The following is a 115,343-nucleotide window of genomic DNA, read 5'->3' as shown; positions in this document are numbered from 1 at the left end:
GCAGCCGAACCCAGAGCGATTAAAATTGATTGACGTTACGCAATGGGGCACGGCACAATGGAGTACCATGGAAAATGCCTTCATGAATTGCCATAACCTGAACATAACCGCCACTGATGTACCCGATTTGAGCAACGTTGGCGATATGTCCCGTATGTTTCAGGGATGTCGTTCACTCAATGGCCCTGCCAATATAGGTGCCTGGAATACAGCAAATGTAACCAATATGAGCAACATGTTTGGAGGTGCCTTTGTTTTTAACCAGGATATTAGCAGCTGGAACACAGCAAACGTAACCAATATGAGCTTCATGCTCGCAGGAGCCAAGGCCTTCAATCAGAACATTAACGGGTGGAACACCTCAAGCGTAACCGATATGAGTTATATGCTCAATACTGCGGAGGCTTTTAACCAGCCCATTGGCAACTGGAACACGCAAAATGTAACAAACATGCAAGGAATGTTTGGCTTTTCACCAGTCTTCAATAAAGATATCAGCAGCTGGAACACAGCAAATGTAACCAATATGAGCAACATGTTTGGAGGAGCCAAGGCCTTCAACCAAAACATCAGCACCTGGAATACCGCTGCCGTAACCGACATGAGCGAGATGTTTGCCAATGCCGAAGCATTTAACCAGCCTATTGGCAACTGGAATACTGCTGCGGTAACCAATATGTATATTATGTTTGCCGGTGCCAAAAATTTTAATCAGGATATTGGCAACTGGAATACTTCAGCAGTAACCAATATGAGCGGTATGTTTGATTCGGCAACTGCATTCAATAAACCCATAGGTAGCTGGAATATTACTGCAGTAACCGATATGCATGGTATGTTTAATTATGCAAGCTCCTTCAATCAGGATTTAAGCCAATGGGACATTTCTTCAGTACTCCGTATGGGATACATGTTTGTAAATGCTACTGCCTTTAATCAGAATATTGGTAACTGGCAACTCAATCCAAATGCAGATATGACCAATATGTTGAACCTTTCAGGAATGGACTGCCAGAACTACTCGCTTACGCTGAATGGCTGGGCAAACAATCCCAACATCCCTTCCGGACGCAATTTTGGAGCTTCATATAAACAATACGGAACTAATGCTGAAACGGCAAGAGATTTTTTAATCAACACCAAAGGCTGGACCATTACAGGAGATAGCCCGAGTGGACAAAGCTGCGGACTCGACCAAACCATTACGGCTACAGATATAACCAAAATCTATGGCGATGCTGCTTTTGTACCTACGGCAACGGCAAGTTCAGGTCTGGAAGTCAGCTATACATCTGCGGACAACAGCATAGCAGAAGCTTTTCAGGACACAGCAGACGGCAACAAATGGAAACTCAAAATCAAAAAAGCAGGACAAGTCGATATCACGGCACAACAGCCCGGGAATGAAACCTACAATCCGGCACCGGATGTTGTTTTTAGATTGACCATCAACAAAGCGCCTTTAACCATAACAGCCAATGCGCTATCCAAAGAATACGGCACGGCAGACCCGGCACTGACCTATACCGCTACCGGTTTAGTAAACAATGATGACCAGACGGCACTGACAGGCACACTGAGCAGAGTTGCTGGCGAAGCGGTAGGTATCTATGCTATATCTCAAGGTACATTAAACGCTGAAAACTATACCATCACTTATACAGGAGAAGATCTTACCATCACCAAAGCAACCCTGAACATTGTTGCCGAGGCAAAATCCAAAGTATACGGTTCAGCTGACCCTATCTTGACGTATACCGTAACCGGACTTGAAAACGGAGACGACCAGTCTATCATCACAGGAGCGTTAACCCGAGTTGCAGGCGAAGCGGTAGGAACGTACAGCATTGAACAAGGTACCTTGTCAACTACGGCTAACTATGACATTACCTACACCGCAGCGGATTTTAATATCACTAAAGCAACCCTGAACATTGTTGCCGAGGCAAAATCCAAAGTATACGGTTCAGCCGATCCGGTATTGACCTATACCGTAACCGGACTTGAAAACGGAGACGATCAGTCTATCATCACAGGAGCGTTAACCCGAGTTGCAGGCGAAGCTGTAGGAACTTATGAGATTCAACAGGGTACGTTGGCAACAACGGCAAACTACGACATCACCTACACCGCAGCGGATTTTAATATCACTAAAGCAACGCTAAACATTGTTGCCGAGGCAAAATCCAAAGTATACGGTTCAGCTGATCCTGCCTTGACCTATACCGTAACCGGATTTGAAAATGGCGATGATCAAAGCATCATCACAGGTAATCTGACAAGAACAGCAGGGGAAAACATAGGAACTTATGAGATTCAACAAGGTACGTTAGCCACAACCGCCAACTACGATATCACCTACACTGCAGCAGATTTTAATATCACTAAAGCGACCCTGAACATTGTTGCCGAAGCAAAATCCAAAGTATACGGTTCAGCTGATCCTGCCTTGACGTATACCGTAACTGGTTTAGCTAATGGCGATGATCAAAGCATCATCACAGGAGCGTTAACCCGAGTTGCAGGTGAAAACATCGGTACCTATGAGATTCAACAAGGTACGTTAGCCACAACTGCAAACTATGACATCACCTACACCACGGCGGATTTTGATATCACTAAAGCAACCTTAATTATTAGAGCCGATGACAAATCCAAAGTATACGGTTCTGTAGATCCTACTTTGACCTATACCGTTACCGGACTTGAAAACGGAGACGACCAGTCTATCATCACCGGTGCGTTAACCCGAGTTGCAGGTGAAAACATAGGAACCTATGAAATTCAACAAGGTACCTTGTCAACTACGGCTAACTACGACATCACCTACACTGCAGCGGATTTTGATATCACCAAAGCAACGCTAAACATTGTTGCCGAAGCAAAATTCAAAGTATACGGTTCTGTAGATCCGGCACTAACCTATACCGTAACCGGTTTAGCTAATGGCGATGATCAGAGCATCATCACAGGAGCGTTAACCCGAGTTGCAGGTGAAGCAGTAGGAACGTACAGCATTGAACAAGGAACCTTGTCAACAACGGCTAACTACGACATTACCTACACCGCAGCGGATTTTAATATCACTAAAGCAACCCTGAACATTGTTGCCGAGACAAAAACCAAAGTATACGGTTCAGCCGATCCGGTATTGACCTATACCGTAACCGGTTTAGCTAATGGCGATGACCAAAGCATTATCACAGGTGCTTTAACCAGAGTTGCAGGTGAAGCGGTAGGAACGTACAGCATTGAAAAAGGTACCTTGTCAACTACGGCTAACTATGACATCACCTACACCGCAGCAGATTTTGATATCACTAAAGCCACCCTGAACATTGTAGCCGAAGCAAAATCCAAAGTATACGGTTCGGTAGATCCGGCACTGACCTACACCGTAACCGGTTTAGCTAATGGCGATGATCAAAGCATCATCACTGGAGCACTCATCAGAATCGCAGGTGAAAACATCGGAACCTATGAAATTCAACAGGGTACGTTGACAACAACGGCTAACTACGACATCACCTACACCGCAGCGGATTTTAATATCACCAAAGCGACCCTAAACATTGTTGCCGAGGCAAAAACCAAAGTATACGGTTCGGTAGATCCGGTATTGACCTACACCGTAACCGGTTTAGCTAATGGCGATGATCAAAGCATTATCACTGGAACACTCATCAGAACAGCAGGTGAAAACATCGGTACCTATGCCATCGAACAAGGTACATTGGGGACCTCCGCTAACTACGATATTACCTATACCGCAGCGGATTTCGACATTACCAAAGCGACCCTAAACATTGTAGCCGAAGCGAAATCCAAAGGATACGGTTCGGTAGATCCTGCCTTGACCTATACCGTAACCGGATTTGAAAACGGAGACGACCAAAACATCATCACAGGTGCTTTAATCCGAGTTGCAGGTGAAGCGGTAGGAACGTACAGCATTGAACAAGGTACATTGTCAACTACAGCAAACTACGATATTACTTACACCGCAGCGGATTTCGACATTACCAAAGCGACCCTAAACATTGTTGCCGAAGCCAAATCCAAAGTATACGGTTCAGCCGATCCGGTATTGACCTATACCGTAACCGGACTTGAAAACGGAGACGACCAGAGCATCATCACAGGAGCATTGTCAAGAACAGCAGGGGAAAACATCGGTACCTATGCCATCGAACAAGGTACATTGGGGACCTCCGCTAACTACGACATCACCTACACCGCAGCGGATTTTAATATCACCAAAGCAACGCTAAACATTGTTGCCGAAGCAAAATCCAAAGTATACGGTTCAGCAGATCCTGCCTTGACCTATACCGTAACCGGACTTGAAAACGGAGATGACCAGTCTATCATCAACGGTGTGTTAACCCGAGTTGCAGGCGAAGCAGTAGGAACTTATGAGATTCAACAGGGTACGTTGGCAACTACGGCTAACTACGACATCACCTACACCGCAGCGGATTTTGATATCACTAAGGCAACGCTAAACATTGTTGCCGAGGCCAAATCCAAAGTATATGGTTCGGTAGATCCTGCGTTGACGTATACCGTAACCGGTTTAGCTAATGGCGATGATCAAAGCATTATCACGGGAACACTCATCAGAATCGCAGGTGAAAACATCGGAACCTATGAAATTCAACAGGGTACGTTGGCAACAACAGCCAACTACGACATCACCTACACTGCAGCGGATTTTAATATTACCAAAGCGACCCTAAACATTGTTGCCGAGGCAAAAACCAAAGTATATGGAACTACTGATCCTACCTTGACCTATACCGTAACCGGATTAGCTAATGGTGATGATCAAAGCATCATCACAGGAGCTTTAACCCGAGTTGCAGGCGAAGCGGTAGGAACGTACAGCATTGAACAAGCAACCTTGGCGACAACAGCAAACTACAATATTACCTACACTGCAGCAGATTTTAATATCACTAAAGCGACCCTGAACATTGTTGCCGAAGCAAAATCCAAAGTATACGGTTCAGCTGATCCTGCCTTGACCTATACCGTAACCGGTTTAGCTAATGGCGATGATCAAAGCATCATCACAGGAGCGTTAACCCGAGTTGCAGGTGAAAACATCGGTACCTATGAGATTCAACAGGGTACGTTAGCCACAACAGCAAATTACGATATTACCTACACCGCAGCGGATTTCGACATTACCAAAGCGACCCTAAACATTGTTGCAGAGGCAAAAACCAAAGTATACGGTTCGGCAGATCCTGCCTTGACCTATACCGTAACCGGTTTAGCTAATGGCGATGACCAAAGCATTATCACAGGGGCTTTAACCCGAGTTGCAGGAGAAGCGGTAGGAACGTACAGCATTGAACAGGGAACCTTGACAACTACGGCAAACTACGACATCACCTACACTGCAGCGGATTTTAATATCACCAAAGCGACCCTAAACATTGTTGCCGAGGCAAAATCCAAAGTATACGGTTCCGTAGATCCTGCGTTGACCTATACCGTAACCGGTTTAGCTAATGGCGATGACCAAAGCATCATCACGGGAACACTCATCAGAACAGCAGGTGAAGACATTGGAACCTATGAAATTCAACAAGGTACGTTGGCAACTACGGCAAACTACGATATTACCTACACCGCAGCGGATTTTGATATCACTAAAGCAACGCTAAACATTGTTGCCGAGGCAAAATCCAAAGTATACGGTTCGGTAGATCCTGCCTTGACCTATACCGTAACCGGATTTGAAAACGGAGACGACCAAAGCATTATCACCGGTGCGTTAACCCGAGTTGCAGGTGAAGCAGTAGGAACTTATGAGATTCAACAAGGTACCTTGTCAACTACGGCTAACTATGACATCACCTACACTGCAGCGGATTTTGATATCACCAAAGCAACGCTAAACATTGTTGCCGAAGCAAAATCCAAAGTATACGGTTCGGTAGATCCGGCATTGACCTATACCGTAACCGGATTTGAAAATGGCGATGATCAAAGCATCATCACAGGAGCTTTAACCCGAGTTGCAGGAGAAGCGGTAGGAACGTACAGCATTGAGCAAGGTACGTTAGCCACAACAGCAAACTACGACATCACCTACACCGCAGCAGATTTTAATATCACTAAAGCGACCCTGAACATTGTTGCTGAAGCAAAATCCAAAGTATACGGTTCGGTAGATCCTGCCTTGACCTATACCGTTACCGGACTTGAAAACGGAGACGACCAGTCTATCATCACCGGCGCTTTAACCCGAGTTGCAGGCGAAGCAGTAGGAACGTATAGCATTGAACAAGGTACCTTGTCAACTACGGCTAACTATGACATTACCTACACCGCAGCAGATTTTGATATCACTAAAGCAACCCTGAACATTGTTGCCGAGGCAAAAACCAAAGTATATGGTTCCGTAGATCCTGCGTTGACGTATACCGTAACCGGTTTAGCTAATGGCGATGATCAAAGCATCATCACAGGTAATCTGACAAGAACAGCAGGCGAAGCTGTAGGAACTTATGAGATTCAACAGGGTACGTTGGCAACAACGGCAAACTACGATATCACCTACACCGCAGCGGATTTCGACATTACCAAAGCGACCCTAAACATTGTTGCAGAGGCAAAAACCAAAGTATACGGTTCGGCAGATCCTGCCTTGACCTATACCGTAACCGGTTTAGCTAATGGCGATGACCAAAGCATTATCACAGGGGCTTTAACCCGAGTTGCAGGAGAAGCGGTAGGAACGTACAGCATTGAACAGGGAACCTTGACAACTACGGCTAACTACGACATCACCTACACCGCAGCGGATTTTGATATCACTAAAGCAACGCTAAACATTGTTGCCGAGGCAAAATCCAAAGTATACGGTTCGGTAGATCCTGCCTTGACCTATACCGTAACCGGATTTGAAAACGGAGACGACCAAAGCATTATCACGGGAACACTCATCAGAATCGCAGGTGAAAACATCGGAACCTATGAAATTCAACAAGGTACGTTGACAACTACGGCAAACTACGACATCACCTACACCGCAGCAGATTTTAATATCACTAAAGCAACGCTGAACATTGTAGCCGAAGCAAAATCCAAAGTATACGGTTCGGTAGATCCGGCATTGACCTATACCGTAACCGGATTTGAAAATGGCGATGATCAAAGCATCATCACAGGAGCATTGTCAAGAACAGCAGGGGAAAACATCGGTACCTATGCCATCGAACAAGGTACATTGGGGACCTCCGCTAACTACGATATTACCTATACCGCAGCGGATTTCGACATTACCAAAGCGACCCTAAACATTGTAGCCGAAGCGAAATCCAAAGTATACGGTTCAGCCGATCCTGCCTTGACGTATACCGTAACCGGACTTGAGAACGGTGACGACCAAAGCATCATCACAGGAACACTCATCAGAATCGCAGGTGAAAACATCGGAACCTATGAGATTCAACAAGGTACGTTGACAACTACGGCAAACTACGACATCACCTACACCGCAGCGGACTTTAATATCACTAAAGCAACGCTAAACATTGTTGCCGAGGCAAAAACCAAAGTATACGGTTCAGCAGATCCTGCCTTGACCTATACCGTAACCGGGTTTGAAAACGGCGATGATCAAACGGTGATTACCGGAACACTCATTAGAGTAGCAGGAGAAGAAGAAGGAACTTATGCGATTGAACAGGGTACCTTAAGTGCAGATAACTACGAGATCGTTTATATGGGTGCTGATTTCATCATCTTTAAGACATTTACTATAATTGTGACCCATCAAACCAATGTAAGTTGTAACGGAAGTGCTGACGGCTCAGCTACAGTCGAGGTCGCAGGCGGAACACCGGAGTATAGCTATTCATGGTCACCATATGGAGGAACTGAAGCAACAGCATCCGGCTTAACATCCGGTATCTATATCGTTACCATTACCGATGTGAATGGCGTTGCGATAACACAAGAGTTTACCATTACAGAGCCACCTGTTGTAGAGTTACCTGTTACAATAACATTTCAGACATTCTGTAAAGAAGCGAATCCGTTAATCAGAGATCTTGTAATAGAAGGTAGTAACATCAAATGGTATGCAACAGTATCTTCATCAGAAGAGTTGTCGGAAAATACTGCTTTAGTGGATGGAATGACCTATTATGCTACACAAACCATAAACGGTTGTGAGAGCAAAGATAGAGCATGGGTAGTGATTAGCCTGAAAGATCCGATGCCAACTCCTATAGGAGAATCTGATCAGGAATTTGGAGAAGGTGCAACAGTTGCTGATTTAATAATTCAACCGGCTGCCGTCATTTGGTATGATACGTATGAAAATGCTTTAGAAAATAGTAATCCATTGATGGCTTCTGACGAATTGAATGACGATGTTACCTATTATGCGGTTGCTATTGGAGAATGTTACAGTTTGCCATTTGCCGTAACTGTACACATATTAGAAGGAGTACAAGTACATAATGGGATAAGTACTGATGGAGATGGTATAAACGATTATCTGATCATCGATAACATTCAGCGTTTCCCTGATAATAAGATTATTATTTATAACCGTTGGGGGAAAGAAGTGTGGAGCACCCGAAACTATGACAGCAATGGCAATGTTTTCAAAGGATACGCAGAAGGAGTGAAAGGCTTCAAAAACGGAGAAAAACTTGCTAATGGTACCTATTACTACATATTACAATACCTGTACGAACGTAACGGAGAAAGTAAAATGGTAAAGAAAACAGGCTATCTGCATTTAGAAAACAATTAAAGAGAGAAAATATTTTTTATTTTAAAAAACACTTTCTTCCAAAACACCGCTGAATTTCAGCGGTGTTTTTATTTGAATTAATTTTGAATCATAAAATAAAATGGTATTTTTAAAGAACTAATTAGTTAGGCTATGAAAAAAGCAATCAAAATAATAGCATGGATAGCTGTTCCGATCATTCTGATTATTGCATCCTTATACATTTTTAAAGTAGACTATATTCTAAAAGCAGTGCGGGTGACTTATCTCACAGGACATAAAACCGCTTTTTTGGAAGATTATACATATTTTGAAAACAGAACCATTTCTCATGGAGTAGGGCAGCCCTGGAAAACAACAAAAGATTATAATACAATTGCAGCTACTCCGGAACTTGAAAAAACGCATCAGGAATTAAAAACGGTTGCCTATCTCATTATAAAAAATGATAGTATTTTTCACGAGGCCTATTTTGATGGATACGATCAGAATTCCCATTCAAATTCTTTTTCAATGGCAAAAAGTATCGTCACATCTGCGCTTGGAAAAGCCATCATGCAGGGATATATCAAAAATCTGGATCAGAAAGTAACGGACTTTCTTCCTGAGTTAAAAGGGGCATACGCTTCAGAACTCACAGTAGGTGATTTGGCATCGATGAGTTCCGGACTGAGTTGGGATGAAAACTACTACGGAGCTTTCTCTATTACTACACAAGCTTATTTCGATACAGATTTAAGAAATGTTATGTACGGTCTTGAAATAAATGACAAGCCTTCTCAGAAATTTATATATCAAAGCGGAGACACCCAGTTACTGGCAATGGTATTAGAAAAAGCAACCCATACTTCGCTGTCTGAATACGTATCTGAAGTGTTTTGGAAACCTATGGGTGCAGAAAATGATGCTTTGTGGCAGATTGATCATAAAGGAGACGGAATTGAAAAAGCATATTGCTGTATTGCCAGTAATGCACGTGATTTTGCTCGTTTTGGAAAACTCTATCTGCAGGGGGGACTATGGAACGGAACCGAAATTTTGCCTAAAGAATTCATAGAAAAATCCATACACCTACGTTTTAATGAAAGTCCTCAATACGGTTACGGATGGTGGCTCAATACCTATATGGATAAGCAAATGTATTATATGAGAGGACATTTGGGACAATTTGTTATTGTAGTACCCGAAGATAATCTCATCATCGTACGTTTGGGACATATCAAAGGAGAACAAACCAAAACAGATCCGCACAGTAATGATTTTTATGTATATGTAGCGGAAGCTTATAAAATGTTGGAACAAAGAAAGAAATAATGCTGGAAAAATATCCTATTGAAAACATCCTGTTTCTCGATATAGAAACAGTACCCGAAGCCGCCTCTTTCTCCGATTTAGATGAAATAAAGCAGGAATTATTTGCTCATAAAACGGCTTATCAGAGAAAAGAAGACATCACGGCTGAAGCATTTTATGACCGGGCAGGAATTTGGGCAGAGTTTGGAAAAATTATCTGTATTTCTGTAGGATACTTTACTTACAAAAATGGCGACAGGCAGTTTAGAACGACCTCTTTTTTTGGAGAGGAAAAAAAATTATTACTGGATTTTGCTAATTTACTGAACACCCATTTCAATAGTCCGCAACAGCTTTTATGCGGACATAACGCTAAAGAGTTTGATTTTCCGTTTATTGCCCGCAGAATGGTGATCAATGATATAGCAGTTCCTATAAAATTAGATTTAATAGGAAAGAAACCATGGGAAGTTCCTCATTTGGATACAATGGAATTATGGAAATTCGGCGATTACAAACATTTTACTTCCTTAAAATTACTGACCAATATACTCAATATCCCTTCACCAAAAGATGATATAGACGGAAGTCAGGTATATGAAATATACTATAAAGAAAAAGATTTGGACCGAATAATCATCTATTGTGAAAAAGATGTGGTGGCAACGGCACAGGTTTTCCTCAGATTAAAAAGACTGGACTTATTGGACGAAAAAGAAATATTATCTGTGTAATAAAATATTTTTTAAAATTAAAAAATGTTAAAAAATAGTTAAAGAAAAGAAATAAAAAAAGCTTTTTAAAAAAATCTTAGGATATTTGTTTGAAATTAAAAACAGCAAATAAAATAAATAATGCAAAACAACGTACGCTATACAAACATTTGGTCAATGAAGAAAATATCTTCAGAGGTGTTTGTATGATTTGTTTTGAGAAAAATAAATATAATAAATCCTCTGCAATCTGTAGAGGATTTTTTTTGTCTGCTTTTTAAAGAAAATAATAATAATAAAGTTTAAAAATGATTTAGTTGTGTTCAATCCATCACCTTCAACAAAAGACAGTTATCAGAATATAAAAATCAAAGGATTTTCTGATGTGTCGCTTACAAATGAATTAAGCCAGAAAGATGTATCACTAAAAATAGTAGATAAATCGAATAACCCAATTGCTGAAATCAATTCCCCTCTGGAATATGTACTTGCAGGTTTTGCTGCATGTGTAAATGCAGTTGGGCGCCGTGTAGCAATGGATCAGCGCTTACATTTAAAATCAATTCATATTGAAGTGATTGGGACTATTGAGCAAAAAAGATCAAATGGTATAAAAACGCGATCCAGAGCCGGATTTCAAAATATTGATATTCGTATAAAACCCGATACAGAAGCTTCACTTACAGAAATAAAAATCTGGTTAGATGAACTCAAAGAAAGATGTCCGATATATGATAATCTTCTCAATCCGACTTTGGTAAATGTAATCGCTATAAAAGAATTCAAGCAACCTGATGTTGCCTGATACAGTTGATATTCCTCGAATATTGTTTAGTTTGTTTTGCTACCCTGATGATTTCATCAGGGTAGTTTTTTTAGAATTAAATAGCTAATTTAGTACTCTAAAACTTAATGTATGAAGCCGATCATCGCCTTTGAGGATGTTACCATCTCTTTTTTAAAAGAGAAAGAATACCACCCTATAGTACATAACAGTTCTTTTGATCTGTATGAAAATGAAATATTGGGTATTGTGGGGGAATCCGGTTCAGGAAAATCAGTTACTTCATTAAGCATAATGGGACTTTTACCAAAAAATATCTCCGATATAAGCAATGGAAAAATCATCTTTAAAGATCGGGATATAACAGAACTGTCTGAAAAAGAATACCGAACCATTCGGGGAAAGCGCATTTCTATGATCTTTCAGGAACCCATGAGCTCACTCAACCCCTCAATGCGGTGCGGACAGCAGGTAGCAGAAATACTGGAAGAGCACACGTCAAAAACAGCTTCAGCCATAAAGAAAGAAGTATTGACACTATTTGAAAAAGTAAAGCTTCCCAATCCTGAGGAACTCTATTCTAAATATCCGCATGAAATCTCTGGCGGACAAAAGCAACGGGTAATGATTGCAATGGCCATTGCCTGTAAGCCGGAAGTTTTGATTGCTGATGAGCCCACAACGGCTTTAGATGTAACCATTCAAAAAGAAATCATCCGATTACTCAAAGAACTACAGGCGGCCAACCAGATGAGCATTATCTTTATTTCTCATGATTTAGCATTGGTATCAGAAATAGCAGATCGGGTCATGGTGATGTACAAAGGAGAAATTGTAGAGCAGGGTACAAGCCATGAAATTTTTATGAATCCGCAGCATACCTATACAAAAGCATTGATTGCATCCCGTCCGCGATTAGATGAACGTCTGAAAAAGCTGCCGAGCATTGCAGATTTTTTAAAAGGAGATTTTAAGGGTGAAATCGTAACAGCAGCGGATCGGGAAAAAAAGCATGAAAAACTATATGCACAGCAGCCCATATTAGAAGTTAAAAATGTAGAAAAAAGCTATTACAGCTCAGTAGGATTTTTAGGTAAAACAAAAGAATTTAAAGCCGTAAACAATGTCAGTTTTAGCATTTATGAAGGAGAAACGCTGGGTTTGGTAGGAGAGAGCGGTTGTGGTAAATCTACTTTAGGAAACGCCATACTGCAATTGGATAAAGCCACAGCAGGACATATTTTTTATAAAGGAAAAGATATTACCCGGTTATCCGCTAAAGAAGAATTAAATCTGAGAAAAGAATTGCAAATCATCTTTCAGGATCCATATGCTTCTTTAAATCCGAGAATTACAATAGGTAAAGCCATTATGGAACCTATGAAAGTGCATAAGCTGTACAAAAACGATACAGAACGAAAACAAAAAGTTTTGGAAATACTCGAAAGAGTAGGGTTGGGAGAAGAATATTTCAACCGGTATCCGCATGAGTTTTCAGGTGGTCAGCGTCAAAGAATCGGTATTGCGAGAACCATAGCGTTACAGCCTAAATTGATTGTATGTGATGAGTCCGTTTCCGCGCTTGACATCTCTGTACAGGCACAGGTCTTAAATCTTTTAAACGAGCTAAAAGAAAATTTCGGATTTACCTACATTTTTATCTCCCATGATCTCGCAGTTGTCAAATACATGTCTGATCAGGTAGCGGTAATGAATAAAGGTCAAATTGTAGAATTGGCAGACGCAGATGATATCTATAAAAACCCTGAACAGGCCTATACAAAAACACTTATTGATGCGATTCCGAAGGGAATATAAATACAAAAAAAGTACTGTACAGTAGAAACAAAAAAACCGATTCAGATGAATCGGTTTTTTATTAATAGCCTTTATAAGGCACTTCTTTTTCTTTAAAAATAATTCCAAAAGACTCCAGTTCTTCAAGAATAGGAGTGTATACTTCTTTTGCAATAGGCAGTTGTACTCCGGGTTTTGTAATCTTGCCGTTCAAGATTTGCAAAGTTGCGATTGCTACAGGCAATCCTACGGTTTTCGCCATAGCAGTATGAATTTGATCATCTCCGATGCACACCATCGTTGCGTCAATTTGCTTTTGTTCTCCATTCAGTTCATACCCAAACTTATGATACATCACAATCATATCCTTATCCTCTTTGTCAAGTGTCCATTTTTCAGATAAGATTTTCTCAAGAATCTGTGCAGGTGTAGCATTTTTAAGTCCCGTTTTCTTTTCTGAATTAAATAAATCAAGTTCCATCAGTTTATCCCAAACCACATCATCCTGTTGAATGTTTAGAATCAAACGCAGTTTTACTTCAACAGAATCCGTAGGATGGTAAGGTAAAAACGAATTGATAAATTCACGGTACGTCATCTCTTCAGAATTTTCAATCGTATAGGAATCATCTGTAAGTCCTAACTGTACAAAGAGGCTCCATGCTCTTGAAAAGCCTACTTTACGGATTGTGCCTCGGTAAATCGTTAAAGCATTTTCTAAACCGTATACTTCGCGATAACTAAGAGAATCCCTGTTGGCATAAGCTTCAAAACGACCGTATTCATCAATCTCTAAAAATTCCGTTCTGCGGAAAATACGCTGATAGGGAATGTATTTATAAGTACCCTGCTGCAAAAACTTCGCGGCACCTCCCTGTCCGGCAAGTACTACATTTCTTGGGTTCCAGGTAAACTTATAATTCCACAGATTGTTATCCGATTCCGGAGCAACAAGACCGCCGCAGAAAGATTCAAATAAAATAGGAGTACCCCCTTTTGCTCGGATCTCATCTAAAACTTTCATGGCACTCATATGGTCAATTCCCGGATCCAATCCGCATTCATTCATAAAAACCAGATTATTTTCGACAACTTCATCATGCAGCGCCTTCATTTCCTTACTGATATACGAAGCCGTTACCAGATTTTTCTTATATAGAATACAGTCTTTGGCAACTTCAAGATGTAGGAAAGCCGGTAACATAGAGACTACAATATCATGCTGTTGGATCAGCTCTTTGCGTTCGGTTTCATTGTGCAAATCAAAAGAAATGGCTTTGGCATTCGGATGGTTTTCTGCTTTTTGCTGGGCTAACTCCAGAGATATATCCGCTATAGTCAGGAAAAGATTTTCAGATTGAGATTTATCTAAAAGATACTTAATAAGTGTTGATGCAGAACGGCCTGCACCAATTACCAATATTTTTCTCATAAAAATACGTTTGTTTGTTTAACTGCTAAATTACTACTTTTTGAGAAATCGAATAAAATTCCGCACAGAAACATTTTTAAATTATTCTCATTATCTTTGAAAGAAATTAAAAAATGAACAGAAAGATAGTAATAACAGCAGCTGTTTTAGGGCTTATTTCAATAGTATTGGGCGCTTTTGGTGCTCATGCATTAAAAAAAGTACTCACAGTAGAGCAACTTGTAAGTTTTGAAACAGGAGTTCGTTATCAAATGTATCATGCCTTGTTTTTACTGTTTGTAGGTACTACTCAATTCCTCACCGAAAAAGCGAAAAAGTATGTTTATTATACCGCACTGACAGGTGTAATTCTGTTTTCCGGTTCTATCTTTTTGCTGGCAACACAGGAAATAAGTCAGATTAATTTCAGATTTTTAGGACCGGTAACGCCTATAGGAGGTGTATTCTTAATAAGTAGCTGGCTTTTACTTGCTGTACATGTCTGCAAACAAAAAACTCATAATTAATACACGATTTCTTAATTTTATTTATAAGTTTGTAGCCAAAATCATTAACACATTTTATAGATTATGAATGTTTCAAAAACAATATCTTTAGATAAATACGGAATAAAGAATGTTGAAGAAATTATTTACAACCCTTCTTATGAGTATTTATTTGAGGCTGAAACAGACCCAAGTTTAAAAGGATTCGAAAGAGGTCAGATTTCAGAACTTGGTGCCGTTAATGTAATGACCGGAGACTTTACCGGCCGTTCACCAAAAGATAAATACATTGTAAAAGATGCTGTAACTGAAAATACAGTATGGTGGGCTTCAGAAAGTGCAATCAACGATAATAAAGCCATTTCTCAGGATACCTGGAATGCATTGAAACAAAATGCCACACAAGAACTATCAGGAAAAAAACTGTATGTAGTGGATGCTTTTTGCGGAGCAAATGAAGACACCCGCTTAAAAGTACGTTTTATAATGGAAGTAGCATGGCAGGCACATTTTGTAAAAAATATGTTTATCAGACCTACTGAGCAAGAGTTGGAAAACTTTGGAGAACCGGATTTCGTTGTAATAAATGCTTCTAAAACATCTTTTGCAGATTATAAAGCACACGGATTAAATTCAGACGTATATATCGCTTTTAACCTTACAGAGCGTGTACAGCTTATCGGGGGAACCTGGTATGGCGGTGAGATGAAAAAAGGACTCTTTTCAATGATGAATTACTATTTGCCATTAAAAGGAATTGCTTCCATGCACTGTTCAGCAAACAAAGGAAAAGACGGAGATGTTGCGATCTTCTTTGGTTTATCGGGTACAGGAAAAACTACCTTATCAACCGATCCGAAGAGAGAATTAATCGGAGATGATGAGCACGGATGGGACAATGACGGAGTTTTCAACTTTGAAGGAGGATGTTATGCTAAAACCATTGATCTGAGCAAAGAACACGAGCCGGAAATTTTCGGAGCTATTCGCAAAGATGCTTTATTGGAAAACGTAACATTGGATGAAAACGGAAAAATTGATTTCACAGATGGTAGTGTAACTCAGAATACCCGTGTATCATATCCGATATACCATATCGATAATATCGTAAAACCGGTTTCAAAAGCAGGACATGCTACAAAAGTAATCTTCCTTACGGCAGATGCATTTGGAGTAATGCCGCCTGTGTCTAAGTTGACTCCGGAACAAACCAAATACTTCTTCTTATCCGGATTCACGGCAAAATTAGCGGGAACCGAAAGAGGAGTTACCAAGCCTGAGCCAACATTCTCAGCTTGTTTCGGTAAAGCCTTCTTATCGCTTCATCCAACAAAATACGGAGAAGAATTAGTGAAAAAGATGGAAGAGCACAATGCTACAGCCTATATGGTAAATACAGGATGGAACGGAACAGGTAAGCGTATTTCTATCAAAGATACGAGAGCGATCATCGATCGTATTCTGGACGGTTCTATCGAAAATGCACCTACTGCTGTAATTCCTGTTTTCAATTTAGTAGTTCCTACTGAATTAGAAAATGTACATTCAGAAATTCTGGATCCGAGAAATACCTATGCAGAGGCTTCAGAGTGGGAAACAAAAGCCAAAGATCTGGCAGCTTTGTTCATCAAAAATTTTGATCAGTACACTGATAATGCAGAAGGGAAAGCATTAGTTGCTGCCGGACCTCAGTTATAAAATATTGTCAAAAGACAGGTAAAAAAAATCCACTCATTTGAGTGGATTTTTTTTATTTGGATAATTCTGTAAAGTATTTATAAAACAAAGGAATGGTTTCAATACCCTTCAGATAGTTAAACACGCCAAAATGTTCGTTTGGAGAGTGGATAGCATCCGAATCAAGGCCAAAGCCCATCATAATCGTTTTAGACTTTAATTCCTCTTCAAATAAAGCTACAATAGGGATACTGCCGCCTGATCGAACCGGAATAGGGGTAGCGCCAAAAGTGTCTGTATAAGCTTTCGATGCCGCCTGATAACCGATAGAATCAATCGGTGTTACATATCCCTGACCTCCGTGATGTGGTTTAACCACTACTTTTACGGATTTAGGAGCAATATTTTCAAAGTGCTTTTGAAATAAATCTGTAATCTCTTTCCAATCCTGATTCGGAACCAGACGCATGGATATTTTGGCAAATGCTTTAGAAGCGATAACCGTTTTGGCACCTTCACCCGTATAACCTCCCCAGATACCGTTTACATCAAGTGTAGGACGTATCGAATTGCGTTCATTGGTATCGTATCCGCTTTCGCCATATACATCATCTATATCCAGCGCTTTTTTATATTCATCAAGAGAAAACGGACGTTTGGCCATTTCTGCTCTTTCTTCTTTAGAAAGTTCTTCTACCTTATCGTAAAAACCGGGAATCGTAATATGATTATTTTCATCGTGAAGTGAAGCAATCATTTTAGATAAAATATTGATAGGATTCGCAACTGCTCCTCCGTACAAACCGGAATGCAGATCGCGGTTAGGTCCGGTTACTTCCACTTCTACATAACTAAGCCCTCGTAATCCTGTTGTGATAGACGGTTGTTGGTTAGAAATCATTCCTGTATCGGAAATCAGAATCACATCGTTTTTGAGTTTTTCTTTATTTCTTGGAACAAACCAGGAAAGGCTTGAGGAACCTACTTCTTCTTCTCCTTCAATCATAAACTTCACATTACATGGAAGCGTGTTGGTCTTCATCATAAGTTCCAATGCTTTTACGTGCATAAACATTTGGCCTTTGTCATCGCAGGCACCACGTGCAAAAATAGCACCGTCCGGGTGGAGAGCTGTTTTCTTAATCACAGGCTCAAAAGGAGGAGAGTCCCATAAATCAATCGGGTCGGCAGGCTGTACATCATAATGTCCGTACACCAGCACAGTTGGCAGAGCAGGATCGATTATTTTTTCTGCATAAACAATAGGGTAACCCGGTGTTTCGCAAATTTCAACCTTATCGCATCCGGCTTGCTCTAAAAAAAATTTTACTTTATCGGCTGTATTTAAAACATCTTGAGAAAAGGCACTGTCGGCACTTACAGAAGGAAGTTTTAGTAAGTCAACTAATTCATTTATAAAACGTTCCTTATTTTCGTGAACGTACTTCTTAATATGTTCCATTGTTGATTTGAATAATGAAATTAATGTTACACAAATATAATTATAAAAAAATTATATTTTTTTCTTGCAGATTCAAAATCCGTTTGTATATTTGCACCGTCGAAAAAGGGAAAATAACCCTGAATAGCCGCCGCGGGTGTGGTGAAATTGGTAGACACGCCAGACTTAGGATCTGGTGCCGCAAGGTGTGTAGGTTCGAGTCCTATCACCCGCACTTCATAAAAAACGCAATCTGTAAAGATTGCGTTTTTTTATTTTTACGATTACTGATCAAGTTCAAAGTCTTTCTGAACTTTAATGTTGCCTGACTATAATTTTTTAGATTGTAATGCTTTATTTAAAATGACTTGAAAAGCAGCATCAAAAACTTCTGCTCCATATTGCTGCCGTAATGCATATCCATCATTACTGACCTCTCTTATTCTGTTGAAAAGTTCTTCTGTTGCACTAGCATGGTATCTTTCATACAAAAAAACAGCTTCTTCTTTAGACTTAAAGTCTGTTTTATCAAAATGTACATCCAGCCATTTTCTAAAGTCAGTATCACCAAAATCAAAATCTGCTTTTCCCAACCCTGTTGAGAAGTCATGCATCGAATCGCTGTAGGCGTTATAGGCTGTTGAAGAATATAATTCTAAAGCTTTTTTCTCATATTTTTTGTACGTTTTATCATTTAAAAGATCATTTTGTTTTTCTTGGGAAAAACCTATTGCCGGTAAAAGGCAAATTAAAAACAGGGTCAATATATTTTTCATGGTGTATGGTTTTTTGAATTATTATAATAGTGTCTTCAAGTTTTAATGGTGTGGAAAATTCATCCTGTATGTGTTATAATAGTTGCTTATTGTATTTAATAGAGTGAAATGTATAGGCTTAATACTATTTACCGCGTTCTATAAATTTGAATTTTCTGACAATTAGGTTTAGCTGAAAGTGAAGCAGTAAATTACAGTTAGGATACTATAGTTAATTTGTAAAACTTTGTTTTTTAATATGTTATTAATAAATAACAATAATAAGAAATAAATTTGAATAAAAAAATAAAATCCGTCATTTTGATCTTTTTCGGTTTCCTAATATTGCTCACTTTGATTTGATTAGACTTTTAGTCATATCCTCGTCTTATTTTTCTTTTAAATTTGAGAGCATAATCGTAATAATATTTCTGTCAACTAAACCTTGCTCTCGAGTTCTGATGAGTATTATTGGTTATAGATGCATACATTGTCGTTAGCTCTCTATCTTTTAAAATCACAATTAAAATAAAATTCATAGAAATTATTTTTTAGTTTTATAGCGATGTCTTATTTTTGCTACAATCCTAAAAAAGATTAAATTTTATTTTGATCTTTTAAAAATAGATAAGTTTATTTATGAAAGAAATAACAAAAGAAGTATATCTAAAATGGTATGAAGACATGCTGTTTTGGAGAAAATTTGAAGATAAATTAGCCGCTTTATATATTCAGCAAAAAGTGAGAGGTTTTCTGCATTTGTATAATGGTCAGGAAGCTGTATTAGCGGGTGCATTGCACGTAATGGACTTATCAAAAGACAAAATGATTACGGCATACCGAAACCACGTTCAGCCAATTGGTATGGGAGTTGATCCGAGACGTATTATGGCAGAGCTTTTAGGAAAAGGTACGGGTACTTCTCAAGGTTTGGGAGGTTCTATGCATATTTTTTCTAAAGAACACGGTTTTTATGGCGGACACGGTATTGTAGGAGCACAGATTCCGGTAGGAGCAGGTATGGCTTTTGCAGAGCAGTACTTGGGTACAGGTGGTGTTTCATTGACCTATTTTGGAGACGGAGCGGCACGCCAGGGATCGTTGCATGAAGCGTTTAATATGGCGATGTTGTGGAAGCTTCCGGTAGTATTCATTTGTGAAAACAACGGATATGCAATGGGAACTTCAGTAGAAAGAACAGCCAACCATACCGATATCTGGAAATTGGGATTGGGATACGAAATGCCGAGTTATGCCGTAGATGGTATGAATCCGGTAAAAGTAGCCGAAGCCATGTACGATGCAATGGAAAGAGCACGTCGTGGAGACGGACCAACGTTTTTGGAAATCAAAACTTACCGATACAGAGGACATTCCATGTCTGATGCACAGCATTACCGTACCAAAGAAGAAGTAGAAGAATACAAAAAAATAGATCCGATTACGCAGGTGCTTGATGTAATCAAGGAAAACAACTGGGCAACGGAAGAGGAAATCGAAACCATTGACCAACGCGTAAAAGATTTGGTATCGGAATGTGAGAAATTTGCAGAAGAATCGCCATATCCGGAGAAAAACGTGATGTATGATGTGGTGTATGACCAAAAAGATTATCCATTTTTATCACATAAATTATAAGCTATGGCAGAAATTATAACAATGCCGCGTCTAAGCGATACCATGACAGAAGGTACCGTTGCGACCTGGTTGAAAAAAGTGGGCGATAAAATTTCTGAAGGAGATATACTGGCAGAGATTGAAACAGATAAAGCTACTATGGAGTTTGAATCTTTCTATTCGGGTGTGCTGCTGCATATCGGAATTCAGGAAGGTGAGTCGGCACCAGTTGACAGTGTTCTGGCAATCATTGGAGAAGAAGGAGAAGATATAGCAGGATTATTAAGCGGAGACGCAAAAAAAGAAACTGCTAAAGAAGAAAAGGAAACTCCGAAAAAAGAAGAAAAAGAAGAAAAAGAAATTTCTTCAGAAAATAAAAAAGAAGCGACAGCTGCTGAGGAAGAAACGGCGGAAATGCCGGAAGGAGTAAGCATTATTACCATGCCGCGTCTAAGCGATACCATGACAGAAGGTACCGTTGCAACCTGGTTGAAAAAAGTAGGAGACAAAGTTTCTGAAGGTGATATTCTGGCGGAAATAGAAACGGACAAAGCAACGATGGAGTTTGAATCGTTTTATTCCGGAACCTTACTTCATATTGGTATTGAAGAAGGTCAATCTGCACCGGTTGACAGCGTTTTGGCGATCATTGGTCCTGAGGGAACCGATGTATCGGGTGTGGTGGCAAACGGCGGTAAAACGGCGTCAAAACCAAAAGCGACTGAAAAACCAAAAGAGGCAGCTGAGCAAGAAGATGAAAAACCGGTAGTAGTAGAATTATCTCCAACTACAACGAATACAGCAAATACAACATCAGGTACAGGCAGAATTTTTGCTTCGCCTTTGGCTAAAAAAATAGCACAGGATAAAGGGATTGACATCGCACAGGTAAAAGGTTCTGGAGAAAACGGACGTATTGTAAAAAGCGATGTAGAAAGCTTTACTCCGGCTGCAGCGGCTGCAAAACCGGCACAGGAAAAAACAGCAGAAGCTCCTGTTAAAGCATTTGTTCCGGCAGGAGAAATGCAGACAGAAGAAGTGAAAAATTCGCAAATGCGTAAAACCATTGCGCGTCGTTTGGCGGAATCAAAATTCACGGCTCCACATTACTACCTGACGATTGAAATCAATATGGATAACGCAATGGAATCCAGAAAAATCATCAACACAGTGCCGGATACCAAAGTATCATTCAACGATATGGTGGTAAAAGCATGTGCGATGGCATTAAAAAAACATCCGAGAGTCAACTCTCAGTGGAAAGATGATGTTACCGTAATCAACCATCACATCAACATAGGAGTAGCAGTTGCTGTGGAAGATGGATTGGTAGTTCCTGTAGTTCCTTTTACAGATCAGATGAGCTTAACGCAAATCGGGGCTTCGGTAAAAGACCTTGCAGCAAAAGCAAGAAACAAAAAGTTACAGCCTAAAGAAATGGAAGGCAGTACTTTTACCGTTTCTAACTTAGGAATGTACGGAATTACAGAGTTTACTTCCATCATCAACCAACCGAATTCTGCGATACTTTCAGTAGGAGCTATCATAGAAAAACCCGTTGTTAAAAACGGTGCAATTGTGGTAGGTAACACCATGAAAGTAACGTTGGCATGCGATCACAGAACAGTAGACGGAGCTACGGGAGCTGAATTCCTGCAAACGTTGAGAAATTATATTGAAAATCCGGTGACGATGCTTGCATAAACACCATATGTCATCTATTAAAACCCGTTTTGGAACTTCAAAACGGGTTTTTTTATTATTTTTGTTTAAAACTTCACAGATATGAAAAAAATACTGTTTTTCTTAGCCCTTGCGGCAGTTGGTTGCAAGTCGCCACAACTGGCAAATACCGATTATCAGGTTGACCAAAAGAATGTTATTGAAACCCTCGCATACCTTACTTCTGATGAATTGGAAGGAAGAGATTCAGGATCAGCAGGCATTGCTTTGGCTGCTGATTATCTGGAAAACCAATTCAAAGAAAACGGAATTAAACCTTATTTCGCAAGTTATAGAGATACCTTGTCTAATTTTACGCCTACGGCCTATAACATTGTAGGATATATAGAAGGAAAAGATCCGGTATTAAAAAACGAGTTTGTCATCATAGGGGCGCACTACGATCATATTGGAAGAATTGCAGCTGTAGCAGGAGATGATATTGCCAACGGCGCTAATGACAATGCATCAGGTACGACCATGGTATCTGAAATCGCTAAATATCTGGTAACAGCCAACAACAATAAAAGAAGTGTACTCATCGTTTATTTTTCTGCAGAGGAAAAAGGACTGTTAGGTTCACGTCATCTGGCAGAGAAACTGAAAGAACAAAATTTCAATTTATATACCATGTTGAATTTTGAGATGGTAGGTGTGCCTATGAAAAGAGATTTTCAAACCTTTATCACCGGTTTTAAAAAATCAAACATGGCAGAGAAATTAAACCGTTATGCTAAAGATCCGTCATTCGTAGGCTTTTTACCGGACGAATTGCAGTATCGCCTGTTTATGGCATCGGATAACTTTCCGTTTTATGTAACCTTTAATGTGCCTTCGCAAACCATTTGTACTTTCGATTTTAAAAACTTTGAGTATTACCATCATGTAAAAGATGAGTTTGAATTGATGGACACAAAACACATGACGGACTTAACAAATAAATTACTGCCTGTGGTAACTCAGATGATCAATGCAGATACACAGGAAATAAAATTAAAAAACGAATGAAAAACATAATAATCACCGGAACCAGCAGAGGAATCGGTTTAGAACTGGTGAAAAAACTGGCGGCTGAAGGACATCAGATTCTGGCTGTATCAAGAAAAACAAATCCGGAGCTAACCGCTCTTGCCAACGTTATCCATATCAGTACAGATCTGTCAGATACACATGATCTGGAAAAGGTAAGAGAGGCTATAATACAGCGATGGAAACACGTTGACATTCTCATTCATAATGCGGGTGCCATTGTCAACAAACCCTTTAAAGATTTGTCTTCAGAAGAATTTGAATATGTCTATAAAGTAAATGTATTTGGAGTAGCCGCTTTAAACCGTTTGGTATTGCCATTCATGCCTGCACATTCGCATGTGGTCACCATCAGCAGTATGGGAGGGATTCAGGGCAGTTTAAAATTCCCGGGTCTTGCCGCTTATAGTTCAAGCAAGGGAGCGGTAATTACCTTATCTGAACTGCTGGCAGAAGAATACAAAGAACAGGGAGTTGCTTTCAACGTATTGGCATTGGGTGCTGTGCAGACAGAAATGCTGGAAGAAGCTTTTCCGGGATATCAGGCACCAATCAACCCACAGGGAATGGCAGATTATATCGTGAACTTTGCCCTTACGGGAAATGCCTATTTCAATGGTAAAATTTTACAGGTCTCATCTTCAACACCGTAATATTGGAAGAAATTTTAATACGATATATTCCCGAACATGCAGTAGCTCCGGTATTTGAACTCATAAAAAACTATAGGGTACATCTCAAAATTGTCAATGAGCGTGTAACGCGTCATGGCGATTACCGCAGAAATCCCGATGGAAGGCATCAGATCACAGTAAATGCCAATCTGAACAAATACAGATTTTTGATCACCCTTATTCATGAAATAGCCCATCTGGTTGCTTTTCAGAAATTCGGAAACAGAATAAAGCCGCATGGGATAGAGTGGAAACAAACTTTTCGGCTGCTCATGCTGCCGTTTATAAACACGTATATCTTTCCTGAAAAAGTACTTCCGGTAGTGGCGGCTCATTTTCAGAATCCGACAGCGAGCAGCGATACAGATGCCCGATTGTCTATGATTTTAAAAAGTTTTGACGAACCTACTGAGCAAATATTTATGAATGATTTACCTTTGGGGAGTTATTTTAGAATTTACAACGGAAAAATATTTAAAAAGGGCGCTTTGCGCGTCAAACGATTTGAATGCACAGAAGTAAAAACAGGTAAAATATATCTGTTTAAACCCAATGCGGAAGTCGAACTATTAAAAGTTGATTAAAAAAAATGAATAAAAACTATTACGCAATATTGATGGCTGGTGGAGTAGGATCGCGCTTCTGGCCTGTAAGCACACCGGAGTTTCCTAAACAGTTCCACGATATGTTGGGCACCGGAGAAACATTGATTCAAAAAACCTTTGACAGACTAAGCCAGCTCATTCCAAAAGAGAACATATTGATCTTATCTCATGAGAAATACCGTGATCTTTTATTAGAACAGCTTCCGGAGCTTACAGAAGAACAGATCATTCTGGAACCTGAAATGCGTAATACGGCTCCATGCATTCTGTATGCTTCCATGAAAGTAAAAAAGAAAAATCCGGATGCCTTAATGATTGTAGCGCCAAGTGATCACTGGATTGAAGATGAAGTACAGTTTGTAGCCAATCTTCAGAAAGCATTTGATGCCTGTGAAAAAGAACGTGTGCTGATGACGCTGGGGATATTACCGACTTTTCCGAATACGGGTTATGGTTATATCGAATATGACCGATTGGATACCAATCCGATAAAAAAAGTAGTACAGTTTAGAGAAAAGCCGGATTATATAACGGCTAAAAAATTCATACAGAAACGGAACTTCTTATGGAATTCAGGTATTTTTATCTGGAGTGTAGCAACCATACTAAAAGCATTTAAAGATTTTCAACCCGAAATGTATGAGTTATTTGAAGCAGGAGAACCTGCTTTCAACACAAAGGAAGAAAAACAATTCATTGATCAGACCTATTACAGAGCAGAAAACATATCCATTGATTATGCTGTTATGGAAAAAGCCGAAAACGTATTTGTATTGCCGGCAACCTTTGATTGGAATGATCTTGGAACATGGGGTTCTCTCTATGATAAACTGCCTAAAGATGAAAATGAAAATGCCGTTGTCAACGCTAATGTTTTTCTGGAAAATGCGACCAATAATATTGTACGTACCGATCAGGGAAAGAAAGTAGTAATTGACGGACTTTGTGATTATATCATTGTAGATAAAAAAGATGTATTGCTGATCTATCCGAAAAAGAAAGAACAGGATATCAAAACAGTGGTAGCAAAAATGAATGAAAAAAAATAAAGTTACTTGAAAGGGTAGATAAAAAATAAGTCGGACAATTGTCCGGCTTATTTTTTTATCATATTATAAGAACTTAGAAGGTTCTTTTTAGAAATTCGATTTGAACTGTTCAAGAAAACGCACATCGTTTTCATAAAACATACGGATATCTCCAATCTGATACAGCAACATCGCCATACGTTCGATACCCATTCCAAAAGCAAAACCGCTGTATTTGGTCGGATCAATATTGGATGCCTTCAATACATTCGGATCTACCATACCACATCCCATAATCTCTAACCAACCGGTACCTTTAGTAATTCTGTAATCCGTTTCTGTTTTTAGTCCCCAGTAAACATCAAGCTCTGCACTCGGTTCTGTAAACGGAAAATAAGACGGACGCAAACGGATTTTTGATTTTCCGAACATTTCTTTTGTAAAATAAAGCAACGTTTGTTTTAAATCTGCAAAAGAAACATCCTTATCAATATACAAACCTTCTACCTGATGGAAGATACAGTGTGAACGGGCAGAAATAGCCTCATTTCTGTAAACCCTTCCCGGAGAAATAGTACGGATTGGAGGTTTATTGTTCTCCATATAACGTGTTTGTACAGATGAGGTATGAGTACGCAGCAACATTTCCGGATTTGTTTGTACAAAAAAAGTATCTTGCATGTCACGTGCCGGGTGATGTTCAGGGAAATTAAGCGCCTCAAAATTATGCCAGTCATCTTCAATTTCCGGTCCTTCTGAAACATTAAAACCGATATTGGAAAAAATATTGATTACCTGATTTTTTACCAACGAAATAGGGTGACGGGCACCAAGTTCAATCGGAGTTCCAGGACGTGTAAGATCCCCATAAAAACTTTTTGTTTCCTCATTGGATTCAAACGCTTCCTGTGTACTTCTGATTTTTTCTTCAACAATAGTCTTCAACGCATTGATTGCCTGACCATAGTCTTTTTTTGCTTCCGCAGGAACATTTTTAAACTCTGAAAACAAATCGTTTAAAATTCCTTTTTTTGAGGCAAATTTTATTCTGTATGCCTCTAAGGCATCCTTGTTCTCCGCTTTGAATGCCTCAGCTTCGCTGATTAATTCTTTTATTTTATCGATCATTTTTTTATCTGCATGGATAGGGCAAAGTTACATTATTTGTTTTAGACAAAAAATGCTATTTCCTTTTTTAGTTAATATATTCGGTTGCTACAAAATATGAAACAATCGCTTCTTTCATTAAAACAGACTGTTCACCTGCTTTTAACGGAGGCAAACTCTCTTTTATTTCATAATGAGGCCAGCCATCTTTATCTACATGCGAAAACTCGTAATAGCCGTAAGGCTCCAGCAAACGGCAGATAGCAATATGCATCAGATTGATCTTATCGTCTTTCTTGAACTTTTTTACTTTTCCTAATTCCTGTACTCCTATCAGATAAATAATAGCGTCTAAATCAAGAATTTCGCCGTCGGCAAATTGTTTGGATAGTTTATCGACCAATACATCCCAACGCTTTTTTAATACTTCATCTCTTGCCATATATTTTTTTCCTTTCTGCAAAGATACATTCAAAAATTAAAAACTGTAAGTAATTTATATCTTTGCTTTTTCATTGCGTATGTACATTATCGATATTATTATTGCATGTCTTTTAGGATATTCACTCTACAAAGGCTTTAAAAACGGAATAGTTATTTCTCTTATTTCACTGGTTTCTTTGGTGGCAGGGATTTTCATTGCACTGAAATTTTCATTTTTACTCAGAGACTATATATTGAAAGCCACCCAATGGAATGCAAATATGGTGACATTGGTTGCTTTTGTGCTTACCTTTTTAGGTGTTTTAATACTGATTCATCAATTGGGAAAAGTTTTGACCAGAGTAATCAAAACACTGGCACTGGGAGGTGTCAATCGCCTGGCCGGAGCTGTCTTTGAAGGATTGAAAATGATTCTGATCATCAGTGTTGTCTTTAATATTTTCCAGAAACTCAATTTCAATAATTTATTAGTGTCGGAAGATACCCTCTCCCAATCCCTGTTTTATATCCCCATAGAAAGTACGTCAAAAAAAATATTTCCGTTAATGGAAGAGTGGTATAAAATAGCTCTCGAAAAAACTGGAAAAGAGGTACAGGATTTTAAGCAAAAGCAATCGGTTTCGGAATAATCCGTGAAATATCTGATACAAAAACATAAAACAATCAATTACAGTTCTTAAACAATACAGATGGTTTTTATAATTTTCAAAAAAAATGGTCTGCGGTTTGTAGATAACTTATACATTTGTATTATATAAGTTATGAAAAGAGCACTTTTATTATTTTTGTTGATTATTCTGTCATATTCCTGTAAGTCTAAAAAAGGAATGGTAGACATGCCTCCGGCTTCTGTATCAGAAGAAGCGGACAAATCTGTTACTGAATCTTCTAAAACTTTTGAAGCGGCATACCTTAAAATTGTTGACGGTCATTATGCCATCAATAAAGATTTTAAAACTCTTCAGATCAACGGTGAGCTGGAAGCCAATGTATTACCAATGTCGCTGAATGCAGATATCCGTATAGAAAGAGGCAGACAAATATTGATTACGCTGAAGAAACTGGGTATTACCGGAGCCCGTCTTTTGATTACTCCTGATAGAGTGAGCTATTATGAGACGGTTAATAATACATATTATGACGGCGATTTTGAATTTTTGAGTACTTATTTGGGAACAAAATTGGATTACGAAAAAATAGAAAATTTGCTCATAGGAAATGCACTTTTCAATTTAAAGGAAAAACAGCTTAGTTTCAAAGTAGAAAATAAACTGTATAAATTAGAAGACGATAAACCTAATTTTGAAATGATTTATCTTTTGAACGGGCTGATGCAGCTTAAGCAGATGAATATTTCTCAGAAAAACAGTACCAATAAATTAGTAATAGATTACAGCGGATATCAGAAAGTTGACGGAATAGAACTGCCTAAAGATATTCTTATCAAAGCCATTCAAAAGGGAGACAACAATTTTAAAGTAAGCTATAACAAAATAACCGTAAATCCGGCATTGTCATTTCCATACAGAATTCCTGAAAACTATAAATCGATCCAGTTTAACTAAATAAGACAAACATCACAGCAATGCAACGCATTTTATTCCTATTCATATTATTTTTTTCTTTTACACATATTCACGCTCAGGATTATGAAGCGCAACAGCAGAAGCTTGAACAGCGTAAAGCACAGATTTTAAAAGAAATATCGGAAGTACGATCATTGCTGAACAGCGAGAAAAAGAAAGAGCGCAATATTCTCAATGAAATTACGGCACAAAATAAAAAGATAAAACTTACCACAGAGCTCATCTCCAATTCACAAAAGCAGAGCAAGGTCATCTCCAACGATATCTATGTCAATACACTGGCAACAAATAAACTCAACAGAGAATTGAAAATTCTAAAAGAGGATTATGCAAAAACCATTGTAAAAACCTATAAATCGCGTTCAGAACAAAGCAGAATACTTTTTGTTTTGTCTTCAAACAGTTTTCTTCAGGCCTATAAGCGCATGCAATATATGAAGCAATATGCCAAATTCAGAAAAACGCAGGGTGATGAAATTCGTGAAAAAACAGAAAAACTAATTGAGTTAAACAACAAACTGGAAATTCAGAAGAAAAAACAGCAGGCCATTATCGCAGAACAGGAAACCAACCGTAAAAGTCTGGAAGAAGACCGGAAGGAACAAAATGTGCTGATGGGTCTTGTAAAGAAAGATCAGAAAAAATACAACGATCAGATCCGTAAAAAGCAGGAAGAAACTAAAAAAATAGATCGTGAAATCAAAGCGGTGATTCAGAAAGCCATTGAAGAGGCAAACAGAAAAGCACGTGAAAAAGCAGAAAGAGAAGCAAAAGCGAAAGGGCAGGCAGTTAGTAAATCAACAACAAGTACCTCTTCGTCTAAATTTGAGTTGACACCGGAAGAAAAAACACTGGCAAACAGTTTCAGAGCCAATCAGGGAAGATTGCCGTGGCCGGTAGAAAAAGGATATATTTCTCTGAAATACGGAGATCAGCCGCACCCGGTACATGCCAGTTTAACCATTCACAATAGTGGAGTTGAAATAACAACGGAAAAAGGAGCCAGCGTACGATCAGTATTTGAAGGTGAAGTAATGAACATACAAATCATTGGTGGAACACGTGCCGTATTCGTGAGACACGGTGAGTATATAACCGTATATCAGAATCTGAGTTCTGTATCGGTCAGCAAAGGACAAAAAGTCTCAACCAAACAAATAATAGGAACGGTAGCTACAAATACCGAAGGAGTAGCCATTCTGAAATTTGTATTGACACAAAATTCAACATACAATAATCCGCAATCATGGTTAAGCGGTAGATAAAAACACTAAGGTATGGAATTAAAAAAACCATTTAACCTGCAAAAGTGGGTAGAAGAAAACAGACATTTATTGCAGCCACCTGTTGCCAATAAAAATCTATATGTAGATTCGGAAGATTATATCGTAATGATTGTCGGAGGGCCTAATGCGCGAAAAGACTACCATTACAATGAATCCGAAGAACTTTTTTATCAGTTGGAAGGTACTATACAGATTGCCGTTCAGCATGAGGGCAAAAAAGAAGTACTTACTTTAGGACCCGGAGATATGTTTTTACTGCCTGCAAAAATGCATCATTCACCAATTCGTACAGCAGGTTCCATCGGTCTTGTGGTAGAAAACAAAAGAAAAGAGGCCGGAGCAAAAGACGGGCTGATATGGTACTGTGAGCATTGTAATGAAAAACTGCATGAAGTCTATTTTGTACTAAACGACATAGAAGAAGATTTTCTTCCTCATTTTAAACATTTTTATCAGTCAGAAGCGTTAAGAACCTGTAAAAACTGTGGTGAAATGATGCCCACTGATGAAAGATTCGTAAAATAAACTTTGCTTTGTGATTTTCTAAATATTTGTATCTTAGCAGATAATAAACATTAAACACATTTAGAATGTCACATCAAGATTCTTTCGGAATAGAAGAAGCATTAAAACAACTTGGAATCCAGGAAGTTAATGAAGGAACTTCAACAGGAAATAATTGGTTTTCAAATGGAGATATCATAGAGTCATATTCACCGGCTACAGGTAAACTTATCGCAAAAGTAAAATCATCTACTAAAGAAGATTACGAAGCTGTGGTTTCAAAAGCAACAGAAGCTTTCAAAACATGGCGTATGGTTCCTGCTCCAAAAAGAGGAGAGATCGTAAGACAGATTGGAGATGCTTTACGCGAAAAGAAAGATGCTTTAGGAAAACTGGTTTCTTATGAAATGGGAAAAAGTCTTCAGGAAGGTTTGGGAGAAGTTCAGGAAATGATCGATATCTGTGACTTTGCAGTTGGTTTATCAAGACAATTATACGGATATACTATGCATTCAGAGCGTCCTCAGCACAGAATGTATGAACAATACCACCCACTTGGAGTAGTAGGAATCATTTCTGCATTTAACTTCCCTGTTGCTGTATGGTCATGGAACTCTATGCTTGCATGGGTTTGTGGAGACGTTGCAGTATGGAAACCAAGTTCAAAAACACCTATCTGTGCAGTTGCCTGCCAGAACATCATCAACGAAGTATTCAAGAAAAATGATATTCCTGAAGGAGTGAGCTGTATTGTTACAGGAAATGCTTCAGGTGATTTGATCAATAACGACAAACGCATGCCTTTGGTTTCTTTTACAGGATCTACAAGAATCGGACGTCACGTATCAAAAACAGTAGCTGAGCGTTTTGGAAATACCATTCTTGAATTGGGAGGAAATAATGCTATTATCGTTTCAGAACATGCAGATTTGAGTATGGTATTAGTAGGAGCGGTGTTCGGAGCTGTAGGTACAGCAGGACAACGTTGTACTTCTACAAGAAGATTAATTGTACACGAAAGTGTTTACGATAAAACAATCGCTACGTTAAAAAGTGCGTATGCGCAATTAAAAATTGGAAATCCATTGGATGCCAATAATCACGTAGGTCCGCTGATTGATACAAAAGCAGTACAGGATTATTTAAATGCAATAGAAAAAGCTAAAAAAGAAGGAGGAAACATCATTGTTGAAGGTGGTGTATTGGAAGGAGAAGGATACGAAAGCGGTTGTTATGTAAAACCATGTATCATTGAAGCTAAAAACGAATTTGAAATTGTACAGGAAGAAACGTTTGCACCAATCTTGTATGTATTAAAATACAGTACAATCGAAGAAGCAATAGAAATTCAGAATGGAGTTCCGCAAGGATTGTCTTCTTCTATCTTTACTAATAATGTAAGAGAAATGGAATTATTCTTGTCTCAGGCAGGTTCAGATTGTGGTATTGCCAACGTCAATATCGGTACTTCAGGAGCTGAAATTGGTGGTGCTTTTGGTGGTGAAAAAGAAACAGGTGGTGGACGTGAGTCCGGATCAGATGCCTGGAGAGCTTACATGAGAAGACAAACCAATACCATTAATTACGGAACAGAACTTCCTTTAGCTCAGGGTATTAAGTTTGATTTCTAAAAAAATTAACATTTTTTATTTAAAAAATAAATAGAAAATGGGTAATTTCCCTTTTCAATATTAAAAAAATTAGATGAAAAAGTTAGTAATGTTATTTGCGTTTGTATTGATTTCGCAAATAGGAATGGCACAAACCGGTGATGCCATGAAGGGAGAAGTGATCAAGTTTTTGGAAGTTTCAGGAATGAAAGGACAGGTTGATGGTATAAAAGGTCAGTTATTAGCGGCGGTTGCTGATGATAAAAAGGCAGATTTTACCAAAGAATTTGATTCTTCTGTAAACAACCTAATCGACAAATCAACAAAGGTTATTGGTAAATACTATACATTAGAACAGTTTAAAGGTTCTATGAAAGATATAGAAACAACCAGACAATTAAACCTTCCGGAAATTGAAAACGGACAGCAATTCAATGATGAACTTGGAAAAGTTAACGAAGAATTTTCTTTGGAATTGCAGGGAATAATGGAGAAATATGTTTCTCAGGAATAGTTCCTTAACCTAAATAAAAATAAAAGCCCCGAATAGTTTACTGTTCGGGGCTTTTTTATCTGCATAAACAAGAGTTTTACGTTTTCATAAAAATAAGGGTGTACAAAAAAGTGTTCTGTGAGCCACTTATATTCGGGATGTTACCATTCACAAAATGTAAAGCAGTACTGAAATATCTGAAATGCTTATCTTTGGATGTCAGGTGTAGCAAACTTACTGCGCCATTGATATTATAGAATCATAAAAACAGATAGATGAAAAAAAGTATACTATTATGTACCTTACTCATTGCGTTAACAGCTTGTGAGTCTAAAAAAGAAGCAATAAATGAAACGATAAAAGAGCAGGAAATTGCTCTTGATTTTGTGCAGGCACAAAAAATATTTGAATTACCGGTACACTGTCTCACCACAGAATATCCGAATAAACTGGGACAGACTATAGGCAGTGCTGCTGATTTAAAAACACCAAAACAATTGCGTCCTGTTTTTTACGGATGTTTTGATTGGCATTCCGCTGTACATGGCTATTGGTCAATCATCAAACTGATGAAAGAATTTCCTGAAATCGATAAAAACCATGAGGTAAGAAAATTATTAGAGCAGCACATTACGCAAGAAAATATCGCTGTGGAAATGGCTTTCTTTAAAGATAAGAACAACCTGAATTTTGAGCGTACGTATGGTTGGGCATGGCTGTTTAAGCTACAGGAAGCTTTAAATACCTGGGATGATGCAGATGCTAAAAGATGGAGTGCAACTTTACAGCCGTTGACAGATTTGCTAATAGAGCGATATGAAGTTTATTTGCCAAAACTAAACTATCCGATACGAACCGGTACCCATGACAATACCGCTTTCGGATTATCGCTATCACTGGATTACGCACGATCGGCAAAAAACAAAAAATTTGAAGAACTGATCGTGCTCCATGCAAAAAGATTGTTTTCCAATGATAAAAATTGCAATCTCGCATTTGAGCCAAGTGGCCATGACTTCCTGTCTCCGTGCCTCGAAGAAGCTCTGCTGATGAGTAAAATACTTGAAAGTACAGCATATAAAAAATGGCTTTCTGATTTTTTACCTGCGTTGCTCAAAAAGGATTTTGCACTTGAAGTGGGGGTGGTTTCCGACAGAACTGACGGTCATCTGGTGCATTTAGACGGAGTGAATTTTAGCAGAGCTGCAGCTTTATATAAAATTGCAGATAAACTACCCGAATTACAATACATCCGAAAAATAGCCGATGAACATTTGTCCTATTCTCTGAAAAATATTACCAATGATGATTATATGGGTAGTCACTGGCTCGGAACTTTTGCTTTATATGCTTTGGATGCCAAACACGCTCATTAATATAATGATTTAGTAGTATTAAACTGATATTCTGATAAACTACAATAGCGTTCTTTGTTAAAAATAATTATGAAAAATAAAAGAATGCTATAACGGTTCCTTATGAATTGTTTCTGTCAGAAGAAACAGCAGTAAGCCGAAAAATTGTGGTTGAGTAATTTTTTTAATGAAAAGAGAGATTGTATTCCTCATCAATCTCTCTTTCACTTTTTAGTCAGTCTTTTTTATAACCATTTTTCAGGGCAATTTCCATAATAGAACTTTCTATGGCGTTACCTAAATCATCTTCTGAATTTCCGCTTTTTTTATTTCTTCCTCAATATAGTTTTAATGGTATTGATATATAAATATTTACGGGCTTCACTTATCGCTTCTTTGTAATGAATTGTTCCCTGATTAAAAGGCTCATTTCCGCCAATCTAAATCAGTTTCATACTGCTTTTTGTTTTTGTTCCACTCAAGCTACTCTGTAGCATAACTTATGACTGCTCCGCAATATTCCAGTCCGCCGTTGGTTTTTAAAGAAAATAATTTTCCGTGATCTAATCCAGATCCTGTGTCAACGGAGCTACTTTTCGGATATAATTTTTCGGAAATTCCGTCATTTCCGTATTCGTACAAGGCAATTCTATTTGTGGCGCTTTTCCGTTATATTTTAAAGTAGTCAGCATATTGACAATATTCCACAAACGTGATTTTGCCTGTTCAATCAGACCGTCCATACTGCTTGAGGTATCGAGTAGTAAAGCAACCTGTATTTTGGTCTTGTTGTCTTTCTTTAATAATTCTTTTTCAGGATTGTTTGCTCCCTGATTGTTAAATGGTGTTGCGTTGTGATGGCTCCCGATAAAAAAAGTACGCCAATTACAGTTCTTACAATAATTGTTTTCATAAGATGATAGATTTTAAAATTAATTTTCATTGAAGTAAAAGTAAACGCAAAAACAAATCAAAATTGACACACTGGGTGAAACCCGTATTTCACTTGGTAAAAAGCATAACACATTGCAAAAGATTGTTTTTCTTTGTAGAAATGAAAATATATTTAGTCATAGGGTTTTTGTGGACTGCCATAATCGGAAGTGGTCATTTATATGCTCAGGATTCATTACACTTATCAATGCAAAAAAGGCTACAAAAAAGATTGAGCAGGCATTAGACAAGAAAGATCCCGTCTCATTGACACAAGGCTATGAGTCTCTTGCAGATAACTATCAATCTCTGAATGATTTTTCCAAAGCAGTAAATTCAATCAACGGCAGACAGATTTAGATGTATCACAAAAGAACTTTGACAAAGCCATAAAAACAAAAAAGAAGGTTTTAAAAGAAGATTTTGTTCAGCAGAATGCTCAGAAATATCTTCAGCCTATAAAGAAGTATTTTTAGACTATTTTAAAATGTAATACTATGAAATTCAAAACAAGAAAAGAGGGCTTTTACCAAATGCTGACGTTGTTTTTTTGCCTTTTTGTTATCGGTACATTAATCATTGGGTTTCGTTCCGATATTTTTTTATCGGATATATTGGTCATCATGGGGTCATTTGTACTTATTGTTGCTTTAATGTCCTTATTGGTAGCTTATACCTATTACCGCATAGAAAATGGTTTTTTCTTCTATAGAAGCGGATTTTTGAGCGGGAAAATTGCAATAGAGAGAATTCGTGAGATTGTGGTAGGGAAAACCTTGTGGGCGGGCAATAAGCCGGCTATGGCAAGTAAAGGTCTGATTATTAAGTATGATAAATATGAAGAGCTCTACATCAGTCCTTATACGAATGAACAATTTGTAACAGAAATTTTAAAACACAAACCGGATATTAAAATAGTACGGTATTAAAATAAAAAAATCGCCCCTAAGAGCGATTTTTTATTTTTGGTTGTTGTGAAAGCGTCTGATTTCTTTCAGTAATTCCGAAGAATACACAAAATCCACAATATCTTCATTATTTGTTTTCATTATTTCCTCACTGTTTCCGGACCATACGAGTTTTCCGTTTTTCAGAAAAACAATATTTTCTCCGATTTCTAACACGGAATTCATATCATGTGTATTGATCACAGTGGTCATTTGGTATTCATGAGTAATCTCCTGAATCAATGTATCAATTACAATAGCTGTTTTAGGATCCAGCCCGGAATTGGGTTCGTCACAAAACAGATACTTAGGATTGTTGACAATGGCTCTTGCAATAGCTACCCTTTTCTGCATTCCTCCTGAAATTTCAGAAGGCATTTTCTTATTGGCATCCACAAGATTTACACGTTCAATTACCTGTTGTACGCGATCCTTTATTTCCTTATTCGTTTTCTTGGTGAACATTCTCAGGGGAAAAGCAATATTTTCTTCCACATTCATAGAATCGAATAAAGCAGATCCCTGAAATACCATTCCTATTTCTGTTCTCAAATCTCTTCGCTCATCTGCTGTCAAAGCAGCAAAATCCCTCCCGTCAAATATAATTTGTCCGCTATCCGGTACATGAACTCCGAGAAGCGTCTTCAACATTACCGTTTTTCCTGATCCCGACTGACCGATGATAAGATTTGTTTTACCCGTTTCATAGGTAGTCGTAATGCCTTTTAAAACCTCTTTTCCGTCAAAAGATTTTACAATATTTTTTACTTCTATCATTGAGCTAAGAGTATTTGCGTTAGTAAATAGTTGGTAATAATAATAGCCACACTGGTCCATACAAACGATTTGGTAGAGGCTTTACCAACTTCCAATGCCCCACCTTGCATATAATACCCGAAGTAAGACGGGATGGTTGCAAGCAATAATCCGAATATCGCTGCTTTAATAAAAGCATATGTAATATGATAAGGATTGAAATCATCCTGTAATCCGTGAATAAATTCTTCTGGTGCCAAAAAACCTCCCAGACTCCCTGCAACATATCCACCAAAAATTCCTACAAACATACTGATGGCAATAACAAAAGGATACGTAAAGGAAGCAATTAATTTAGGGAAAACCAGATAATTCAATGGGTTGATACCCATAACTTCCAAGGCATCGATTTGTTCGGTAACTCTCATCGTTCCGATACTTGAGGTAATATAAGATCCCATACGACCTGCCATAATAATGGAAATAAATGTCGGCGAAAATTCTAAAATAATAGATTGGCGTGCAGTAAATCCGATAAGATATTTAGGGATGATAGGGTTGTTTAAATTCAAAGCGGTCTGTATCGTAACTACAGCTCCAATGAAAAAGGACAAAAATGCTACGATACCTAAAGAACCAATGATCAATTCATCAATTTCCTTAAAAATTAAGTTTTTCATTATCTTCCATTTGGTAGGGCGTTTGAAAATCTCGCCCATCATAATGAAATACTTACCGATGCTGGTTAACATTTTAATCATAAAAACTATTTAAAGATGCTAAGTTAAAAATTTAATTGCATTTAAGTTCTTTTAGAAATAGGATTTTTGCGTTTGTGGAAATGTATCACATACCTGCAGAAACACTAATTGTTCGACTAAAACAGATTTTAAATAAAGAAAATGAATAAGGATAAGTCTATTATTAAGCGTCAGTAGAGATCCACTTTGTGTAATGTAGATTTAGTATGACTGTAAATAGTCATAACTACAGGCTGTTTTATGTACTGAGCTCAGTTACTCATTGAGCAACACATATTTATTAATAATATGCGGGGTAATCTTACGTAATGTAGCCTGTGTTTCAGGGTGTAATCCGGGCTGGTTAAAAAAATCAATCTCTCCTGATGGTTTTTTAGAATACCAAACGATAGGATCGCCTTTGGCATTAAAAAATACCGTTGTGGAATCTACTGCTATTTTTCTGAACTTTTCAATAACCGATATATCAATAGGAATCGCGGAAGTTATCCCCATAATACCATTTGTAGTATTTTCACAATCAACGGCAATATAGCGATCGTTATTCCATTGCATGCACTCTTGTTGTGAGGACATTTTTACATTATAGAAAACAGAAGTACCCAAAGCCAAAATGCCTAAGCCTGTGGCCAAAAATGTTTTCTGCTTTACCGAAATTTTATTTCTTTTTGGTACATTTTCTTTATTTTCTCCTGATGACATAAGATGTATTAAACCGCTATTTTTTGTCCGTATGATTTCATCCTGAAACACCTCATCTTGTGTTCCTTCATCAACAACTTCAATTTTGTTTTCATCAATTTCCGTTGTCTCATTTTCACGAGGCGTATTTTCAACCCCTTCAATTATATCGTTTTTCTTTTCTACTGTATCAATATCAGTAAAAGTATTTTCATTTATTATTGTCTTTTTTCTAAACTTATGGAAAGGTCTTGGAGTAAAATCCAGCAAAACGGCCAACATTTCTACTGAACCCGGATTGGCTAAATCGGATCGGTCTTTTAAAAAACTAATGAGCGGCCGGAACGCATCTATCTTATTATTTATTTTTTGAACACCGCTTGGATCAAATGGAAAGCCCATAAAATGTTCAAATGTTTTAAGATCATCCGGATTGGTGGTTTCTCTAAAAACATAGAGGGTCAAATCTCTTAATCGCGCAGGAGTCAGTTGCAAAAGAAAGCTTGTATTTACTCCTGTTTTTTCTTGTTCATATTTCGCTTTTAACGCTTTTTTATAGTCAGAATAATTGTTTTCCATAGTCGGAATATTAGGAATTATCGGATTTTTTCATCATTTGTCGGAAGCATCGGAAACATCGGATTCCGTAAGGACTTTAGACAAAAACCTGCCGTTACTTTGCCTCAGAAATTAGTTCATGTCCCTGCCTATAACAGAGACAAATGTACAAAACTAATTTTTTTAAAACTGTGAGGATAACCTCATTGCAATGTTTATCCGGGAAGTATAAACAGAACAATAAGGCAACTTCACAGTACTTCCCAAACCAAACAGAGCTCTGTTTTTTAACGGTGTAATGTGCCAATCCCGGATAAGATCCGGACAGCCACACCTATGTCTAATTTTTAACAAAGTAACCATGAAAAAATCTTTTATATTAGTAGCAGGTATTATTGCAAGTACCCTTATGGCATCATGTTCAGTAGATGATGAAATCACAGCCGAGGAAACTCCGGAAACCAATTATTATGAAGTAAAAAATGATGATGGGGGTGGAACAGGAGTTGGTCTTATTCCAATAAAACCACCAAAACCGCCAACAAAGCCATAATTTTTTAGGTTTTTTAACAAAAAAACGTAACTTTAGAGGGATTTTATTTTTCAAACATGAAAGTAATTCCCTCTATTTTATTTATACTGTTTTTAGTCTTTTTGGTATCCTGTGATAAAAAAAGCTCTTCAAAATTCAGCGGACAAAAAGCCATACAGCAGCAAATACAAGCACTTGTGTCAAACGCTGACCAGGATACGTTATCTTTTTCTCAAAAAAAGATCCTCTTGGATAGTGCTATTACGTTATCAAAAAAAATAGACAATGAAAATCTTTTATGGCAAGCTTTAGCAAATAAAACCGTATTGTATATATATGAATCTCCGGACAGTGCTAAAACCTATATTGATCAGTTAGAAAAATTAGCCTTACATGCAGGGAGCTATAGCTACCAGGGATATGCTGCCTCTTTAACCGGGGATTATTATTACGGTAAATCAGAATTCGATAGGGCATATTTTAATTATAAACGTTCCAATACATTCTATCTACATCATAGGGATAGTTTACGAGTAGGATATAATCTTATAAGAATGGCTGAAATTCATTGGAAATATAATGATTATTCCGGTAGTGAAGACATTGTCACAGAAGCTTTGAAATATCTGAAATCAGCACCCGATTCTACTTACTTGTCTCAATCTTATAATCTCATAGGAATTGCCTATTATCAGAATAAAAATTATGACAAGTCGATTGAATTTTATAACAAAGCATTAGAACTGACAAAAGACTCTCTTGCTATAATAGTTTTAGAAAATAATATAGCATCCGCCTATATTGATTCAGGAGATGAACAAGTAGCATTAAAGAAATTATATAGTTTATTAACCTCTTCCGTTTTAGATCAACATTTAGATGAAAAGGCGTTGGTTTTAAATAATATTGGATATGCTCTTTTTAAAAAAAATAAAGGCGATGGTCTTTCTGAGCTTCAGCAAGCTTTACGTATAAATGACAGTCTTGGAATCAACGATCAAAAGATCAAAAATTGTTTAACCATAGCAGAGTTTTTTGAAAATACAGATAGACAAAAAGCCATCAGTTTGGTTAAAAAAGCGGTTCAGCTTTCGAGAGTTTCTAAAGGAATTGACGACGAACTTTCCGGCTTAAAAAAGCTCATTAACCTGACAGACGGAGAAGAAGCAAAAAAATATTCATTGGAATACCTTCGGTTAAATGACAGTATTACAAATGTACGTACAAACGCTAAAAATCAGTTTGCAAAAATTAAATATGATTACTCGCAGGAATTGGAACAGAACCTCTCGCTAAAAGCCAAGACAGCAGAAAATAAACTGGTCATTGAGAAACAGAAAACTACCAATACTTTATTACTTTCTGCTTTTTTACTCACGGCTGCCTTGATTGTATTTTTGTATTATATTCTCAAAGGACGACATAAGCGTGAAAAATTAGAAGAAGCGTATAAGGTAGAAACACGTATTGCTGCAAAAATACATGACGAGTTGGCTAATGATGTTTATAATACCATTGCTTATACAGAACATACCGATTTTTCTATACCTGACAACCGGGTGAAATTACTGGATAGTCTGGAGGATGTATATAGCAGAACAAGAAATATTTCAAAAGAGAACAGCGGCATAGATACCGGAGAAAACTATACAGCAATTTTAAAAAATATGCTGGGAGAATATCAGTTGAATGCTCGGAAAATTATTTTGGCAGGAATTGACAGTATCCATTGGAATACAGTTGAGGAATCAAAAAAAATAGTCATCTATCGTATTTTACAGGAGCTTATGGTAAATATGAAGAAACACAGCAAGGCTTCTCTTGTAATGGTACGGTTTGAATTCATAAACCGTACAATCAAGATACAGTATTCAGATAACGGAGTGGGAATTTCTGATGAAAAAACTATTTTTAGAAATGGTTTGAAAAATGCGGAAAGTCGTATAAAAACAGTTGAGGGAACTATTACTTTTGATTCAAATGATTCAGGAGGATTAAAAGTGATGATAAGCTGTCCTGTATAAATAGAGTATAATATGTTTAAAAAAGTTTTAGTAGTAGAAGATATTGATAGTATCAATTTGGGAGTAGTATCAGTTTTAGAAAAAATGGGAGAGGTAGATATTCATTGTACCAAGTATTGTGATGAAGCTATTTTGAAAATTAAACGCGGTAAAATTGACGCTTCACCTTTTGATTTACTCATTACCGATCTTTCTTTTAAGGAAGATCATAGAGCCGTTACTATAAAATCAGGAGAAGAACTCATTGAAGCCATTAAAAAAGAACAACCCGATATAAAGGTAATCGCTTATTCTGTAGAGGACAGACCCTTAAAAATAAAAACTCTTTTCGATAAATTCCACATAAACGGATATGTACCCAAAGATAGAAACAGCATTGTGGAATTAAAAAAAGCAATTGAAGAAATATATAAAACCAGTCGATACGTACCGGAATATATTGCCAATGCGTTAAAAGAAAATCCGGTTTTTGAAATTGAGACCTATGATACCGATCTTCTAAACCATCTTTCAAGAGGATTGTCACAGGAAGAAATAAGTATTGATTTTAAAAAAAGAGGCTACAGTTCTTCCAGTGTTAGCAGTATTGAAAAGAGAATCAACCGGTTGAAAGTTTATTTCAATGCTAAAAATATTGCACATCTTATCACAATCACCAAAGACTTAGGATTGATTTAATTTTTTAAATACTTAGAGTACCAAAAAAGGAATTGTTATGAAAAACAAAGCCAGCTCTTTATGGGAAACCGTAAAGAGCTGGCTTTTTTTGACTATAGTTTTGTCGTATTATATTTTAAAAAACTAAAAATTGAATCTTATGACAAAAAAAATTCTTTTATTCCTATTGTTTCTTACAACACACTTTATCGCAAATTCTCAGAACAATCAATTATTAGCTTCCTGTTGTGAAACATCAGAAGCAAGATGCACCGGTTCAGATTACTGTACAGCATGTAAAAATTGCTCTCGTTGTGCACATTGTAATTCCGGAGGCAGTTGTGGCGTTTGTTCTTCTTCTCAAAGTAAACCTGTCACAACTAAAAAAAGTACTCCGGTAAATAAGCCTTCTTTAAGACCATCATCCTCTCCGGAAGTTTTTTTCTATTATAAAGATGAGTTGTTGGTAGCAAATAAAAGTAACGTAAATATGAGGAGCGGGGCAGGAACTCATTATGATATTACAGAAAAACTAAAAATTAATGATGAGGTTCTATTTATTCAGCAATCAGGCCAATGGATTAAAGTCACCGTTAAAAAATCAAAAAAAACAGGTTGGGTGTATGCGAAGAACCTAAAACGGAAGCCTAAACCTTCTACAACAGCAAAGGCAATACTCCAAAAGAACTGGAAAACATAAAGGGATATAAAAAAATAATGTGGTTTTTCGTAAAAAGAATGCTCTTTTTGTTCCCTATTGAGGAAAACCGTAAATAAAGCCCCTTCACCCTTTCTACTTTTGAGGAGTTAAACAATTAAAAAAACAAAAATGGGAAAATTTATACTAAAAAAAAGAAGCAATGGTGAATACCAGTTTAACCTTGAAGCGGCAAACGGTCAGGTCATTCTCACCAGTGAAGGCTATACGGCAAAAGCATCCTGCCAAAATGGGATAGCATCCGTAAAGACCAACGCACCTCTCGACAATCGTTACGACAGAAAAGAAGCTAAAAACGGAAAATACTACTTCAATCTCAAAGCCGGAAACGGAGAGATTATTGGTACCAGTCAAATGTACACCAGCACTGCCGGGCGGGACAATGGAATCGAATCCGTGAAAACAAATGCACCCGATGCTGAAATAATAGACGAATCGATCTAACCTGATGAATATGGAACTTAAACTTAAACTGGAGCAACTGCACCAACGGGTCAATGGTCTGAAAGATCAGATAAATACCGAAGAAGCCACCAAGAATGCTTTTGTATTGCCTTTTATTCAGCTATTGGGGTATGATATCTTTAATCCCATCGAAGTAATCCCGGAGTTTATCTGTGATATCGGTACCAAAAAAGGTGAAAAAGTAGATTATGTAATCCGAAATAATGATGAGCCTATTCTCATCATAGAGTGCAAACACTGGAAAGAAAATGCTGATGCACATAATTCTCAGTTGCATCGCTACTACCATGTCTCCAAATCCAGATTTGGAGTATTGACCAATGGATTGAAGTACAATTTTTATACCGATCTGGAGAAGCCGAATATAATGGATGAAAAACCATTCTTAACCATTGATATCGAAGATCTGAAAGACAGCTCCATCAAAATTCTGGAGAGCTTTGCCAAAAATCAGTATAATCTCGAAAACATTCTGGATTCAGCAGAAGCCTTAAAATACATCAAAGCCATCCGAAAGGAATTTGAAAAAGAAATAGAGAATCCGTCTGATGAAATGGTCAAGCTATTGGTCAATCGTTTCTTTGATAAATCATTGACGGCAAACCGTATGACGGTATTTAAGGAATATACTAAAAAGGCACTCACCGTTTCAATCAACGAATCCATCAGCGATAGGTTAAAGTCTGCTTTGCATATCAATGAGAAAATTGAGAAACAGGACAACAGTAGTCCCATTTCCATTGATGAAAATAAAGACATCGAAAAAGTCATTACAACCGATGAAGAAATGGAAGCCTTCCAGATTGTAAAAGCCATTCTTCGGGAAAAAATTTCTTCCGAAAGAATTGCACACCGAGATACACAGTCTTATTTCGGCGTCTTGTTGGATAACAATAACCGGAAGCCAATCTGTAGATTTCATTTTAACACCTCTAACAAATACTTAGAGTTATTCCATAACGGCAAAGATGCCGGAGAAAAAGTCTTGCTGACTGATCTGGATGAAATCTATAATCACCGGTCTGAGTTACACCTTACGGTGGATAATTATTAATCGAATGTTTATTCAACATCTTATATATAATACGCTTAGAATAATTGCTTTATTCTGAAAACAAATAAGAATAATTAGACAATGATAAAAAATTTATTTAACAAAAGAACTAATCCTGTAATTTCAGAAACATCAGTACTTGATCAGCAAGTATTGAATAATAATAAAGAAATTTATGCTCGAATAGTCTCAGAACTCAATAAGGCTAAATCAGAGATTTTGATTGTTGCAGCATGGTTTACTGATGAAGAGCTCTTCGATATTTTACTATTAAAATTGTCAGAGGGTATAAATGTAGAATTAATCATTGCTGATAATCAGGAAAATGAAAAATTAGATTTTTCACTTTTGACCTCAAAAGGAGCTACTGTCATTAGAATTAAAAATGTTGGTTATGGAGTGATGAATCAAAAATTTTGTATCCTTGATAAGAAAATAGCACTACATGGTTCTTATAATTGGTCTGTCAATGCTAAAAAGAATAATCATGAAAGCATTATTGCAACAAATCATAAGGGTACAATAGAAAGTTTAATGTCTAATTTTAATGATTTAAAAGAGAAAGCAATAGCCATATCTTCAGAACTGAAACCATTGGAACCTATTGCTGAATCTACGCAGCAACATGTCGAAAAAGAAGATAATACGGATAAAATTGTCAAAATAGCATATGAAAAAGTCTTAGACTCTATGATTGCAGCTGAGGTTAGCTCTTTTGATCGTGAAAACCTCAGAAAACAGGGATATGATCGTTCTTTATTAAATAATGGAGATCACAATGTTCTTCATAAAGCTCTGGATACTCTTTATAATGGCTTCATAAATGATATTGATGTCATTGAAGATAAAAAAAGGAGGCTGTTGTCAAAAATTGATGAGCAAAAAGTAAAATCAGTAAGTCAACTTACAGATAAATATGATGCTCAAAAAATAACGATTGAAACAGAGACTGAAGTAATTGCAGAAACATTGAATCATAAGATTGACAATTTGAAAGCTGAGCTTATAATTGAAGAATCTGCCCTAAATAATAATAAAGAATATGAATTAGAACGCCTTAATCAGAAAATTAAAGAGTATGAAACAAAAATAAGAGAATCTTTTAAGGACTTTGTTAAACCAGGAATTAAATGGTTTGAAATTATTACTACCGGGATTTTCACTTTTGCTTTATTCATTTATCTTTTTGTATTTTATTCTTCAGCAGCATATATACTTCTTTATAGTGAAGAAGATGCAAAAATTGCTTTACAAACCTCTAACATAATTGTAAACCCTCAGGTATTTAACCCAGATGCATTAACGAAATCATTGGAACATGGCTGGATGGCATTTTTATTTGTATGCTTATTTGTGTTCATTCCGCTGATATTTGCTTGTCTTGAAAGAATAATATCAAATAAATTATTGGCAAATATTTTAACCTACGGTCTCGGATTAATTTTGGTAGACAGTTTTATTGCTATTAAAATTGCACAATCAATTCATGCTATAAAATCAGAGACTGAAATTAATCCTAAGCCGTGGGAATGGACAGATTTGTTAACAGATACTAATTTTTATCTTGTTTTCATTTTAGGAGCATTTGGTATTTTGCTTTTTAAGTTTTGCATTGAAAAGCTAAATAAAATAGCAGATGATAGAAATCCCGATATAGCAGAACAAAGAAACAAGATAATTAAGGAGCATTTGAGAGAGGATATTGGGAAAATTGAAAATCAAATTACGTTATTAAATTCTGATATTGAAATGAAATCTCAGGAAATTCTACAAAAGAGAATTCAAGTTAAATCTTATGAGACGGAACTTGAAAAATTACCTTTAAAAAAGATTCATCAAATTGATGATAAAAAAAATGATTTGGATAATAAGCTACAAATGATTGAAACAACAACTGATATTTATAAAAGTCATGTAGAGAATGATAATATACCTGTTTCTATCAGTGCACTTAAAGATAGAATTAATGTTTTTTTAGAGGGTTGGAATGATTTTTTACATTATGAATACTCAATAAATAAAGCAATTGAAAAATCTGCTCAGGCTACAGATGTAGCGATAAACTGGGAGTATAGTAAAATAAACAAAGCCTTAATTGATACACGAGTAAAAGTCAAATAATGAAATATATAAAATTACTTCCATGTTTCTTTCTGTTTTTAAGCTGTAGTTCCAAAACATCAGATGAAAATAGAAATATTAATAAGAATCAATTAGATATTATTACTGAGCATTATAATATTACAGTATCCGTTGATTTATCTAACAGATTAAATCAGAAGCTATATCCTAAAGCGGTATCTGATACTGAAATCATAAACATGGTTGCAGAAAATATGTTTCCAAAAATCTTAAACCATAAACGAACTATGAATCAATTGGATCTGTTTACAATAGGTTTTATTAATAAAAAACAAATCAATGCCTATAATGTTAATACAGAACGAATGAGTATTGATTTTTCTAAATTTAAAACCCAAGCTCAAAGGATTGACTATATCCGAAATTCTTATCAAAATGAGAAAAAAATATTCATAAAGGAATTTAACAAGCTATACGATAATGCTGTTCAAAAACCTTACGGATCAGATATCTGGACTTATTTTCAGCAAGGGATAGATGATTTTGTAGTAAAAAAAGAAGTCAATAGTACAAAGACAGGAAATAGAATTCTTACTAATAAATATAGAAATATACTCATTTTGCTTACAGATGGTTATATTGAAACTATTTTTAATAATAAAGAGTATGATCTTACAGCGGCAGAAATAGTAGAATTTAGAAAAAAATATTTACAATCAGGGGAGAAAAGTTTGGAATCCTTTTTACAAAAAAATCCTGATTTTAAAATACGCCCAGTTACAAATCCCTTACTTGAAGATTTAGAGATTCTGGTTCTTGAACTCTATGACCGTACTGATACAAACGCAGGAGCTTCAGTTCATCCGACAGATTTGGAAATTATGAAAGTTATATGGACAGATTGGTTGAAATGTTCAAAAGTTAAAAAATGGGAATTGTATCCTAAATCCTCAAATAAAGTTGAAACAGAAAAAATAATTCTTAGATTCTTAGGTGTTTAACTTCTGATATATCTTTCTTCGAGATAAAAAAAGAACTTTTAATTGTCTCTTTAATAGTGATTAACCATGAAAAGCTACCTCATATTCCTTCTGATCTTTAATAGTATCACCTGTACCAATACACGTACCGAAACAAATAAAGATATCCCGGTTAATGCTTTTGCCGATACTAAAGGTACATCTTATACGCGTGCCGGATCAGCTTCAGATAAAGTCTACATCTGCAGCAGCAAGACTGCCAAGAGGTATCATTACAAAGAAAACTGCAGAGGCTTGAGCAACTGCGGTTCAAAGATCGTCAAGACTACGATTGACAAAGCAAAAGACAGCGGCAAGACATTATGTGGCTGGGAAGACTGATATGGCTGATCACACTGCTGATCTGCTTATGTCCGGTACACGGACAGAAGCAGATCCGGCAACCGGTGCAGAAAAACCTGAAAGGGCAGACCTTCAGCGCCAAAGTGATCCGTATTATAGACGGAGACAGCATGGAAGTACTGTATGAAGGTCAACCGCTCAAAATACGACTGTCACATATTGACAGTCCGGAGTTGAAGAAATCACAACCCTACGGGAAAGCCGCAAAAAAAGCCTTATCTGATTTGTGTTATGGGCAGTATGTCACAGTGCAGGTAGAAAAATACGACCGCTACGGGAGGGCTATAGCTATTATTGTGAATGCCAATAAACAGATTGTCAATCAGCAAATGATCATACAAGGTATGGCCTGGCACTTTAAAAGATACTCCAAAGATCCGCTGTATGCCCGGCTCGAAAGAGAAGCCCGAAAGAGCAGGGCAGGCCTATGGAAAGATCCAGATGCCGTGGCACCATGGGAGTGGCGTAAGAAAAAATGAATTTAATAGGATTTCCGGATCCGGAATCCGTTAGTAACAAAACTTTTTAGACCACAATATAGTATTCACTTTTGAAGATCGTCAAATGCGTTTAAAATAATTTAGATTTAATTTTCTTCCAGCGGTACTTACGGATAAACTCAGCTTGTTCTGCTGTAACTAAAAGAGGTTTTGCTTCTTTTTTTGCCTTTAGGTATCCTTTCATATAGTCAATAAACAACAATGGTTGTCCTTTTTTGGAAGCAAGTTTAAGGCTTGCAATCGTTACAATCGATAGATCATATCCCAACCTATAAAATGCTTCTCCCTGTTTATAACGGGCTGTTTTATCATATTTTGCACCTGTAGGTTTAAGATGTTTTACGTGTAGTTCAGGAAAAGTTTGTATTTCCCAATTATAAAACCTGCACAACAATTCATCAACGGTATCCCAACCCATAGCTGGTTTCAATCCTCCTATCTGTTCCAGACATTCTTTACGGTATGCTTTAAAGGCTCCTCTGATGTGATCTTTATCGGTCAGGTTTTCTAATATCCAATCACCATTCTTCTCGATATAGGCAAACCCACCAGCCATTCCCAATCGGGAATTTCCCTCAAAAGCATTGATAATAACTTCAAAATAATTTTTAGGCAAAATAATGTCAGCATCCAGTTTTACAAGAATATCATAGTGCTGGTCCAATTGCTTAACGCCTTCCTGAAAGGCATTGATTACTTTGCTGCCTGGCAAATGAATATGTTCAGACTCCTTATTTATCAAGTCAATAAAAGCATATTTCTCTGCATAAGCACTTACAATTTTTGAAGTTTCATCTGTAGAATTGTCATCTACAACTACAACTCTTGCCGGCAATCTGGTTTGCGATACGAGGCTATCGAGAGTTAGTTTGATATAGTCTGCTTCATTATAAGCCGGAATGACAACATAATATACCATACTTATATTTTTTCAGCAATTAAAATATAATACCTTGGAGTAAACTTTCTTAAAAAAGGACGAAAACCAATTTTATTTACTGGGTGTGTCCATTTATCCCGGGCCAAAATTCTGAATCCGGATTTCTCCACAAGCCAGTCCAGTTGCCAGTCTTCAAATTCATGATAATGGCGGTCCCATAAGTCTGTTTTACTTTTATAGGCAGCAGAAAACCACAGACGTAATGGTACTGAAATAACAATTTTTTGTGCCTTACAATTTTTTAGAACTGTATAAGGATTTAACAGATGTTCAAAAATTTCAAAAGCAGTCATGACATCATACGCTTTATTCTGTAGTGATGTTTGATCTTCATCTAAATCTTCTCCATGTGTATTCTGAATCCGGTATCCCGCCTCTTTCATTAATTCAGAAAGTGGATTCTGAATTCCCAGATCCAAAATCTGGGCTTCTTTGCTTATATGCTCATTTAGAAAAGCCAGCGTTTTTTCAAAACGTTTTTTTGGATACGTTTTTTCGTACATTCGGTTAAATTTAGAAACTCAAAAATATTAAAAACTAAATCAACTTTAACGATTATATTTGTAAAAATAACTTAAAAATGGATTTCAGGTTTTCAAGCAAACAGGCATTTTTGTTTACCTTTATTAACTATTTAGGAGTCCTGATAGGCGTTTTTTCTACTCTCTTTATTTATCCTAAAGATACTGAGATGCTCGGTATTGTAAGATACATCGATGGTTATGCCCAGATTTTCTATCCCATAATGGTTTTAGGAGCTTCTACAGCTTTATTGAATTTTTACCCGTTGCTCAATACTATTTTGCAGCGTAAATTATTTACATATAGCATTCTATCTGTTTTCCTGATGATTATTTTTACAGGAATTGGTGTTGTTATTTTAGGTTATTCTGCTGTTTTTGAACGATTTAGATATGTGATTATTGCTTTTTTTATTGCAATATGTCTGGCATTTGTAGATTTAATTAAAAGGCAACTCACCAATATGCAGAAAATTGCAGTGCCTACTTTATATGAAAAAATAATTCCGAAAGTCGCGTTACCCTTAGCTTTTATACTGGTATTGTATTTTTCTTATTCTCTTGACGGAGCTTTACTGTTTTACACCCTCACATTTGTATGTATGCTTCTTTTGGTAGTGATATATCTTCTGCAATATTACCGTCCCGTTTATACCTTACAATTCAAAGACCTCTTTCAGATAATTTCAAAAAAAAACTATTATCAATATAGCTTGTATGCTTTCACGGCAAGTATTGGTTCTTTTTTTGCCTTTAGAGTAGACTCTTTTATGATCCCGGAAATTACCGGAGATTTTGAATTAAACGGAATCTTTAATATTGGTGTTACACTGGCTAATGCTATTATGATACCTGCCATCGGTGTATTTGCTTTATACAGTCCGGTTATATCAAATAATATAAAAAATGGGGAATTTGATCTGTTGAAAAAGAAGTATTCAGAAGTAGCTAAAAATCTTTTTTTTGTGGGCGTTCTTCTGTACGGTTGTGTTATTCTCGGTATTCATGATTTATTTAAGATATTACCTGCTTATGACAATCTGGTACAATCACTTCCCATCATCTATATATTGGGAGCCAGTGTACTATTGAATATGTCTACAGGTTTTAATACAGAAATTATTGCCTTTTCTTCTTATTATAGGTTCAACTTAGTCTCTATAGTAGTATTGATGTTTTTAAATGTAGGGCTTAATTGGTATATATTGAAATATACCGGCTATGGAATTATTGGTGTCGCATTTGCCTCCTTTTTTTCAATGGCTATCTTCAATATTATGAAATTATATTTCATTTATAAAAAATTCAAAATGATTCCTTTTAGCACATCTTATCTTAAAGTTGTTCTTATCAGCGTGACTTTATTAACAGTATTGTATTATATCCCTTCTCTTAGTTCTCCGCTGTTTACGATGCTTTTGAAGTGTAGTCTTTATGTTATCTTGTTGTTAACTGTCTTATATATAACACGTTTGATAATTCCATTAAATGATTTTGTAAAAAAAAATAACCAATAACAGGGATTGACTTTTAATAAATTTTAACTTACATTTACTAAAAATTTTAAATTTTATTGCTATGGATAACAAAACATTATCAATTGTTTCTTACATTACCATTATTGGATGGTTAATTGCGTATTTTGTCGGCAAAGACAAAGCAGATGCCTTTTTAAAATACCATTTACGACAATCGTTTGGCTTGGTAATCACGTCCTTTTTATATGGAATAGTTGTGAATATACTTACAATGATTTCTCCGGTTTTAGGTATGTTAGGACTTCTTTCAATTGTCTTTTTAGTTCTGATGATTATTGGGATCATCAATGCGGCTAATCAACAACTAAAACCACTTCCGATAATTGGTAAATATTTTGAAGACAAATTTTCCTTCATCGGATAAACAATCATAAAAAAAAGAAGGTATTCAATACCTTCTTTTTACGTTTGTTTGTTGTTTAAAAAGTTTACTTTGCTGGTCGTAACTTATCACTGTAGGTGATTTTATAAGGTTTGTCTTCACTGGACAAATCTTTCATAACATAGATAAATTTATGTTTCATGGCTTTTTCAGAATCAATGTAAATGGTTTTCTTAGTTGCCTGATCATAAATAGATGTTTCTACAGTATTCAGAATGCGCATATTTTTTGCTAAGCCGGAATTCTTATCTGTAGTAACCATGTCTTTATAGAGTGTTTCACCATTATTTTTTACTGTAATAACTTCACCATAATACCCTTGTGTAAAGAACAGAATGGAATATTGTTTTTCAGAAGCTTTATAATCCTGTAAAAATTTTTTCTGAACACTTTCTGATACGGAACGAAAATCATTTCTCGTCTGTTCTGTAAAAAAGATTTTACTTTCTTCTCTTTTTTTCTCTTCTTTTTTTTCAGAGTTTCCCGAATTGAATACCGTTTGCGGAGTTTTACACATTGCAAAAAGTGCAAGTAATAATAAATAAGGTAATTTTTTCATCATAATTAGAATTTATTTTTTTACAGAATTAGAATTATCTTTGTAAAAAATAAAAGGTTTTTATTTTGAAACTATATAGCGCTAAAATCATTCCAAGACCATAAAGTTAAGCCTTTTTTCTTAAATCTTTTTGATAATTAGCATTTTACAGTTAAAAAACATTTGTGATAAATTCTACATATTGTGGATTACAATTGAAAAAAGGGGAACGTACCTCAATAGAGATGATAAATAAAAAGTATGATGTAATAATTGTTGGTGGTGGGGCTTCAGGATTCTTTACAGCTATCAGTTTAGCTGAACAAAACACAGATCTTAAAATAGCCATTTTAGAAAGAGGAAAAGAAGTACTGTCAAAAGTACGCATATCCGGAGGTGGCAGATGCAACGTAACGCATGCTTGTTTTATACCTAATTTATTGACAAAGTATTATCCAAGGGGGGAGAGAGAACTCAGAGGTCCATTCCATACTTTTTGTACAGGTGATGTAATTGAATGGTTTGAGCAAAAAGGAATTGAACTAAAAACAGAGGAAGACGGAAGAATGTTTCCTGTCACAGACTCTTCACAAACTATCATTGATTGTTTTGTATCAGAAGCAAAAAAGTTAGATATAGAAGTAATTCAATCTTGTAGTGTACAGCATATCTTTCAGAATGCAGAGCAATGGAAGTTAGATACCACTCAGGGAGCATTCTTAGCAGAAAATTTAGTACTTGCTACGGGCAGTAATCCAAAAGTATGGGAGATGTTGGCTGGTTTAAATCATGAAATCATACCTCCTGTTCCGTCTTTATTTACTTTTAATATTAAAGACAGCCGTATCAAAGAACTTATGGGATTATCTGTTGAACATGTAACGGTAAAAGTTGCTAACAGTAAACTAAAAGCGACTGGTCCGTTGCTTATTACACATTGGGGAATGAGCGGTCCTGCTGTATTGCGATTATCGGCCTGGGGAGCCCGTGATTTATCAGAAATGAAATACCGATTTCAAGTACATATCAATTGGCTTAACGATAAAACATTTGATGATACCTTGCAGGAATTACTTACTTTAAAGGAAACCCATGCAAAAAAGAACATCAGTAAATTTTCTCCTTTTCCGATTCCGGGACGTCTATGGGAACAATTAGTTCTTGCTGCAGGAATATCTCTGGATACTAAATGGAGTGATACAAATAAAAAGCAACTCGTTCATCTTACCCATCAACTGACAGATGGAGTTTTTTCAGTAGATGGGAAAAGTACTTTTAAAGAGGAATTTGTAACAGCAGGGGGAGTAGATTTAAAGCAGATTAATTTCAAAACGATGGAGAGCAAATTGTTTCATAATCTGTATTTTACCGGTGAGATTATCAATATTGATGCAATAACAGGAGGGTTTAATTTTCAGAATGCCTGGACTACGGGTTTCATAGCTGCTCAGGCAATTGCAAATAAGTAGTATATTTGTTGTTACAATCCATATCATATCTGTATTTATTGATCATCTTATTGGATTCTTTATTTTCTAAATAATATATAATGAGCATATTTCAAGAATTCGTAACAGAAGACTTTCATATACAAATACCAGCGGGAAATTTTACATTTTCTGCTCCAAGTAATATTGCATTAGTAAAATACTGGGGTAAGAAAGAGCATCAGATTCCGGCTAATCCTTCTTTGAGTTTTACGTTAAGTAATTGTAAAACAATAACTTTTTTGCGTTTTGAGGAAAAGAAAACATCGGGTATTAGTTTTGAATTGTTGTTTGAAGGAGCGCCAAAACCTTCATTCGAACCAAAAATTCAAAAATATTTTGAGCGCATACTACCTTATTGCCCGTATATAGAAAAATTCCATTTTATTATCGATACAAAAAATACCTTTCCACATAGTTCAGGTATTGCTTCTTCAGCTTCTGGTATGGCAGCATTGTCTGCTAATATTATAGCTTTAGAAAAAACATTGGTGCATGATAAAGATGAAGCCTATTTTATCAATAAAACATCATTTCTTGCCCGATTAGGTTCCGGAAGTGCTTGTAGAAGTATTAGTGGGAATGTTGTAGTTTGGGGAAAAACGGAAAGCATAAAGAACAGTTCTGATCTATTTGGTGTGGCTTTCAGCGATGAGATACACACTGTCTTCAATAATTATCAGGATACCATTCTATTGGTTGATAAAGGTGAAAAACAGGTTTCTAGCACGGTAGGACATGAATTAATGTACGGACACCCTTTTGCTGAACAACGTTTTATTCAGGCACATCAAAATTTAGCACGCTTAAAAGAAGTGTTTAGCACAGGTGATATAACCCGTTTTATTGAAATTGTAGAAAGTGAAGCATTGACACTTCATGCCATGATGATGACTTCATTACCTTATTTTATACTTATGAAGCCGGCTACTTTGGAGATTATCCAGCAGATCTGGAAATTCCGGACAGAAACTAATATTCCGGTATGTTTTACTCTGGATGCAGGAGCAAATGTTCACGTTTTATATCCGGAAACGTATAAAGAAAAAGTGCAACTCTTTATTTCAGAGTCACTTGCAGGCTATTGCCAAAGTGGACAATTCATCCACGATTCTTTAGGTAACGGAATAAAAAATCTCTCCTGATGCGTGATACAAAATGTACTCATTGCCATACCTCTATCATTTGCAGAGCTGATGATATCAAATCTTGCAATTGTCAGAAAATAGTGCTTCAGGATGCTACCATACAGTTTCTGAAAGATAAAACAGATCACGAATGTCTATGCAATGATTGCCTGAAAAAATTTGATGAAATGATGCAATATTCCAAAGATCATCCATTTCCCAAAAGACCGGTTGATCTAATAGAAAATGTACACTATTACATGGAAAACGGTTTTTTTGTATTTACAGAATTGTATCATTTTTTAAAAGGAAGATGTTGTAAAAACGGATGTCGTCATTGTGTCTATGGTATTCATAAATAATATTTTGTCTACCAATTTATTTTTTTTGTAAATTTGTTTTAGAAAAAACTAGCTATGAAAGGACCATTATTTTATTCGAAAATTCTTTTGTTTGGAGAGTATGGTATTATTAAAGACTCAAAAGGCTTATCAATACCGTATAACTTTTATAACGGAGCGTTAAAAACAGAAGAAAATTTATCAGACCAGGCATTAAAGTCTAATGAAAGTCTGAAGAGATTTGCTGTTTATTTGAAAGAAATGCAAGTTTCAGATCCTGAATTGGTAACGTTTGATCTTGAAAAACTACAGACAGATATTGAAAATGGATTGTATTTTGATTCCAGTATTCCTCAGGGATATGGAGTAGGCAGTAGCGGAGCGCTTGTTGCAGCTATTTATGATCAATATGCAAATAATAAAATCACTGTTCTGGAAAATCTGACACGTGAAAAATTACTTCAGTTAAAAGCTATATTTGGAAAAATGGAATCCTTTTTTCATGGAACAAGTTCCGGTTTGGATCCTTTAAATAGTTATTTAAGTTTACCGATCTTAATCAATTCAAAAGATAATATTGAACCAACAGGAATACCTTCCCAAAAAGAAGGTGGTACTGGTGCAGTATTTTTAATTGATTCGGAAATCATTGGAGAAACAGCTCCCATGGTTAATATCTTTATGGACAATCTTAAAAATGAAGGTTTCAGAAGCATGATGAAATCTCAGTTTACGAAATATACTGATGCCTGCGTAGAGAGTTTTCTGAAAGGAGATTTTAAATCTTTGTTTTCAAACACAAAACAACTTTCAAAAGTAGTGTTAAATAATTTTAAGCCTATGATACCGGAAAAATTCCATAATGTATGGCAGGAGGGTATCGAGTCAAATGATTATTATCTAAAGCTTTGTGGTTCAGGCGGAGGTGGTTATATTTTAGGATTTGCACCGGATTTTGAAAAAGCAAAACAATCTTTAAAAGACTATAAATTAGAAGTCGTTTATAAATTTTAAAAAAGGAATTATAACGAATGCTTTCTCGCAAAAATAAAATACGTTTACTAAAAATTTTCAGTATTTTTTCGGTAATGCGGGGGTATAATATATTTGTTGTGGTACTTGCTCAGTATCTGGCCTCAATTTTTATCTTCGGGTCTCATTTACGCGCATTAGATGTTCTACTCGATTTCAATCTGTTTCTAATTATTCTTAGCAGTTCAGTTGTAATAGCATCAGGCTATATCATCAATAACTTTTATGACTCTGAAAAAGATCTGATCAATCGTCCGGATAAATCTATGCTGGATAGACTGGTCAGTAAATCTACCAAATTTCAAATATATTTTGCTTTAAATTTTTTAGGGGTAGGTTTGGCATGGATTGTTTCATGGAGGGCTGCCCTTTTTTTTTCCTGCTATATTTTCATCCTTTGGTTTTACTCACATAAACTTAAAAAATATCCTATAATTGGAAATATTACGGCCGCAGTTTTGGCGATGTTGCCGTTTTTTGGGATACTGATGTATTTTAAAAACTACAGCTTAGGGATATTTGTGCATGCATTATTTTTGTATTTGATTATACTGATTCGGGAAATGGTTAAAGACCTTGAAAATATCAAAGGTGATCTTGCAAATGATTATCAGACTATACCCGTCAGATTTGGAGTTCAGAAAGCAAAACAGCTTATTTCAGTTCTTACTTTTCTTTGCCTTATTCCGGTATTCATACTAATTAAAGAATTTGAAATTGGATATATGGGATATTACTTCTACTTCAGTATGATTATGATGTCTATTTTCCTGTTCCAGCTGTGGGGCGCAAAACAACTTACAGATTTCAAAAAGTTGCATTTAAGCCTTAAATTATTGATCCTGTTGGGTGTTATATCCATTGCACTGATCAATCCTCAGGTTATTTTACACGGAAAAGAAATAATGATAGAACCGCTTTTATAAAGGTTTGTTCTGTACTTCATCATTGAGGTCTTCTTTTATTACACTTGGTTTAGGTTTCACATTGGCAAAAAAGAAATAAAAACACGTGATAAACCATCCTCCCCAAAATACATATCCACCACTATGAAATTTGCTGTTCATATATTTATGAGAGGTAGTAGTAAAATCGATATAAGTGTAAAACAAACCAAGTAAACCTACAATAAATACGATAAGGCTTACAATGACGAAATTTTTATAAGCATAATAACGCTTTGTAATATATAATATTCCAATTATCAACAATTGAATCACAAACACCACAAGAGCTGCTTTCCACCAAGTTTTTAATAAGGTATATTCTTTATATGCGAATGAAATACCAATCTTTCCAATAAATGACATTTTAGAAAGTAAAATTCCAGAAATAAGACTAATAACTGCCTGAAATAATATGATGTTGAGTATTTTTTTCATAGCGCTTTTTTTTATACTAATAAAATTAGACAAAAATATAACACAACTGTTATTTAATATAAAATATTGCTGAGGAATAAATGCATATTATAGCTATCTTTGTCAAAAATTATATAAATGAGTTCAGGAAGAGGAGCCAATAATAAAGGCAAAAGAGATGCGAGAAAAGCTTATTCTTCATCAACTGGTTCCAAGACAGGTGCTGGTAAGAATAAGCCTGTTGAAGAAAAAAAATACTTTAAAGGGAAACCTTTTGATAATAAATTTAAGAGTACAAAGCCTAAGACTTCTAAACCGGAGTCTGAAGATGTTCGCTTGAATAAATATATAGCAAATTCTGGTATTTGTTCCAGAAGAGATGCTGATTTATATATACAGTCCGGGAATGTAAAAGTTAACGGAGTTGTTGTAACAGAAATGGGGTATAAAGTAAAACCGACTGACGTTGTTAACTTTGACGGTTCAGTAGTGAATCCTGAAAAAAAAGTATATGTTTTGCTGAATAAGCCAAAAGGATTCTCCACTTCAGAAGAAGACTCAGCTACAAACTCTTACGATTTAGTTAGAAATGCATCCCCTTACGTATTAAAACCAATAGGGAGAATGGATAAAACAACAGTTGGATTGTTGTTGTACACCAATGACAATGAAATGATACAAAAGTTTACAAATGCTGCTCAGCGTTCTTCAAAATTGTATCAGGTATCATTGGATAAAAATCTGAAATATGAAGATCTTGAAAAAATACAGAATGGAGTATATGTAAAAGATCATAAGGTTTATGCAGAAGAAGTAAGCTATGTGGAAAACCAACCGAAAAGTGAAGTGGGAATTAAAGTAAAAACCTCTAATGTAAAAGTTGTGCGTGCCGTTTTCGAAACTTTAGGTTATGATGTGATCAAATTGGATCGTGTCATGTTCGCCGGATTAACAAAATGGGGTGTCACCAGAGGACAATGGCGCTTTCTTACAGAACAGGAAGTAATTAATTTAAAGAACAGTTAATAAAAAAAGCCTCAACATTGTTGAGGCTTTTTTATGATTTTAATAATTGAGTATTTGGTTGATTGTTCAATGTTTAATGGTAAATTAATACCAGTCTGCTTTGATACTATCAAAAATAGTATCGTGAATTGATATATTAATAAGTAATAATATTTAGAATAGGTGAAAAATTAGTCTTCATAACGATCTTTTTTAATACAATTCCCACCTGCTAACAAGAGACAGGTGAAAACTGTATTGTCTACTCTACTACTACTATTACTACTACTACTTACTTTAATAAAATCCTGACTGAGAACTGTTCTTACATTGAAGACAGTACTGTCATAAGATTGGAAAACTCTGTTTTATCCAGTTTTTACCAATTATTCCTGATAATCTTTGTACATATTCCATCCCCTGTACTTGGGTTTTGTTTTCGTAAGCCGGTATTCCGGACTACCGACCCCCGAAACAACATTTATATTTAGATTTGGTTATTCAATATTTCTACAGCTCCTGCAAGTATGATTGCCTGTGCTAAGCTTTTTTGATGCCCGTAAGCAAAAGCGATGGTTTTTGATTTTTTCCAGTTATTTGGAGTTCCGTCACTTGTGCTGTTGCTAACCAAGTAGCAGTTTATCAAAAAGACTCTTTCATCTTTTGTCAGATTTACGTCATTTGTTATGACACTGTTCAGATTATATTCGCCATCAATAATTCTTAATATATAAGATTTTACTATTGATCTATAACTAAAAGTATTGATTAGTGAAGTATCACTTGATAGTACTGTTTCAAACTCACTAATATTTATAGCATTGTAATCTTGTTCTTTTGCTATTGAGCGGAAAACAGCATTGTTAAGTGCATGATCCTGAAAACTTGCCAATGCTATAGGATTTGTCATTACCGCAGGTGCATTATAAGTATGTATTAGGTCTTTATAAAGAGTAGCTACATCTACTTGTGCCTGACTTGTTGTTTTTGACTGATAATCCATAGATTCTTGTGCCTGTTCATCATTTACATCACATGATGCGAATGCTAATGTTATTGCTACTGCATACAAATAAATTTTTTTCATCTCGTTTCGGTTTTTGAAATTTGTTTGTAAGCTGCCCGGGTAGCTCTTTTGTTATGTTTCTGTAACAAACTTAGATGCAAAATGCCGACTATGCAAAAACTTGTTGGGAAGAATTATAAATGTATGGGAAAAATCATAAATTGTATTGATTATCAATTGTTTATGATTCCATTTTTCTTGTTTAAGAAAAAATATAAATCGAATGGGAAAAATTATAAATTCAATTGATTATCAAGTGTTTGACTTTAGTTAAAATTCACTATTTTTGTATTAAACAAAAATCAAATGTTTTTATACAAAAGTAAAAACCTAATTTTTTGGGTGGCTTTACACAGTTTTTTATGGTGCATTCTTCCTGTTTTTGCTCAAAGTTCTTCTTTGGACACATTTTCTTATGAAAAACTGAACGATAAAATACAGGATGTAAACACAACTTCGCAAGAAAAACTATACTATATAGAGGCTTATTATAAAAAAGCAAAGAAAGATAATAATTATAATTATCAGATGAATGCTTTAAGAGAAAAGAAAAATCTTCTTGATGATGAGGCTATATTAGATGATATTGTAAAACAAATGGTAGCTATAGCTCATGAGTCTAACGATATAAAACTATTAGCCATGGCGTATGAAGATGTCAGTAACGTTGCCTTTCGAAAGCGAGATTTTCAACAAGCACTTGTATATGGCTTAAAATCAGAAGAATATTATAGTAAAGCAAATGATGAATATGGATTATATGCGATTAAATATAATCTCGGGTCTTTGTATTTTTATACTAATCAAATGGATAAAGCAAAGGTCTATTTTACGGCAACAGCTAATTACTATAATAAAAGAGAAGGGAATAACAATCTGTTAGGATATATAAGTAGTCTGTATAGCCTTGGAAAAGTAGGAATTGCACTTCACAGGACAGATACTGTAAATATTATTATGGAGCAGGCAATGGCTGCCACAGAATCTCTCACAACTAAAGCAGATATTGAATTTGAACAGGCTTATCTTAATTATGTTATTGGCGCCAATTATTATTTGCTGAAAGATTATACCAAGGCGGAACAAACCTTATTAAAGGCTTTATCAATAATAAAGGAAAATGCAGATTATACCAATGAACATCTGATCTATTTGTACTTAGGCAAGGTAGCTTGGGATACTGGAAAGAAAGAGAAAGCAATTGGCTATTTCAAAAAAATTGATGAATTTTTTACGCAGAAGACATTTTTAAATTATGATCTGAGAGAAGGTTATGACTATCTTATTGAATATTATAAAGAAAACGGTGATGCACACAATCAATTATTGTACACCGAAAAATTGATTTCACTAAACCGTATTTTTGAAAAAGAACAATATGAGTTGACAAATGCACTGCATTATCAAAATGAAAATAAAAAGCTGGAAGAATCAAAAGAAGTTTTACGTCAGAATTTATTAAATAATAAATTTAATTATACACTTTGGTTGAGTATGGCAGCAGTATTAATCTTATTATTGGTGTTATATGCTTACCGTCAAAATCTTCTCAAAACTAAACTTAGACAGAAATACGAACTAACGGTCAATAGATTTTCTAATAAAAGGGAGATTTCTAAAATGCCTGATCTTGTTGTAAAAGATGAAAAGATTACAGATGTGGTCAGTGCATCAGCATCACATATTGATGAGCATAAAAGAGGGGGTACTACAGAAGAAAGAATATTACTTGAGTTACAACAGCTGGAAGGAGAAAAATATTTCTTACAACCTATAAGTATGAAAGATCTTGCAGCTAAATTGAATACGAATACAACAACATTGTCGAAAATAATAAACAACAGTAAGCATCAGAATTTTAATCAATATATTAATCAGTTAAGAATCGATGAAGTTACGGATGATCTTTTGCATAAATCAAATCTACGCAAATTGAGTATTCAGGGATTAGCAGAGCAATACGGATTTGGTTCTGCTAAAAGCTTTAATACCGCATTTCAACAAAGAACGGGTATTCTGCCTTCCTACTTTATTGAACAATTGGAATTGGATGAACAAGGAAAGAAATAATATTTATAAAAAAAGACCGGTATTTTACCGGTCTTTTTTTATTGAGAAATCAATTATTATTCATCTTCTCTCCAATCAGCAATCTCTCTCTCGATTTCTTCTTTTGTTCTTCCTGATTTCTCTTGTAGTTTTCCAACTACTTCGTCAAATTTGCCTTCGGCATACACTTTGTCGTCATCGAACCAGTCTCCGTATTTTTGTTTTACAGCTCCTTTAATTCGGTTCCATTTTCCTTCTAATTCTAATCTGTCCATAGCATTGGGTTTTTAAGTTATAATATAAATTTACAAAAACTATTATCCCTAAACGAATCTATTGTTCTAAAAAAATGTTAATAAAAAAAACGCTTCTGATTTTCAGAAGCGTTTTTTAAAAGTATTGATGTTAAAAGATTTTATTTATTTTCTTTTCTTGGGCCAAATTCATCTACGAAGTTCTCATTTTCGACATAATCTTCTTTCATCAATCCGGCATAATCTACTTTTTTAGATTTGCCAATGCGACGTTGAAGCCCGTCAAAAATTGCATAGATAACCGGTACGATAACCAATGTAAGGAATAAGGATGATAACAGACCTCCAATGATTACAATAGCTAAACCTCTGTTCATATCTGCACCGTCTCCCTGAGCCATTGCAATAGGAATCATACCGATAACCATCGCAATAGTAGTCATAAGAATCGGACGCAACCTTGCGTGGTTGGCCGCCACTAAAGCAGCATTGGTGCTATCTCCGGCTTCCTTTCTATGATTGGCAAAGTCGACCAGAAGGATGGCATTCTTACATACCAGACCAATTAACATAATAATACCCAGAATAGTAAATATGTTTAAAGACGTATTGGTCAGTGCCATCAGTAAGAGAGCTCCAATGAAAGATAGTGGAACCGAGAAAATAACGATAAACGGAGTAGCAAAACTATCATATAAAGCAACCATTACAAGGTATACTAAGATGATTGCAGCTGCAAGAGCATACCCCAAGGTACCGAAACCTTCTTCCTGATTTTCCATATCACCACCCCATACATAACCAACACCTGGTTTTTTCTCCAATTTAGAGAATTTACTTTCCCATTCAGATGCAATGGTTCCCAAAGGACGTCCAATGGTTTGTGCCTGAACAGAAACAGATGGAGCTTTATCTCTTCTTTCCAGTAATGACGGACCAGAATCATACGTAACTGTTGCGAATTGTTCTAATTTTACCTGTTGTCCGAATGAATTGGTGAATTTTAGATTTTTTACATCATCGATAGAACTTCTTCCTTGTTCACCATATCTAATATTAATATCATATTCATACTCTCCGGCACGGAATTTACCATCCGTATTACCGCTGAATGCAGTCTGCATCGTCATACCTACAGAAGAAAGATCCAATCCTAAACTGGACATTTTATCACGGTCAACTTTAACGTTTATTTCCGGATTACCGTCTTCTGAAGTTAATTTAATTTCAGAAGAACCTTCTACTTTACGTAACTCATCTGCTGCTTTTTTAGCAAATTCCATTGCATCTTCCATAGTCGATGCGGTAACTGTCAGCATTAATGGAGAACCTTCAGAACCCATCATACCTACTGGTACTGTTTTTACTTTTGAACCGATAAGTACTTTTTCAAGATCTCGTTTCAGTTTAGCCGAGAATACTTTTGTAGATTCTGATCGCAGTTTTTTGTCTACTAAGATGACCTGAATTTCTGATTTGTATTTACTTCCTGTTACCGCTCCCATACCATCACTTGATTGACCTACTGTAGTAATCATTCGTTCTACTTCCGGTAATTTACTGATGTAGGCTTCTGCTTTTTGTGTTGTGAAATTAGTATTCTCAATAGAAGCATCTTTATCTAATTCTAACTGCACAAGAAATTCACCTTTATCTGATTGAGGGAAAAATTCTCCTCCGACAAATCCCATTCCTACTAAAGACAGGGATCCGAAGAACAAAATAATAACAATTATAAGTGTGATGATTTTATTCTTTGCAGATTTTAAACACCAGATCAGTAAGTTAGAGATAGAATGTGTAAAAGCAGTCAGACCTCTTTCAAAGCCATGTATTATTTTTCCGAAAAATGAATGAGAACTGATGTGCTCAATAACTCCGAATCTGGAGAATAACCATGGAACAACGGTAAAAGATACTAATAATGATAACATAGTTGCAAACATTACAGTAACACAGAATTGTGTAATAATGTTGGAAACTAAACCGGTACTCATTGCAATCGGTAAGAATACAACGATAATTACTAATGTAATAGCTGTAACGGTAAATCCGATTTCTGAAGCACCGTCATAGGCCGCCCGTATCTTGTTTTTCCCCATTTCCATGTGGCGGTGAATGTTTTCAATAACCACAATCGCATCATCCACAAGAATACCTACAACCAGAGATAATCCTAATAATGACATAAGGTTTAAGGTATATCCCATTAGATATAGCCCGATAAAGGTAGCGATCAAAGACAGTGGAATAGCCACCATTACAATCACTGCATTTCTTAAACTGTGCAGGAAGAAAAGCATAATAATACCAACCAGTACAATCGCAAGGAACAAATCGAACATTACGTTATTTGCCGCACTAAGTGTATAATCAGATGAATCATTTGCGATAGTTACCTTAACACCTGCTTTTGCATAATCTTTCTCAATAGTCTCAATGGTACTTTTTACCAATTCACTTACTGCTACAGCATTAGCATCAGTTTGTTTTTTAACCTGAAGAATGATAGTGTTTTGTTGATCTAAACGGGCAATCTTCTCCACTTCTTTTTCACCATCCTGTACGTCAGCAATATCGCTAAGTCGAATTTGTATTCCTTCTTTTGTAGATATTACCAAATTTCTTAATTCTTCAACAGATCGGTACTTTCCGGAGAGACGAATTAAAGTTTGTTTGTCCTTAGTTTTTACGTTTCCTGTTGGGAAGTCAAGGTTAGAAGCTAAAATAATTTGCTGTACCTGAGGTAAACTTAATCCGTAACCTTCCAGTTTTTTAGGATCAATACTTACCTGTATTTCTCTTTCTCTACCACCTACTAAATCTACTTGTGCTACACCATTGATACGTGAAAATACGGGTTGGATTTTTTTGTCCAACAGATCGTAAAGTTCTTTTTCTGTTAGCTTACTGGTGATACTCAGTGTCATAATAGGCATATCATCTAAAGAGAATTTGCTCAAAGACGGTGGATCTACATCATCAGGTAAATCTTTAAGAATGGCATTGATCTTACGCTGGGCATCATTCAATGCATAATCAGCGTTTGCTTCCGGTGTAAGGTTGATCATTACAATAGAAACACCTTCATACGATTTTACTTCTATTTTTTTGACGTTTTCCAGTGATGATACAGCGTCTTCTATTTTCTTAGAGACTGTATTTTCAATCTCAGAAGGAGAGGCACCCGGATATATAGTGGAAACCGTTAATACATTTACTTCAAACTTAGGAATCAACTCATAACTCAGCTGACTATAACTGAAAATCCCTCCTAAGGTCAGTATGATAAAGAGTACAATAATTATACTCGGGCGTTTTATTGATATTTCAGATATTTTCATAATCTTATTTTCGAGGGATTATATTTATTTGATAATAGAAACTGGTGTTTCATTAAGCAGATTTATTTGTCCGCTTGTAACTACTTCGTCACCGTCTTTTATCCCGCTCAGGATTTCAACAAAGTCTCCAAAGTTTCTTCCTGTAGTTACTTTTGTCAAATAAGCTACGTTATTTTTAACAACAAAAACTTCGTTCGTACTCACGCTACCTACAAAGGCTGAGCGAGGTACCACAAGTATTGGAGTATTGGTATTGCTGGTAAATATTGCTGTACCGTACATGCCGGCTTTAAGTTCATTATTACTGTTGTTTTGTATTTCTATTTCAACAGGGAAATTTAATGAACCATCTGCTTTAGGAGCGATAAAAGTTACTTTTCCATTGAACTCCTTGTCAGGATATACACTTGCTTTTACCTTAATTTTCTGCCCGACTTTCAAACCTGCTACATTATTTTCATCTACATTTACTTTTAACTTCAAAGTAGAAACATTCACCAATTCAAATAATGGAGTTCCCGGAGATACATAGGCACCCGGCTCTACCTGTCTTGAATTGATAATACCGCTGATAGAAGATCTTACAGAGGCATCAGAAGAGGTAAGTTGAGCACTTTTAAGGCTGTTTTTTGCGTTTTCTAATTGTAATTTAGCCTGATCTAATTGTTGTTTTGTAACACCACCCGTTGCGAAAGCACTTTCATATCTTGCTGCGTCTGCCTGTGCATTTTTATATGCTGCCTGAGCATTCTGTACATTGACATTAAGCTTGTCGCCATCGATAACGGCTAATGTTTGTCCGGCTTTAACAAAAGAACCTTCGTCAACAAGTACACGAACGACTTTTCCTGCTGTTTCTGCAGATATCATCAATTCCTGTTTTGGATAAAAAGTACCATTTGTTATATAATCTGCATTTATTTCCTGATACGTAACTTTTTGGGAACGAACCGCAACCGATTCATTTTTCTCAGCTACAATAGCTGTTTCCGCAGCATTCTTAGCTTTATTTTTATTTAAAACATATACGATCCCTGCAATTGCTACAATAAGAACGATACCTGTTATGACAATTTTTTTCATATTTCGAGTTAGTTATTTATTAATGATTTTAGTTCACCTTTTGATTTTATTAACTGGATTTCCGCCAGTTTATATTTTAGTAAAGCATCCGTATAATTATTCTGAGCATCAGCATACGCAGTTTCCGCATCTAATAAGTCCGTCAGCGTTGCCAGTCCGTTATTATAGTTATTCTGAATATTTTCTAAAACTTCTTTTGCCAGATCAACATTGGTCTTTTGAGAATCAATAGTTAATAAACTGTTGTTGATCTGTGTTTTTGCATTTTCAAGATCCAAACTCAGTGCAAGTCTTGTTTCCTCCAGCTCAACCTGAGCTTTCTCGATAGCTACATCTGCCTGTCTCACTTTTGATCTTGTAGAAAACCCGTTGAAAACAGGTATGCTTAAATTGAGACCAATAGCAGAGAAACTTGACCAGTATGTTCCATCAGCAGGTTTTGAAAACCATGGGAAATCAGAACCTAATCCCAAATAACCAAAGCTTCCTCTCAATGATAAGGTTGGGTAATACTCTGCTATTTTAGATTTTTTGTCTAACTCTAATAATTCATTTTGTTTTTCTAATACCAATATCTCAGTTCTGTTGTCAATAGTTGTATTTTCATCTACAAATACATGAGCAGAAATTTCAAAGGTGTTGTCGGGCATCACAATAGGTGTCTGTATCCCCATTCCTATCATGAACTTTAAACTGTTTTCTTGTAATTGAAGCGCATTTTTTGTTTGAGTAATATTGGCTTCAAGATTATTTTTAGAAACCAGCATACGATCCAAATCAATCTTTTTAGCAAGTCCGTTTTCATACAATCCTTTTATTACATCAGCTGTTTTGGAAGTGCTTTCGTATTTTATTTCTATTGTCTTTAATTGCAGTTTGGTTTCATACACCTGATAGTAGGCATTGGCAACTTTTTCAATTACCTGCTCTTCTGTTAGTGTGTTATTAATCTGATAAAACTCTCTGGTAGTTCTGGCAGCCTTTAACCCTGTAAAAACGGCCTGATTAAAAATTTGCTGATCCAGATTAGCCGATGCAGTTGATTGCCAGGGCTGCCCGAACGGTACTAAAATTGTTGTACCTGGTTGTCCAAGAATATCTCCGGGTAAAGCACTTTTCTGGAGTATCGCATTGTATGTTAGATCCCCGGAAACAGTGATTTGGGGTAATGCCATAGCACGTACTTCAGCAATTTTATGCTCACTGTTTTGTATGTCGAGCTTTGCTTTGACAGCATCTGCTTTATTGGCCAAAGCGTATTCAATAGCATCTTTAAGACTCAGTTGCTCTTGAGCTTGCGCAAACACTCCTAACAATAGTGTGGCAAGAATGGTTAATTTGTATTTCATTGAATGGGACGTTATTTATTTAATATTTGCTCTAATTTTTTCAATCCTTTTTCAGTAACTATAGCTCTTAAATGATATTCCAGAAATTCTGCATCCACTTTTTCTAAGGGAAAAACCTCGACCGGAAAAAGCTTTTCATCGCATAGATTTGCCGTAGTCACAAAGAAAAACCTGCCTACCAATTCTATATCAATCTCTTTTCTGTAGTAGCCGGTTTCTAATCCTCTTCTTAAGTTTTCGAGGATAGTTTCATCGAATTGCTCATATCTTTTCTGATTTAATTTTTCCGTTACTTTAGGATAGTACTTAATGAGTTCGTACATCAAGCGGGTTTGCAATTCGGGGGACAAAATATTTTTAAAAGCCGACCTTACGTCAAAAAGCTCACTGATTACATCATCACTGTTTTCAATAATTTTTTCAACCTTTCCCAATGCCACATCATAAAAATATTCAACAGAGGCTTCTACCAAATCAGGTTTTGACTGATAATGCAGGTAGATTGTCTTCTTGGAAATCCCCATTTCTTTTGCTATATCATCCATTGTTACTGCTCTGAATCCTCTGTGGATGAACAATTCGGATGATTTTTGTAAAATCTGATTTTCCATTTTGTTTCTAATTTCGACTGCAAATGTAGTCAGGAAACTTTTAAAACCAAAAAAGTTTCCAAAGTTTTTTTAAAAAATTAACCAATTCGTAAAATTGGTTTACATTTGTCTTTCTTTTTAAATATAATAAAATCAAATGCGAACCATTTCAGGATATAAAGAGATAATAGCGGACTATATTGAAAATCTTCAAATAAATAAAAAACCCGATGAATTGTATGACCCGATAAAATATATTTTGTCTTTAGGTGGTAAACAGTTGCGTCCGGTACTAACCTTATTTGCAGCAGAGATTTTTGGAAGTGATTATCAAAAAGCCATTCATGCAGCAAGTGCTATTGAATTGTTTCATAATTTTTCTTTGATTCATGATGATATTATGGATGACGCACCTTTGAGAAGAGGGCATCAGACGGTACATGAAAAATGGAATGTGAACACAGGTATTCTTTCAGGGGATGCGATGTTGATTTTAGCCTATCAGTATTTTGAAAACTATGAACCAGTTATCTTTAAAGAATTGGCAAAGCTTTTCAGTAAAACAGCATTGGAAGTTTGTGAAGGACAGCAAATGGATATTAATTTTGAAGAGAGAAACGATGTGTCAATCGATGAGTATATTACCATGATTGAGTATAAGACGGCTGTTTTGGTTGGAGCAGCTTTGCAAATGGGGGCTATAGTTGCCGAAACATCTGAAGATAATAAGAAAAGAATCTATGATTTTGGCCGTTGGCTTGGCATTGCTTTTCAGCTACAGGATGATTATCTTGATGCTTTTGGGGATATGGCTACTTTTGGTAAAAAAATAGGAGGGGATATTCTGGAAAACAAGAAAACATATCTCTACCTCATGGCGTTGATAAAAGGAACTAAAGAGGAAAAAGAACGATTGTTGGAATTGTTTTCTGTAACTGATGTCCCTGAAGAAGAAAAAATAAGCATTGTGAAAAATATTTTTGAAAATACGAAAGCAACTGTAGAAATTCAGCAGCAAATTAAAGATTATACACAAAGAGCGTTAGAAGTTTTGGAAAGTTTAAACATAGAAAACACCCATAAAGAAGAGTTGCGAACATTTGCTCTTAATTTAATGGATCGCAAAGTGTAATGGAACAATCGGTTGCGTTTTTAAAAGAAAAATTAGTTGAACCTCACTTTATAAAACAGCTGATAGATCAGATAAATAAAGATTTTTACAGAGCAACACAAATAGAAGCTGTCCCTTTAGAAGCAACAGTTCATGAAATTGTTGTAAATGTAGAAATAGCTCTGAAAGAAATTATCCATAGAGATGCATCTAAAATCAGTACACTTCTTTATTTGGTTGATGTTCCTGAAATTGAAGTAGAGCAATATTTAAGTACTACTACCGAAAACTTACTTTCGGTAGTTACTTTTCTTATCCTCAAGAGAGAATTTCAGAAGGTTTATCTTAGAAATAAAATCTTATAAATGGCATCCATGCCTGATTATAAACAAAATTATCTTTATCATAAAGGATATTATAGCGTACACCAACTGTAAGTCCGTTCATAGAATATCCGGCTCCTAAAAAGATAGCGGTATTCCAGAAATTATCTTCCATTCGGTCTCTTCTCCATATGTCTGTATAATACACATCATAGGTATTGTTTACTCTTAACTGTTCAACTTCAGCAGAAAGTTGAATTTCAGGAATGGGATTATAGAGTCCGATAACATTAATTCCGTATGAGAGACTTTCGTAGTATCCTTTTGATTTTAAATAATTAAACTGTAATCCGGTACCTACTGCAAATTGGTTGTTAAATTGATAAATAGCACTGGGTGCGACCATCACATCTGCAAAACCGTCACCAAAACTCAGTCCAAGTCCTCCTCCAAAGCGAACATTTCTCCAAAAATAGTTTTTATAGCTGTTGTCGAAATCATAGTTTCGATCTTCATTTTGACTATTTGCGGTAACGCCAGATAATAGAAAACCGGTGGAAATTAAACACGAGAATAGGAGTTGTTTCATAAAAGAGTCGTTTTAAAAAGCTAAAATACTAAAATTGAATAGTAATCCTTCTTATTTGGATGCATAAAAGAATAATTTATGAATACATTAACCAAAAGATATCATTGTTTTTATCAGAAGAACAAGTGTAAATTTACTACAAATATTTAAATCGTTTTGTATTTGAGAAAAATAACTGTTTTGAGGATATTGTGTTGGATTTAAGCAAGTTTATGATGATTTGTAAACATCTTTTTTTACAAATCATGTAAAAAAAAAACCTTATATATACGTTCAGAGCTATAAATTCGGAGTAAAAAAGTGTAAAAAACAATATAACTGTTAAAAAAAGAGGATTTCATGTTTTGCTGGCTCTTAATTCTGAAAAATAATATAACAAAACTCAGTAAAAGATTGTTTAATTTTCATAAAGTATCGTATTTTTGTAGGAAAATTTTTTTAAACAAAAAGGTCTTTAGACAAAATTATGGATAGGTTTTCCTTTTTAAACGCGGCACATACCGCATTTTTCGCAGAATTATACGATCAGTACTTAGTAAGTCCTGACAGTGTAGAGCCAAGCTGGAGAAGTTTTTTTCAAGGGTTCGATTTTGCAAACGAATACAGTGATGGTTCAGGTTTTTCTGATAATAGTGCAGATAACGGATCTTCATCTCTGGCGATTCAAAATCTTCAAAAAGAGTTTGCAGTACTAAAGCTGATCGATGCATACCGTACAAGCGGACATCTGTTGACTAAAACAAATCCACTTAGAGAGCGAAATGTAACAGCACCGGATCTTTCGATTGAAAAATTCGGATTGTCTCAGGCAGATCTGAATACTAAATTTGATGCAGCCAAATCAATTCAGTTACCAACAAGTACACTACAGGAGATCATCAATCATCTGGATAAAGTTTACTGCGCTTCTACAGGAGTTGAGTTTGTGTACATACCAAATGATGAAAAAAGAAACTGGGTAGCAAAATATTTTGAATCAAAAGCTAACGGATTTGATGCCGAACAGCGTAAATATATTCTGGAAAAATTAGTAGAAGCAGCAGCTTTCGAGAATTTTTTTCAAACTAAATATGTAGGGCAAAAGCGTTTTTCTTTGGAAGGGCTTGAAGCTACAATTCCAGCATTAGATGCCATGATTGATGCAGCGGCGGATGCTGGAGTTGAAGATGTTGTATTAGGAATGGCTCACAGAGGGCGATTGAATGTATTGGCTAATATTTTTCAAAAACCGGCTCAAAACATCTTTACAGAATTTGATGGAAAAGATTATGCAGATGTATCTGATTCTTTTGATGGAGATGTAAAATATCATCTTGGATATACTTCTGAAAAAATAACTCATACAGGCAAAAAAGTACAGCTAAACTTGGCGCCAAATCCGTCCCATCTCGAAACAGTTGGTGCTGTTTTGGAAGGAGTTGCCCGTGCTAAACAGGATAAATATTTTGCAGATCAGTTCTCAAAAGTATTGCCTGTCTGTTTGCATGGAGATGCCGCTATTGCCGGACAGGGAATTGTATATGAAATTGTACAGATGTCTAAACTTCGGGGATATCAGACTGCAGGAACAATACATGTAGTATTGAATAATCAGGTTGGATTTACAACCAGCAATAAAGATGCACGTTCAGGTGTATATTCTACAGACATTGCAAAAGTAGTGTCAGCTCCGGTGGTACACGTCAATGCTGATGATACAGAAGCTGCTGTCAGTGCTTTTCTGTTTGCCCTTGCTTACAGAATGGAGTTCAAAGAAGATGTATTCATCGATTTGGTAGGATACCGTAAATACGGACACAATGAAGGAGATGAACCACGTTTTACACAACCTATTCTATATAAATTGATTTCAAAGCATGAAAATGCACGAAATATATACAATGCAAGATTGCTTGAAGAAAAAGTGGTTACGCAGGATTATGTAAAAGGTTTGGAAGATAAATACAAGTCAATTCTTGAAGAAAATCTGGAAATAGCAAAAGCAAATCAAAAAGCAGTTGTTATTCCGTTTATGCAGAAAGAATGGCAGGGATATAATATCGCTGACAGCAAAAGAATGTTGCAGACTTTTGATACAAAAGTGTCAAGAGAATTGTTGGATGACGTTGCCGAAGTAATTACAAAATTACCGGAAGACAAAAAATACATCAGTAAAATAGCCCGTCTTATAGGTGATCGTTACAAGATGTATTTTGAAAATGATAAATTAGACTGGGCGATGGGTGAGCTGTTGGCTTACGGAACATTGATCTCAGAAGGGTATGATGTGCGTTTTTCAGGACAGGATGTTCAGAGAGGGACTTTTTCTCACCGCCACGCAGTAGTAAAATCAGAAGATACAGAAGATGAATACATTGCATTGAACCATTTAAAATCTCAAAATGGGCAGATGCGTATTTATAACTCTTTATTATCAGAATATGCGGTTTTAGGCTTTGAATACGGATATGCATTAGCAAATCCAAAAGCTTTGACTATATGGGAGGCTCAATTTGGAGATTTCTTCAACGGAGCTCAGATTATGGTAGATCAATATATTTCTGCTGGAGAAGATAAATGGGGAAATCAAAACGGATTGGTGATGTTATTGCCTCACGGTTATGAACATCAGGGAGCAGAACATTCATCTGCACGATTAGAGCGTTTTCTACAGTTGTGTTCTTCTCACAATATGTATATTGCTAACGCGACTACACCCGCAAATCATTTTCATTTATTGAGAAGACAGTTGGTTACTGATTTTAGAAAACCGTTGATCGTCTTTTCTCCAAAAAGCTTATTGCGCCACCCGGAAGCAACTTCTTCTATTGAAGATTTTACAAGTAAAGAATTCCAGATGGTGATAGATGATCCTAAAGTGGAGGATAAAAAATCAGTAAAAACACTGGTGTTTGTATCGGGTAAATTTTATTATGACTTACAGGCAGAAAAAGAAAAAGCAGGAAGAGAGGATATCGCTTTTGTTCGTTTAGAACAGTTATTTCCATTGCCTGTTGAGCAGTTAAAAGAAATAATTGCCTCTTATCCGAATGTGGATGATTATGTATGGGCTCAGGAAGAACCAAGAAATATGGGTGCTTACGGATTTATGTTGATGAATTTTGATTTGGTAAAATTGCGTCTGGCTTCTCCGGTTGCTGCTTCAGCTCCGGCTGCAGGTAGTTCGGTACGCTCAAAAGCACGTTATGCACATGCCATTGCTATGGTTTTTAATAAAGACTTAAAATAATAAATCTAATAACAATATTAAAAGAAATACAGATGAGTGTCTTAGAAATGAAAGTTCCATCACCAGGTGAATCAATTACAGAAGTAGAAATTGCAACCTGGTTAGTAAAAGACGGAGATTATGTAGAGAAAGATCAGGCGATTGCTGAAGTTGATTCTGATAAAGCTACGTTAGAATTGCCTGCAGAAGCAAGCGGGATTATTACTTTAAAAGCAGAAGAAGGGGATGCGGTTGCAGTCGGTCAGGTTGTTTGTTTGATTGATACAAGTGCTGCAAAACCATCTGGTGAGACAGATTCTGAGGCTCAGAAAGAAGAAAAGGCTGCTGAAGCACCTGCAAAAGAAGAAGCACCTAAAAAAGAAGAAGCACCTAAAAAAGAAGAGGCTCCTAAAACGGAAACGTATGCAACGGGAACTGCCTCTCCTGCAGCTAAGAAAATATTAGATGAAAAAAATATAGAGTCGGCATCTGTAAAAGGAACCGGTAAAGACGGTCGCGTAACTAAAGAAGACGCTATCAATGCAGTGCCTTCTATGGGAACACCAACAGGGGGACCAAGAGAGACAGAGCGTAAAAAAATGTCTATGTTGCGTAGAAAAGTAGCGGAACGTTTGGTAGAAGCAAAAAATACTACTGCAATGCTGACTACTTTTAATGAAGTAAATCTTACTGAGGTAAACAAGCTAAGAAGCGAATTTAAAGACGCATTTAAAGCTAAACACGGTGCTTCTTTAGGATTTATGTCTTTCTTTACAAAAGCGGTTACAAGAGCATTACAATTATTCCCGGATGTGAATTCAATGATTGACGGACAGGAACAGATTAAATTCGATTTTGCGGATATCTCTATTGCAGTTTCTGGACCAAAAGGTTTAATGGTACCTGTAGTACGCAATGCAGAATTACTTTCTTTCAGAGGAATAGAGGCTGAAATCAAGCGCTTGGCAACAAGAGCACGTGACGGACAGATTACTGTAGATGAAATGACAGGCGGAACGTTTACCATTACCAATGGTGGTGTATTTGGATCTATGTTATCTACTCCGATTATCAATCCTCCTCAATCAGGAATTCTTGGAATGCACAATATAATTGAGCGCCCGGTTGCTGTAAATGGTCAGATAGTAATTGCCCCGATGATGTATATTGCTTTATCATACGATCACAGAATCATTGACGGACGAGAGTCTGTAGGTTTCTTGGTGGCTGTAAAAGAAGCTTTAGAAAACCCTGCGGAATTATTGATGAATAACGATCCTAAAAAGGCATTGGAGTTATAATATAAAACGTATTATTATAAATACTTAAAGCGACGAAAGTAATTTCGTCGCTTTTTTTTAATTATTATTAAGGAAAGTAGAGTCTATATGCAAATAATAGGGCAACGTTACTATGTGTATTGATTATGGTATGCTTTTTGTTGTTATAATTATTTAGAATCATTATAAAATTGATTTACTTACCTACTATAATTTAACTTATCATTTTTAAATATGGCCTTTAAATATATAGAAATTGAGAGGGTTGAAAAACTTACCAAAAAAGAGTTTATCGAAAACTATTATAAGCCTCAAAAACCTGTAGTAATTACAAATCAGATCGAAGATTGGCCTGCTTTTTCAAAATGGAATTTCCAATTTCTAAGAGAAGTAGCAGGGGATAAGATCGTTCCGTTATATGATAGTAGGAAAACCGATTATACCAAAAAAGTAAACGAACCTGATTTCACAATGACGATGTCTGAATATATAGACATTCTGGAAAAAGGACCAACTGATTTGCGTATTTTCCTCTATAATCTGATGAAAGATGTACCTTCATTGAAATCTGATATGAAATGGCCGCAATTAGGGCTGAGATTGATAAAAAGTCTGCCTCTGGTTTTCTTTGGTGGTCAGGATGCTAAAGTTTTTATGCATTATGATATTGATTTTCCGAATATTTTCCACATTCATTTTGAGGGAGAAAAGCAATGCGTCCTTGTTGATCCAAAGGAAACTAAATATATGTACAGGCTTCCTTATTCATGGATTTGCAATGAGGACATTGATTTTGATAATCCTGACTTTGAAAAATTTCCGGCACTTAAAATGATTAAGCCTTATATCACTAAGTTACAGCATGGAGAAATGTTATACATGCCTGAGGGTTGGTGGCATTATATGAAATATCTGACACCCGGATTTTCATTGAGTTTACGCTCACTTGCCGGAAGACCGGCTAATCTGCTTAGAGGATTGGCTAATGTAGCTGTTATCCGTTATTATGATAACTGGATGCGTAAGAGAAAGGGACAATCCTGGCTTGATTATAAAGATGCTGAATCCATTCGCAGGACGAATGAACTGATGAATAAATAAAAACAACAGAGGCTGTCACGATATATCGGGCAGCCTCTGTTGTTATATATAAATTTTGTATCCTTTGCGGATTATCGTTTTAGATTTTTCAAACTCATAGGACGGATTGTTTTAATGTTCTTAATCTCGTTTCTGTTGATTTTGATAAAATTTCTTTTGTTGCTAACTGATTTTGCAGGTCTGTTTTGTTGGTTTTGCTGTGTTAAATCAATTCCGGCATTTCCATTAAAAGTAACTACTAAAGTGTTGCCCCCAAAGGCTGTGTTTGCTGAAAATGCTACAGTCCCTGCCTGTTCATCAATAGAAGTATATTTTATGGTGCCTGTTGCTAAAACATTTTCAAATTGTTCTGTTCCAGCTGCAGCGACAACTATTCCTTCTAAAGTTGAGTTAGTCGCAGTAGGTATTTCAAACGTAGCACCACCTTCATTATTAACGATTTCTGCAGGTGTGTCAAAACGGTAAACAGCTGCTACTGTTAACTGGCTTAAATCATTGTTGTCTATCGTATACGATTCCCAAACAGCAACAACATCCGTTTGTGTTTCATCTGTATAATAAACCCCTACAAAATCAAGGATATGGTAGTTGGCAACATATTCATTACCGTTTAAAACAACATTACCTTCTCCTGGCTCAATATCAATAATCGGACCTCCCGGTTCTTCCGGACCTTCTCCTGTTACAATTAATTGTCTTGGGGCACTGTCAGCAGCACCTTGTAATTTTGCTACAACAGTATAGGTACCATTTGCAGTAGGCTTATAGTATCTGCCCTGAATAGGTGCGTTATTTACATAATATGTAGCCAAATCGGTTACATTTCCTCCATTAAGAAAAGAAGTGAATTCTACAGTTGAACCCAATGCAATTTCATATGAACTGATGTGTAGTACCAGCTGATCTGGTGCAGGTTCTACTATTGGGTCATTATCCGTAGGGATAATTGGATTTCCATTTGAATCTACCGGATAGGTCAATTTAGCGTCATCGTCATTACAAGCTGTAAATACAGTCAGCGATAACATCAATACAGATAGAAAAGTAAAAATTTTTTTCATGTGAAATTTCTCCATTAATTTAAAAGAAACTAAAGTATTATTAAAATTTCATTAATACAAGTACTTTAATGAATTTTCTTTACTTATTAACTGTTATTACTGATGAAGGAATTTTTTATTAATTCTGCTGGAGGCCAATAGGGAAGCAAAGAAGCCTAAAATAAAGAGTGTACTTAGAACTACTATTATATTGTATTGTCTTATTTTTACGGGATAGGGCAGATTATCAGAGATATATATGATAGGATAATGCTGTTGTATATAAGTGATGAACAGTCCTAATATCAAGCCAAAAATAGCACCGCCAATAGCGAGTATCAAACCCTGAAAAAGAAAAATATTTTTAATGGAGCGAATAGATAATCCTAAGTCTGAAAGGGTTTTTAAATGAGGTTGTTTTTCCAGAATGATCATGATTAATGAGCCTGTCAGACAAAATAAGGTCACAATAATCACCAGTGTAAAGATAAGGTAAATAGCAAGGCTTTCTGTTTTGAGCATTTTAAACAGACTTTCGTTTATCTGAGCTCTGTTTTTATACATAAGTTGGTCGCCAAAAATAGATTGCAATTCCTTAATTACTTTTTGTTCTTGTGCTGTTTCTTTTAACCTAAATTCAAGAGACGAATAACGATTGCTTTCCCAATTCAGCAAACTCTGTCCAACATGAATGTCAGTAAAAATATATTTAGCATCGGTTTCTATATTTCCCAAGCTATATATGCCTGATGTGTATAAAGGAATTTTGTTATAAGCTTCGTCTGGTGTAGAAATCATCCCTTCTCCGGGTTTCATCGCAAGGACTTCTAACAGATTATCATTGGAATACATCCCCATTGATAAAGATTCGGCTAAAAGATTTCCCACAACTGCCTGATTGGTGTGCGGCATAAGCCAGTTGCCTGCGGATATGGCGGTATTAATATCTGTGACGTCAGTATAAGTAGAATCAACAGCCTTGATAACGGCTACAACCTGTTTGTTGTTAAATGTAAATACAACCCGTTCTTCTACAACAGGCACGTGTGCTTCAATATCTTCAATCACTTCTAATCTGGAAAACTGATCCTTACTGACCAAAAAGGATTTTCCTTTTTCAGGTAATGCGATAAGATCCGGATCCATAGCATTTGTAAAGGATAGAGAATAATCTTCGAGTCCGCTGAAGACAGATGAAACGACAAACAAAGCCATGCTGCTGACAATAATTCCAAGAGCTGCGATTCTTGAAATTATATTAATTGCTTTGGTTTTGCTTTTACTAAAAGCATACCTTCTGGCTATGTAAAAAGTCGTGTTCAAGGATTATTTTTTCTTTCTTCGAATTAATAACTCTCTGTTTTCGATTGGGTTTTCTTCTCCTTTTAAGGCTGTATCAATTTTTTCAATGTAATCAAGACTGTCATCGATATAAAAACTCAGGTTAGGTACTTTTCGTAACTGATTCTTTACACGCTGTGCCAAATCATGTTTGATCAGCGGAGCATTTGACTGAATAGCTTTTAGTAATTCAGCTCCTTTATCAACCGGAAAAATACTTAAATATACTTTTGCAATGGACAAGTCCGTTGTTACAGAAACTTTTGATACTGAGATGATCAAGTTAGAAATACCGTTTTTTCGTACCTGTCCCTGAAGAATATCTACAAGATCTTCCTGCAATAAGGCACCCATTTTTTTTTGTCTGTTTGTTTCCATAGTGCAAAAATACAAATTTCATACTGATATCCTTATCTTTGTTTTTGTTATAAATATATTTAAAATGAAAAAAATAGAGCATATCGGTATTGCTGTAAAAAGTCTGGAAACTTCAAATCCTTTATTTGAAAAACTATTTGGAGCAGCTCCCTATAAAGAAGAAGAAGTAGCATCTGAAGGAGTGAAGACTTCTTTTTTTATGAACGGGCCTAACAAAATTGAATTGCTGGAAGCGACAAATGAAGAAAGTCCTATCGCTAAATTTATAGCGAAAAAGGGAGAAGGTATTCATCATATTGCTTTTGATGTAGAAGATATTATTGTTGAAATGGAACGGTTAAAAGGAGAAGGATTTATTATTTTAAACGATATTCCTAAAAAAGGTGCTGATAATAAATTAGTTGCATTTTTACACCCTAAAACCACTAATGGTGTCCTGATAGAACTGTGTCAGGAAATCAGATAAAAATCAAAAAAACTTTAAAAAAGCCTTGCGAATTCAGAATTTCTACTGTAATATTGCACTCGCTAACGATAAGTAGCCGGTCCTATAGCTCAGTTGGTTAGAGCACCTGACTCATAATCAGGTGGTCCCTGGTTCGAGCCCAGGTGGGACCACACCTTAAAACCCTTGTATATCAAGGGTTTTCTTGTTTTTATACTTTTCCTTTTTTATATTTACAACTCATTTACTACCATAAAAAGTAACTTTTTGCAACAAAAATGCAAGTGAAATGCAAGTAGATTTTATATAAAAAATGAAAATGCAACTGAACTATGACTATCAAATTCCTTTTAAAAAAATCGGATTCTAATGAATTTGGTTTTCCTATCATAATAAAGGTTTCACATACTCAGATAAGAAGAGAACGTGAAATTGGTCGTGCATTGCTTAGTGATTGGGATGTGAAAACAAGTTTGTATTTAGAAACTCATCCTGAATATCATTCATTGATGCCGGCATTATTAGATTTAAAGATCAAGGCCAGTAAAATATTATCACAGTATCTTACAGATTCTGATTAAATTATATCATTAATAATACCAGTTAAGGGTATTATAGAAAATACCAGAAAAAATGTTTAAAGAAGAATCAAACATCGCTACAAGGAAAAGAAAGAAGTAGTAATAAAGTCTTTTAAACGGATTAATGAGGTGATGAAGTCAACCGAAAAGCAAAAGGAGCGAAAACAGTTTGATTGGGGATTTTTGTTTCTTCAGATGCTGCCTGTAATTATTATGATAATTTTTTGTATAAGATTTGGAAAAGATAGTAGGTGATAAATTTTATAATAAATAATAAAATAAGTTTGTTGCTATTGTTAATATATATTTATATATTCGATTTTTAACCTATAGTGTATAAAATATGAAAAAATTATTAATGCCTTTAGCCGTATTAGCCATTGGAACAACAACATTAACAGCGAGTAATTCAATACTTGATTTAAAGGCAAATAATTCAATGATGGATCAAACACCAGACTTTGAAGGCAGAATGTGGTATAAAATTACTGTAACAGGAGTGTACAGTCAAAATTTTGGGATCATCTCTCAGTACACAGCCCACACAGAAGTAAAATATTTAAGTTCAGCAGAATTAGATATCCGTAAAGAAGATTTAAAGAGTCAGTACCCTGATAATCTTTTTAACGGAACTGGATACAGATATTTTGTGACATCCGAATGGACACTTCGCCCTAGATAAATAAATAAAAGCCACTTTAATTAGTGGCTTTATGTTTTGTTATCTGAATTAATTTACTTTCTGAAAATCAAATGTTCCAAAAGGTAAATAAACCTGTGTTTTAGTAGGGATATGATTAAATTCAGTATCATATTCCGTTGGATCTCCTGACAATGCTTCTTGTGTGAATACTACTCTTAGAGTAGGAATTTGTTGAGCATTTTTATATACATGCATAATGAAGAACATATGTGCTAAATTTGGATTATCGTTATTCGGTTCATTATAAAACATATATAGTCTTTGATCTGGTGTTGTACAGCCCATACAATTAGGTGTGTTTTTATAACGTGGTCCATCGTATATAAAATAGTCAACAGTACTGTTTTGATTTACATTAATATTTAAAGTATTTACAACTTCAACACCATTTTTAACGATACGTATTCCACCAATTAATGCATCAATTTTATTTTGGTAAACATCTGTAAAAGTTTTTTTAATAAATTTTAATTGCATTGTTAGGTTTCCAGATGAATATTGCCAAACACCATTTCCTGTATACTGGTTAAAATATCCTTGTGTATCTTTAAAATAATATCCTTTATCACCTAATGATACTTCGGGTCGATTATAAAGGTCTACTTGCTGAAGAGATTGTGAAGAAACATATCCTGTAATCAATAAGAATATGATTGATAATAGTTTTTTCATGATTTTCTAATTTATGATGTATTACAATTTGTTGTTTTTCCATGATAATTTTATGTAATATACTCATTAAAAAAACAAACAGCCACTTTAATTAGTGGCTGTTTGTTTTTATTTTGATCTATTACTTCTTAATTATTTTAGTAACTAGTCCGCGTTGATTGCTATCATGAGTATTTATTTCTAACCAATAAACTCCTAAATTAAGATCCTGTATGTCTAATGTAATTTGTTTACCAGTTTTATCTTTGAAAACTTTTATGAGTTTTCCATTTATGTCATAAATTTTAAAGTCATATCGTTCTTTAGCGGTATCCGGCAGCGTTATCTGCAATATATCACTCACTGGATTGGGGTATATATTTACACCTTCTAAATCAAAAATAGGATTTGATAAATATGAAGTGTAAAAATATGCTTTATCTCCGTTTTCATTAGTTAATATTAATTCTTTAGTATTACTATCGACAGGAGTTATTTCGTACTGAAATATTAAATCACTTGGTTGATAAAGCAATACATCGGTGTATTTAGAACTAAAATTTACATTATCATTATTTTGGCATTCAAATAATGGGAAGCTCATCCAATGAGTAGCTTGAAAACCATTGTCTTCTAAAAATGTAATATTTTCTAAACCAAATGTATAACAGTAATACCCATAAAATTGATTATATAAATCAATAAAACCAAAAGATTCATTATGAAAATTTTGTCTTTCTTCATTATCAGGAGCGATGTAATCAGTATTATTCAAAGTGACTTTATGCACATACCATTGATTGTTTTTTAATTCTTCTTCTTGGGTTTGTGCGCTCACAAAAAAGGTGTTTAATAATAAAAATAGTATCGTTATGATGTAAATCTGTTTTTTCATAATTATTCTTTTATTAAGGTTTTTGAATCTGTTACTTCTCCATCTGAAATCAATACAATAGAATAAACTCCGGATGGGTAAGTTGATAAATCTATTTGTATCGAATCTTGTTCAACGTTCAAAATATAATTATTTGATGTATTGCTACCATAAGTGCCAACAACTGAAATATAGGCTGAATTTGCTTTATTAATTTTGTATTCTACTGTTAGTTGATTTACAGCCGGATTTGGGAAAATATTGGATATATTATTTGGCTTCAATTTAATTTCTATTTCATCATAATCTTTATAACCGTCTTCTAAAGATATAACTTCCAATTTATACTTAGTTGCCAAAGTTACAGAAGTGTTGAAATCAATTCCTTGAGATAATAGATTTCCTTCAGAATCATACCAATTATATATTGCAGGTTCTCCAATATTAGTAGCTGATAAAAGAACAGGTTCGTTTTTATCTGTCAAAATTGAATTTCCAGCATTGGCATAAAATACTTCGCGAGGATATTTACGTATCTCATAAGATTCTCCTCCAAAAGTTTTACCTGATTCTGAAATTTTCTGAGTAACATTCATTAGGAATTTTTCTTTTGCAGTAATTTCTTTCGTAAGAAAATGAAATTTAACATCAACTGTTCCAATCTCTTTAGACTCAAATTCAAGATCTTTAATTTCTGCATTATTATCTGTAATAACTAATCTATTACCATTTACTTTGATGCCTGAGCTTTTATATCCTCCTTTAGCCCATGCTTTTAAAACTATTTCGTCTAAAATCACAGTAACTTCTGCCTCCTTGAACAAACTATTTCCAATATCTGATTTATCTGTAGTAAATTTCAAATCAAACTTTTTTAGTGTCTGAAGAGGATTTCCTACTGCAATTACTCCTCCAATAGGTTTACCTATATTGTTTGGATTTAAATCTACGATAGTAAGATTTTTCCATGCAAGATTATTATTATTTTTTACATTATCAGTTAGGAATTCACCTTCAGCAACAGTCATTGGATCATCTGGAGAATCAATTCTTGCTAACAAACAAAAATGCCATGGCTCATCATTAATAGATTGATAAGTACTTGGGTTTGGAACTAGCCAAGGTAATTTAACAACAGCATCCTGTCCAGGTTGCAAGACCGGAATAGTAATTTCTCCTATTGGAGCTCCTAATAAGGGACCATTGTTTGGGAAATTATTTTGCCCGTTCCAATGCGTGTCCCAATTCAAAGATGTAGAGGCTTTAGACCAGTAGAGTTTTACTTTTTCTGTTCCAGATGAAACAACACAACTCCTATTAAATACCCTTACATAGACATAATTAGGTTTTGAAGAATGGTACTCTGGATTTTGATGTTGCTCGATACTATCATCTTCATTACGGATCCAGATATCATTACTGTTCCAATATTCTTCAGTTGAATTATTAGGTTCTTCACCATGATCCTCTTTGTTATCTCGAATCATTAAATCTAAATTATCCGAAGGATTTAGCATACAATGCGCCCGCATAACCGCTCTGTATGCGTTGATTCTTCCCGTTCCTAATTTTCCAATATATGGGGTGTTTTCAGGAATATAATAAATATCATCAGTGGTTTCTTCAATGATTTGCTTTACCTGAACAGCTGTAAGATTTGGATTAATTGATCTTATTAATGCTGCCAATCCGGAAACGATAGGAGCAGCTCCAGATGTTCCAGCTCCCATCATTGTATATGCGTTAACTGAACCTTGAGCTCCATTTGGGTTTTCAGCTTTGAAAAGATCAAAAGCTGGTGCCGAAACATTAACTTTGTCATTTATAGTCATTGTACTTAGAGGGTCGTTAATATTATATAGTGCAACATCTTTCCAATTAGTCATTACGCCTTGAGAATTTGTGGTTCCACGATCATATTTACTACCAACGCCGGTTACTGATATCACAGCGTCGTAGGATGCGGGGTAACGATAAGCGGTTTGAGAATATAGTGTTCCTCCATTATGTGATGCTGCGACAATTACAATGTCTAAATCGTCTCTAACTTCATTAATTAAATCTTCTTCATAATTTCTATAATTTAAATCTCCCCAGCTAGCATTAATTACTTTTACACCTGGTATTTGTGATAGTTCATATATAGCTGTGAAGTTAGCTCCAATATAACCAACCATTTTTGTATTATATCCCATACTAGCTAACCCTTTTCCATTATTAGTATGTCCAACAGCTAAACTTGCAACTGAAATTCCATGAGTATAATCGCCATAACTAGCAAAAGGTCCTCCGTAAATTCCTGCGATCTTTTCTGCCAATTCTTCATGATTGTAGTCAAACCATGAATCAGCAATCCCAATCAGAACATTTGGATCCCCTTTAGTAATAGACCACGCCAGCGGTGCTCTAATATGTTCTAAATAATCATTAGGTGAGCCATCTGGTAACATAAAATCATTTGGATATTCTATAGCTAAAGGAGCATCTTCAATTTCTTCTCCATACGTAATAAATTCATTAGCAAGAAGGTGTGATAATTCAAGGGAAGAACTCTCTATCTTAACAAGATAAACAGTGTTTAAATAGGATTTCAAATTTGGAAAAGCTTTCCTATAATCTAGTATTCTTTGGTTTTGAAACAATTGTTGAATTGAACTATCTGTAAAAGTAAGTTTTAAATATTTTCCATTATTCTCAACCGCTGTTGGGACAAACTTATTTTCATCTTTTGGAGTAAATAAAAATTCTTTAAACGTTTGGGATGATACTTCAATGGTTAATAGAAAAATAAGAAGGATTGTGAAAAAATTCCTCATATGGCATTTATTTTTGGTTAATATTTTTGGCAAAAATAGTTAAAATATATTAAATAAATACTTGTCATATGATTATAAATAGCATTGATTACATATCAATGTTAATCTTAATTTTACTAAATTGAAAGTAAATTTTTTTAGATTCATGCAATTTAAATGCGGATGAAAAATAATGAATAATTTTAATATATTGATTTTAAATGAGTTATTTAGTTTTTTTAAGTTTCTCATAATCAGGTGGTCCCTGGTTCGAGCCCAGGTGGGACCACACCTTAAAACCCTTGTATATCAAGGGTTTTCTTGTTTTTATACTTTTCCTTTTTTATATTTAAAACTCATTTACTACCACAAAAAGTAACTTTTTAACACTTAAATGCGGATAAAATGCGGACAATTTTTGGTGTCCAAACATTAATGCGGATGGCAGCTAATTTAAAATATTAGATAGGAAAGCTACTAATGAAGATGGTTGCATGATAGTTATTGTAGTATCTCATAAACAAATTAGGAGAGAACGTGAAATTGGTCGTGCATTGCTTAGTGATTGGGATGATAAAACAGCTTCTTATTTGGAAACTCATCCTGAATATGATTCATTGATGCCGGCATTATTAGCTTTAAAGATAAGGGCCCGTAAAATATTATCACAATATCTTACAGATGCTGATTAAATTATATCATTAATAATACCAGTTAAGGGTATTATAGAAAATACTAGAAAAAATGTTTAAAGAAGAATCAAACATCGCTACAAGGAAAAGAAAGAAGTAGTAATAAAGTCTTTTGAACGGATTAATGAGGTGATGAAGTCAACCGAAAAGCAAAAGGAGCGAAAACAGTTTGATTGGGGACTGTTACTGCTTCAGATGTTGCCTGTTTTTTATATCTAATTTACCTTGTAGGGAAATGGATTAAAAACAAATAATTCATAATTACTTAAACAGATTACACACTTATTCTGTATGCTGTAGGTGTTAGTCCAGTTTCTTTTTTGAATTGAAAAGATAGATGCGAAATATTAGAAAAATTCATTTTTTCCGAAATTTCACTTATAGTAAACGCATTTGTAAACAGTAGTTGTTTTATTTTTTCTATTTTTTTGAAAATAAAATATTTATGTAACGTCATACCTTGAGATTTAGAAAATATTTTTGCAATATACTGATAATTATAGTTTAGTTCTTTTGACAAATAGCTCCCAAGACTCTCTTCTTTACTATCCGTAACAGTGTTAAGTCTTTGAGTAATCAATATTTTTGTTTTTTCTATAATAATAGCTTCTTTATCGTAAATAATTTCTAATTCATACGTCTTGAGTAAATTATTTAATACCTCAAGAGTATCTTGTAAAAGATTTTTCTTAGTTTTTATAATTCCTAATTCAATTGATTCATATTCAATATTTAAAATATCTAATGCACCTTCCACAATCATTTTGCATCTCACGCTAACCATATTTTTTATTAAAACCTTCATTATAAATATTTTATAGTAAGTTAGTGAATAAATGAATACAAAACACAAAATAATAAAGCGTATCATTGATACGCTTTATTATTAACAAAATAGATACATAAAATAATCTTACATTAAAGAAAGATGTTTTTACCTTTACTTCTGATGTTTATTGATTAAATCAATAACTTCCGGACGCTTTTTATTAAGCTTATTTTCAATACGATGTAATAATTCATCTTCCTTACCATTTTCAAACTTCAAATCAGCATCAGTCAATTGTGAAAACTGTTCTTTTAATTTCTTTGACGATTCATCCCAATTTTTAATTTTGAAATCTTCCTTTTTTGCATTATTGTCCATAATAAAAAATTTAAGTATAGCTTTATTGCTATGGAGTAAATTTACAACACTACTACTGATTTAGTTTTACATAAAAAAAATAAGATTTATGTATTCAGGTTATTTTATAATAAAAAAAGCCTGATTCATTTATCAAAAAACAGCTTAATCGGGGATTGTTACTGCTTCAGATGTTACCTGTAGTTGTTGTAGTTGTAGTTGTTGTAGTTGTTGTTGTTGTTGTTGTTGTTGTTGTTGTTGTTGTTGTTGTTGTTGTTGTTGTGTACATCATTTACAGCGTATGGATAGGGTTAAAAAAAATAAACAGCCGTTTTAATTATTGGGTAAACTTCCCCGTTTTAAGACAGAGTAAAATATAAATTGTAGAAGGTTAATAGTTTATTTAAAAACTATTAGTATAATTCAATTTGAAATAATGGTGTTATATTTTTAAATTTAGTAAAAACAGGTTCAACCATTGATTTATAGATGTCTGAAAAATACTCATTATGGTTTATTTCTTTTAAAATTTCCCATTGATCTTTATTTAAATAATTTCTTTTGTAGTAGGTAGCATTTTTATAATATAAATCATAAGAAAAGAAATAATCATACATGTTATCGGAATCAACAGGTTTTCCAAGATACTCAATACCTATAAATAATCCATTTTTAGGTAAAACAATTTTTTTATTTAGAACTAGCATTAATATATCTGAATCAGGATAAACAATTTCGCTATAAATATTTACTTTTTTTTCATCATAAATCGATACTTTAAAAATTGATTCTTCAGGGGTACTACCTTTATTTCGCTTTTTTATAGGATAAGATATTTTGTAAATACTTTTGTCAATTTCTTTTTTTTGCGGCTCAATAAATGAAATAAACTCTACACCTCTAAGTAGGATATTAAAAGCTTCTTCATTTCCGATTTTTTTTATTGTCTTTTTTTGTGGGATTGTAATCACTATTTCATCTAAAACTTCTTCTTCAATTTTATTAAGTCGAATATTTTTTGAATGTGAAAATTGATCCTTATAGCCATCTCTTCTATACAGATACTTATTTTCATTTAATTTGATTATACCACTATTGTCGGTTAAACCTATTAATGAGTCATTAAAATAAACCGAAACGTAAGGTACAGGTTTTTCTGTCTTAGAATCTAAAACCTGATGTGATATCTGAGACCAACAGGGTATAGTCAAAAATAAAAATAGAATATATATTTTCATTAAATATGTATTTAAATATATAGGGATTGTTCTTAACAATCCCTATATATAGTTTAATGTTTATTTTAACAAGGACAAGGTCCCCAAGATCCATTTTGAAATTCTAAACCTAATATAACATACGTATCAACACAATTTCTATAGCAAGATCCAGGTTCAATTTCATATGTGTTACTTCCAGATCTTCTACTATGTCCGAAAAATTTTCTAAAATTAAAACCTAAGAAACTTCCTGGTTTAGAGTAAACTGTATTATCACTGTTAGTTTCAGATTCATCAATATGACTATAATCAAGTTCCATCATATGTTCAGGGAATGACATGTCAAAGTATGTTAGTATTTTGCTATCTTCATTTTTATCAGCAAATACAACTTTATTTTGAGAGTCATCTTTAATAATGTATCCTCTAACAACTCCATTAGATATAAGAGACGATACGTGGAATTTTGCCTCTTCTGAAATAATAGTTTCTTCATTAACTATCTCATAGTTGCCATCATAAAAATTTTCTATAAAATTGTTAGTTTCTTCTTCATAATTATATGCTGATTTTGCCAGCACATTTTCTGTTGAGTTGCTACTATTTGAAGTGTCAATTCCTTCTTCAGAACTACATGAATAAAGGCTGCTGAATAGTAAAGCAGCTCCTAAATAAGTTAAAAAAGTTTTGTTTTTTTTCATGATAATAAATGTTAAATTAAGTTAAGTTATAAATATATGTATTTAAAATTAAAATTGAAATGCATATATCTGATTTTTTATTTAAAAAATTAACTTAATTATAGTAATTTTTTTTGAGTTGTTAAGTCTGATTTGTGATACAAAAAAGCGGCTCAACAGCCGCTTTTAATTCTTAATTAAACAGTAGATATCACATTTCTGCTGATCTACAGATCCTCAATAAACTTATTAATTTCTTTTGAAAACCATATAGGGTGGAAGATTTTTTCTGTTGTTACCTCTGCTTCGAATTCTTCCAGTCTTGTAAATAAATCCGGATGTACTTTTATATAACTTTCCACACAAGATAGGATTTCTTGTTTTTCATGAGATGCATGGTCGCGGATACTTTTGTTTTTTCCATCCCTTGATTCAATATGTTTCTTATTGAATTCTTTGAGATAGTTTTTTAATGTTGCTTTGTGTGTTTCCATTTTATTACAAATTGTTGTTTCGGGGGTCAGAATATTTTATTAGACCATTCTTAGTCTCATAAGTCACTTTTTTAAAAAATAAATTTATATTATATTATTTAGGTTATGTAGAGTACATACGAACTTTATTAGTAAATAGTTTTTTATAAATAAATAAGAAATGAAATCAGTATAGGTTTGCTGGTGATTATCTTTTATTTTAGGTTTATTTATGATTTTATTTTGTTAAATAAATGTAAAATATTATATTTAATATATAACTAAATAACTCTTATTATGAAAAAAATGTTTACAATTATTTGTGGTATGTTATTAATGACAGCCTGTACCACAGAAGATGTAGAAGTAGCAAATACGTCTGTGCAAGCAAACAGGTATGATAAAGTTGCTAAAGGAGATTATGAAATAAATGATTGTAATTGGTATGCTAATGTCCACTATGCGTTGAGTTATGATACTTCAGTGGCAGGTATTCCTCCGGCTTATTATGGAGGTCCTGTTACCGGAGCGAGTAACAGACCAGATTGTGCTCCTACGGTTCCTCCAGGTTATGTAGAACCTATTATTACTTTTCAGGTAGAATTACCGTCCTTAACTCCTGATCAGGCAAAGTGTGCCGATGTGGTAGCCTATATTGAACTCAGTAATGAACATGGCGTATTTCCGGTTGATATCGGTTATGGGCATATCAAAAAAAGATATCCGATTTATGCTTATGGAAATTCAGATGTGAAATTTAATATGAATTATATACAACGATGCGATTATTATTCGGCAGACTGGACATCTGATCCAACAGGATCGAATGCTTTTTATTGTTCATGGAACCCTTATATAATGGATTGTAATAAAATTACGGGTGATAAACATTTTTATTACCGTATAGTGTATAAATATCACGATAAATGCAATGGTAAGAGTTGTGCAATCGTTACCAAGTGGCAGCAATTTGAATGGAATATATAAGAAAAAAACCGCTGATTATTAATCAGCGGTTTTTTGTTATTCAATTACATTTCCTTCTTGATCCAGAAAATGGTATTCTAAATACGTGTAAGCATCACGAGGTATAATTTTTATCCATTTATAATGTTCAAGAAACCATTTTGAACGTATAGACGGAAATCCTTTTGTAAGGTATGCAGCCACAAACGGGTGCGCATTCAAAACCACTTTTTTATGGTCTTTGATAATTCTTTCAAGGCTAGCTGATATTTTATCAATAACTAAAATCGGGGCTTCTATTTCTCCGTTTTCATTGTTCGGATCTTCTTCCCGGGTTTTGATAGATACTTCAGGTCTAACTCTTTGTCTAGTAATTTGTATTAAACCAAATTTGCTAGGGGGCAAGATTTTATGTTTTGCTTTATCATCGCTCATCTCTTCTTTCAGAAAATCATATAATACTTTTCTGTTTTCAGCATTCCCCATGTCTATAAAATCGACTACAATAATGCCTCCCATATCACGCAAACGAAGTTGGCGTGCAATTTCAGCAGCAGCAATCATATTTACTTCCAGGGCTGTGTCTTCCTGAGACTGAGCTTTGTTTGAGCGATTTCCACTGTTTACGTCAATCACATGCAACGCTTCGGTATGTTCAATGATCAGATAAGCTCCTTTGCTCATTGATATGGTTTTTCCGAAGGAAGTTTTTATTTGACGTTCTATATGATACTTCTCAAAAAGAGGCAACTCTTTTGATTGGTAATGTTTTACAATAGAAACCTTTGAAGGAGCTATTTCTTGCAAATAGTCCTTTGTCTGATAATACAGATCTTCATCGTCTATGTGAATTCCGGTAAAAGTGTCATTGAAAACATCTCTCAATATGGAAGATGCCCGGTTTACTTCTCCTAAAACTTTAGACGGATGCATTGCTGTAGTAAGTCGTTTGCACATTGCTTTCCATTTTTCAAGCAATTGTTCCAGATCTTTTTCAAGCTCTGCTACGTTTTTACCTTCAGCTACTGTACGTACAATCACTCCGAATCCTTTTGGTTTTATCGTTTGCATCAGTTTTTTGAGTCGGTCTTTTTCTTCTTTTGATTCTATCTTTTGAGAGATAGAAACACGGTCAGAAAAAGGAACCAAAACAATATATCTTCCGGCAATCGAAAGCTCAGAGCTTATTCGGGGGCCTTTGGTAGATATTGGTTCTTTAACAATCTGTACTAAAATCGATTGATTGGCGCTTAAAACATCAGTTATAGCTCCATCTTTATTGATTTCAGGTTCAAAAGTGAAATTTTTTAGAGTGAAATCTTTTAATTTACCTGCGCTTACAAGTTTTGTGAATTTCATCAGAGTAGGCAGGTTAGGACCTAAATCATGATAATGTAAAAAAGCATCTTTGTCAAATCCAACATTTACAAATGCTGCATTTAATCCGGATACAGGTTTGCGAATTTTTGCAATAAAAATATCTCCTACCTGAAAGCCTTTATCATTGTCTTTGTCTCTGTGAAATTCTATTAGTTTTCCATCTTTCAATAAGGCAAAATCTACTGTATTTGAACCAGATCTAATAATTAATTCTTTGTTCACACGGTATATTTTTATCCATACAAGTTTATTGAAAAACAATTGTATAGATGGATTAAACAATAATTACAGGTTAGTTACCTATTAATCTTTCTTTAAAGATATGGAAGAAAGATTTTCTTTCAAAGAACATTTTTTCAAAAAGAAAAAGTAGTGTTAAACTACTTTTTCTTTTTATGACGGTTAGCTCTCGCTCTTTTTTTACGCTTGTGCGTAGCTACCTTATGTCTTTTTCTTTTTTTACCACTTGGCATAATCTTGTAGTTTTGAGTTAATACTTAATTTACTTTACTTCTGTGTTCGTTTTAACACCTTCTACAAACACTTTAGCAGGTTTAAATGCTGGAATGTTGTGAGCAGGTATTTTAATGGTAGTATTTTTAGAAATGTTTCTTCCTGTTTTTTCAGCTCTTGTTTTGATGATAAAACTTCCGAAACCTCTTAAATATACATTGTCTCCACCTTCTAATGAAGTTTTTACTTCTTCCATGAAAGTTTCAACTGTTGCTTGTACGTCTCCTTTTTCAAGCCCTAACTTTTCTGAAATTTTAGCTACGATATCTGCTTTAGTCATTTCTTTTATAAATTAATCCGTTGTCTGTTTTTTCGAGAGTGCAAATATATTAATTAATATTCCAATTATTCAATGTTAAGACATTAAAATTTAATTATATAATATTTTATTTTTGTGCACTCATAACAATTTTATGATGTTTTCAGAAAAATTAATTAACTGGTATTTGCAAAATAAACGTGATTTGCCCTGGCGTGAAACCAGAGATCCGTATAGAATATGGCTCTCTGAAATCATTCTTCAGCAAACCCGCGTAAATCAGGGAATGCCTTATTATGAGCGGTTCACAGAGCGTTTCCCTACCATAGGTGATCTGGCTAAAGCAGAGGAAAGTGAAGTGATGAAGCTGTGGCAGGGATTGGGGTATTATTCCCGGGCACGCAATCTGCATGCGACAGCTAAAACTGTAACTCAGACTCATAAAGAAATTTTTCCTCAGAGCTATGATGAGATTATTAAACTAAAAGGTATCGGGCAATATACCGCAGCTGCCATTGCATCTTTTGCTTTTGAAGAAAAAGTAGGGGTTGTTGATGGAAATGTTTTTAGAGTATTATCCCGGTATTTTGGTATATATGATGATATTTCTGTACCGGCAACCCGAAAAATATTTCAGGAACTGGCCAACGATCTTGTTCAAAATGTATCTCCCTCATTGTTTAATCAGGCGATAATGGATTTTGGTGCTTTGCAGTGTGTGCCTAAAAATCCGGACTGCTCAATTTGTAATTTGTCTGATTCCTGCCATGCTTTCCGTACAGGAACAGTAAACGAATTGCCAGTAAAAACAAAGAAAATTAAAGTAACAGATCGCTTTTTTAATTATCTGGTTCTTGAAGATCTTAATGGTAATACAATAGTTGAACAGCGAATAGGAAAAGGAATTTGGCAAAATCTGTATCAGTTTCCTCTTATTGAAACGGAAGAATATCTGTCAATGGATGAGATAATTCTTCTGGTGTCTCAGAAATTTCCATCCCTTTTTTCTGAAATAACAGATGTTACAAAAGGAGAGATTGTTCATAAGCTATCCCATCAACGATTGTATATTAAATTCTGGAAAGTAAAACTTAATACGGTCTTTGAGAGAGGGATTACACAAGAGCAATTAAAAGAATATGCTTTTCCTATTGTAATATGGAATTTCATAACTTCGCATTATGAAAAATAGAAATCATTTTATATATTTGATAGGAAACACTGAACTGATATGTTAGGAACATTAAACAAAGTAACACTTATCGGCCATTTAGGCGATGAAGTAAAGATGCATTATTTTGAAGGAGGCAACAGTATTGCCCGTTTTTCTATTGCAACAAATGAAGTATATATAAATAAAACAACCAACGAAAAAATAACTTCCACAGAATGGCATAATATTGTTGTCAGAAATAAAGCAGCAGAATTATGTGAAAAATATTTGAGTAAAGGCGATAAAATTTATATCGAAGGAAAAATCCGCACTCGCCACTGGCAGACTGAAGAAGGATTGACAAAGCACACAAGCGAAATTCAGGCAACAGAATTTATTTTTCTCAACACCAAAAAAGAAGTGGATGTGAAAAATAAAAAGCATACAGATGAAGAGAAATTTTCTGATTTTGATGTTCCAAAGATTTCGGATTTCGACAATGAAAATTTACCTTTTTAATTTTTTAATTTATACTTATTTTGGATCCAGAGCCCGCCCAGAGATTTCTTGAAAATCCTTTAGTTTATCTATTATTAGTGATAATTTTATTACTTGTGTTATCACTTATTGCTCTTATTTCAGCTACAGAAGTAGCTTATTTTTCTTCTTCAAAACAACGGATAGAAGAATTGTTGGAGAAATATCCAAAACAAGCTGGAAAGTATCAGAAACTGCTTTCAAAACCTGTTAAACTACAGACTACATTGAATATTACTTCGGTAGTATTTAAGATTGTTTTTATCATTACTGCTTTACAATTAAAATTCTACTGGCTGGATCATTATCTGGAGAATTTCTTTGCTACAGTTATTTTTTTTATTGTTGTTATTTTTTGTATTTTATTTTTCGGAGAAGTTCTTCCTCGGATTTATGCTTATAGAAATACCAACCTTTTTATAAAATCGAGTATCAATACCGTTATTTTTCTGAATGTTGTTTTTACTCCTTTTGTACATCCGTTAAAAAAATTAAGTGTATGGCTAACAGCTAAACTGCATAAGGCGGACGATACTTTTTCTGTAGAACAGCTTTCTCAGGCATTGGAAATGACAGACTATAGTGAAACTACAGAAGAGGAGCAAAAAATATTAGAAGGGATAGTTTCTTTTGGTGCAACAGAAGTGTCACAGGTAATGACGCCCAGAATAGATGTTTTTGCTATAAAAAGTACGGCTCAGTTTCAGGAAATTTTGCCGAAAATCATTGATAAAGGTTTTTCAAGGATACCTGTTTATGAAGAAAATATAGATCAGGTACTGGGAGTTTTATTTGTTAAAGATTTGATTCCTCATATAGAAAAAAAAATGTTTAACTGGCTTCCATTGATCCGGGAAGCTTATTTTATTCCGGAAAATAAAAAACTGGATGATTTGTTAAAAGATTTTCAAACTAAAAAAAATCATCTTGCTGTTGTGGTTGATGAGTTTGGAGAAACTGCCGGAGTTATTACATTGGAGGACATTTTAGAAGAAATTGTTGGTGAAATAACAGATGAATTTGATGATGAGGAAGAAAACTATACTCAAATAGATCCAAATAATTATCTTTTTGATGGTAAAATTTCAATGAAAGACTTTTATCGTGTGTTGCCGTTCTGTGAAGATGATTTAGAAGAATTCAGAAGAGAGGCTGAAACATTGGCAGGTTTTTATCTTGAACAATCAGAAAGTCATCCTGAAATAAATGATGAAATTGAGGTTGCTGGAGTGACTTTTAAAATTACAGCTGCAGATAATCGAAGAATTCATCAAATAAGAGTAACTTTCGACCATGAAAATAATGAACATTAAAAAATATAGCACAGCTGTTATAGGCGTTTTTCTGCTTGTTTCCTGCGGTAAAGAAACCAGTCCTAAACCAGACGGTTATTTAAGGTTAAGTTATCCTGCGGCTGTTTATCAGAAAGAAGATTCTCCTTATTCTTTTTCGTACGAAAAGAATAAAGAAGCGCGTATGATTGATGAAGGACATCAGGCTTTTCGTTTAGACTATCCGCAGATGAAAGCAAGTATTTATATGAATTACCGGAAAGTGACTAAAAATAATCTTGATTCCCTGTTGAGAGATGCTCAGAAACTTACCTATAATCATAATATAAAAGCTGATGATATTCAGGAAAAGATTTTCATCAATCGCGAAGCAAAGGTTTATGGTATGTTTTATAAAATAATTGGGAATGCAGCTACTAATGTGCAGTTTTATGCAACAGACAGTATCAACCATTTTGTTGTAGGTTCTCTGTATTTTTATGCAAAACCAAATTTTGATTCTATATACCCTGCGACACATTATATAGAAACAGATATGAGACATTTAATGGAATCTATACACTGGAAATAGACTTCATAACGTTCTGAAAAACAAAAAAGACAACTAATTTTAGTTGTCTTTTTTGATTGTATATTCTTATTCTGACAAGAATGGATATCTGTAGTCCGTTGCCGGTACAAACGTTTCTTTGATGGTACGTGGAGAAACCCAACGAAGCAGATTTAATACAGATCCGGCTTTGTCATTTGTTCCTGAAGCTCTTGCTCCGCCAAATGGCTGCTGACCTACAACTGCACCCGTAGGTTTATCGTTGATATAGAAGTTTCCGGCAGCATTGACAAGTTTTTTAGTAGCCAATTCTATAGCATATCGGTCCTGTGAGAAGATGGCTCCTGTCAAAGCATAAGTTGAAGTTTCGTCAACCAATGTTAATGACTCTTCCCATTTTGCATCTTCGTACACATAAATTGTTAATACCGGACCGAATAATTCGCGCTCCATTGTGTCGTATTTCGGATTTGTGGTAACAATAACTGTTGGTTCAATAAACCAGCCTTTAGATTTGTCGTAGTTACCTCCTGTGATGATTTCTGCTTCATTGGATGCTTTTGCTTCGTCAATAGCTTTTGCCAGTTTGTCAAATGATGATTCACTGATGACCGCTGACATAAAGTTGGTAAAGTCTTCCGGTGAACCCAGTTTAAATGTTTTTAAGTCTTCAATTACATATTTTTTTACATCATTCCATATAGAAGAAGGAATGTAAGCTCTTGATGCAGCCGAACACTTTTGTCCCTGATATTCAAAAGCACCTCTTGAAAGTGCCGTTGCTACTTCTTTTGCATCTGATGAAGGATGTGCCCAAACGAAATCTTTTCCTCCGGTTTCTCCTACAATTCGTGGATATGTTTTGTATTTATGAATGTTTTTACCAATGGTAGCCCAAAAATCATTAAATACACCTGTAGAACCTGTGAAATGGATTCCTGCAAAATTTTCATTTGAAAGAATTGTATCGGTAATCATTCCTGAATCACCATAAACTACATTAATAACACCGTCAGGTAATCCTGCTTTTTTGAAAACTTCAACGATTACATTTGCTGAGTAAATCTGAGTAGCTGCCGGTTTCCATACTACAACATTTCCCATCAAAGCCACACAAGAAGGTAAGTTTCCTGAAATTGCAGTAAAGTTAAAAGGAGTAATAGCATATACAAATCCTTCTAACGGACGATGCTCTAAACGATTCCAGATACCTTCTGAAGAAGCAGGTTGCTGAGCATAAATTTCAGTCATATACTGCACATTGTATCTCAAGAAATCGATAAACTCACATGCTGAATCTATTTCTGCCTGATGTACTGTTTTTCCCTGAGCAATCATTGTTGCTGCATTGATTTTAGCACGGTACGGACCTGCTAATAATTCTGCTGCTTTTAAAAAGATTGATGCTCTGTGTTCCCAAGCCATTTCTGACCATTTTTGGCGTGCTTCCAAAGCAGATGAGATAGCTTTTTCTACCAAACCTTTGTCTGCTGTATGATAAACACCTAAATGGTGCTGGTGATCAAAAGGAGGGAATAATTTTTTTGTATTTCCGGTTTTTATCTGTTCTCCGCCAATGTATAAAGGAATGTCAACGGTAGATTGATATAATTCTTTAAATGCTTTTAATACGTCTTCTCTTTCTTTTGAACCCGGTGCATATGATTTGACAGGCTCATTAAATGCTTTAGGCACATTGAAAATTCCTTTTGGCATAATTGATTTATTTTATTTAGGTTTAATTTAAGGCAAATGGTGTACATAATTTAAATATAGGAATATACACTTTGAATTTGCGTGAGTTTGTGAAATTGATCATATTGAAAAATCCTTTCATGGTTCCGAAAGGGGAGGTCAGTAAACTGCCTGAACTGTAGGTGTGGCTTTCTCCGGGTTTAATGATGGGTTTTTGTCCCACTACACCTTCACCATCCACCATCTCTACATCATTGAGCGCATCTTTGATTTCCCAATGCCTGGAAAGCAACTGTACCAGATCTTTGCTTTGGTTTTCAATGGTAATTTCGTAGCTAAAGGCAAAATGAATCTTGTAGTTCTTGAAGTAGGTGCCTTCAAAACTAGTCCTGACCATAATTTTTATACCTTTAGTAATTTGAGAAACCATTTTGCATCTGATAAATATCTCAAATTTACGAATATTTAAATAACTAAAAAAACTAATTTGTTATATTAATACTTTTTGCTTCACCAAAGCCTATGACTCTGTCATAGCGATCAATATTTCCTCTGTAATAGATTAAAACGGTATAAGTATTTTCTGTTTCATAGAAATTACCGTCGATTGCGTTTTGATCCTCAATTTTTCCGTTATTCACTACAGCATACATATAGTTGGTAAAGCCTTGTTTTATCAGAAGGGCTCCTTCATATTGCCGGGTGGCGCTATTATATTTTAATTCGTTTTCATCTGTCAGCTGATAATTATTGAACATCCCCAGTACATATATTTTTTTTCCTTTTAGTTCTTCCTGTTGCAGTTTGAAATATACCCATGCATAATCGGCTTCAATAGCGGCATTATCCCGGTATTTATTTCTCGGTAAAAATGAACCATCTATATCCTGAAAAAACGTATATTTTTTGTCTCCTCCTCTGGGAATCGAAGGATATAGATAAGAGCTGAAAATGCCGTTGTCAGAAGTGATGGATTGAATGTAATTATTCACCTGTCTGATGTCGCTGTTGTCAATAAAAAGGTATTCATTACCGCCGAAAAACTGAGTTTCTTTGTCGTATTGATAAGTGAACTGCGTGCCGATGCTGTATTGGGGGGCAACGTCTTTGATGGCATTATCCCATCTTCCGTTTTGTAGTATAAGTATCTTGAAATTTTCTTTCGGATTAAAATAGTTGTGGTTTCCATAATCCAGTGTCATCTGAACATTTTGTTTTGCATCAGACGTCGAAAAAGAGCGGGTTTTCTTTATTTCTACTCCTACATTAATCTGTTCTTCATAAAGTATAAACTTTCTGGAGAAAATTACTTCATGATCCTGATTTAATATTTCAAGTATATAATTACCGCTGACTAATAACTTTGTGCGATTATTCGGAAAGTTGAGAATATATCTTGAATAGGTTTGTAACGTATTGAATGAATTGCCGTAATCTACTATACGGATATTGTCCATTCCATTTATATATTCTGATTTAAGAAGAGGAGATGGTGTCCAGTCTTTATTGAAATGTTTGATTTGGTAGTAATAATCACTTTCTTCGCCCATAAGGTCATCAAATACAAAGGAAAAGCGATCGTTTAGTTTGAAAATCGGTATAAGCGCCTGACTTCCCTGAGTAAAATAAGCTGTTTTGATATAATAGGGGGTAGGAACTTCTTTTGTTTCTTGTGAAATGACTTCTTTTGTGAAAAAGAATAGAAAAAATAAGTAAAAAAATTTCATCTTTTTTTTATAAAGATACTTTTTTAGTTGGAAAAAAAAGAATCAAATAAAAAAATCCTGACATCAGGATTTTTATTTATAACAAACGGGAATGATTTCTCCTTTTGCCAGACAATATTTTTCTACCAGATTGGCAGAGAGTTTATTTGTATAATCTACTTCTTCCACTTTAAAGCCAATGGAACGGAGTTTGTCAAAATAATCTCTTCCATATATGCGCACATGGTCATATTGTCCGAAAATAGCAGCTCTTTCTTTAGGGTCAGTTATGCTGTTATCTTCAAAGGTCGTGGTCCGGTTCAGGTCTTGCGGAATTTGAAAAATTCCCGTTCCTCCGGGCTTTAATATTCTGTAAAGTTCCTGCATTGCTTTGGTATCATCTGATATGTGTTCTAAAACGTGATTGCATAGAATCATATCAAAAGAGTTATCTTCAAACGGAAGATTACAGATGTCTGCTTTAACATCTGCTAATGGAGAATGTAAATCTGTAGTGATGTATTCCAGATTTTTTTGCTTTCTAAAACGTTTGTAGAAAGCCTGCTCCGGTGCAAAATGCAATACCTTCAGTGGTTTAGTGAAAAATGAAGTCTCCTCTTTCAGGTAAAGCCATAACAGTCTATGTCTTTCTAATGAAAGCGTGCTTGGAGACAGTGCATTTTTACGTTGATTTCCGTATCCATACGGAAGAAAACTTCGAAAAGATTTTCCGTCAATAGGGTCAATATATTTACTGCCTTTTAAAAATAGCGCTAAAACAGGACGTGCAACATAACTCAACCGAATCAGTAAAGGTCGTGGTACGGTATTTAAAACTATTTTAAAAATCTTTTTCATTACCTATTACAGGACTAAAGGCTTTTGTCTGAATTCATCTTCTTCAGTACTTTTGATACCCAGAGCCTGGTATATATAATAGAAAGTAGACAGGATTTCCGGTTTGCCGTCAACAAGAGCTACATCATGTTCAAAATGTGCAGAAGGTTTACCATCTCTGGTAGAAATTGTCCATCCGTCTTTTAACTGTTTGATGTTCTTTGTTCCCATATTTATCATTGGTTCAATGGCAACGACCATACCTTCCACGAATTTCTTCCCTTTTCCTTTTTTTCCGTAATTAGGCATTTCAGGACCTTCGTGCATTTTTTTACCGATTCCGTGTCCAACCAATTCTCTGACTACGCCGTATCCGAAACCTTCCGCATATTTCTGAATTGCAGATCCTACGTCTTCCACGCGATTTCCGTTTCTGTATTCACGGATACCGACATATAATGATTGTTTGGTTACTTCAAGTAATTTGGCAGTGTCTGCTGCAATCTCTCCAACAGCAAAGGTATAGGCATGATCACCATACCATCCGTTTTTCAGAGCGCCTAAATCTGCTGAAATAATATCACCTTCTTCTAATACTCTTTCTGTTGGAAGCCCATGTACAATCTGTTCATTTACACTGGTAAGCAAACTGCATGGACAACCATATAATCCAAGAAAACCAGGTTCTGCTCCGTGGTCTCTGATAAAACTTTCAGCTAATTTATCTAAATGCAGAGTGCTTACTCCCGGCTTTATTTCCGAAGCAAGCATTCCTAATGCTTTTGAAACAATTAATGCGCTTTCACGCATCATTTCGATTTCTTCTCGGGTTTTAATTACGATCATTTTAATATAAAATTTCTGGTGCAAATATACTCACTATTTATGGATGTACTATAATGCAATATATAAAAAGAGCTGTCTTTGCAACTAAAGACAGCTCTTTCTGATTTTCTTTTGATAAGAAAAAATTTTTATTTTTTAACTATTTTTCTTGTTTCTACAGCATCTTGAGAAGTGATTCTCATTAAATAGATACCGCTTGCAACATCTGAAATATCCAATGTGATTTCATTTTCTTTGTTTAACTCAAATGTTTTTACAGTTCTTCCGTTCAGGTCGGTAATAGCAATCTGATCTAATCCTCTGCTGTTGTCTTTCATTGCAATTGTAATTGCATTAGTAGCAGGGTTTGGATATACATTATACTCAAATTTTTCAGGATTGTAAGTGCTTGCAGAATTCAGGTCTGTAATGATGATGTTATCGATATGTGCATAACCACCCCAATTGTCATGTGTAAGCTGCATGTGTTCAAATTGTTCTGAAGAAAGAGTTGTTCCTGTGCGCGCTAAGGTGCCATCGATATAATATTTGGTTACATTTCCTTCAACTTCAATTTTGATGGTGTACCAGGTTTGTGGTTGCCATGCTAAGTTAGGAATGTTGCTCCAGTTAGTTACATTGTTTACGGTTTCTACTGTTCTGAAATTGTTTTCAAAGTCAAATTGAAAAAGGGCAATATAATTTACAGCTCCCGCAATTGCCATTTGAAAATTAGCTCCTCCGTCTTCACTTATGTAGAAATCGGCTTCAATGGTATAATGAGTAGACGCTAAAGGATCTGCAAAATCATAAAATCCACCCATTACCGGGGTTGTTTGTGGGGAAAATGTAGGATCTTCATCTATTTTAAATGATTGGGTTCCGTTAGAAGCCATAGCGCTGCTGATTTCCTGTTCGGAAATAAAATTCCCATCTTCATCACTCGTTACGTACCAACCGTTTTGTGCGTTGATAGTACCTGTTGAAAAACCTTCTGAAGCTTCAAACGAAATCATTGTTTGTGCATTCATTGAATTGGTGTACAGTCCGTAACTTAACAGACATGTAAGGTAAAGTAATTTTTTTTTCATAATTTCTCCATTAAAAATTGGTTAATATCAATGGTAAATATACTGAAAATAAATTATTTTAACAAAACTTATAAAAGTGAATGTCTTGTCATTGCTTTTGGCTGAGGTATTCCCATCAATTCAAGTATGGTTGGGGCAATATCACTCAATACGCCATCTTTTATGGTTTTTATATCTTCATCAATTAAAATCAGAGGAACCGGATTAGTTGTATGAGCTGTATTTGGAGAACCGTCCGGGTTAAACATGGTTTCACAATTTCCGTGATCAGCAAGAATTAAAACCGTGTAATTATTTTTAATAGCAGCTTCTACAACACCTTTGGTACAGATATCAACTGTTTCGCAAGCTTTTATAGCGGCACTCATACTGCCTGTATGTCCTACCATATCTCCATTGGCAAAATTTAGACAAACAAAATCAACATCCTGCTTGTTTAGCTCTGTAATCAATGCATCTTTCAGATCATAAGCACTCATTTCTGGTTTTAAATCGTAAGTCGCTACTTTGGGAGACGGGCAAAGAATGCGTTGCTCTCCTCGAAAGGGCTCTTCTCTTCCTCCGGAAAAGAAAAATGTGACGTGAGGGTATTTTTCTGTTTCTGCAATACGGATTTGTTTTTTACCAGCTTTTTCCAATACTTCTCCAAGGGTTTCAGTGATATTGTCCTTATCATAAATAACGTGGATGTTTTGGAACTGATCGTCATAATTGGTTAACGTTACAAAATAAAGCGGCAATTTTTGCATCCCAAATTCCGGATAATCTTTTTGAGATAGTACTTCTGTAAGTTCTCTTCCGCGGTCAGTTCTGAAATTAAAGAATAGTACAACATCGTCTTCCTGAATGGTAGCTATGGGATCATTAGTTTCATTGACCATTATTATCGGTTCAATAAATTCGTCTGTAACTTCGTTTAAATAGCTGTCAGAAAGGGATAATACAGCATTTTTTGAAGGCATTCCAATACCTTTAACCAACAGATCATAGGCTTTCTTTACGCGCTCCCATCTTTTGTCACGATCCATGGCATAATATCTACCTACTACAGAAGCCAATTTTCCTGTAGTATCATTCATGTGTTTTATAAGTGCATCGATATGTCCGGCACCCGATTTCGGATCTACATCGCGACCATCTGTAAAGGCATGTACGAATATATTTTTGATGTTATGATCTTTCGCAGCATCCAGAATTCCGAACAGATGCTGTATATGAGAATGTACTCCGCCATCGGAAACAAGTCCAAGTAAATGAATGTTTTTGTTATGTTGTTTGGCATAATCGAAAGCTTCTAATAAAACCTTTTCCTGTGCTAAAGTTTTATTTTGAACAGCAAGATTAATTTTTGCAAGATCCTGATATACAATTCTGCCTGCACCAAGATTCATATGTCCGACTTCAGAGTTTCCCATCTGACCTTCGGGTAATCCTACATTGAGTCCGTCTGTGCGCAATTGCGCGTTTGGATATTGGAGGTATAGACTGTCTATAAATGGCGTTTTTGCCTGATCTACTGCAGAAATTTTTGGATCAGGAGATTTTCCCCAGCCATCCAAAATCATGAGAATTACTTTTTTGTTCATAATATTGCTCTTGTGATACAGCAAATTTACTGATAATAAGCCAAAATATATTTACTATTTGTTTGATTGCTTAAATAATAAATAATGTTAAAGTTTATTAATTAAAGTTTAAAAAAATGAGGCTTTAATAATAATGTTTCTATATTTACGTTCAATATATGTAAAATTAAACCAGTGAAATGAAATGAAATTGAAATTATTACCAGTTGTTTTAGTGGCATTGTTAGCTTTCAAACCACTAAAAATCCATGATAATGGAGGAATAGACGGAAATGGGAACGGAAATGGAAAAAAGGTAGTAAATAAATCTTCTTCTCGAGTTGTTCAAAAGGACATCAAATTAAAAAATACCAGCGTATCTTCAAACGGAGATAAAGAATCATTAAAATCTAAAGAACTTGCCGCTTTGACAGGTAAGAATGCAACCACGGCAAATCTAAGTCTTGATGCTGCAGAAAAAGTTATGCTGTCAACGTATCTGGATTTGAATGAAAAGAATTTTGAAAAACCGGATTTAGCCAGTTTTAAAGCAGCTTATAAAGGGTATTTTAAATTAAAGCAACAAGGAAAAATAGATAAGGATATTCTTACCATTATTGATTTTACGTTATCTTCTACGGAAAAAAGAATGTGGGTAATTGATATGAAAAGTGGAGAAATCATGTTTCAGACAGTGGTTTCTCACGGTAAAAACAGTGGGAATGAATATGCCAATGATTTTTCTAATCGCCCGGAGTCTTATAAAAGCAGTTTAGGTTTTTATAAAACGGCTGAAACGTATTCAGGAAAACACGGCTTATCTTTAAGATTAGATGGATTGGAAAGAGGTATCAATGACAATGCGCGTATGCGTGATATTGTTATTCACGGTGCTGATTATGCCAATGAAAATTTTATCGGATCACAGGGAAGATTAGGCAGAAGCTTAGGATGCCCGGCTTTACCGATGAACAATTACAAACAGATCATTAACTTTATCAAAGATGAAAGTTGCCTGTTTATTTACCATGGTAAAAATTCTGAATACCTTTCTAAATCAGAATTGATTAATTAAGATTTAGAAAGTTTTTTATAAAGACCTTTATCCAGATTGTAAACGTCATTTCTAAATTGCACTCCCTGGTCATTTTTCCAGGCAGTCCAATATAGCTGATGCACGTTTACTTTCTTTTTTAGAGCGATGTATTTGGTGCTTTTTCTGCTGACCAATGTATCGAGTTTTGCTCTTGTGTAAGCGCTTTGCTCAGCTTCCAATATTTTTTCTGCAAGTCCAAACGGATTTTTTACCCGGACACATCCCGAACTTAATGCTCTGTCTGATCGATCGAATAAAGATTTATTGTTGGTATCGTGTAGGTACACCATATGTTTGTTTGGAAAATCAAATTTTATAAGTCCTAATGCATTCAAATTTCCTGTATTCTGTACATACCGGTAGTTTTTTGCATTTTCAGGATTCCAGTTTTCAGGATCTACAAGCTGACCTTTACTATTGTAGATGGTCATTCTGTGATTTGCAAAATAGCTGCGATTGGTTGATGCCTGCGGTACCAGATCATTTTTCAGAATTGTTGGCGGAACCGTCCATGTAGGATTGATTACTAAGTTACTGAAACTTGAAGATAAGACAGGCGTTCTTCTGCTGTCTTTACCGATGATTACATCGTGTGTTTCCACCAATGTACCCTTGGAGTAATAGAATAACTTATATTCAGGTAGGTTTACCAATACGTAATTTTCCCCTAAATCATCAGGTATCCATTTAGATCGTTCGAGATTTACTACCAACTGTTCTATACGATCCTGGAGCGATACATTAAGTTCACGTAGGGTTTGTGGGGTGATATTCCCTGTTACAGAAATACCATGTCTTCTCTGGAAGTTTTTTAAAGCCTCCGTACTTTCGTCATCCCACTCAGAACTGAAGTTACGGCTTTTGAGATCGTCTAAATAGAAGAGTTTCTTTTTGATTTTAGCAGTTTGTGCAGCTGAGAGATCCAGCAATGTGTCTTTTTCTTTGTTATAATAAACAAAATAGCTTTCTTTTAAACCCTTGTAATACTCATTTTTGGGAAGAAGCCGTTCTACTGCTTTCTCAAAATTTTCCTCATATATAGCCTGTGTGAGCAGGGAGTTGAAATTTATTTCGCGTAGGATAGGTTCCCAGTCACCGTAATACTTTTTAGGGTTTACTCTGCCATGAGACAGATCTTTGGCAAATTTTAAAAAATTTTTTGTAAATAATGCATCTGCCTTTACACGCTCTTTGTAAGGCATTGTTGTATAATCTCTGTCCGCAAAGATGAGTTTTTTAAGGGCATAACTCGACGGATTTAATACATGTTTGTCAGCGTTTAGCAGCAGATCAATGAGCGCTTTTCTATTGTTCTCTTTTATCCATACAGTTTTATATCCATTACTTTTATAAAAAGCAACAGTAGATCTTGATTCAAACAATAAACTGCCGGAATCTATTTTTACAGACTGAGGTTCTGCAACGGTGTTGATTTTTTCTTTTTTGTCTCTATTACAGCTAATAATGGTTAATAGCAACAAAAGAATACACGTGTTTTTCATAGCATTTAATCTTTGGTAAAATTACTCAATATCTCTGAATGTGGTCATTTAATTTAAAGAATTATTTTTTAGAGGGCTCCTTTACTTTTTTTATAAATTACTGTTTTTTAGTAATTTGTGTTGTAGAAGTAATGACGTTTAAAGCCGGATTGAAACGGTTCATTTTTTATTGAGCTTTTCATCCATATTTTACGCTGTATAAAATGCTTTTTTTTTCCTAATTTAGGAGGATCATTAGGTAGGTATAACACATAGCTGTATAAAGAATAGATGAAAGATTTATTAATAGAAGGGATCAATAAATGGGTTGATTTGACACCTGAAGAAGAACGGATTATTTTAGAACAGGTAGTATTTGAGACCTATCCGACTAAGCAGGTTTTAGTAAAACCAGGTGAAGATAGCCATTGGACATATTTTGTTTTAAAAGGTATTCTACGCAGTTATACCGTTGATGAAAACGGAGCAGAGCATGTTTTGAATTTTGCTACTCCGGGGTGGTGGATCGCAGATATGTATAGTTATTTGTCAGAAAAGCCCAGTATTATGTATATAGATGTGATAGATGATGCTGAAGTATATCTGCTATCCCGTAAAAAAGTAGAAGAGTTATATCTTAAAGTGCCTAAATTAGAACGTTTTTTCAGAATTCTTACTCAAAATTCTCTGGTTTCCAATCAACAGAGAATTATTGATAAAATGTCTCTTACTGCCGAGGAGCGTTATGACAAGTTTCAAAAACAGTTTAAAGATGTTAAGAATTGTCTGCCTCAGAAGCATATTGCGTCTTATATAGGAGTAACACCTGAGTTTTTCAGCAAAATGAAAAGCAGATTATTGAAACAGAAATAATGATTAGCCCGACTTGTGTAAAGCCGGGTTTTTTAATGCGTAATCATTTGTTAATTTAGATTAAGGAGTTTAGTCAAAATAGATGGTAACTTTGTAATAGAATTTAAAGAAAGGGAAATTAAAATGAAAACAAATCAGATTATTCACACAGCTGATAGCAGAGGATTTGCCAATCATGGATGGTTGATCACGCATCATACATTTAGCTTTGCAGGATATAATAATCCTGACCGGGTACATTTTGGTGTATTACGTGTTTTAAATGATGATTATATCGCCGGAGGAATGGGATTTGGTACACATCCGCATGATAATATGGAAATTATTTCTATTCCTTTATCCGGAGATCTTGCACATAAAGACAGTTTAGGCTCTGAAGGAATTATCAGGAATGGAGAAATACAGGTGATGAGTGCCGGAACAGGAGTTACTCACAGCGAGTATAATGCGAATAAAGATGAAGCGGTTACGTTATTGCAGATATGGCTGTTTCCAGATAAAAGAAATGTAACACCGCGCTATGACCAGTTAAAATACGATCTGAAGCCCAATGAATTTACTCAGGTAGTTTCACCTAATGCTGATGATGAAGGATTGTGGATTCATCAAAATGCCTGGTTTCATCTGGCAGATTTTACAGCCGGAAATCAAAAAAACTATGAGCTGAAAGATCCTTCTAATGGTATTTATCTTTTTATCATTTCAGGAGATCTTACTGTGGATGGAAACGAATTGCATACAAGAGATGCAATCGGAATATGGGACGAAAAAAGTATAGCTATTAAAGCTTCTTCCGATGCCCGCTTTTTAATCATGGAAGTACCAATGGAATTAACCTATTAAAAATAAAAGTTATGAGTGCAAAATGGAAAATTGATCCGACTCACAGTAATGTCGGGTTTAAAGTAAAACACATGATGTTTACAAATGTAAAAGGAAATTTTAATGATTTTTCCGGAGATTTTGAATTAGGAGAGGAAGGTCTGAAAGATGCCAAGCTGGATTTTGTGGCTAAAACGGCCTCTGTAAATACAAACAATGCAGATAGAGATAATCATTTAAGAAGTGGCGATTTCTTCAACGTTGAGCAATATCCGGATTTGAAATTTCACAGCACATCTGTAGAAGGTTCAGGAAATGAATATAAGATAAACGGAGATTTAGAGATTCTTGGTGTCAAAAAACCGGTATCCCTTAAAGCTGAATATAGTGGACTTATGAAAGATCCATGGGGAAATACTAAAGCAGGACTTAATGTATCTGGAAAAATCAATAGAAAAGAATGGGGGTTAAACTGGAATTCTGCATTGGAAACAGGTGGGGTTTTGGTATCAGAAGATGTTAACTTAGATATTGAATTACAGCTTATCAAAGAATAATTTTAGAAGTATTTATTATATTCTGCAAATGCACTTTCCATGTGAGAGTGCATTTTTTTTGAATATAGGTAGGTGTTACCGTATAATTCCGAGTATATCAATTTTTTCATCTTTGCTCATTCCGCCCGGATTACATCCTGGTTTACCTTCCGGAATTTCAATTCCGAGTGAAGAAAAATGCTGAACCCATACCGGAAAATAGTTGTTGGACTGCGGCTCTTTATAGGTCATAGGATAAAGCTGAAAAAAGGGCTTTTGATAGGCTTGTAGAAAAGCGTCATAAATGAGTTCCGAGCAATAATATTTTCCATTGTTGTAAATGAAATCATTATCGTAGGGCACACCTATCTGGGATTTTGCAAAATCAATTGCTTTAGGAATAAGGTGTTGATATTCTGATTTAAGCCGTGCCAGATACATAGGGTTATCAGTATAAGTTAGGAAAACGGATACCGGTGTTTTTCTCACCGCTTCTCCGGCAGCTTCTATGACATACCATTCGTTATCCTGCTTAAATACCATACCCATGTGGTTAAAGTCCATTTCATTGTAACCTTGGGTAACAGTATTAATAGCTTCACACATAGGGCCGCAATTCAGATTTTGAAAAATAAGATCTCCTTCTTTGAGAGGACGGTTTTGGGCAGTTATACCCAGAGTGAATAAAAAGAAAAAGAGGATCGCTTTCATAAATGTTATTCAGTCAAATCCGTGGTATATATCTTTTCAAAGGCTATTGGATCCATCGCATTATCTGCCGAAAAGTCTCCAATCTTGGTTCTTCGTAATCGGGTAAGATGACCTCCGGAATTTACTGCCTTGCCGAAATCAAATGCTAAAGAACGGATATAGGTACCTTTGCTGCACACTACTCTGAAATCTATTTCGGGAAGTGCAATACGCGTGAGTTCAAATTCCGCAATCTCAATTTTTCTTGAAGGAATATCTACTTCTTCTCCGGCTCTTGCATGTTCATATAAACGCTTTCCTTCTTTTTTAAGGGCAGAAAAAACGGGAGGAATCTGATCAATGTTCCCTATAAATTTTAAACGGGCCTGTTCTAATAAATCAGGTGTAATATGGGCTGTAGGAAACGTTTCGTTTATTTCTGTTTCCAGATCATAAGACGGTGTTGTTGCTCCGAGAACAATTGTTCCTGTATATTCTTTGATTTGTCCCTGTAATTCGGGTATTCTTTTGGTGAATTTTCCGGTGCAGATAATCAATAATCCCGTAGCCAACGGATCTAAAGTTCCTGCATGCCCTATTTTAAATTTTTTAGGTAAATGCAGTTTTTTTATTAACGTCCATTTTATTTTATTTACCGCCTGAAAAGAAGACCAGTTCAAAGGTTTGTCAATAAGTAAAATCTGTCCTTCCTGAAAGTTTTCTGAAGTAAGTTTTTCCATGATTTATTTATAATACGTAAAATAAACCAACAAAACGATTCCGATGATGATTCGGTACCAACCCCAAAATTTGAATCCGTATTTGGTCAATACATTGATAAATGTTTTTACGGCTACTAAAGCAACGATAAAAGCAATTACATTACCAATGATAAATATCTGTATGGTTTCAGATGAAGCCATGATCATTTCATATCCTTTCTGAGGGTTTACTGTGCCTGCTCCCCAGGTTTTCACAAATACAGAATATACCGTGACTGCCAGCATGGTAGGTACTGCAAGAAAAAATGAAAATTCTGCAGCAGCTCTTCTGGTAAGTCCCTGTGTCATACCTCCAATAATAGAAGCGGCTGAACGTGAGGTTCCGGGCATCATTGCCAGACATTGCCAGAAACCAATGATAACCGCCTTTTTTATACTGATTTCTTTTTCATCTGTTACAGTTGGATGTTTGAACCATTTGTCTACAAACAGAAGAATTACACCACCAAATACCAGCATGGATGAAATAGCAATCTGATTTCCTAAAACCGCTTCAATTTTATCATCTAATAAATAACCTAAGCCAAGAGCAGGAACTACTGCCAATGCCAGTTTTATATAAAAACCCAGATTTGAAAAGTTGAAGAATTTTTTCCAATACAGAGCAACGACAGAAAGTATAGCTCCAAATTGAATAGAAACCTGAAACATTTTCAAAAATTCGGTTTCTTCCATTCCCATCAATGCAGCGGTAAAGCCCATATGTGCTGTAGAAGAGATGGGAAGGTATTCTGTTAGTCCTTCGATTATTGCAATGATAATTGCTTGGAATATGTCCATTGATTTGTTTTTTAAGCTATAGTGGGGTTATTTTTTCGGAGTCTTGAAGATAGAATAAATACAGATTCCTAATCCGATGAAAATAGTGGTAGGAGCCAGGCGTATTCTTCTAAAACTGAAAACATCGTGGTTAAAGACATTTGGGTCGTCGCTGCCACCACCGGACATTAAAATAAAACCTAAAGCAATAACAGCAATTCCGATCAACAAAATGATATAGTTTTCTTTGTGAAATAAGAAGGATGATTGGTTTTCTTTATTTTTCATGATTCTTTATGTTAATATAAATCGTCTGACTTTAAATTTAAAAAGCGTTGAGTAGCAAAATAAGTACTTATGTAAGTAATGATTATTCCTACTATAAATACACCTGCACAAACAGTTATCAATGATTGATAATCTTGTAATAAATGGAGGGTAGGGAATTTCTGATCAGCATAATAAGTCAGAATAATGATACCGATAATGGCTAATACAGAGCCTATCATTCCAAGTTTTACGCTGGTCCAGATAAAAGGTTTACGGATAAAGGCTTTTGTAGCTCCAACCATTTGCATGGTTTTAATAATGAATCGCTTGGAGTAGATCGATAAACGCATCGAACTATTGATAAGCAACATGGCGATTAAAGCAAAGAAGCCGCTGATGATCAATACCCAGTACGTGATCGTCTGTATGTTTTTGTTGACCAAATCTACCAGCTGACGATCGTATACCACATCATCAATAAGATTATTTTCTTTAAAATTCAGTTCAATATTTTTGATACTGTCCTGTTCTACGTATGCTCCTTTGAAGTGCAGGTCAAAAGAATTTTGTAATGGATTAAAGCCTAAAAAGTGAACAAAGTCTTCGCCGATTACCTCCTGTTGAGAAACAGCTGCAGAATCTTTGTGTACAAATACGATATCTTTGATGTATGCTGATTTTTTTACTTCTTCTTCAAAGGATTTAAGGTCTTCCGGTTTTGCCGTGTCTTTAAAATAAACGGACATAGGAATGTTTTCTCTGAAGTTATTGGATATTTTCTCTGAATTGATAATGAATAAACCCAAAGAACCCAATAAGAACAGAACCAGAAATATACTTAAAATTACAGAAAAATAAGACGAGATCAGTCTTCTCTTTTGATATCTTTCGTACGAGGTTGCCATAGCTGATTTTTTTAAGGGGTAAAAATACTAAAGAAAATTATTTTTACGCCATTATAAATGATAAAGATTTATATTTCTTATAAATATAGCTTATTTTTGCTGTTGTTTAAAATAAAATGGTTTTAAACAACTCTAAAATAGTTGAAAACAATATACTTAAACGATAAATTTTTTCGCTTAAAATGAAATATAATCCAAAAGAAATTGAACAGAAATGGCAGAAGTATTGGGCAGAAAACCAGACTTTTAAAGCATCAAATGAAACATCAAAACCTAAATACTATGTGTTGGATATGTTTCCCTACCCTTCTGGAGCCGGACTGCATGTAGGACACCCTTTAGGGTATATTGCTTCTGACATTTTTTCAAGATTCAAAAGACATACAGGTTTTAATGTACTACATCCGCAAGGATATGATTCGTTTGGCCTTCCGGCTGAGCAATATGCTATTCAGACGGGGCAACACCCGGCATTGACAACGGAAGTGAATATAGCGCGTTATCGCGAACAGCTTGATAAAATAGGGTTTTCATTTGACTGGAGCAGAGAAGTACGTACTTCAGATCCGCAATATTATAAACATACACAATGGATTTTTATTCAGTTATTCAACTCTTGGTACAATAAAGATACGGATAGAGCAGAACCTATTGAAAATCTTACAGCTATTTTCTCGATGAAAGGAAATGCTTCTGTGTATGCTGTTTCCGATGAAAATATCGAAATTTTCTCGGCTGCAGAATGGAATGGTTTTTCAGAAGAACAAAAAGAAAAAATATTGCTTCAATATCGTATGACCTATCTGGCAGAAACGGAAGTAAACTGGTGTCCGGCTTTGGGAACCGTTTTGGCCAATGATGAGATCATCAATGGTGTTTCTGAAAGAGGAGGATATCCTGTAATCCGGAAAAAGATGACACAGTGGAGCATGCGTATTTCTTCGTATGCAGAACGGTTACTTCAGGGATTGGATACAATAGACTGGAGTGAATCTATTAAAGAATCACAAAGAAACTGGATTGGGAAATCGGTAGGTGCTTCTGTGTTTTTTAGACTAAAGGATACAGATGCTTCCATTGAAGTGTTTACAACACGGCCTGATACTATTTTTGGAGTGAGCTTTATGACACTGGCTCCTGAGCATGATTTGGTACAAGAAATTACTACGAAAGAGCAAAAAGAGGCGGTTCAGGCTTATGTTGCTGCTACTGCCAAACGTTCAGAGCGCGAACGTATGGCTGATGTAAAAACCATTTCGGGTGTTTTTACGGGAGCTTATGCTATTCATCCATTTACAAAAGAAGAAATTCCTGTATGGATCGGAGATTACGTACTGGCAGGATACGGTACAGGAGCTGTTATGGCAGTACCATGTGGAGACGAACGTGATTATGCGTTTGCGAATCATTTTGCTATTCCAATAAAAAATATATTCAATCAGGATATTTCTGAAGCTGCTTATACCGATAAAGTCGGTTTTGAACTGATTAATTCTGATTTTCTGAATGGAATGGATTATAAACAGGCGACTAAAGAGAGTATTGCAGCGCTTGAAAAGATCAGTGCCGGAAGAGCAAAAGTAAACTACCGTTTGCGAGACGCAGTTTTTTCACGTCAACGCTATTGGGGTGAGCCGTTTCCTGTTTATTATGTCAACGGATTACCAAAAATGATTGAAGCAGCATACTTGCCAATCCGTTTGCCGGAAGTAGAAAAATATCTCCCTACTGAAGATGGACAACCACCATTGGGTAACGCACAGGAATGGGCATGGGATACCAAAAATAATAAAGTTGTCAGTAATAAGCTGATTGATTATAGCAGTGTATTTCCGTTAGAATTAAACACAATGCCTGGTTGGGCAGGGAGTTCATGGTACTGGCTGCGCTATATGGATGCTCACAATGAAAATGAAATCGCCAGCAGAGAAGCATTGCAATACTGGCAAAATGTAGATTTGTATATAGGCGGAAGCGAACACGCGACCGGACATTTACTGTATGCACGTTTCTGGAATAAGTTCTTAAAAGATATAGGAGTTATCACAACTGATGAACCTTTTAAAAAATTGATTAATCAGGGAATGATTTTGGGAATGAGTGCTTTTGTTTACCGTACAGAAGATTCTAAAACGCTCATCACAAAAGATAAAATCGGTACAACTAAAGTATACCCGATACATGTTGATTTAGCTGTTATTAATGATGTGACAAATGAACTGGATATTGAGGCATTTAAGCAGCATCCTTTGTATTCAGAATATAGAGATGCTGAGTTTGTATTGGATGATCAGGGCAAATATATTGTAGGTCGTGAGGTAGAAAAAATGTCTAAATCAAAATACAATGTGGTCAATCCGGATGATATATGTGATGAATATGGAGCCGATACCTTGCGTTTGTATGAAATGTTTTTAGGTCCTTTAGAACAGGCAAAACCATGGAATACAGCAGGTATATCAGGCGTATTTGGGTTCCTTAAAAAATTATGGAGACTTTACTTTGATGATAATGGATTTATCGTTGTTGACGATGAGCCAACAAAAGAAATGTATAAAACGCTTCATAAAACCATCAAAAAGGTTAGGGAAGATATCGAAAACTTTTCTTTTAATACCTCAGTTTCCCAGTTTATGATCTGTGTAAATGAGCTGACACAGCAAAAATGCCACCACAGAGCTATTCTTGAACCATTGGCGGTAATAATTGCACCTTACGCTCCTCATATTGCTGAAGAGTTATGGCATGCACTTGGTCATGATCAATCTGTTTCAGAAGCTTTGTTTCCAATTTTTGATGAGAAATATCTTGTAGAAAGTGAAAAAGAATATCCGGTTTCTTTTAATGGGAAAATGCGTTTTACACTGAATCTTTCGTTAGATTTAACTGTTGAACAGATACAGGAGATTGTTATGGCAGATGAAAGAACGCAACAGCAGTTACAGGGAAGAGAGCCTAAGAAGATCATCATCGTTCCAGGGAAAATTATTAATTTAGTTGGATAAAATAAAAGAAAAATATGAATAAGGCAGGAGTTGTTATAGGTGTTTTTGTAGCAGTGGTTTTTTTTGTCATAGCCCTTATGTTTGGTTTGCCAACCTATAATGTATGGCAACAGGAAATGGCTGGAAAAGCTGAAATGGCAAAGGCGGAACAAAATCGTAAGATATTGATTGAAGAAGCCAAAGCCAGGCTCGAAGCTGAAAAATTGAATGCACAGGCAGAGATAGAACGCGCAAAAGGAATGGCTGAAGCAATGAAGCTGGAAAACGGAACACTTAATTCTACGTATAATCAGTATTTATTTATCCGGACATTAGAAAAACTGGCAGACAAAGGAGATCTGCCTCAAATTATTTATATGCCGTCAGAAGGTTTACTGCCCGTGATGGATGTTTCTACGAAACAAAATACCATTCCTTCGGGAAATTAATATTTACAAGCCTTTCTGATTTATGAGAAGGGCTTGTTTTTTATCTTAGTTATGCAGACAAGTTATTTTTTTATTATTGGGCTTCTTATAGCTGTTGTTATATTGGTTTTAGAATTGAGAAAGTCTAAAAACCTGCAAAAAACAGCGGAACAGCATTACCGTGATCTGGAAATGAAAGTCAATAATCTGCAATTAGAGAATCTTGAATCAAAGCTCAATCCCCACTTGTTTAAAAATATCCTTAATTCTATTCAGTCGCATGCCTATCAATCCTATTATACTTTAGAAAAACTGGCCAATGTACTGGATTTCGTATTATATGAGACTCAGAAGAAATATGTTACTCCAAGAGAAGAAATAGAGTTTGCTAAAAATCTTATCGAGATCAATAAGATCAAAATAAGCCCTCTGTTTGATCTGAAAATTAAAATACGAACCGATGAAAAAGATCCGTTGATGGA

113 protein-coding genes and 2 tRNA genes (2 of these 115 running past the window's edge) are annotated in these 115,343 nt (G+C 35.3%); 67 read left to right on the top strand and 48 right to left on the bottom strand.

The genetic code is table 11. From position 1 onward, the window contains the following. The 5 genes from QW060_RS14020 to QW060_RS14000 all read left to right on the top strand — a co-directional run. Positions 1-8,782, top strand: the 3' portion of a protein-coding gene (locus QW060_RS14020; RefSeq protein ID WP_290364102.1) for an MBG domain-containing protein. The gene continues 6,383 nt to the left of window position 1, outside the view; only the last 8,782 of its 15,165 coding nucleotides appear in the window; its start codon lies beyond the left edge, outside the window; it ends in the stop codon at positions 8,780-8,782. 132 nt (positions 8,783-8,914) lie between these two features. Then, the gene (locus QW060_RS14015) at positions 8,915-10,075 is read left to right on the top strand and encodes a serine hydrolase domain-containing protein (protein WP_290364101.1); all 1,161 of its coding nucleotides are present in this window, start codon (positions 8,915-8,917) and stop codon (positions 10,073-10,075) included. Then, the gene (locus QW060_RS14010; RefSeq protein ID WP_290364100.1) at positions 10,075-10,788 is read left to right on the top strand and encodes a 3'-5' exonuclease; all 714 of its coding nucleotides are present in this window, start codon (positions 10,075-10,077) and stop codon (positions 10,786-10,788) included. Before QW060_RS14015 ends, QW060_RS14010 begins: the two co-directional genes overlap by 1 nt. Positions 10,789-11,086: 298 nt before the next feature. Beyond that, a complete protein-coding gene (locus QW060_RS14005) occupies positions 11,087-11,572 on the top strand; it encodes an OsmC family protein (protein WP_290364099.1) in 486 nt (161 codons plus the stop codon). Positions 11,573-11,683: 111 nt separating this feature from the next. Continuing rightward, positions 11,684-13,369, top strand: a complete 1,686-nt coding sequence (locus QW060_RS14000; protein ID WP_290364098.1) for an ABC transporter ATP-binding protein — start codon at positions 11,684-11,686, stop codon at positions 13,367-13,369. Positions 13,370-13,430: 61 nt separating this feature from the next. Here QW060_RS14000 and QW060_RS13995 read toward each other — a convergent pair whose 3' ends face one another. Continuing rightward, on the bottom strand, positions 13,431-14,780 hold the full coding sequence (locus QW060_RS13995) for a saccharopine dehydrogenase family protein (protein WP_290364097.1): 1,350 nt from the start codon (positions 14,778-14,780) through the stop codon (positions 13,431-13,433). A gap of 113 nt (positions 14,781-14,893) precedes the next feature. On the opposite strand from QW060_RS13995, the gene QW060_RS13990 reads away from it, so the two are divergent. Both QW060_RS13990 and pckA read left to right on the top strand, forming a co-directional pair. Next, complete coding sequence (locus tag QW060_RS13990) at positions 14,894-15,286, top strand: DUF423 domain-containing protein (RefSeq protein WP_290364096.1); 393 nt, start codon at positions 14,894-14,896, stop codon at positions 15,284-15,286. A 63-nt stretch (positions 15,287-15,349) separates the two neighbouring features. Next, the gene (pckA, locus tag QW060_RS13985) at positions 15,350-16,963 is read left to right on the top strand and encodes a phosphoenolpyruvate carboxykinase (ATP) (RefSeq protein ID WP_290364095.1); all 1,614 of its coding nucleotides are present in this window, start codon (positions 15,350-15,352) and stop codon (positions 16,961-16,963) included. 52 nt (positions 16,964-17,015) lie between these two features. On the opposite strand, the gene QW060_RS13980 is transcribed toward pckA, so the two are convergent. Continuing rightward, on the bottom strand, positions 17,016-18,404 hold the full coding sequence (locus tag QW060_RS13980; protein ID WP_290364094.1) for a dipeptidase: 1,389 nt from the start codon (positions 18,402-18,404) through the stop codon (positions 17,016-17,018). Between the two features lie 132 nt (positions 18,405-18,536). Here QW060_RS13980 and QW060_RS13975 point away from each other — a divergent pair. Next, positions 18,537-18,618, top strand: a tRNA-Leu gene (locus tag QW060_RS13975). 94 nt (positions 18,619-18,712) lie between these two features. On the opposite strand, the gene QW060_RS13970 is transcribed toward QW060_RS13975, so the two are convergent. After that, positions 18,713-19,147 (bottom strand): hypothetical protein, encoded by a 435-nt coding sequence (locus QW060_RS13970; RefSeq protein WP_290364093.1) that lies wholly within the window; start codon positions 19,145-19,147, stop codon positions 18,713-18,715. Positions 19,148-19,777: 630 nt separating this feature from the next. Between QW060_RS13970 and pdhA the strand changes: the two genes are divergently transcribed. The 6 genes from pdhA (at position 19,778) to QW060_RS13940 (ending at position 25,834) form a co-directional block, all read left to right on the top strand. Next, positions 19,778-20,776 carry a pyruvate dehydrogenase (acetyl-transferring) E1 component subunit alpha gene (gene pdhA / locus QW060_RS13965; RefSeq protein WP_290364092.1) on the top strand — a complete coding sequence of 333 codons (999 nt, stop codon included), beginning with the start codon at positions 19,778-19,780 and terminating at the stop codon, positions 20,774-20,776. A 3-nt stretch (positions 20,777-20,779) separates the two neighbouring features. Next, positions 20,780-22,459, top strand: a complete 1,680-nt coding sequence (locus tag QW060_RS13960; protein WP_290364091.1) for a pyruvate dehydrogenase complex dihydrolipoamide acetyltransferase — start codon at positions 20,780-20,782, stop codon at positions 22,457-22,459. 81 nt (positions 22,460-22,540) lie between these two features. Beyond that, entirely contained in the window at positions 22,541-23,485 is a 945-nt protein-coding gene (locus QW060_RS13955; protein WP_290364090.1) for a M28 family peptidase, read from the top strand. Continuing rightward, complete coding sequence (locus tag QW060_RS13950) at positions 23,482-24,159, top strand: SDR family NAD(P)-dependent oxidoreductase (protein ID WP_290364089.1); 678 nt, start codon at positions 23,482-23,484, stop codon at positions 24,157-24,159. The genes QW060_RS13955 and QW060_RS13950 overlap by 4 nt, the downstream gene beginning before the upstream one ends. A 2-nt stretch (positions 24,160-24,161) precedes the next feature. After that, entirely contained in the window at positions 24,162-24,764 is a 603-nt protein-coding gene (locus tag QW060_RS13945; RefSeq protein ID WP_290364088.1) for a SprT-like domain-containing protein, read from the top strand. Between the two features lie 5 nt (positions 24,765-24,769). Next, positions 24,770-25,834: a mannose-1-phosphate guanylyltransferase gene (locus QW060_RS13940; protein WP_290364087.1), complete on the top strand. Its 1,065-nt coding sequence runs from the start codon at positions 24,770-24,772 to the stop codon at positions 25,832-25,834. Between the two features lie 87 nt (positions 25,835-25,921). Here QW060_RS13940 and pheS read toward each other — a convergent pair whose 3' ends face one another. Together pheS and QW060_RS13930 are read right to left on the bottom strand one after the other, a co-directional pair. After that, entirely contained in the window at positions 25,922-26,941 is a 1,020-nt protein-coding gene (gene pheS, locus QW060_RS13935; RefSeq protein WP_290364086.1) for a phenylalanine--tRNA ligase subunit alpha, read from the bottom strand. Positions 26,942-27,008: 67 nt separating this feature from the next. Next, entirely contained in the window at positions 27,009-27,362 is a 354-nt protein-coding gene (locus tag QW060_RS13930) for a hypothetical protein (protein ID WP_290364768.1), read from the bottom strand. Positions 27,363-27,441: 79 nt separating this feature from the next. Here QW060_RS13930 and QW060_RS13925 point away from each other — a divergent pair, with 79 nt between their 5' ends. The 7 genes from QW060_RS13925 to QW060_RS13895 all read left to right on the top strand — a co-directional run bounded on the left by QW060_RS13925 (position 27,442) and on the right by QW060_RS13895 (position 34,219). Further along, a complete protein-coding gene (locus QW060_RS13925) occupies positions 27,442-27,993 on the top strand; it encodes a CvpA family protein (protein ID WP_290364085.1) in 552 nt (183 codons plus the stop codon). Between the two features lie 132 nt (positions 27,994-28,125). Further along, the gene (locus QW060_RS13920) at positions 28,126-28,929 is read left to right on the top strand and encodes a DUF4292 domain-containing protein (protein ID WP_290364084.1); all 804 of its coding nucleotides are present in this window, start codon (positions 28,126-28,128) and stop codon (positions 28,927-28,929) included. A gap of 20 nt (positions 28,930-28,949) precedes the next feature. Beyond that, positions 28,950-30,215: a murein hydrolase activator EnvC family protein gene (locus QW060_RS13915; protein ID WP_290364083.1), complete on the top strand. Its 1,266-nt coding sequence runs from the start codon at positions 28,950-28,952 to the stop codon at positions 30,213-30,215. A 12-nt stretch (positions 30,216-30,227) separates the two neighbouring features. Then, positions 30,228-30,761, top strand: a complete 534-nt coding sequence (locus tag QW060_RS13910; protein WP_290364082.1) for a 3-hydroxyanthranilate 3,4-dioxygenase — start codon at positions 30,228-30,230, stop codon at positions 30,759-30,761. 65 nt (positions 30,762-30,826) lie between these two features. Then, complete coding sequence (gene amaB / locus QW060_RS13905; RefSeq protein ID WP_290364081.1) at positions 30,827-32,371, top strand: L-piperidine-6-carboxylate dehydrogenase; 1,545 nt, start codon at positions 30,827-30,829, stop codon at positions 32,369-32,371. Between the two features lie 73 nt (positions 32,372-32,444). Next, positions 32,445-32,864 carry a hypothetical protein gene (locus QW060_RS13900; protein WP_290364080.1) on the top strand — a complete coding sequence of 140 codons (420 nt, stop codon included), beginning with the start codon at positions 32,445-32,447 and terminating at the stop codon, positions 32,862-32,864. Positions 32,865-33,118: 254 nt separating this feature from the next. Continuing rightward, on the top strand, positions 33,119-34,219 hold the full coding sequence (locus tag QW060_RS13895) for a DUF2891 domain-containing protein (protein WP_290364079.1): 1,101 nt from the start codon (positions 33,119-33,121) through the stop codon (positions 34,217-34,219). A gap of 542 nt (positions 34,220-34,761) precedes the next feature. On the opposite strand, the gene QW060_RS13890 is transcribed toward QW060_RS13895, so the two are convergent. Then, positions 34,762-34,941, bottom strand: coding sequence for a hypothetical protein (locus tag QW060_RS13890; RefSeq protein WP_290364078.1), 180 nt, complete (start codon positions 34,939-34,941; stop codon positions 34,762-34,764). A 283-nt stretch (positions 34,942-35,224) separates the two neighbouring features. Here QW060_RS13890 and QW060_RS13885 point away from each other — a divergent pair, with 283 nt between their 5' ends. After that, the gene (locus QW060_RS13885; protein ID WP_290364077.1) at positions 35,225-35,491 is read left to right on the top strand and encodes a hypothetical protein; all 267 of its coding nucleotides are present in this window, start codon (positions 35,225-35,227) and stop codon (positions 35,489-35,491) included. 137 nt (positions 35,492-35,628) lie between these two features. Further along, positions 35,629-36,060, top strand: coding sequence for a PH domain-containing protein (locus tag QW060_RS13880; protein ID WP_290364076.1), 432 nt, complete (start codon positions 35,629-35,631; stop codon positions 36,058-36,060). A 30-nt stretch (positions 36,061-36,090) separates the two neighbouring features. On the opposite strand, the gene QW060_RS13875 is transcribed toward QW060_RS13880, so the two are convergent. The 3 genes from QW060_RS13875 to QW060_RS13865 all read right to left on the bottom strand — a co-directional run bounded on the left by QW060_RS13875 (position 36,091) and on the right by QW060_RS13865 (position 38,855). Beyond that, positions 36,091-36,855, bottom strand: coding sequence for an ABC transporter ATP-binding protein (locus tag QW060_RS13875; protein ID WP_290364767.1), 765 nt, complete (start codon positions 36,853-36,855; stop codon positions 36,091-36,093). Further along, complete coding sequence (locus QW060_RS13870; protein WP_290364075.1) at positions 36,852-37,595, bottom strand: MlaE family ABC transporter permease; 744 nt, start codon at positions 37,593-37,595, stop codon at positions 36,852-36,854. Before QW060_RS13870 ends, QW060_RS13875 begins: the two co-directional genes overlap by 4 nt. A gap of 255 nt (positions 37,596-37,850) precedes the next feature. Then, the gene (locus tag QW060_RS13865; protein ID WP_290364074.1) at positions 37,851-38,855 is read right to left on the bottom strand and encodes a DUF1796 family putative cysteine peptidase; all 1,005 of its coding nucleotides are present in this window, start codon (positions 38,853-38,855) and stop codon (positions 37,851-37,853) included. Here QW060_RS13865 and QW060_RS13860 point away from each other — a divergent pair. After that, positions 38,845-38,970: a hypothetical protein gene (locus QW060_RS13860; RefSeq protein ID WP_290364073.1), complete on the top strand. Its 126-nt coding sequence runs from the start codon at positions 38,845-38,847 to the stop codon at positions 38,968-38,970. The genes QW060_RS13865 and QW060_RS13860 overlap by 11 nt on opposite strands. A 47-nt stretch (positions 38,971-39,017) precedes the next feature. On the opposite strand, the gene QW060_RS13855 is transcribed toward QW060_RS13860, so the two are convergent. Next, positions 39,018-39,197, bottom strand: coding sequence for a hypothetical protein (locus QW060_RS13855; RefSeq protein ID WP_290364072.1), 180 nt, complete (start codon positions 39,195-39,197; stop codon positions 39,018-39,020). On the opposite strand from QW060_RS13855, the gene QW060_RS13850 reads away from it, so the two are divergent. The 11 genes from QW060_RS13850 (at position 39,196) to QW060_RS13800 (ending at position 48,227) form a co-directional block, all read left to right on the top strand. Continuing rightward, entirely contained in the window at positions 39,196-39,387 is a 192-nt protein-coding gene (locus QW060_RS13850) for a hypothetical protein (RefSeq protein ID WP_290364071.1), read from the top strand. The genes QW060_RS13855 and QW060_RS13850 overlap by 2 nt on opposite strands. A gap of 56 nt (positions 39,388-39,443) precedes the next feature. Further along, positions 39,444-41,390, top strand: coding sequence for a tetratricopeptide repeat protein (locus QW060_RS13845; protein WP_290364070.1), 1,947 nt, complete (start codon positions 39,444-39,446; stop codon positions 41,388-41,390). A 12-nt stretch (positions 41,391-41,402) separates the two neighbouring features. Next, positions 41,403-42,068, top strand: coding sequence for a response regulator (locus QW060_RS13840; protein WP_290364069.1), 666 nt, complete (start codon positions 41,403-41,405; stop codon positions 42,066-42,068). Positions 42,069-42,207: 139 nt separating this feature from the next. Then, complete coding sequence (locus tag QW060_RS13835; protein ID WP_290364068.1) at positions 42,208-42,747, top strand: SH3 domain-containing protein; 540 nt, start codon at positions 42,208-42,210, stop codon at positions 42,745-42,747. 129 nt (positions 42,748-42,876) lie between these two features. After that, entirely contained in the window at positions 42,877-43,209 is a 333-nt protein-coding gene (locus QW060_RS13830; protein ID WP_290364067.1) for a YegP family protein, read from the top strand. 10 nt (positions 43,210-43,219) lie between these two features. Continuing rightward, entirely contained in the window at positions 43,220-44,284 is a 1,065-nt protein-coding gene (locus QW060_RS13825) for a type I restriction endonuclease (RefSeq protein ID WP_290364066.1), read from the top strand. A gap of 81 nt (positions 44,285-44,365) precedes the next feature. Next, positions 44,366-46,405: a phospholipase D-like domain-containing protein gene (locus QW060_RS13820; RefSeq protein WP_290364065.1), complete on the top strand. Its 2,040-nt coding sequence runs from the start codon at positions 44,366-44,368 to the stop codon at positions 46,403-46,405. Next, positions 46,405-47,367 (top strand): hypothetical protein, encoded by a 963-nt coding sequence (locus QW060_RS13815; protein ID WP_290364064.1) that lies wholly within the window; start codon positions 46,405-46,407, stop codon positions 47,365-47,367. The genes QW060_RS13820 and QW060_RS13815 overlap by 1 nt, the downstream gene beginning before the upstream one ends. A gap of 154 nt (positions 47,368-47,521) precedes the next feature. Further along, complete coding sequence (locus QW060_RS13810) at positions 47,522-47,644, top strand: hypothetical protein (protein ID WP_290364063.1); 123 nt, start codon at positions 47,522-47,524, stop codon at positions 47,642-47,644. A gap of 33 nt (positions 47,645-47,677) precedes the next feature. Then, positions 47,678-47,875, top strand: coding sequence for a hypothetical protein (locus QW060_RS13805; protein WP_290364062.1), 198 nt, complete (start codon positions 47,678-47,680; stop codon positions 47,873-47,875). Then, on the top strand, positions 47,793-48,227 hold the full coding sequence (locus tag QW060_RS13800) for a thermonuclease family protein (RefSeq protein WP_290364061.1): 435 nt from the start codon (positions 47,793-47,795) through the stop codon (positions 48,225-48,227). Before QW060_RS13805 ends, QW060_RS13800 begins: the two co-directional genes overlap by 83 nt. A gap of 91 nt (positions 48,228-48,318) precedes the next feature. Here the strand turns inward: QW060_RS13800 and QW060_RS13795 are convergent, their stop codons facing one another. Further along, positions 48,319-49,167, bottom strand: coding sequence for a glycosyltransferase (locus QW060_RS13795; RefSeq protein ID WP_290364060.1), 849 nt, complete (start codon positions 49,165-49,167; stop codon positions 48,319-48,321). 2 nt (positions 49,168-49,169) lie between these two features. After that, positions 49,170-49,691 (bottom strand): methyltransferase domain-containing protein, encoded by a 522-nt coding sequence (locus tag QW060_RS13790; RefSeq protein ID WP_290364059.1) that lies wholly within the window; start codon positions 49,689-49,691, stop codon positions 49,170-49,172. A 77-nt stretch (positions 49,692-49,768) separates the two neighbouring features. Between QW060_RS13790 and QW060_RS13785 the strand changes: the two genes are divergently transcribed. After that, on the top strand, positions 49,769-51,226 hold the full coding sequence (locus tag QW060_RS13785; protein WP_290364058.1) for an MATE family efflux transporter: 1,458 nt from the start codon (positions 49,769-49,771) through the stop codon (positions 51,224-51,226). Positions 51,227-51,287: 61 nt separating this feature from the next. Continuing rightward, entirely contained in the window at positions 51,288-51,611 is a 324-nt protein-coding gene (locus tag QW060_RS13780; protein WP_290364057.1) for a DUF4870 domain-containing protein, read from the top strand. Positions 51,612-51,675: 64 nt separating this feature from the next. Here the strand turns inward: QW060_RS13780 and QW060_RS13775 are convergent, their stop codons facing one another. Next, positions 51,676-52,191: a hypothetical protein gene (locus QW060_RS13775; RefSeq protein ID WP_290364056.1), complete on the bottom strand. Its 516-nt coding sequence runs from the start codon at positions 52,189-52,191 to the stop codon at positions 51,676-51,678. 224 nt (positions 52,192-52,415) lie between these two features. On the opposite strand from QW060_RS13775, the gene QW060_RS13770 reads away from it, so the two are divergent. The 5 genes from QW060_RS13770 (at position 52,416) to QW060_RS13750 (ending at position 57,080) form a co-directional block, all read left to right on the top strand. Beyond that, positions 52,416-53,636, top strand: coding sequence for a BaiN/RdsA family NAD(P)/FAD-dependent oxidoreductase (locus tag QW060_RS13770; RefSeq protein ID WP_290364766.1), 1,221 nt, complete (start codon positions 52,416-52,418; stop codon positions 53,634-53,636). Between the two features lie 80 nt (positions 53,637-53,716). Continuing rightward, complete coding sequence (locus QW060_RS13765) at positions 53,717-54,799, top strand: diphosphomevalonate/mevalonate 3,5-bisphosphate decarboxylase family protein (protein WP_290364055.1); 1,083 nt, start codon at positions 53,717-53,719, stop codon at positions 54,797-54,799. Next, a complete protein-coding gene (locus QW060_RS13760) occupies positions 54,799-55,143 on the top strand; it encodes a cysteine-rich CWC family protein (protein ID WP_290364054.1) in 345 nt (114 codons plus the stop codon). Before QW060_RS13765 ends, QW060_RS13760 begins: the two co-directional genes overlap by 1 nt. Positions 55,144-55,197: 54 nt before the next feature. Beyond that, entirely contained in the window at positions 55,198-56,136 is a 939-nt protein-coding gene (locus tag QW060_RS13755) for a mevalonate kinase family protein (RefSeq protein ID WP_290364053.1), read from the top strand. A gap of 17 nt (positions 56,137-56,153) precedes the next feature. After that, positions 56,154-57,080 (top strand): geranylgeranylglycerol-phosphate geranylgeranyltransferase, encoded by a 927-nt coding sequence (locus tag QW060_RS13750; RefSeq protein WP_290364052.1) that lies wholly within the window; start codon positions 56,154-56,156, stop codon positions 57,078-57,080. Here the strand turns inward: QW060_RS13750 and QW060_RS13745 are convergent. Continuing rightward, entirely contained in the window at positions 57,075-57,536 is a 462-nt protein-coding gene (locus QW060_RS13745) for a hypothetical protein (protein ID WP_290364051.1), read from the bottom strand. The genes QW060_RS13750 and QW060_RS13745 overlap by 6 nt on opposite strands. A 117-nt stretch (positions 57,537-57,653) precedes the next feature. Here QW060_RS13745 and QW060_RS13740 point away from each other — a divergent pair, with 117 nt between their 5' ends. Next, on the top strand, positions 57,654-58,541 hold the full coding sequence (locus QW060_RS13740) for a pseudouridine synthase (protein ID WP_290364050.1): 888 nt from the start codon (positions 57,654-57,656) through the stop codon (positions 58,539-58,541). 466 nt (positions 58,542-59,007) lie between these two features. Here the strand turns inward: QW060_RS13740 and QW060_RS13735 are convergent, their stop codons facing one another. Continuing rightward, the gene (locus tag QW060_RS13735) at positions 59,008-59,607 is read right to left on the bottom strand and encodes a hypothetical protein (RefSeq protein ID WP_290364049.1); all 600 of its coding nucleotides are present in this window, start codon (positions 59,605-59,607) and stop codon (positions 59,008-59,010) included. Between the two features lie 321 nt (positions 59,608-59,928). Here QW060_RS13735 and QW060_RS13730 point away from each other — a divergent pair, with 321 nt between their 5' ends. Further along, positions 59,929-61,656: an AraC family transcriptional regulator gene (locus tag QW060_RS13730; RefSeq protein ID WP_290364048.1), complete on the top strand. Its 1,728-nt coding sequence runs from the start codon at positions 59,929-59,931 to the stop codon at positions 61,654-61,656. Positions 61,657-61,712: 56 nt separating this feature from the next. Here QW060_RS13730 and QW060_RS13725 read toward each other — a convergent pair whose 3' ends face one another. The 5 genes from QW060_RS13725 to QW060_RS13705 all read right to left on the bottom strand — a co-directional run bounded on the left by QW060_RS13725 (position 61,713) and on the right by QW060_RS13705 (position 68,276). Continuing rightward, a complete protein-coding gene (locus tag QW060_RS13725) occupies positions 61,713-61,910 on the bottom strand; it encodes a CsbD family protein (protein WP_290364047.1) in 198 nt (65 codons plus the stop codon). Between the two features lie 140 nt (positions 61,911-62,050). Further along, entirely contained in the window at positions 62,051-65,233 is a 3,183-nt protein-coding gene (locus QW060_RS13720; protein WP_290364046.1) for an efflux RND transporter permease subunit, read from the bottom strand. 24 nt (positions 65,234-65,257) lie between these two features. Further along, positions 65,258-66,316, bottom strand: a complete 1,059-nt coding sequence (locus tag QW060_RS13715) for an efflux RND transporter periplasmic adaptor subunit (RefSeq protein ID WP_290364045.1) — start codon at positions 66,314-66,316, stop codon at positions 65,258-65,260. Positions 66,317-66,324: 8 nt separating this feature from the next. Next, the gene (locus tag QW060_RS13710; RefSeq protein WP_290364044.1) at positions 66,325-67,665 is read right to left on the bottom strand and encodes a TolC family protein; all 1,341 of its coding nucleotides are present in this window, start codon (positions 67,663-67,665) and stop codon (positions 66,325-66,327) included. Between the two features lie 11 nt (positions 67,666-67,676). After that, a complete protein-coding gene (locus QW060_RS13705; RefSeq protein ID WP_290364043.1) occupies positions 67,677-68,276 on the bottom strand; it encodes a TetR/AcrR family transcriptional regulator in 600 nt (199 codons plus the stop codon). A 136-nt stretch (positions 68,277-68,412) separates the two neighbouring features. Here QW060_RS13705 and QW060_RS13700 point away from each other — a divergent pair, with 136 nt between their 5' ends. Further along, positions 68,413-69,387 carry a polyprenyl synthetase family protein gene (locus QW060_RS13700; protein ID WP_290364042.1) on the top strand — a complete coding sequence of 325 codons (975 nt, stop codon included), beginning with the start codon at positions 68,413-68,415 and terminating at the stop codon, positions 69,385-69,387. Beyond that, positions 69,387-69,731, top strand: coding sequence for a hypothetical protein (locus tag QW060_RS13695; protein ID WP_290364041.1), 345 nt, complete (start codon positions 69,387-69,389; stop codon positions 69,729-69,731). The genes QW060_RS13700 and QW060_RS13695 overlap by 1 nt, the downstream gene beginning before the upstream one ends. On the opposite strand, the gene QW060_RS13690 is transcribed toward QW060_RS13695, so the two are convergent. Beyond that, positions 69,712-70,278 (bottom strand): hypothetical protein, encoded by a 567-nt coding sequence (locus QW060_RS13690; RefSeq protein ID WP_290364040.1) that lies wholly within the window; start codon positions 70,276-70,278, stop codon positions 69,712-69,714. The genes QW060_RS13695 and QW060_RS13690 overlap by 20 nt on opposite strands. 466 nt (positions 70,279-70,744) lie before the next feature. On the opposite strand from QW060_RS13690, the gene QW060_RS13685 reads away from it, so the two are divergent. The 3 genes from QW060_RS13685 (at position 70,745) to QW060_RS13675 (ending at position 75,867) form a co-directional block, all read left to right on the top strand. Next, complete coding sequence (locus QW060_RS13685; RefSeq protein ID WP_290364039.1) at positions 70,745-73,507, top strand: 2-oxoglutarate dehydrogenase E1 component; 2,763 nt, start codon at positions 70,745-70,747, stop codon at positions 73,505-73,507. 32 nt (positions 73,508-73,539) lie between these two features. Continuing rightward, complete coding sequence (gene odhB / locus QW060_RS13680; protein WP_290364038.1) at positions 73,540-74,787, top strand: 2-oxoglutarate dehydrogenase complex dihydrolipoyllysine-residue succinyltransferase; 1,248 nt, start codon at positions 73,540-73,542, stop codon at positions 74,785-74,787. A 213-nt stretch (positions 74,788-75,000) separates the two neighbouring features. Then, complete coding sequence (locus tag QW060_RS13675; RefSeq protein ID WP_290364037.1) at positions 75,001-75,867, top strand: cupin-like domain-containing protein; 867 nt, start codon at positions 75,001-75,003, stop codon at positions 75,865-75,867. 71 nt (positions 75,868-75,938) lie between these two features. On the opposite strand, the gene QW060_RS13670 is transcribed toward QW060_RS13675, so the two are convergent. From QW060_RS13670 to rbfA, 3 genes are all read right to left on the bottom strand, one after another. Next, positions 75,939-76,943, bottom strand: a complete 1,005-nt coding sequence (locus QW060_RS13670) for a hypothetical protein (RefSeq protein WP_290364036.1) — start codon at positions 76,941-76,943, stop codon at positions 75,939-75,941. 81 nt (positions 76,944-77,024) lie between these two features. Continuing rightward, complete coding sequence (locus QW060_RS13665) at positions 77,025-78,230, bottom strand: ABC transporter permease (RefSeq protein WP_290364035.1); 1,206 nt, start codon at positions 78,228-78,230, stop codon at positions 77,025-77,027. 3 nt (positions 78,231-78,233) lie between these two features. Next, positions 78,234-78,626, bottom strand: a complete 393-nt coding sequence (gene rbfA / locus QW060_RS13660) for a 30S ribosome-binding factor RbfA (RefSeq protein ID WP_290364034.1) — start codon at positions 78,624-78,626, stop codon at positions 78,234-78,236. Between the two features lie 64 nt (positions 78,627-78,690). Between rbfA and mce the strand changes: the two genes are divergently transcribed. The 4 genes from mce (at position 78,691) to QW060_RS13640 (ending at position 80,334) form a co-directional block, all read left to right on the top strand. Further along, positions 78,691-79,092, top strand: coding sequence for a methylmalonyl-CoA epimerase (mce, locus tag QW060_RS13655; RefSeq protein ID WP_290364033.1), 402 nt, complete (start codon positions 78,691-78,693; stop codon positions 79,090-79,092). Between the two features lie 78 nt (positions 79,093-79,170). Continuing rightward, a tRNA-Ile gene (locus QW060_RS13650) sits at positions 79,171-79,244 on the top strand. Between the two features lie 270 nt (positions 79,245-79,514). Further along, positions 79,515-79,652 (top strand): hypothetical protein, encoded by a 138-nt coding sequence (locus QW060_RS13645; RefSeq protein ID WP_290364032.1) that lies wholly within the window; start codon positions 79,515-79,517, stop codon positions 79,650-79,652. 442 nt (positions 79,653-80,094) lie between these two features. After that, on the top strand, positions 80,095-80,334 hold the full coding sequence (locus QW060_RS13640; protein WP_290364031.1) for a hypothetical protein: 240 nt from the start codon (positions 80,095-80,097) through the stop codon (positions 80,332-80,334). Between the two features lie 48 nt (positions 80,335-80,382). Here the strand turns inward: QW060_RS13640 and QW060_RS28045 are convergent, their stop codons facing one another. The 3 genes from QW060_RS28045 to QW060_RS13625 form a co-directional block, all read right to left on the bottom strand. Beyond that, on the bottom strand, positions 80,383-81,027 hold the full coding sequence (locus QW060_RS28045; RefSeq protein WP_317623178.1) for a DUF6705 family protein: 645 nt from the start codon (positions 81,025-81,027) through the stop codon (positions 80,383-80,385). 121 nt (positions 81,028-81,148) lie between these two features. Further along, positions 81,149-81,901, bottom strand: coding sequence for a T9SS type A sorting domain-containing protein (locus tag QW060_RS13630; protein ID WP_290364029.1), 753 nt, complete (start codon positions 81,899-81,901; stop codon positions 81,149-81,151). A 2-nt stretch (positions 81,902-81,903) separates the two neighbouring features. Continuing rightward, positions 81,904-84,696, bottom strand: a complete 2,793-nt coding sequence (locus QW060_RS13625; protein ID WP_290364028.1) for a S8 family serine peptidase — start codon at positions 84,694-84,696, stop codon at positions 81,904-81,906. A gap of 473 nt (positions 84,697-85,169) precedes the next feature. Between QW060_RS13625 and QW060_RS13620 the strand changes: the two genes are divergently transcribed. Further along, a complete protein-coding gene (locus QW060_RS13620; protein ID WP_290364027.1) occupies positions 85,170-85,367 on the top strand; it encodes a hypothetical protein in 198 nt (65 codons plus the stop codon). A gap of 274 nt (positions 85,368-85,641) precedes the next feature. Here QW060_RS13620 and QW060_RS13615 read toward each other — a convergent pair whose 3' ends face one another. Together QW060_RS13615 and QW060_RS13610 are read right to left on the bottom strand one after the other, a co-directional pair. Beyond that, a complete protein-coding gene (locus QW060_RS13615; protein WP_290364026.1) occupies positions 85,642-86,172 on the bottom strand; it encodes a helix-turn-helix domain-containing protein in 531 nt (176 codons plus the stop codon). Positions 86,173-86,307: 135 nt separating this feature from the next. Next, the gene (locus QW060_RS13610) at positions 86,308-86,514 is read right to left on the bottom strand and encodes a hypothetical protein (RefSeq protein ID WP_290364025.1); all 207 of its coding nucleotides are present in this window, start codon (positions 86,512-86,514) and stop codon (positions 86,308-86,310) included. Positions 86,515-86,669: 155 nt separating this feature from the next. On the opposite strand from QW060_RS13610, the gene QW060_RS13605 reads away from it, so the two are divergent. Then, positions 86,670-86,873 (top strand): hypothetical protein, encoded by a 204-nt coding sequence (locus QW060_RS13605; RefSeq protein WP_290364024.1) that lies wholly within the window; start codon positions 86,670-86,672, stop codon positions 86,871-86,873. A gap of 33 nt (positions 86,874-86,906) precedes the next feature. Here QW060_RS13605 and QW060_RS13600 read toward each other — a convergent pair whose 3' ends face one another. The 3 genes from QW060_RS13600 to QW060_RS13590 form a co-directional block, all read right to left on the bottom strand. Further along, on the bottom strand, positions 86,907-87,731 hold the full coding sequence (locus tag QW060_RS13600) for a hypothetical protein (protein WP_290364023.1): 825 nt from the start codon (positions 87,729-87,731) through the stop codon (positions 86,907-86,909). Between the two features lie 65 nt (positions 87,732-87,796). Then, entirely contained in the window at positions 87,797-88,414 is a 618-nt protein-coding gene (locus QW060_RS13595; protein WP_290364022.1) for a hypothetical protein, read from the bottom strand. A 206-nt stretch (positions 88,415-88,620) separates the two neighbouring features. Further along, positions 88,621-88,887: a hypothetical protein gene (locus QW060_RS13590; RefSeq protein WP_290364021.1), complete on the bottom strand. Its 267-nt coding sequence runs from the start codon at positions 88,885-88,887 to the stop codon at positions 88,621-88,623. Positions 88,888-89,163: 276 nt separating this feature from the next. Here QW060_RS13590 and QW060_RS13585 point away from each other — a divergent pair, with 276 nt between their 5' ends. Beyond that, positions 89,164-89,853 carry a hypothetical protein gene (locus QW060_RS13585; protein ID WP_290364020.1) on the top strand — a complete coding sequence of 230 codons (690 nt, stop codon included), beginning with the start codon at positions 89,164-89,166 and terminating at the stop codon, positions 89,851-89,853. A 36-nt stretch (positions 89,854-89,889) separates the two neighbouring features. Here QW060_RS13585 and QW060_RS13580 read toward each other — a convergent pair whose 3' ends face one another. Continuing rightward, positions 89,890-91,434: a ribonuclease E/G gene (locus QW060_RS13580; RefSeq protein WP_290364019.1), complete on the bottom strand. Its 1,545-nt coding sequence runs from the start codon at positions 91,432-91,434 to the stop codon at positions 89,890-89,892. A gap of 280 nt (positions 91,435-91,714) precedes the next feature. Beyond that, complete coding sequence (locus QW060_RS13575) at positions 91,715-92,005, bottom strand: HU family DNA-binding protein (RefSeq protein WP_290364018.1); 291 nt, start codon at positions 92,003-92,005, stop codon at positions 91,715-91,717. Positions 92,006-92,138: 133 nt separating this feature from the next. Here QW060_RS13575 and mutY point away from each other — a divergent pair, with 133 nt between their 5' ends. Genes mutY through gldD form a run of 4 tightly spaced genes read left to right on the top strand, consistent with a single transcriptional unit; the run spans position 92,139 to position 95,537 of the window. Then, positions 92,139-93,176 carry an A/G-specific adenine glycosylase gene (mutY, locus tag QW060_RS13570; RefSeq protein WP_290364017.1) on the top strand — a complete coding sequence of 346 codons (1,038 nt, stop codon included), beginning with the start codon at positions 92,139-92,141 and terminating at the stop codon, positions 93,174-93,176. A 39-nt stretch (positions 93,177-93,215) separates the two neighbouring features. Then, positions 93,216-93,656 carry a single-stranded DNA-binding protein gene (locus tag QW060_RS13565; RefSeq protein WP_290364016.1) on the top strand — a complete coding sequence of 147 codons (441 nt, stop codon included), beginning with the start codon at positions 93,216-93,218 and terminating at the stop codon, positions 93,654-93,656. A 20-nt stretch (positions 93,657-93,676) separates the two neighbouring features. Further along, positions 93,677-94,987, top strand: a complete 1,311-nt coding sequence (gldE, locus tag QW060_RS13560) for a gliding motility-associated protein GldE (protein ID WP_290364015.1) — start codon at positions 93,677-93,679, stop codon at positions 94,985-94,987. Continuing rightward, entirely contained in the window at positions 94,977-95,537 is a 561-nt protein-coding gene (gldD, locus tag QW060_RS13555; RefSeq protein ID WP_290364014.1) for a gliding motility lipoprotein GldD, read from the top strand. The genes gldE and gldD overlap by 11 nt, the downstream gene beginning before the upstream one ends. Before the next feature lie 66 nt (positions 95,538-95,603). On the opposite strand, the gene pruA is transcribed toward gldD, so the two are convergent. The 7 genes from pruA to gpmI all read right to left on the bottom strand — a co-directional run bounded on the left by pruA (position 95,604) and on the right by gpmI (position 103,256). Beyond that, positions 95,604-97,232 carry an L-glutamate gamma-semialdehyde dehydrogenase gene (pruA, locus tag QW060_RS13550; protein ID WP_290364013.1) on the bottom strand — a complete coding sequence of 543 codons (1,629 nt, stop codon included), beginning with the start codon at positions 97,230-97,232 and terminating at the stop codon, positions 95,604-95,606. A 22-nt stretch (positions 97,233-97,254) separates the two neighbouring features. Beyond that, positions 97,255-97,641 carry a Co2+/Mg2+ efflux protein ApaG gene (gene apaG, locus QW060_RS13545; RefSeq protein ID WP_290364012.1) on the bottom strand — a complete coding sequence of 129 codons (387 nt, stop codon included), beginning with the start codon at positions 97,639-97,641 and terminating at the stop codon, positions 97,255-97,257. 52 nt (positions 97,642-97,693) lie between these two features. Next, a complete protein-coding gene (locus tag QW060_RS13540) occupies positions 97,694-98,938 on the bottom strand; it encodes a type IX secretion system plug protein (RefSeq protein WP_290364011.1) in 1,245 nt (414 codons plus the stop codon). 72 nt (positions 98,939-99,010) lie between these two features. Further along, the gene (locus tag QW060_RS13535) at positions 99,011-99,775 is read right to left on the bottom strand and encodes a class I SAM-dependent methyltransferase (protein WP_290364010.1); all 765 of its coding nucleotides are present in this window, start codon (positions 99,773-99,775) and stop codon (positions 99,011-99,013) included. Between the two features lie 6 nt (positions 99,776-99,781). Beyond that, the gene (map, locus tag QW060_RS13530) at positions 99,782-100,600 is read right to left on the bottom strand and encodes a type I methionyl aminopeptidase (protein ID WP_290364009.1); all 819 of its coding nucleotides are present in this window, start codon (positions 100,598-100,600) and stop codon (positions 99,782-99,784) included. 128 nt (positions 100,601-100,728) lie between these two features. Next, on the bottom strand, positions 100,729-101,670 hold the full coding sequence (locus tag QW060_RS13525) for a T9SS type A sorting domain-containing protein (protein ID WP_290364008.1): 942 nt from the start codon (positions 101,668-101,670) through the stop codon (positions 100,729-100,731). A gap of 68 nt (positions 101,671-101,738) precedes the next feature. Then, entirely contained in the window at positions 101,739-103,256 is a 1,518-nt protein-coding gene (gene gpmI / locus QW060_RS13520; protein ID WP_290364007.1) for a 2,3-bisphosphoglycerate-independent phosphoglycerate mutase, read from the bottom strand. A 184-nt stretch (positions 103,257-103,440) separates the two neighbouring features. On the opposite strand from gpmI, the gene QW060_RS13515 reads away from it, so the two are divergent. Continuing rightward, entirely contained in the window at positions 103,441-104,310 is an 870-nt protein-coding gene (locus QW060_RS13515; protein ID WP_397386080.1) for a murein L,D-transpeptidase catalytic domain family protein, read from the top strand. Here the strand turns inward: QW060_RS13515 and QW060_RS13510 are convergent. Both QW060_RS13510 and QW060_RS13505 read right to left on the bottom strand, forming a co-directional pair. Then, complete coding sequence (locus tag QW060_RS13510; RefSeq protein WP_290364005.1) at positions 104,307-105,833, bottom strand: L,D-transpeptidase family protein; 1,527 nt, start codon at positions 105,831-105,833, stop codon at positions 104,307-104,309. The genes QW060_RS13515 and QW060_RS13510 overlap by 4 nt on opposite strands. 107 nt (positions 105,834-105,940) lie before the next feature. After that, positions 105,941-106,084, bottom strand: coding sequence for a hypothetical protein (locus QW060_RS13505; protein WP_290364004.1), 144 nt, complete (start codon positions 106,082-106,084; stop codon positions 105,941-105,943). A gap of 19 nt (positions 106,085-106,103) precedes the next feature. Between QW060_RS13505 and QW060_RS13500 the strand changes: the two genes are divergently transcribed. The 3 genes from QW060_RS13500 to QW060_RS13490 all read left to right on the top strand — a co-directional run bounded on the left by QW060_RS13500 (position 106,104) and on the right by QW060_RS13490 (position 108,064). Then, a complete protein-coding gene (locus QW060_RS13500; protein ID WP_290364003.1) occupies positions 106,104-106,685 on the top strand; it encodes a Crp/Fnr family transcriptional regulator in 582 nt (193 codons plus the stop codon). A gap of 123 nt (positions 106,686-106,808) precedes the next feature. Beyond that, on the top strand, positions 106,809-107,528 hold the full coding sequence (locus tag QW060_RS13495; RefSeq protein WP_290364002.1) for a pirin family protein: 720 nt from the start codon (positions 106,809-106,811) through the stop codon (positions 107,526-107,528). 11 nt (positions 107,529-107,539) lie between these two features. Further along, on the top strand, positions 107,540-108,064 hold the full coding sequence (locus QW060_RS13490) for a YceI family protein (protein WP_290364001.1): 525 nt from the start codon (positions 107,540-107,542) through the stop codon (positions 108,062-108,064). 75 nt (positions 108,065-108,139) lie between these two features. Here the strand turns inward: QW060_RS13490 and QW060_RS13485 are convergent, their stop codons facing one another. Genes QW060_RS13485 through QW060_RS13465 form a run of 5 tightly spaced genes read right to left on the bottom strand, consistent with a single transcriptional unit; the run spans position 108,140 to position 111,449 of the window. Then, positions 108,140-108,754: a YiiX/YebB-like N1pC/P60 family cysteine hydrolase gene (locus QW060_RS13485; protein ID WP_290364000.1), complete on the bottom strand. Its 615-nt coding sequence runs from the start codon at positions 108,752-108,754 to the stop codon at positions 108,140-108,142. 5 nt (positions 108,755-108,759) lie between these two features. After that, complete coding sequence (gene truB, locus QW060_RS13480; protein WP_290363999.1) at positions 108,760-109,473, bottom strand: tRNA pseudouridine(55) synthase TruB; 714 nt, start codon at positions 109,471-109,473, stop codon at positions 108,760-108,762. Positions 109,474-109,476: 3 nt separating this feature from the next. Beyond that, on the bottom strand, positions 109,477-110,295 hold the full coding sequence (locus QW060_RS13475; protein ID WP_290363998.1) for an undecaprenyl-diphosphate phosphatase: 819 nt from the start codon (positions 110,293-110,295) through the stop codon (positions 109,477-109,479). 27 nt (positions 110,296-110,322) lie between these two features. After that, the gene (locus QW060_RS13470) at positions 110,323-110,562 is read right to left on the bottom strand and encodes a DUF3098 domain-containing protein (RefSeq protein ID WP_290363997.1); all 240 of its coding nucleotides are present in this window, start codon (positions 110,560-110,562) and stop codon (positions 110,323-110,325) included. Positions 110,563-110,573: 11 nt separating this feature from the next. Next, a complete protein-coding gene (locus QW060_RS13465; protein ID WP_290363996.1) occupies positions 110,574-111,449 on the bottom strand; it encodes a cell division protein FtsX in 876 nt (291 codons plus the stop codon). A 182-nt stretch (positions 111,450-111,631) separates the two neighbouring features. On the opposite strand from QW060_RS13465, the gene leuS reads away from it, so the two are divergent. The 3 genes in view from leuS to QW060_RS13450 are tightly spaced (at most 51 nt apart) and all read left to right on the top strand, a layout consistent with a single transcriptional unit that may run on beyond the window. Next, a complete protein-coding gene (gene leuS / locus QW060_RS13460) occupies positions 111,632-114,454 on the top strand; it encodes a leucine--tRNA ligase (protein ID WP_290363995.1) in 2,823 nt (940 codons plus the stop codon). A 14-nt stretch (positions 114,455-114,468) separates the two neighbouring features. Continuing rightward, complete coding sequence (locus tag QW060_RS13455) at positions 114,469-114,882, top strand: flotillin family protein (protein WP_290363994.1); 414 nt, start codon at positions 114,469-114,471, stop codon at positions 114,880-114,882. 51 nt (positions 114,883-114,933) lie between these two features. Further along, positions 114,934-115,343: the 5' portion of a histidine kinase gene (locus QW060_RS13450; RefSeq protein ID WP_290363993.1), read on the top strand. The gene runs 310 nt beyond the window's last position; only the first 410 of its 720 coding nucleotides appear in the window; the start codon lies at positions 114,934-114,936; its stop codon lies beyond the right edge, outside the window.

This window comes from Paenimyroides ceti, assembly GCF_030409925.1.
This window is presented reverse-complemented; position numbering and strand designations above follow the sequence as displayed.

What these genes read in the sequence shown, in the direction of transcription:
- QW060_RS14015 (WP_290364101.1), top strand. Translation starts at nt 8,915, where the DNA reads ATGAAAAAAGCAATCAAAATAATAGCATGGATAGCTGTTCCGATCATT.
- QW060_RS14010 (WP_290364100.1), top strand. Translation starts at nt 10,075, where the DNA reads ATGCTGGAAAAATATCCTATTGAAAACATCCTGTTTCTCGATATAGAA.
- QW060_RS14000 (WP_290364098.1), top strand. Translation starts at nt 11,684, where the DNA reads ATGAAGCCGATCATCGCCTTTGAGGATGTTACCATCTCTTTTTTAAAA.
- QW060_RS13995 (WP_290364097.1), bottom strand. Translation starts at nt 14,780, where the DNA reads ATGAGAAAAATATTGGTAATTGGTGCAGGCCGTTCTGCATCAACACTT.
- QW060_RS13990 (WP_290364096.1), top strand. Translation starts at nt 14,894, where the DNA reads ATGAACAGAAAGATAGTAATAACAGCAGCTGTTTTAGGGCTTATTTCA.
- pckA (WP_290364095.1), top strand. Translation starts at nt 15,350, where the DNA reads ATGAATGTTTCAAAAACAATATCTTTAGATAAATACGGAATAAAGAAT.
- QW060_RS13980 (WP_290364094.1), bottom strand. Translation starts at nt 18,404, where the DNA reads ATGGAACATATTAAGAAGTACGTTCACGAAAATAAGGAACGTTTTATA.
- pdhA (WP_290364092.1), top strand. Translation starts at nt 19,778, where the DNA reads ATGAAAGAAATAACAAAAGAAGTATATCTAAAATGGTATGAAGACATG.
- QW060_RS13960 (WP_290364091.1), top strand. Translation starts at nt 20,780, where the DNA reads ATGGCAGAAATTATAACAATGCCGCGTCTAAGCGATACCATGACAGAA.
- QW060_RS13955 (WP_290364090.1), top strand. Translation starts at nt 22,541, where the DNA reads ATGAAAAAAATACTGTTTTTCTTAGCCCTTGCGGCAGTTGGTTGCAAG.
- QW060_RS13950 (WP_290364089.1), top strand. Translation starts at nt 23,482, where the DNA reads ATGAAAAACATAATAATCACCGGAACCAGCAGAGGAATCGGTTTAGAA.
- QW060_RS13940 (WP_290364087.1), top strand. Translation starts at nt 24,770, where the DNA reads ATGAATAAAAACTATTACGCAATATTGATGGCTGGTGGAGTAGGATCG.
- pheS (WP_290364086.1), bottom strand. Translation starts at nt 26,941, where the DNA reads ATGATCGATAAAATAAAAGAATTAATCAGCGAAGCTGAGGCATTCAAA.
- QW060_RS13930 (WP_290364768.1), bottom strand. Translation starts at nt 27,362, where the DNA reads ATGGCAAGAGATGAAGTATTAAAAAAGCGTTGGGATGTATTGGTCGAT.
- QW060_RS13925 (WP_290364085.1), top strand. Translation starts at nt 27,442, where the DNA reads ATGTACATTATCGATATTATTATTGCATGTCTTTTAGGATATTCACTC.
- QW060_RS13920 (WP_290364084.1), top strand. Translation starts at nt 28,126, where the DNA reads ATGAAAAGAGCACTTTTATTATTTTTGTTGATTATTCTGTCATATTCC.
- QW060_RS13915 (WP_290364083.1), top strand. Translation starts at nt 28,950, where the DNA reads ATGCAACGCATTTTATTCCTATTCATATTATTTTTTTCTTTTACACAT.
- QW060_RS13910 (WP_290364082.1), top strand. Translation starts at nt 30,228, where the DNA reads ATGGAATTAAAAAAACCATTTAACCTGCAAAAGTGGGTAGAAGAAAAC.
- amaB (WP_290364081.1), top strand. Translation starts at nt 30,827, where the DNA reads ATGTCACATCAAGATTCTTTCGGAATAGAAGAAGCATTAAAACAACTT.
- QW060_RS13900 (WP_290364080.1), top strand. Translation starts at nt 32,445, where the DNA reads ATGAAAAAGTTAGTAATGTTATTTGCGTTTGTATTGATTTCGCAAATA.
- QW060_RS13895 (WP_290364079.1), top strand. Translation starts at nt 33,119, where the DNA reads ATGAAAAAAAGTATACTATTATGTACCTTACTCATTGCGTTAACAGCT.
- QW060_RS13890 (WP_290364078.1), bottom strand. Translation starts at nt 34,941, where the DNA reads ATGGACGGTCTGATTGAACAGGCAAAATCACGTTTGTGGAATATTGTC.
- QW060_RS13880 (WP_290364076.1), top strand. Translation starts at nt 35,629, where the DNA reads ATGAAATTCAAAACAAGAAAAGAGGGCTTTTACCAAATGCTGACGTTG.
- QW060_RS13875 (WP_290364767.1), bottom strand. Translation starts at nt 36,855, where the DNA reads ATGATAGAAGTAAAAAATATTGTAAAATCTTTTGACGGAAAAGAGGTT.
- QW060_RS13870 (WP_290364075.1), bottom strand. Translation starts at nt 37,595, where the DNA reads ATGATTAAAATGTTAACCAGCATCGGTAAGTATTTCATTATGATGGGC.
- QW060_RS13865 (WP_290364074.1), bottom strand. Translation starts at nt 38,855, where the DNA reads ATGGAAAACAATTATTCTGACTATAAAAAAGCGTTAAAAGCGAAATAT.
- QW060_RS13850 (WP_290364071.1), top strand. Translation starts at nt 39,196, where the DNA reads ATGAAAAAATCTTTTATATTAGTAGCAGGTATTATTGCAAGTACCCTT.
- QW060_RS13855 (WP_290364072.1), bottom strand. Translation starts at nt 39,197, where the DNA reads ATGGTTACTTTGTTAAAAATTAGACATAGGTGTGGCTGTCCGGATCTT.
- QW060_RS13845 (WP_290364070.1), top strand. Translation starts at nt 39,444, where the DNA reads ATGAAAGTAATTCCCTCTATTTTATTTATACTGTTTTTAGTCTTTTTG.
- QW060_RS13840 (WP_290364069.1), top strand. Translation starts at nt 41,403, where the DNA reads ATGTTTAAAAAAGTTTTAGTAGTAGAAGATATTGATAGTATCAATTTG.
- QW060_RS13835 (WP_290364068.1), top strand. Translation starts at nt 42,208, where the DNA reads ATGACAAAAAAAATTCTTTTATTCCTATTGTTTCTTACAACACACTTT.
- QW060_RS13830 (WP_290364067.1), top strand. Translation starts at nt 42,877, where the DNA reads ATGGGAAAATTTATACTAAAAAAAAGAAGCAATGGTGAATACCAGTTT.
- QW060_RS13825 (WP_290364066.1), top strand. Translation starts at nt 43,220, where the DNA reads ATGGAACTTAAACTTAAACTGGAGCAACTGCACCAACGGGTCAATGGT.
- QW060_RS13820 (WP_290364065.1), top strand. Translation starts at nt 44,366, where the DNA reads ATGATAAAAAATTTATTTAACAAAAGAACTAATCCTGTAATTTCAGAA.
- QW060_RS13815 (WP_290364064.1), top strand. Translation starts at nt 46,405, where the DNA reads ATGAAATATATAAAATTACTTCCATGTTTCTTTCTGTTTTTAAGCTGT.
- QW060_RS13810 (WP_290364063.1), top strand. Translation starts at nt 47,522, where the DNA reads ATGCTTTTGCCGATACTAAAGGTACATCTTATACGCGTGCCGGATCAG.
- QW060_RS13795 (WP_290364060.1), bottom strand. Translation starts at nt 49,167, where the DNA reads ATGGTATATTATGTTGTCATTCCGGCTTATAATGAAGCAGACTATATC.
- QW060_RS13790 (WP_290364059.1), bottom strand. Translation starts at nt 49,691, where the DNA reads ATGTACGAAAAAACGTATCCAAAAAAACGTTTTGAAAAAACGCTGGCT.
- QW060_RS13785 (WP_290364058.1), top strand. Translation starts at nt 49,769, where the DNA reads ATGGATTTCAGGTTTTCAAGCAAACAGGCATTTTTGTTTACCTTTATT.
- QW060_RS13780 (WP_290364057.1), top strand. Translation starts at nt 51,288, where the DNA reads ATGGATAACAAAACATTATCAATTGTTTCTTACATTACCATTATTGGA.
- QW060_RS13775 (WP_290364056.1), bottom strand. Translation starts at nt 52,191, where the DNA reads ATGATGAAAAAATTACCTTATTTATTATTACTTGCACTTTTTGCAATG.
- QW060_RS13765 (WP_290364055.1), top strand. Translation starts at nt 53,717, where the DNA reads ATGAGCATATTTCAAGAATTCGTAACAGAAGACTTTCATATACAAATA.
- QW060_RS13760 (WP_290364054.1), top strand. Translation starts at nt 54,799, where the DNA reads ATGCGTGATACAAAATGTACTCATTGCCATACCTCTATCATTTGCAGA.
- QW060_RS13755 (WP_290364053.1), top strand. Translation starts at nt 55,198, where the DNA reads ATGAAAGGACCATTATTTTATTCGAAAATTCTTTTGTTTGGAGAGTAT.
- QW060_RS13750 (WP_290364052.1), top strand. Translation starts at nt 56,154, where the DNA reads ATGCTTTCTCGCAAAAATAAAATACGTTTACTAAAAATTTTCAGTATT.
- QW060_RS13745 (WP_290364051.1), bottom strand. Translation starts at nt 57,536, where the DNA reads ATGAAAAAAATACTCAACATCATATTATTTCAGGCAGTTATTAGTCTT.
- QW060_RS13740 (WP_290364050.1), top strand. Translation starts at nt 57,654, where the DNA reads ATGAGTTCAGGAAGAGGAGCCAATAATAAAGGCAAAAGAGATGCGAGA.
- QW060_RS13735 (WP_290364049.1), bottom strand. Translation starts at nt 59,607, where the DNA reads ATGAAAAAAATTTATTTGTATGCAGTAGCAATAACATTAGCATTCGCA.
- QW060_RS13725 (WP_290364047.1), bottom strand. Translation starts at nt 61,910, where the DNA reads ATGGACAGATTAGAATTAGAAGGAAAATGGAACCGAATTAAAGGAGCT.
- QW060_RS13720 (WP_290364046.1), bottom strand. Translation starts at nt 65,233, where the DNA reads ATGAAAATATCTGAAATATCAATAAAACGCCCGAGTATAATTATTGTA.
- QW060_RS13715 (WP_290364045.1), bottom strand. Translation starts at nt 66,316, where the DNA reads ATGAAAAAAATTGTCATAACAGGTATCGTTCTTATTGTAGCAATTGCA.
- QW060_RS13710 (WP_290364044.1), bottom strand. Translation starts at nt 67,665, where the DNA reads ATGAAATACAAATTAACCATTCTTGCCACACTATTGTTAGGAGTGTTT.
- QW060_RS13705 (WP_290364043.1), bottom strand. Translation starts at nt 68,276, where the DNA reads ATGGAAAATCAGATTTTACAAAAATCATCCGAATTGTTCATCCACAGA.
- QW060_RS13700 (WP_290364042.1), top strand. Translation starts at nt 68,413, where the DNA reads ATGCGAACCATTTCAGGATATAAAGAGATAATAGCGGACTATATTGAA.
- QW060_RS13695 (WP_290364041.1), top strand. Translation starts at nt 69,387, where the DNA reads ATGGAACAATCGGTTGCGTTTTTAAAAGAAAAATTAGTTGAACCTCAC.
- QW060_RS13690 (WP_290364040.1), bottom strand. Translation starts at nt 70,278, where the DNA reads ATGAAACAACTCCTATTCTCGTGTTTAATTTCCACCGGTTTTCTATTA.
- QW060_RS13685 (WP_290364039.1), top strand. Translation starts at nt 70,745, where the DNA reads ATGGATAGGTTTTCCTTTTTAAACGCGGCACATACCGCATTTTTCGCA.
- odhB (WP_290364038.1), top strand. Translation starts at nt 73,540, where the DNA reads ATGAGTGTCTTAGAAATGAAAGTTCCATCACCAGGTGAATCAATTACA.
- QW060_RS13675 (WP_290364037.1), top strand. Translation starts at nt 75,001, where the DNA reads ATGGCCTTTAAATATATAGAAATTGAGAGGGTTGAAAAACTTACCAAA.
- QW060_RS13670 (WP_290364036.1), bottom strand. Translation starts at nt 76,943, where the DNA reads ATGGAGAAATTTCACATGAAAAAAATTTTTACTTTTCTATCTGTATTG.
- rbfA (WP_290364034.1), bottom strand. Translation starts at nt 78,626, where the DNA reads ATGGAAACAAACAGACAAAAAAAAATGGGTGCCTTATTGCAGGAAGAT.
- mce (WP_290364033.1), top strand. Translation starts at nt 78,691, where the DNA reads ATGAAAAAAATAGAGCATATCGGTATTGCTGTAAAAAGTCTGGAAACT.
- QW060_RS13640 (WP_290364031.1), top strand. Translation starts at nt 80,095, where the DNA reads ATGGATCAAACACCAGACTTTGAAGGCAGAATGTGGTATAAAATTACT.
- QW060_RS28045 (WP_317623178.1), bottom strand. Translation starts at nt 81,027, where the DNA reads ATGAAAAAACTATTATCAATCATATTCTTATTGATTACAGGATATGTT.
- QW060_RS13630 (WP_290364029.1), bottom strand. Translation starts at nt 81,901, where the DNA reads ATGAAAAAACAGATTTACATCATAACGATACTATTTTTATTATTAAAC.
- QW060_RS13625 (WP_290364028.1), bottom strand. Translation starts at nt 84,696, where the DNA reads ATGAGGAATTTTTTCACAATCCTTCTTATTTTTCTATTAACCATTGAA.
- QW060_RS13620 (WP_290364027.1), top strand. Translation starts at nt 85,170, where the DNA reads ATGATAGTTATTGTAGTATCTCATAAACAAATTAGGAGAGAACGTGAA.
- QW060_RS13615 (WP_290364026.1), bottom strand. Translation starts at nt 86,172, where the DNA reads ATGAAGGTTTTAATAAAAAATATGGTTAGCGTGAGATGCAAAATGATT.
- QW060_RS13610 (WP_290364025.1), bottom strand. Translation starts at nt 86,514, where the DNA reads ATGGACAATAATGCAAAAAAGGAAGATTTCAAAATTAAAAATTGGGAT.
- QW060_RS13600 (WP_290364023.1), bottom strand. Translation starts at nt 87,731, where the DNA reads ATGAAAATATATATTCTATTTTTATTTTTGACTATACCCTGTTGGTCT.
- QW060_RS13595 (WP_290364022.1), bottom strand. Translation starts at nt 88,414, where the DNA reads ATGAAAAAAAACAAAACTTTTTTAACTTATTTAGGAGCTGCTTTACTA.
- QW060_RS13590 (WP_290364021.1), bottom strand. Translation starts at nt 88,887, where the DNA reads ATGGAAACACACAAAGCAACATTAAAAAACTATCTCAAAGAATTCAAT.
- QW060_RS13585 (WP_290364020.1), top strand. Translation starts at nt 89,164, where the DNA reads ATGAAAAAAATGTTTACAATTATTTGTGGTATGTTATTAATGACAGCC.
- QW060_RS13575 (WP_290364018.1), bottom strand. Translation starts at nt 92,005, where the DNA reads ATGACTAAAGCAGATATCGTAGCTAAAATTTCAGAAAAGTTAGGGCTT.
- mutY (WP_290364017.1), top strand. Translation starts at nt 92,139, where the DNA reads ATGATGTTTTCAGAAAAATTAATTAACTGGTATTTGCAAAATAAACGT.
- QW060_RS13565 (WP_290364016.1), top strand. Translation starts at nt 93,216, where the DNA reads ATGTTAGGAACATTAAACAAAGTAACACTTATCGGCCATTTAGGCGAT.
- gldD (WP_290364014.1), top strand. Translation starts at nt 94,977, where the DNA reads ATGAACATTAAAAAATATAGCACAGCTGTTATAGGCGTTTTTCTGCTT.
- pruA (WP_290364013.1), bottom strand. Translation starts at nt 97,232, where the DNA reads ATGCCAAAAGGAATTTTCAATGTGCCTAAAGCATTTAATGAGCCTGTC.
- apaG (WP_290364012.1), bottom strand. Translation starts at nt 97,641, where the DNA reads ATGGTTTCTCAAATTACTAAAGGTATAAAAATTATGGTCAGGACTAGT.
- QW060_RS13540 (WP_290364011.1), bottom strand. Translation starts at nt 98,938, where the DNA reads ATGAAATTTTTTTACTTATTTTTTCTATTCTTTTTCACAAAAGAAGTC.
- QW060_RS13535 (WP_290364010.1), bottom strand. Translation starts at nt 99,775, where the DNA reads ATGAAAAAGATTTTTAAAATAGTTTTAAATACCGTACCACGACCTTTA.
- map (WP_290364009.1), bottom strand. Translation starts at nt 100,600, where the DNA reads ATGATCGTAATTAAAACCCGAGAAGAAATCGAAATGATGCGTGAAAGC.
- QW060_RS13525 (WP_290364008.1), bottom strand. Translation starts at nt 101,670, where the DNA reads ATGAAAAAAAAATTACTTTACCTTACATGTCTGTTAAGTTACGGACTG.
- gpmI (WP_290364007.1), bottom strand. Translation starts at nt 103,256, where the DNA reads ATGAACAAAAAAGTAATTCTCATGATTTTGGATGGCTGGGGAAAATCT.
- QW060_RS13515 (WP_397386080.1), top strand. Translation starts at nt 103,441, where the DNA reads ATGAAATTGAAATTATTACCAGTTGTTTTAGTGGCATTGTTAGCTTTC.
- QW060_RS13510 (WP_290364005.1), bottom strand. Translation starts at nt 105,833, where the DNA reads ATGAAAAACACGTGTATTCTTTTGTTGCTATTAACCATTATTAGCTGT.
- QW060_RS13500 (WP_290364003.1), top strand. Translation starts at nt 106,104, where the DNA reads ATGAAAGATTTATTAATAGAAGGGATCAATAAATGGGTTGATTTGACA.
- QW060_RS13495 (WP_290364002.1), top strand. Translation starts at nt 106,809, where the DNA reads ATGAAAACAAATCAGATTATTCACACAGCTGATAGCAGAGGATTTGCC.
- QW060_RS13490 (WP_290364001.1), top strand. Translation starts at nt 107,540, where the DNA reads ATGAGTGCAAAATGGAAAATTGATCCGACTCACAGTAATGTCGGGTTT.
- QW060_RS13485 (WP_290364000.1), bottom strand. Translation starts at nt 108,754, where the DNA reads ATGAAAGCGATCCTCTTTTTCTTTTTATTCACTCTGGGTATAACTGCC.
- truB (WP_290363999.1), bottom strand. Translation starts at nt 109,473, where the DNA reads ATGGAAAAACTTACTTCAGAAAACTTTCAGGAAGGACAGATTTTACTT.
- QW060_RS13475 (WP_290363998.1), bottom strand. Translation starts at nt 110,295, where the DNA reads ATGGACATATTCCAAGCAATTATCATTGCAATAATCGAAGGACTAACA.
- QW060_RS13470 (WP_290363997.1), bottom strand. Translation starts at nt 110,562, where the DNA reads ATGAAAAATAAAGAAAACCAATCATCCTTCTTATTTCACAAAGAAAAC.
- QW060_RS13465 (WP_290363996.1), bottom strand. Translation starts at nt 111,449, where the DNA reads ATGGCAACCTCGTACGAAAGATATCAAAAGAGAAGACTGATCTCGTCT.
- leuS (WP_290363995.1), top strand. Translation starts at nt 111,632, where the DNA reads ATGAAATATAATCCAAAAGAAATTGAACAGAAATGGCAGAAGTATTGG.
- QW060_RS13455 (WP_290363994.1), top strand. Translation starts at nt 114,469, where the DNA reads ATGAATAAGGCAGGAGTTGTTATAGGTGTTTTTGTAGCAGTGGTTTTT.